The sequence below is a fragment of the Tessaracoccus palaemonis genome, assembly GCF_019316905.1.
Lineage (GTDB): Bacteria > Actinomycetota > Actinomycetes > Propionibacteriales > Propionibacteriaceae > Arachnia > Arachnia palaemonis.
This window is the reverse complement of sequence record NZ_CP079216.1, coordinates 1,488,595-1,603,937: the sequence shown is the minus strand read 5'-3', so window position 1 is coordinate 1,603,937 and position 115,343 is coordinate 1,488,595. Positions and strand designations below refer to the sequence as shown.

Annotated in this window: 101 protein-coding genes, 1 tRNA gene and 2 pseudogenes (2 of these 104 only partly in view); 27 read left to right on the top strand and 77 right to left on the bottom strand. The window is 68.3% G+C overall.

What is annotated here, in order from left to right; all coding sequences use genetic code 11:
* Positions 1–690, top strand: the 3' end of a protein-coding gene (locus tag KDB89_RS07190) for a hypothetical protein (RefSeq protein ID WP_219079693.1). The gene continues 1,170 nt to the left of window position 1, outside the view; the window shows 690 of its 1,860 coding nt (coding positions 1,171–1,860); its start codon lies beyond the left edge, outside the window; it ends in the stop codon at positions 688–690.
* A gap of 552 nt (positions 691–1,242) precedes the next feature.
* Here KDB89_RS07190 and KDB89_RS07185 read toward each other — a convergent pair.
* The 5 genes from KDB89_RS07185 to KDB89_RS07165 all read right to left on the bottom strand — a co-directional run bounded on the left by KDB89_RS07185 (position 1,243) and on the right by KDB89_RS07165 (position 6,537).
* Complete coding sequence (locus KDB89_RS07185) at positions 1,243–1,533, bottom strand: hypothetical protein (RefSeq protein WP_219079691.1); 291 nt, start codon at positions 1,531–1,533, stop codon at positions 1,243–1,245.
* A gap of 118 nt (positions 1,534–1,651) precedes the next feature.
* The gene (locus KDB89_RS07180) at positions 1,652–2,197 is read right to left on the bottom strand and encodes an HAD-IA family hydrolase (RefSeq protein WP_219084138.1); all 546 of its coding nucleotides are present in this window, start codon (positions 2,195–2,197) and stop codon (positions 1,652–1,654) included.
* Between the two features lie 254 nt (positions 2,198–2,451).
* Positions 2,452–4,656 (bottom strand): helicase C-terminal domain-containing protein, encoded by a 2,205-nt coding sequence (locus tag KDB89_RS07175; RefSeq protein ID WP_219084137.1) that lies wholly within the window; start codon positions 4,654–4,656, stop codon positions 2,452–2,454.
* 45 nt (positions 4,657–4,701) lie between these two features.
* Positions 4,702–6,033: an ISL3 family transposase gene (locus tag KDB89_RS07170; RefSeq protein WP_219082186.1), complete on the bottom strand. Its 1,332-nt coding sequence runs from the start codon at positions 6,031–6,033 to the stop codon at positions 4,702–4,704.
* 108 nt (positions 6,034–6,141) lie between these two features.
* Positions 6,142–6,537, bottom strand: coding sequence for a DEAD/DEAH box helicase (locus tag KDB89_RS07165; protein ID WP_219084136.1), 396 nt, complete (start codon positions 6,535–6,537; stop codon positions 6,142–6,144).
* Between the two features lie 1,027 nt (positions 6,538–7,564).
* On the opposite strand from KDB89_RS07165, the gene KDB89_RS07160 reads away from it, so the two are divergent.
* Positions 7,565–7,897, top strand: coding sequence for a hypothetical protein (locus KDB89_RS07160; RefSeq protein WP_219084135.1), 333 nt, complete (start codon positions 7,565–7,567; stop codon positions 7,895–7,897).
* A 22-nt stretch (positions 7,898–7,919) separates the two neighbouring features.
* Here KDB89_RS07160 and KDB89_RS07155 read toward each other — a convergent pair whose 3' ends face one another.
* From KDB89_RS07155 to KDB89_RS14605, 7 genes are all read right to left on the bottom strand, one after another.
* The gene (locus tag KDB89_RS07155) at positions 7,920–8,462 is read right to left on the bottom strand and encodes an ImmA/IrrE family metallo-endopeptidase (protein ID WP_255556421.1); all 543 of its coding nucleotides are present in this window, start codon (positions 8,460–8,462) and stop codon (positions 7,920–7,922) included.
* A 311-nt stretch (positions 8,463–8,773) separates the two neighbouring features.
* Positions 8,774–9,046, bottom strand: coding sequence for a helix-turn-helix domain-containing protein (locus KDB89_RS07150; protein WP_219084133.1), 273 nt, complete (start codon positions 9,044–9,046; stop codon positions 8,774–8,776).
* Between the two features lie 352 nt (positions 9,047–9,398).
* Positions 9,399–13,091 carry an NACHT domain-containing protein gene (locus KDB89_RS07145; protein ID WP_219084132.1) on the bottom strand — a complete coding sequence of 1,231 codons (3,693 nt, stop codon included), beginning with the start codon at positions 13,089–13,091 and terminating at the stop codon, positions 9,399–9,401.
* A gap of 258 nt (positions 13,092–13,349) precedes the next feature.
* Complete coding sequence (locus tag KDB89_RS07140; protein WP_219084131.1) at positions 13,350–14,555, bottom strand: RNA polymerase sigma factor; 1,206 nt, start codon at positions 14,553–14,555, stop codon at positions 13,350–13,352.
* 179 nt (positions 14,556–14,734) lie between these two features.
* Complete coding sequence (locus tag KDB89_RS07135; protein WP_219084130.1) at positions 14,735–15,520, bottom strand: TatD family hydrolase; 786 nt, start codon at positions 15,518–15,520, stop codon at positions 14,735–14,737.
* Positions 15,520–16,818 carry a hypothetical protein gene (locus KDB89_RS07130; protein WP_219084129.1) on the bottom strand — a complete coding sequence of 433 codons (1,299 nt, stop codon included), beginning with the start codon at positions 16,816–16,818 and terminating at the stop codon, positions 15,520–15,522. The genes KDB89_RS07135 and KDB89_RS07130 overlap by 1 nt, the downstream gene beginning before the upstream one ends.
* Positions 16,815–17,114, bottom strand: coding sequence for a hypothetical protein (locus tag KDB89_RS14605; RefSeq protein WP_255556362.1), 300 nt, complete (start codon positions 17,112–17,114; stop codon positions 16,815–16,817). The genes KDB89_RS07130 and KDB89_RS14605 overlap by 4 nt, the downstream gene beginning before the upstream one ends.
* A 396-nt stretch (positions 17,115–17,510) precedes the next feature.
* Between KDB89_RS14605 and KDB89_RS14600 the strand changes: the two genes are divergently transcribed.
* On the top strand, positions 17,511–17,639 hold the full coding sequence (locus tag KDB89_RS14600; protein WP_255556360.1) for a hypothetical protein: 129 nt from the start codon (positions 17,511–17,513) through the stop codon (positions 17,637–17,639).
* A 4-nt stretch (positions 17,640–17,643) separates the two neighbouring features.
* Here the strand turns inward: KDB89_RS14600 and KDB89_RS07120 are convergent, their stop codons facing one another.
* The 8 genes from KDB89_RS07120 to KDB89_RS07085 all read right to left on the bottom strand — a co-directional run bounded on the left by KDB89_RS07120 (position 17,644) and on the right by KDB89_RS07085 (position 28,447).
* On the bottom strand, positions 17,644–19,527 hold the full coding sequence (locus tag KDB89_RS07120; RefSeq protein WP_219084127.1) for a KAP family P-loop NTPase fold protein: 1,884 nt from the start codon (positions 19,525–19,527) through the stop codon (positions 17,644–17,646).
* Positions 19,524–20,258 (bottom strand): M48 family metallopeptidase, encoded by a 735-nt coding sequence (locus KDB89_RS07115; RefSeq protein ID WP_219084126.1) that lies wholly within the window; start codon positions 20,256–20,258, stop codon positions 19,524–19,526. Before KDB89_RS07115 ends, KDB89_RS07120 begins: the two co-directional genes overlap by 4 nt.
* Positions 20,245–23,352 (bottom strand): type I restriction endonuclease subunit R, encoded by a 3,108-nt coding sequence (locus tag KDB89_RS07110; protein ID WP_219084125.1) that lies wholly within the window; start codon positions 23,350–23,352, stop codon positions 20,245–20,247. The genes KDB89_RS07115 and KDB89_RS07110 overlap by 14 nt, the downstream gene beginning before the upstream one ends.
* Complete coding sequence (locus KDB89_RS07105) at positions 23,349–24,074, bottom strand: TIGR02391 family protein (RefSeq protein ID WP_219084124.1); 726 nt, start codon at positions 24,072–24,074, stop codon at positions 23,349–23,351. Before KDB89_RS07105 ends, KDB89_RS07110 begins: the two co-directional genes overlap by 4 nt.
* Positions 24,071–25,270 carry a restriction endonuclease subunit S gene (locus tag KDB89_RS07100; protein ID WP_219084123.1) on the bottom strand — a complete coding sequence of 400 codons (1,200 nt, stop codon included), beginning with the start codon at positions 25,268–25,270 and terminating at the stop codon, positions 24,071–24,073. The genes KDB89_RS07105 and KDB89_RS07100 overlap by 4 nt, the downstream gene beginning before the upstream one ends.
* Positions 25,270–27,711 (bottom strand): type I restriction-modification system subunit M, encoded by a 2,442-nt coding sequence (locus tag KDB89_RS07095; protein WP_255556358.1) that lies wholly within the window; start codon positions 27,709–27,711, stop codon positions 25,270–25,272. Before KDB89_RS07095 ends, KDB89_RS07100 begins: the two co-directional genes overlap by 1 nt.
* Before the next feature lie 259 nt (positions 27,712–27,970).
* Positions 27,971–28,252: a hypothetical protein gene (locus tag KDB89_RS07090; protein ID WP_219084122.1), complete on the bottom strand. Its 282-nt coding sequence runs from the start codon at positions 28,250–28,252 to the stop codon at positions 27,971–27,973.
* Positions 28,253–28,276: 24 nt separating this feature from the next.
* Positions 28,277–28,447, bottom strand: a complete 171-nt coding sequence (locus KDB89_RS07085) for a hypothetical protein (RefSeq protein ID WP_219084121.1) — start codon at positions 28,445–28,447, stop codon at positions 28,277–28,279.
* Positions 28,448–29,047: 600 nt separating this feature from the next.
* On the opposite strand from KDB89_RS07085, the gene KDB89_RS07080 reads away from it, so the two are divergent.
* From KDB89_RS07080 to KDB89_RS07060, 5 genes are all read left to right on the top strand, one after another.
* Positions 29,048–29,362, top strand: coding sequence for a hypothetical protein (locus KDB89_RS07080; protein WP_219084120.1), 315 nt, complete (start codon positions 29,048–29,050; stop codon positions 29,360–29,362).
* Positions 29,363–29,520: 158 nt separating this feature from the next.
* Positions 29,521–30,249 (top strand): DUF3846 domain-containing protein, encoded by a 729-nt coding sequence (locus tag KDB89_RS07075; RefSeq protein WP_219084119.1) that lies wholly within the window; start codon positions 29,521–29,523, stop codon positions 30,247–30,249.
* A 10-nt stretch (positions 30,250–30,259) separates the two neighbouring features.
* On the top strand, positions 30,260–30,757 hold the full coding sequence (locus tag KDB89_RS07070) for a hypothetical protein (RefSeq protein ID WP_219084118.1): 498 nt from the start codon (positions 30,260–30,262) through the stop codon (positions 30,755–30,757).
* A 3-nt stretch (positions 30,758–30,760) separates the two neighbouring features.
* Entirely contained in the window at positions 30,761–31,192 is a 432-nt protein-coding gene (locus KDB89_RS07065) for a recombinase family protein (protein ID WP_369408096.1), read from the top strand.
* Positions 31,193–31,201: 9 nt separating this feature from the next.
* Positions 31,202–32,386 (top strand): recombinase family protein, encoded by a 1,185-nt coding sequence (locus KDB89_RS07060; protein ID WP_369408095.1) that lies wholly within the window; start codon positions 31,202–31,204, stop codon positions 32,384–32,386.
* On the opposite strand, the gene KDB89_RS07055 is transcribed toward KDB89_RS07060, so the two are convergent.
* From KDB89_RS07055 to prcB, 8 genes are all read right to left on the bottom strand, one after another.
* Positions 32,349–32,425, bottom strand: a tRNA-Pro gene (locus tag KDB89_RS07055). The genes KDB89_RS07060 and KDB89_RS07055 overlap by 38 nt on opposite strands.
* Before the next feature lie 112 nt (positions 32,426–32,537).
* Positions 32,538–33,179: a class I SAM-dependent methyltransferase gene (locus KDB89_RS07050; RefSeq protein WP_219084116.1), complete on the bottom strand. Its 642-nt coding sequence runs from the start codon at positions 33,177–33,179 to the stop codon at positions 32,538–32,540.
* A 10-nt stretch (positions 33,180–33,189) separates the two neighbouring features.
* Positions 33,190–34,236, bottom strand: coding sequence for a YdcF family protein (locus KDB89_RS07045; RefSeq protein WP_219084115.1), 1,047 nt, complete (start codon positions 34,234–34,236; stop codon positions 33,190–33,192).
* 27 nt (positions 34,237–34,263) lie between these two features.
* Entirely contained in the window at positions 34,264–35,592 is a 1,329-nt protein-coding gene (gene der / locus KDB89_RS07040; RefSeq protein ID WP_219084114.1) for a ribosome biogenesis GTPase Der, read from the bottom strand.
* 80 nt (positions 35,593–35,672) lie between these two features.
* Complete coding sequence (gene cmk / locus KDB89_RS07035; protein ID WP_439654884.1) at positions 35,673–36,341, bottom strand: (d)CMP kinase; 669 nt, start codon at positions 36,339–36,341, stop codon at positions 35,673–35,675.
* Positions 36,342–36,351: 10 nt separating this feature from the next.
* Positions 36,352–37,428: a prephenate dehydrogenase gene (locus KDB89_RS07030; RefSeq protein WP_219084112.1), complete on the bottom strand. Its 1,077-nt coding sequence runs from the start codon at positions 37,426–37,428 to the stop codon at positions 36,352–36,354.
* On the bottom strand, positions 37,421–38,068 hold the full coding sequence (prcA, locus tag KDB89_RS07025) for a proteasome subunit alpha (protein WP_255556415.1): 648 nt from the start codon (positions 38,066–38,068) through the stop codon (positions 37,421–37,423). Before prcA ends, KDB89_RS07030 begins: the two co-directional genes overlap by 8 nt.
* Positions 38,069–38,070: 2 nt before the next feature.
* Positions 38,071–38,856: a proteasome subunit beta gene (gene prcB / locus KDB89_RS07020; protein WP_219084236.1), complete on the bottom strand. Its 786-nt coding sequence runs from the start codon at positions 38,854–38,856 to the stop codon at positions 38,071–38,073.
* Between the two features lie 240 nt (positions 38,857–39,096).
* On the opposite strand from prcB, the pseudogene KDB89_RS07015 reads away from it, so the two are divergent.
* A pseudogene (locus KDB89_RS07015) lies at positions 39,097–39,834 on the top strand (HNH endonuclease family protein).
* Positions 39,835–39,841: 7 nt separating this feature from the next.
* On the opposite strand, the gene KDB89_RS07010 reads toward KDB89_RS07015, so the two are convergent.
* The 4 genes from KDB89_RS07010 to KDB89_RS06995 form a co-directional block, all read right to left on the bottom strand.
* Positions 39,842–40,600, bottom strand: a complete 759-nt coding sequence (locus tag KDB89_RS07010; protein WP_219084110.1) for an SDR family oxidoreductase — start codon at positions 40,598–40,600, stop codon at positions 39,842–39,844.
* A gap of 11 nt (positions 40,601–40,611) precedes the next feature.
* Positions 40,612–41,631: an aldo/keto reductase gene (locus tag KDB89_RS07005; RefSeq protein WP_219084109.1), complete on the bottom strand. Its 1,020-nt coding sequence runs from the start codon at positions 41,629–41,631 to the stop codon at positions 40,612–40,614.
* 1 nt (position 41,632) lies between these two features.
* Complete coding sequence (locus tag KDB89_RS07000) at positions 41,633–42,517, bottom strand: aldo/keto reductase (protein ID WP_219084108.1); 885 nt, start codon at positions 42,515–42,517, stop codon at positions 41,633–41,635.
* A 78-nt stretch (positions 42,518–42,595) separates the two neighbouring features.
* Entirely contained in the window at positions 42,596–43,645 is a 1,050-nt protein-coding gene (locus KDB89_RS06995) for a zinc-binding dehydrogenase (protein WP_219084107.1), read from the bottom strand.
* 372 nt (positions 43,646–44,017) lie between these two features.
* On the opposite strand from KDB89_RS06995, the gene KDB89_RS06990 reads away from it, so the two are divergent.
* On the top strand, positions 44,018–44,557 hold the full coding sequence (locus KDB89_RS06990; RefSeq protein WP_219084106.1) for a GNAT family N-acetyltransferase: 540 nt from the start codon (positions 44,018–44,020) through the stop codon (positions 44,555–44,557).
* A 306-nt stretch (positions 44,558–44,863) separates the two neighbouring features.
* Positions 44,864–45,223: a DUF3054 domain-containing protein gene (locus KDB89_RS06985; protein WP_219084105.1), complete on the top strand. Its 360-nt coding sequence runs from the start codon at positions 44,864–44,866 to the stop codon at positions 45,221–45,223.
* Positions 45,224–45,525: 302 nt separating this feature from the next.
* Here KDB89_RS06985 and KDB89_RS14815 read toward each other — a convergent pair.
* Positions 45,526–47,120: pseudogene (locus KDB89_RS14815) on the bottom strand (HAD-IA family hydrolase).
* The gene (gene metH / locus KDB89_RS06970) at positions 47,110–50,592 is read right to left on the bottom strand and encodes a methionine synthase (RefSeq protein WP_255556354.1); all 3,483 of its coding nucleotides are present in this window, start codon (positions 50,590–50,592) and stop codon (positions 47,110–47,112) included. The pseudogene KDB89_RS14815 and the gene metH overlap by 11 nt, the downstream one beginning before the upstream one ends.
* Before the next feature lie 35 nt (positions 50,593–50,627).
* Between metH and KDB89_RS06965 the strand changes: the two genes are divergently transcribed.
* Both KDB89_RS06965 and KDB89_RS06960 read left to right on the top strand, forming a co-directional pair.
* On the top strand, positions 50,628–51,464 hold the full coding sequence (locus KDB89_RS06965) for a proteasome assembly chaperone family protein (protein ID WP_219084102.1): 837 nt from the start codon (positions 50,628–50,630) through the stop codon (positions 51,462–51,464).
* Positions 51,465–51,477: 13 nt separating this feature from the next.
* On the top strand, positions 51,478–52,128 hold the full coding sequence (locus KDB89_RS06960) for an NAD(P)H-binding protein (RefSeq protein WP_219084101.1): 651 nt from the start codon (positions 51,478–51,480) through the stop codon (positions 52,126–52,128).
* Between the two features lie 24 nt (positions 52,129–52,152).
* Here KDB89_RS06960 and rpe read toward each other — a convergent pair whose 3' ends face one another.
* The 14 genes from rpe to efp form a co-directional block, all read right to left on the bottom strand.
* Complete coding sequence (gene rpe, locus KDB89_RS06955) at positions 52,153–52,806, bottom strand: ribulose-phosphate 3-epimerase (protein WP_219084100.1); 654 nt, start codon at positions 52,804–52,806, stop codon at positions 52,153–52,155.
* A 67-nt stretch (positions 52,807–52,873) separates the two neighbouring features.
* Positions 52,874–54,199 carry an RsmB/NOP family class I SAM-dependent RNA methyltransferase gene (locus KDB89_RS06950; RefSeq protein ID WP_255556352.1) on the bottom strand — a complete coding sequence of 442 codons (1,326 nt, stop codon included), beginning with the start codon at positions 54,197–54,199 and terminating at the stop codon, positions 52,874–52,876.
* Entirely contained in the window at positions 54,196–55,107 is a 912-nt protein-coding gene (gene fmt, locus KDB89_RS06945; protein WP_219084099.1) for a methionyl-tRNA formyltransferase, read from the bottom strand. Before fmt ends, KDB89_RS06950 begins: the two co-directional genes overlap by 4 nt.
* A gap of 59 nt (positions 55,108–55,166) precedes the next feature.
* Positions 55,167–57,137, bottom strand: a complete 1,971-nt coding sequence (locus KDB89_RS06940; protein WP_219084098.1) for a primosomal protein N' family DNA-binding protein — start codon at positions 57,135–57,137, stop codon at positions 55,167–55,169.
* A gap of 4 nt (positions 57,138–57,141) precedes the next feature.
* A complete protein-coding gene (gene metK, locus KDB89_RS06935) occupies positions 57,142–58,329 on the bottom strand; it encodes a methionine adenosyltransferase (protein ID WP_219084097.1) in 1,188 nt (395 codons plus the stop codon).
* Positions 58,330–58,421: 92 nt separating this feature from the next.
* Complete coding sequence (gene rpoZ, locus KDB89_RS06930) at positions 58,422–58,766, bottom strand: DNA-directed RNA polymerase subunit omega (RefSeq protein ID WP_369408090.1); 345 nt, start codon at positions 58,764–58,766, stop codon at positions 58,422–58,424.
* Positions 58,767–58,793: 27 nt separating this feature from the next.
* Positions 58,794–59,348, bottom strand: coding sequence for a guanylate kinase (gene gmk, locus KDB89_RS06925; protein WP_219084096.1), 555 nt, complete (start codon positions 59,346–59,348; stop codon positions 58,794–58,796).
* Between the two features lie 16 nt (positions 59,349–59,364).
* Positions 59,365–59,676 carry an integration host factor, actinobacterial type gene (gene mihF / locus KDB89_RS06920; protein WP_219084095.1) on the bottom strand — a complete coding sequence of 104 codons (312 nt, stop codon included), beginning with the start codon at positions 59,674–59,676 and terminating at the stop codon, positions 59,365–59,367.
* A gap of 139 nt (positions 59,677–59,815) precedes the next feature.
* Complete coding sequence (gene pyrF, locus KDB89_RS06915; RefSeq protein ID WP_219084094.1) at positions 59,816–60,628, bottom strand: orotidine-5'-phosphate decarboxylase; 813 nt, start codon at positions 60,626–60,628, stop codon at positions 59,816–59,818.
* On the bottom strand, positions 60,625–61,677 hold the full coding sequence (locus KDB89_RS06910) for a quinone-dependent dihydroorotate dehydrogenase (protein WP_219084093.1): 1,053 nt from the start codon (positions 61,675–61,677) through the stop codon (positions 60,625–60,627). Before KDB89_RS06910 ends, pyrF begins: the two co-directional genes overlap by 4 nt.
* Positions 61,674–64,991, bottom strand: coding sequence for a carbamoyl-phosphate synthase large subunit (gene carB / locus KDB89_RS06905; protein ID WP_219084092.1), 3,318 nt, complete (start codon positions 64,989–64,991; stop codon positions 61,674–61,676). Before carB ends, KDB89_RS06910 begins: the two co-directional genes overlap by 4 nt.
* A complete protein-coding gene (gene carA, locus KDB89_RS06900; protein WP_219084091.1) occupies positions 64,992–66,119 on the bottom strand; it encodes a glutamine-hydrolyzing carbamoyl-phosphate synthase small subunit in 1,128 nt (375 codons plus the stop codon).
* 14 nt (positions 66,120–66,133) lie between these two features.
* Positions 66,134–66,562, bottom strand: a complete 429-nt coding sequence (gene nusB / locus KDB89_RS06895) for a transcription antitermination factor NusB (protein ID WP_219084090.1) — start codon at positions 66,560–66,562, stop codon at positions 66,134–66,136.
* A 2-nt stretch (positions 66,563–66,564) separates the two neighbouring features.
* The gene (gene efp, locus KDB89_RS06890; protein ID WP_219084089.1) at positions 66,565–67,128 is read right to left on the bottom strand and encodes an elongation factor P; all 564 of its coding nucleotides are present in this window, start codon (positions 67,126–67,128) and stop codon (positions 66,565–66,567) included.
* 244 nt (positions 67,129–67,372) lie between these two features.
* Here efp and KDB89_RS06885 point away from each other — a divergent pair, with 244 nt between their 5' ends.
* The gene (locus KDB89_RS06885; protein ID WP_219084088.1) at positions 67,373–67,669 is read left to right on the top strand and encodes a hypothetical protein; all 297 of its coding nucleotides are present in this window, start codon (positions 67,373–67,375) and stop codon (positions 67,667–67,669) included.
* 23 nt (positions 67,670–67,692) lie between these two features.
* Positions 67,693–67,935 (top strand): hypothetical protein, encoded by a 243-nt coding sequence (locus KDB89_RS06880; RefSeq protein ID WP_219084087.1) that lies wholly within the window; start codon positions 67,693–67,695, stop codon positions 67,933–67,935.
* A gap of 228 nt (positions 67,936–68,163) precedes the next feature.
* On the opposite strand, the gene KDB89_RS06875 is transcribed toward KDB89_RS06880, so the two are convergent.
* Genes KDB89_RS06875 through KDB89_RS06865 form a run of 3 tightly spaced genes read right to left on the bottom strand, consistent with a single transcriptional unit; the run spans position 68,164 to position 70,579 of the window.
* Complete coding sequence (locus tag KDB89_RS06875; protein WP_219084086.1) at positions 68,164–69,099, bottom strand: hypothetical protein; 936 nt, start codon at positions 69,097–69,099, stop codon at positions 68,164–68,166.
* On the bottom strand, positions 69,096–69,749 hold the full coding sequence (locus tag KDB89_RS06870) for a hypothetical protein (RefSeq protein ID WP_219084085.1): 654 nt from the start codon (positions 69,747–69,749) through the stop codon (positions 69,096–69,098). Before KDB89_RS06870 ends, KDB89_RS06875 begins: the two co-directional genes overlap by 4 nt.
* Positions 69,750–69,793: 44 nt before the next feature.
* Positions 69,794–70,579, bottom strand: a complete 786-nt coding sequence (locus KDB89_RS06865) for a maleylpyruvate isomerase family mycothiol-dependent enzyme (protein WP_219084084.1) — start codon at positions 70,577–70,579, stop codon at positions 69,794–69,796.
* Positions 70,580–70,695: 116 nt separating this feature from the next.
* Between KDB89_RS06865 and KDB89_RS06860 the strand changes: the two genes are divergently transcribed.
* Genes KDB89_RS06860 through KDB89_RS06830 form a run of 7 tightly spaced genes read left to right on the top strand, consistent with a single transcriptional unit; the run spans position 70,696 to position 79,628 of the window.
* The gene (locus KDB89_RS06860; RefSeq protein ID WP_255556341.1) at positions 70,696–71,709 is read left to right on the top strand and encodes an ABC transporter substrate-binding protein; all 1,014 of its coding nucleotides are present in this window, start codon (positions 70,696–70,698) and stop codon (positions 71,707–71,709) included.
* A gap of 25 nt (positions 71,710–71,734) precedes the next feature.
* Complete coding sequence (locus tag KDB89_RS06855) at positions 71,735–74,680, top strand: hypothetical protein (RefSeq protein WP_219084082.1); 2,946 nt, start codon at positions 71,735–71,737, stop codon at positions 74,678–74,680.
* Positions 74,677–75,501 carry a hypothetical protein gene (locus KDB89_RS06850; RefSeq protein ID WP_219084081.1) on the top strand — a complete coding sequence of 275 codons (825 nt, stop codon included), beginning with the start codon at positions 74,677–74,679 and terminating at the stop codon, positions 75,499–75,501. Before KDB89_RS06855 ends, KDB89_RS06850 begins: the two co-directional genes overlap by 4 nt.
* A complete protein-coding gene (locus KDB89_RS06845; RefSeq protein WP_255556340.1) occupies positions 75,498–76,532 on the top strand; it encodes a FecCD family ABC transporter permease in 1,035 nt (344 codons plus the stop codon). Before KDB89_RS06850 ends, KDB89_RS06845 begins: the two co-directional genes overlap by 4 nt.
* Complete coding sequence (locus tag KDB89_RS06840; RefSeq protein WP_255556339.1) at positions 76,529–77,584, top strand: FecCD family ABC transporter permease; 1,056 nt, start codon at positions 76,529–76,531, stop codon at positions 77,582–77,584. Before KDB89_RS06845 ends, KDB89_RS06840 begins: the two co-directional genes overlap by 4 nt.
* Positions 77,581–78,396, top strand: a complete 816-nt coding sequence (locus KDB89_RS06835; protein WP_219084080.1) for an ABC transporter ATP-binding protein — start codon at positions 77,581–77,583, stop codon at positions 78,394–78,396. Before KDB89_RS06840 ends, KDB89_RS06835 begins: the two co-directional genes overlap by 4 nt.
* Positions 78,393–79,628, top strand: coding sequence for an enterochelin esterase domain-containing protein (locus KDB89_RS06830; protein WP_219084079.1), 1,236 nt, complete (start codon positions 78,393–78,395; stop codon positions 79,626–79,628). Before KDB89_RS06835 ends, KDB89_RS06830 begins: the two co-directional genes overlap by 4 nt.
* A gap of 3 nt (positions 79,629–79,631) precedes the next feature.
* On the opposite strand, the gene KDB89_RS06825 is transcribed toward KDB89_RS06830, so the two are convergent.
* Both KDB89_RS06825 and KDB89_RS06820 read right to left on the bottom strand, forming a co-directional pair.
* Positions 79,632–80,297: a FadR/GntR family transcriptional regulator gene (locus KDB89_RS06825; protein WP_219084078.1), complete on the bottom strand. Its 666-nt coding sequence runs from the start codon at positions 80,295–80,297 to the stop codon at positions 79,632–79,634.
* An 83-nt stretch (positions 80,298–80,380) separates the two neighbouring features.
* Entirely contained in the window at positions 80,381–83,266 is a 2,886-nt protein-coding gene (locus KDB89_RS06820) for a hypothetical protein (protein ID WP_219084077.1), read from the bottom strand.
* A 407-nt stretch (positions 83,267–83,673) separates the two neighbouring features.
* Here KDB89_RS06820 and KDB89_RS06815 point away from each other — a divergent pair, with 407 nt between their 5' ends.
* The 3 genes from KDB89_RS06815 to KDB89_RS06805 all read left to right on the top strand — a co-directional run bounded on the left by KDB89_RS06815 (position 83,674) and on the right by KDB89_RS06805 (position 87,286).
* Positions 83,674–84,744 (top strand): IS30 family transposase, encoded by a 1,071-nt coding sequence (locus KDB89_RS06815; RefSeq protein WP_255556000.1) that lies wholly within the window; start codon positions 83,674–83,676, stop codon positions 84,742–84,744.
* 297 nt (positions 84,745–85,041) lie between these two features.
* Positions 85,042–85,410 (top strand): hypothetical protein, encoded by a 369-nt coding sequence (locus tag KDB89_RS06810; RefSeq protein WP_219084076.1) that lies wholly within the window; start codon positions 85,042–85,044, stop codon positions 85,408–85,410.
* Between the two features lie 544 nt (positions 85,411–85,954).
* On the top strand, positions 85,955–87,286 hold the full coding sequence (locus KDB89_RS06805; protein ID WP_219084075.1) for an ISL3 family transposase: 1,332 nt from the start codon (positions 85,955–85,957) through the stop codon (positions 87,284–87,286).
* A gap of 86 nt (positions 87,287–87,372) precedes the next feature.
* Here KDB89_RS06805 and KDB89_RS06800 read toward each other — a convergent pair whose 3' ends face one another.
* Genes KDB89_RS06800 through KDB89_RS06750 form a run of 11 tightly spaced genes read right to left on the bottom strand, consistent with a single transcriptional unit; the run spans position 87,373 to position 98,736 of the window.
* Positions 87,373–88,842: an MDR family MFS transporter gene (locus tag KDB89_RS06800; RefSeq protein ID WP_255556338.1), complete on the bottom strand. Its 1,470-nt coding sequence runs from the start codon at positions 88,840–88,842 to the stop codon at positions 87,373–87,375.
* Positions 88,843–88,896: 54 nt separating this feature from the next.
* The gene (aroB, locus tag KDB89_RS06795; protein ID WP_219084074.1) at positions 88,897–89,970 is read right to left on the bottom strand and encodes a 3-dehydroquinate synthase; all 1,074 of its coding nucleotides are present in this window, start codon (positions 89,968–89,970) and stop codon (positions 88,897–88,899) included.
* Positions 89,967–90,476 (bottom strand): shikimate kinase, encoded by a 510-nt coding sequence (locus KDB89_RS06790; protein ID WP_219084073.1) that lies wholly within the window; start codon positions 90,474–90,476, stop codon positions 89,967–89,969. Before KDB89_RS06790 ends, aroB begins: the two co-directional genes overlap by 4 nt.
* Positions 90,476–91,669, bottom strand: coding sequence for a chorismate synthase (gene aroC / locus KDB89_RS06785; protein ID WP_219084072.1), 1,194 nt, complete (start codon positions 91,667–91,669; stop codon positions 90,476–90,478). The genes KDB89_RS06790 and aroC overlap by 1 nt, the downstream gene beginning before the upstream one ends.
* Before the next feature lie 13 nt (positions 91,670–91,682).
* Complete coding sequence (locus KDB89_RS06780) at positions 91,683–92,528, bottom strand: shikimate dehydrogenase family protein (protein WP_255556331.1); 846 nt, start codon at positions 92,526–92,528, stop codon at positions 91,683–91,685.
* Positions 92,495–93,619, bottom strand: a complete 1,125-nt coding sequence (gene mltG, locus KDB89_RS06775) for an endolytic transglycosylase MltG (protein WP_219084071.1) — start codon at positions 93,617–93,619, stop codon at positions 92,495–92,497. The genes KDB89_RS06780 and mltG overlap by 34 nt, the downstream gene beginning before the upstream one ends.
* Entirely contained in the window at positions 93,616–94,077 is a 462-nt protein-coding gene (ruvX, locus tag KDB89_RS06770) for a Holliday junction resolvase RuvX (protein WP_219084070.1), read from the bottom strand. Before ruvX ends, mltG begins: the two co-directional genes overlap by 4 nt.
* The gene (alaS, locus tag KDB89_RS06765) at positions 94,070–96,721 is read right to left on the bottom strand and encodes an alanine--tRNA ligase (RefSeq protein WP_219084069.1); all 2,652 of its coding nucleotides are present in this window, start codon (positions 96,719–96,721) and stop codon (positions 94,070–94,072) included. The genes ruvX and alaS overlap by 8 nt, the downstream gene beginning before the upstream one ends.
* Positions 96,722–96,744: 23 nt before the next feature.
* The gene (locus KDB89_RS06760) at positions 96,745–96,981 is read right to left on the bottom strand and encodes a hypothetical protein (protein WP_219084068.1); all 237 of its coding nucleotides are present in this window, start codon (positions 96,979–96,981) and stop codon (positions 96,745–96,747) included.
* Positions 96,981–97,355 carry a DUF948 domain-containing protein gene (locus KDB89_RS06755; protein WP_219084067.1) on the bottom strand — a complete coding sequence of 125 codons (375 nt, stop codon included), beginning with the start codon at positions 97,353–97,355 and terminating at the stop codon, positions 96,981–96,983. The genes KDB89_RS06760 and KDB89_RS06755 overlap by 1 nt, the downstream gene beginning before the upstream one ends.
* Positions 97,356–97,377: 22 nt before the next feature.
* The gene (locus tag KDB89_RS06750; protein WP_219084066.1) at positions 97,378–98,736 is read right to left on the bottom strand and encodes a replication-associated recombination protein A; all 1,359 of its coding nucleotides are present in this window, start codon (positions 98,734–98,736) and stop codon (positions 97,378–97,380) included.
* Between the two features lie 108 nt (positions 98,737–98,844).
* On the opposite strand from KDB89_RS06750, the gene KDB89_RS06745 reads away from it, so the two are divergent.
* The gene (locus KDB89_RS06745) at positions 98,845–100,068 is read left to right on the top strand and encodes a multidrug effflux MFS transporter (protein ID WP_219084065.1); all 1,224 of its coding nucleotides are present in this window, start codon (positions 98,845–98,847) and stop codon (positions 100,066–100,068) included.
* 65 nt (positions 100,069–100,133) lie between these two features.
* Here KDB89_RS06745 and aspS read toward each other — a convergent pair whose 3' ends face one another.
* The 3 genes from aspS to hisS form a co-directional block, all read right to left on the bottom strand.
* On the bottom strand, positions 100,134–101,945 hold the full coding sequence (gene aspS / locus KDB89_RS06740; RefSeq protein ID WP_219084064.1) for an aspartate--tRNA ligase: 1,812 nt from the start codon (positions 101,943–101,945) through the stop codon (positions 100,134–100,136).
* Positions 101,946–102,012: 67 nt separating this feature from the next.
* Positions 102,013–103,041 carry an AI-2E family transporter gene (locus tag KDB89_RS06735; protein WP_219084063.1) on the bottom strand — a complete coding sequence of 343 codons (1,029 nt, stop codon included), beginning with the start codon at positions 103,039–103,041 and terminating at the stop codon, positions 102,013–102,015.
* Positions 103,042–103,047: 6 nt separating this feature from the next.
* The gene (gene hisS / locus KDB89_RS06730) at positions 103,048–104,379 is read right to left on the bottom strand and encodes a histidine--tRNA ligase (RefSeq protein WP_219084062.1); all 1,332 of its coding nucleotides are present in this window, start codon (positions 104,377–104,379) and stop codon (positions 103,048–103,050) included.
* 183 nt (positions 104,380–104,562) lie between these two features.
* Between hisS and KDB89_RS06725 the strand changes: the two genes are divergently transcribed.
* Positions 104,563–105,807 (top strand): DUF349 domain-containing protein, encoded by a 1,245-nt coding sequence (locus tag KDB89_RS06725; protein WP_219084061.1) that lies wholly within the window; start codon positions 104,563–104,565, stop codon positions 105,805–105,807.
* 72 nt (positions 105,808–105,879) lie between these two features.
* Here the strand turns inward: KDB89_RS06725 and KDB89_RS06720 are convergent, their stop codons facing one another.
* From KDB89_RS06720 to KDB89_RS06675, 10 genes are all read right to left on the bottom strand, one after another.
* A complete protein-coding gene (locus tag KDB89_RS06720; RefSeq protein ID WP_219084060.1) occupies positions 105,880–108,156 on the bottom strand; it encodes a RelA/SpoT family protein in 2,277 nt (758 codons plus the stop codon).
* Between the two features lie 57 nt (positions 108,157–108,213).
* Entirely contained in the window at positions 108,214–109,284 is a 1,071-nt protein-coding gene (locus KDB89_RS06715) for a potassium channel family protein (protein ID WP_219084059.1), read from the bottom strand.
* Between the two features lie 4 nt (positions 109,285–109,288).
* Positions 109,289–109,831, bottom strand: coding sequence for an adenine phosphoribosyltransferase (locus tag KDB89_RS06710; RefSeq protein ID WP_219084058.1), 543 nt, complete (start codon positions 109,829–109,831; stop codon positions 109,289–109,291).
* The gene (gene secF / locus KDB89_RS06705; protein WP_219084057.1) at positions 109,831–110,946 is read right to left on the bottom strand and encodes a protein translocase subunit SecF; all 1,116 of its coding nucleotides are present in this window, start codon (positions 110,944–110,946) and stop codon (positions 109,831–109,833) included. Before secF ends, KDB89_RS06710 begins: the two co-directional genes overlap by 1 nt.
* Entirely contained in the window at positions 110,946–112,562 is a 1,617-nt protein-coding gene (gene secD / locus KDB89_RS06700; protein WP_439654875.1) for a protein translocase subunit SecD, read from the bottom strand. The genes secF and secD overlap by 1 nt, the downstream gene beginning before the upstream one ends.
* A 2-nt stretch (positions 112,563–112,564) precedes the next feature.
* Positions 112,565–113,035: a preprotein translocase subunit YajC gene (yajC, locus tag KDB89_RS06695; protein WP_219084056.1), complete on the bottom strand. Its 471-nt coding sequence runs from the start codon at positions 113,033–113,035 to the stop codon at positions 112,565–112,567.
* A 73-nt stretch (positions 113,036–113,108) separates the two neighbouring features.
* The gene (gene ruvB, locus KDB89_RS06690; RefSeq protein ID WP_219084055.1) at positions 113,109–114,146 is read right to left on the bottom strand and encodes a Holliday junction branch migration DNA helicase RuvB; all 1,038 of its coding nucleotides are present in this window, start codon (positions 114,144–114,146) and stop codon (positions 113,109–113,111) included.
* On the bottom strand, positions 114,146–114,763 hold the full coding sequence (gene ruvA, locus KDB89_RS06685; protein ID WP_219084054.1) for a Holliday junction branch migration protein RuvA: 618 nt from the start codon (positions 114,761–114,763) through the stop codon (positions 114,146–114,148). The genes ruvB and ruvA overlap by 1 nt, the downstream gene beginning before the upstream one ends.
* The gene (gene ruvC, locus KDB89_RS06680) at positions 114,760–115,272 is read right to left on the bottom strand and encodes a crossover junction endodeoxyribonuclease RuvC (RefSeq protein ID WP_219084226.1); all 513 of its coding nucleotides are present in this window, start codon (positions 115,270–115,272) and stop codon (positions 114,760–114,762) included. Before ruvC ends, ruvA begins: the two co-directional genes overlap by 4 nt.
* A gap of 19 nt (positions 115,273–115,291) precedes the next feature.
* A protein-coding gene (locus tag KDB89_RS06675; protein ID WP_219084053.1) for a YebC/PmpR family DNA-binding transcriptional regulator crosses the window boundary here: on the bottom strand, positions 115,292–115,343 show its final stretch. The gene runs 722 nt beyond the window's last position; 52 of the gene's 774 nt are visible here — the last part of the coding sequence; its start codon lies beyond the right edge, outside the window; its stop codon occupies positions 115,292–115,294.

The following is a 115,343-nucleotide window of genomic DNA, read 5'->3' as shown; positions in this document are numbered from 1 at the left end:
GTCGGCACAGGGTTCTCGCTCGTAGGACTGGGCCCTGCCGCGGGAGACGCCGCCGCAGTTCCCACAAAGGTCGCAAAGTTCGTTGCCCGACACCCCGAACTCGCGCCGGCAGTTGGCGCCGTGATTCTCGGACTCAAGTGGCTGCCCGATGCCACGAGGACCGCGGCTCTCCGGGAAGCGTCGCCCGTGGCATGGGCAACGCTTAGGAAGCTGGGCTCCTCAAACAGAACCTTGGTGAGGCTGTCAACGGGCAGGATTGGTCTCACGCCAGTCAGCGACGCGATGAGCAGTGTGAATCACGTCACTGGGGTCAACGCGCGATTCTTCAAGTCTGGGCAGGATGCAGAGGTCTTCCTGGCTGACCACTACGGCGCAACCAGCACAGGAACGACGACCCAGACGGTGTTCTCGACCTCATCCTGCAGCCTGCTGAGCAATCGCCATGTGAGACGCATCGACGTCCTTGCCGACGGCGTGGCGCACGAGTCCAAGGTCGGCTACTTGTCCATGAGCCCAGGAATCAGGGCCCAGATTGAGTCTGACGCATGCCTCATCGCCACTGGTGCGATCAAGTCGGCCCACTGGCACTTCTTCGCGAGCGCTCAGTCCAACACGATCGGAGCTACAAAGGCCATCGTCGAACTACTCGACAAACACGGAATCCCATTCACTATTCACATGCCCCGCTGACTCATGCTGCGGCTTCAGAGTGGCAGGTCTGCTTGTGCGTGCCTTCGCCTGCGAGGACGCGGTCAGGGACGTGACCGTCGGGGCGGAGGGCGTCTGCGCCGCGGCCGGCACGACCTCGAACTAGATGTGGGTCGTCCTCGCGCCGGAGGTCGTGGACATCGAGACGGGGGTCCCTGCGGCGGCCGTCGTGGCGTTTTCCAAGAAGACTGCGAAGGTGTCCTCACCGCTCACGTTGTAGGAGGCGTGCACCGTCTCCGTCGAGGAGATGCTCGGGACTCCCTCTTGGGCCCAGGCACCAGTGGTGAGCCAGCCCCAGGAGCCGGCCGCAGTCGACGTATAGGCGTCGGTGATCGCGCACGTGGCCCGCGGCCACCGCCGGACACGCCGATCGGTGCGGCGGTGTTCGCCCCGTGAAGACGAGCACCGTGAGCATCCCGTAGTCCCCGGTGCTCCCCCCATGGTGGCGGTCACCGTAATCGATCGCGACGTGGTGACCGGCGCTCAGTAGAGCTTGGACAAGACGTCGTTGGTCGTGTTCCCCTTGGCCTGTGCCTACGTGTAGGTCAGGTGCGAGCTGAGGTTGTCGCTGACTGCGATGGATTTGGCGTCGCTGTTCCCGTTCGACTGGGCCGAGATCACCAGGACCGAACCGGCCGGAGGCGTGAAGCTCGCCGTCGTCAGTGTCCTGCCCGCCTTCTTAACGACGGCTGGTGTCGAGGCGTCGAGCGCGAGCCCTGCGGCCTGCGCCGGTTGGGGTGGGACGGCGAGCAACCCGGCGAAGGCAAGCGCCGCCGCCAGTAGGAAAGTGATGAGGACCCGCGCGTGCGACACCATCCGTTCCACCCCCTGGAACCCGCACGGCCTTGCCCCCTTGCTCGGCCGCTTGGCAGCGACAGGATAATCCTGGTTCGGGGCCAGTCGGGGGCCAGCAGGAACACCTCTAGCCGAGGCTGCATCGGTGCTAGCTAGCTGCGGGTGTGATCGCGAGTTCCACGCCGGTCGAGGCATGACCTATGACGGCGACCGCGCAGAGGTCGTCGACGGTGACGAGGTCATCGTCCGCTGGTCGGTACCCGCCGACGATGATGGTGCTCGCGCCGCTGGCGCATCCGGCGAGGATGCCTGTCTCGGCATCCTCGAAGACCACGCACCGGGCAGGATCTGCTCCGAGCCGAGACGCGGCGATCAGATAGCCGACAGGGTCGGGTTTTTCGTCCGCGACGTCCTCGGCTGAGACGAGCACGTCCGGTTGGGGCAGTTCGGCGGCGTGGATGCGCATCCGTGCCAGGTTACGCGGCGCGGAGGTGACCACCGCCCAGGGTGCGCCGTTGAGCGCTTTGAGGAGGGCGCCGGCGCCGGGGACCTCGATGATGCCGTCGGCGAGTGACTCGATGCGTTCTTGTTCGGCGACGGCGGTGTCGACGTCGCCTCCTGCGGGGAGGAACCGCTCGTAGGTGTCGCGGCGGCTCTGGCGTCCGTGGCAGGCACGCACAGGCAGTTCCGCCAAGGACCTATGGAGGGCTGCGACGTAGTCCCCGCGTACTCTTCGGCGACCGGCCCGCGACAGATCGGAGTACCCAGATCAAGAACCACGGGGGCTGCTCACCATCGGTTGACTCCGACCACCGAGTGGCACTCGATCGACTCCGGAAGCGAGTACGCCTCGCCAACCCTGACAGTGCTGAATCCAGCCACGGAAAAGGTCCACGAAACCTGGGGTACTCCATTCCTCCGGTGGCCGTATCGAGCTCGGCCCGGATGCTAGAGAAGGCGCCCTGAAAACACCGGCAGCACCGCGCTGGGAAGCACATCCGCACGCCTCAACTCATCGGCGACGGCATCCCGGAGCTCGTCAACTCCCGCTTCACTCAAAAGCCGCCCCTGGAGAGACATCCAGGCGGCCGTTACGCCTTCGGCAACCTGCAGCACGTCCTCGACAAGGGTGAAGGACAACTCATCGGCGGCCAGGGCGCGGGCTGAGTCATGGACCGTGCTCTTGCCGCTGACTAGGAAGATCTGGCTGCCGTAGGGCACCTCTTCATCGAGATCGGCGGAAGCGGCCCTCAGATGAGTGTTTGCCTGTCGAATGTCTTCGGCAGAGATATCGTTCTCGTCCTTGGCCTCCGACTTGGCCTCCCACGCAACCCACATCTCGTCAGACCACCGCCACAGGGCATCGGCGCGAGCTTCCTGTTCGGGCTTGTGTGACTGCGCGCCCAGGAGCTTCCCGAGAGTCACCAGGCCCCGCTCATATCGCGCCGCGTCGCGCTGGGACAGGTCATCCTTCATCTCCTCAATCGCGCGAGTGAGCGCACGAGCCTTGCTGAAAGATCTCGCATATGTGATAACGCCCTCCACAGCAAGTGAGTCGAGAGCGGACTCTTCAGACGGAGACGAGGTGGCTGTCCCATCAACAATCCGCTTGTTGGGGATCCAGGTGGTCCTGGAAGCGGCTGCGTTTGCAGCTTGCGTGAACTTCAATGACTGGGCATCAAAGGAAGCGTCCGTGGTCGCCGCCAGGCGTGCCCAATGTGCAGCGAGGTAGTTCCACAACGCTTGGTACGGACGGAGCTCCGCCCCCCCAGACAAGACCTGGATGGCACGCTCGCCCTGGCGAACGGCATCGCAGAAGTTCCCGCGCCAAGCGGCTTCCACAGCACGAATCTCATAAGCAGCTGAGCCCTGGAGCGCCTTGGTGTCGACCGAAGCGTCTGCAGCCGCGTATCGATCACGCAGCGTGCGAATCTCCGGCTCGACGTTCGTGTTCCACTCTGGGTCCTGGGCGAGGAACTGCCGGACCGCAGACGCGACATCGGCGGCGGACCGTCGCGCGCTATTCCGGATCCCCACTTCGAGCTCGGCTCGGATCTCTGGATGGGTGCCAGCCTGGACGTCACGGTCTCCGGCGAACGCGATGAGCGGCTGACCAAGCACAACTACAACCGATCGGTCGTTGGCATTGCGTGTTGCACGGCCAGCGCCCTGAGCAAACCGGGTCCGAGTGCGTTCCTGTAGAACTCGCTTGGCTCCGAGCAACGTCGTGTAGAACTTCTCCTGCGGGTCGGCGCCCACAGGCAGACCCGCGAACACGATGAGGCGACAGTGTTCGTCGGGCAGATCGATGCCGTCGTACCTGTTCGCGAGGGCGAGCACTGCGCTGGGTTCGCCCGTGAACGGGGCAAGTGTGGACTCGACATCGCCGGCGCCTAGGGCCTTGAACCCGGCTGGCACGAGGCGCTGCTTGTACTGTTCCACGGCGAAATTCGAGGGCGCTAGCAGCAGCGAACGCCCCGCGGTCTTCATCAGTCCAGACACGAACGCATCCAGAGCTTGGCCCGCGGTGGCGTCGCTGGCGGCACGCGCAAAGTCCGTGATCAACTGCGGGAAAACGAAGAAACGGCGCCCTGTGCCTCGCGCATCCCACCCTGCTGGCGCCGCCATTCTGGTGATACGGCAGCGACCGAAGGCACGCTCGAGTTCGCCACCCGCCCCGATCGTGGCCGAGAGGTACAGGCGCTGCTTTGGGGTGACGTACGGAGGATGAGTGATGGTCGGCGGGAGCAACGGCCGGATGATAATCTCGTCAGCGCTGACAAACACGTTGCAGGCGTCGATCGAGTCACGCACCATCCGCCACTGGAACTTTGCGCTCGACTTCTGCGCCTCCGTTTCGATGATCGTCGTAAGGGCTGCAAGGTTGGCGGTCACGACCGACGGATCGACCAGGTAGCCCTCGGACCGCGTCGCCGGATCCGGAGTGGTCGCAAGAAGCCGGTCCGCTGCAGTTCCTGGTAGGCCCTGGGCCAAGAGAGTGACAATCTGCCTGTAGGCAGCGGCGTCATTATCGAAACGCACGGTCCACGTGTCCGCGATGGCGCCTGCCGCGGCATGTGCGTCGTCAAAGATCAGTACGTTCGCATCGTCGAGTTGGGAGTTGGAATTGAACACGGCCTTGTAATGCGCCACCGCGATCGCGTCGGCCTTGGTGGCTCTTCGGACCTGAGCGTGGGGTCATAGTCGTAGACCGCCGCCGATGAGGAGCATTCTGAGGCGGTAGTTATCGGGGTCGCGGAATCCTCGGGCGACGCGGCGGGCGAGTTCGATCAACCCGTTGATGGCTTCGGTTCCGCCGTTGTTGGCGCCGCCGGTGGTGAAGTAGCCCAGGAACGCGTCTCGCCACTGGTTCAGGGTCCGGCCGAGGCGGGCGATCTCCGGGATCGGACACGACGGGAACGTGGCCAGGATCTGCTCTGCGACCCTGCGGCCGTCGGCGTGGCTGGGCTGGTGGTAGACCGAGCGGAGCTGTTGGGCGCAGTGCCAGGCGACCTCGACTTCGACGTGTCGGTCGTCGGCGGTGAACGCGGTCTCGAGGCGTGTCTTCTGCCGGTCGGTGAGGTGTTCCCGGCCGGCGCGCAGTAGGTTGCGGATCCGATACAGCGGATCGTGTCTGCGGCCGCGGTGGCCGTGGATGTCTTGCTGGACCCGGCGGCGGACCTCGTCGACCGCGGTCGTGCCGAGCTTGACCACGTGGAAGGCGTCGATCACCGCGATGGCGTCCTCCAACTGGTCGTCGATGGCGTTCTTGTAGCCGTGGAATGGGTCCAGGGTGGCGATGTCGACGCCTTCGCGGAACGTGTCGCCGCGGGCCTTCAGCCACGACGTGTAGGCCTCGCCGGAACGACCCGGGACCAGATCAAGGAGCCGCGCCCGGACGTGTCCGTGCTGGTCGCGGGTGAGATCAACCATGCCGGTGAACTCCTTCGGGCCGCGTCCACCCTGCTCGACAGGCCTGGTCGAGACGTGATGCCAAATGTGTTCGTCAACACCCAGCGTGGTGACACCGGCGAAGCGCGACTCATCGTCGGCGGCTGCTTCAAGGATCGGTTTGACGGCTCGCCACAGCGTCTTCCAAGCACAACCCAGCTGACGGGCAAGACCCTGAACCGAAGCGTTCTCGCGGCGCATCTGCCCGACCGCCCACGATGTCGCCCGAGCGGTGAGCAACGCTCTGGGCCGCGCCACGTCGGGGTCTTGTTCCATGAACGAGGTCACCGGACACGACGGCTCCGGACACAGCCATCGTCGTTTCCGCCACCACAACCGCACCGGCGCCGTGAAACAGGCAGCGTCGATCAACTCCACCCGCTGCCGGCCATGCGCATGCGCCACGACCCCACATGTCGGGCAACCCATCACCCCCGGCAGCCGGGACTCGACCTCAACCCGAAGCCCCGCGTCGTCGCGATGGACACCGGTCACGTGGAGCCCGGGCAACCCCAGCAGAAGGTCACAGCGCTGGCAGTAGCCGCCGCCGGCACGGCAGCAGGACGTAGGATCGGGCATCGTCGAGGTCCTTGAAGATCAGGTGGTGTGGTAACCCCGATTCTTGAGGGCCTCGACCCCCTCCCGCCCCCCGACACGCCCGCCGCCGGATCCACGCTCACCCCACGCTCAGGTACGAAGAGCCGCCTTGGTGTAGGCGAACCTGTCGTTGGCATCCCAAGCCGAGTTCGAGCCGGTCAGGTCAACGACACTGACGCCCGTGGCGTGGGCATCCGCGATCGCCTGCTTGGCTAGTTGCAGGGTCGGGCACAGGTATACAATACGCTCGCCAAACGTGCGGCGCCGCCATTCGCCAATGAGCATTCCGACGAGGGTCTTACCAGCTCCCGTAGGCAGCTCGATGGCAAGATCAGGGTCGTTCTTGTGGTTGAGATAGTCCCGCAGAATGTCCGCCTGGTGCGCCCACAGGTGCTTCGGTCCGTGGTCGAGCCGCACGAGGTCACGGAACAAAGCCTCGGGGTTCGCGGCCGCAGACGGCTGGGCCGTGCCAGTAATGAAGGACATAGGCAGTCTTCCTACTCTAGGCCAGAGTCGAAAGTCCAGCCGACGCCTGGCCATACGCTGCCGCTGGAGCGCGAACGTCTTAGTCGCGCGACAGCAGTATATGCTCCCAATGATGGTCACGCTCGATAAGGGCGTCAACCTGGCTAGGCGATCCGCAGGTTTGATCACACGGAAGCGGTATCCCGACTCTGCACAGCTCGACGCACTTCATGCGCTAGGCCGCCGGCCCTTCCTTCACCAACGCAGCTGACCGCGGCTTCCGTCGCAATCTCACGAACGGCGCGTCGCTGAACAATGTCCGCGTTCCCGAGCGCTCGGAGAGCCACTGCCGGGCTGCCGACAAGCGGCACCGGCTCGGCGCTGGTGCACACGGCCAGGGCTGAGCATGGAATAGGGCGGGCCTCCGTGAAATCTGCGCCGAGTACGGCAGGCTAGCTTCGGCCTCGCCATCAACCGCGATCACGCCCGCCCCGTGATCGCCGCCCTCGATCCGGGCATAGGCATCGCCTGCTACAACGACGACATCGCCATCACACTCTTCTCCGCCGCTGCCGCCCAGGGGTGGCGCGTACGTGGCGACGCAGGGCTTGCAGGAATGGACCACACCCCGCTCGCAGGTGACTAATCCCCCCACTCTCGACCTTCGGGTATGAACTCACAGCCGTCGCCCGCAACACGGTTGCGACCGCATTTGCTGCGATCGGTGACGAGTCACTCCCGTTCAGTGAGATTGACGTACGATTGATCCCCGGCGAGTCCGCCTATCCAGCAGGTTTCTGCGCCTGCTGCGACATCGACCCAGGAGACGGGTGGAGCGGACATTCCCTGCCACGGCCCCTGCGCCGCACACCCTCCCAGATCGCTTTGGAAGTGCAGAACAGGCGCAACGTGCTGCACATACGCAAACAATGAAAGAGAGCCACCTTCGATCTCCCGAAAGTGGCTCTCACTAGGCATTTTGGTCGGGCTCCTGCGAAACTACTGCCAACAAGGGCGCCGGACGGCGGAACTTGCCGAGTTGCTGGCTGTGGCATCCGCGTCGAAGCGGGAGCCGAGCGGCAAGCTGCTGCCGCAGCAGTCCTCCCTGCACCGATCGGTCGTCAAGCTCATCGTCGAGGACTACCAGGCAGGATCGTCAACCTACGAGCTGGCCGAACGGTACGGGGTGCGGCGCAACACGGTGCGTGACGTGCTCCGCCGGGAAGGCTTCGACCCGAGCGTCAACGCCAAGCGACCGAGTCTGACCGAGGGGCAGAAGAACGAGATCCGCGAGCGGTTCCTCACCGGCGCGACCAGGCGCGAGCTCATGCGGGCGTTCAACGTGAGTGAGACCACCGTCAAGCGGGTGCTGCGCGCATAGCTGGCGTGAGGAATCAACGCACTCACACTGTCCGACGTTCCGATTCGCGTTCTGCCGGGATTACATAGTCGCCCGTGGGGTAGGACCGTCGAGGGATGCTGTGAAGGCTGTCGACGAGCCCGATCTCGGATAGCCGATGTCGGATCCGCCGCTCGCTAACCGAGAACACTGCTGCCAACTTCTGGAAATCAGGTGTCTGCCGGTACTCCTTGCGTAGGAGCGCGTCGGGCACGAGCACGCACCCTGCGAAGTAGTCGGCGATGAGCTCGCGCTCTCCATAGGCCACAAATGCTCGCTCATCGTAGACGTCACTTTGCCTCGGGTGGTCAATAATGTGCTTCAACTCGTGCAGAATAGTGAGCCGATGCGCTAGCCATGGCTCAGTCGCCGCTACGTGAATTTGCCAACTTCCTTGTCCCCAGAAGGAAGCGCCCGAAGCAGGCAAGTCGTCCACGACTTCAATTCGAAGATGCGGCACATTGTCGAGGAGCCGGGTCGGGAAATAGTGGTCTGTGACGCCAAGAATCTCTCGGAGTCTCTCCGCTTGTGCCCGAGCAGGATGCATGGCCTCCAAGTGGCTGAGACGGCGCCGCGGGGTCAGGTCGCGCAACTCCCGAAGGACGGATGCTGAACTCGCGGATGTGGTTAACGGTGTGGTGGGGTGTGGTGCTTTCATCGTGGTGGTGATGATCTTCCTGAGACTGATCGCCTACAGGGCTCTCAAGACTATTGCAGCTCCTCTTGCCCAAGGATGCTCAGGTCAACCGGCGATTCGTCTTCGCCTGGCGCAGGGCCGTATGGATTCATCCCGTGGTTGGTGGTCACTCGTGTGAAGTAGGCGTCAACTGCATCGACGGCCTCGTCGGGCAGGTCACCCTACTTGGCGCGTAGATAGGAAGCGAAGTTCGGCAGGTCGTACGGCATCACGTACTCGGCCATGGCGAACAGATCCGCTAGCGGGATCCCAAGTGCCAATGCGATCGCCCGCAGTGAGTCCGGTCGGGGTGCCTTGTAGAAGCCCTTCTCCAATCGGCCGATGTAGGCGGCGTCGACCCCAGCGACTCGGGCTAGTTCACGACCGCTCATCTTGCGCTCCACGCGGAGCTTTTTTATGTATTTACCTAATCGGCGCGCTTGCTCTTCTTTCATAACTCATTGGCTCTTCCTTCTATAAAAAGAGTAACATAATAGATGTCATAAGTCATCACATTGTCGTCCATTCCACAACGCCTGACATGCTGGAGTGCGCCAATCGACCTTGGCGCGAATTGGCAGGATACGCTGGCGGCATTGCGATCATTTACCGCCTATAGGCTCTCCAAATCACAGACCGCAGCCTATTAGCATGAAGGGATCATCTTGCTAAAAACAGAAAGTGACCGCTTTGAAGTCGACCACCGACCCAATCCTGTTCGGTGATTTTCGTCAGCCCGCTTTTGACCTTATTGCAGCCAGCATGCGTCGATCATTCAAATGCACGGATGTTGGGCGGGGTTCGTGCCTACAGTCGCGGGACTCGTGGCACCCATTGCGCTTCGAGGGCGGCCGCTTCTAGCGGGGTCTCCTCGTGCGATTGGGAGCGCGAGCGCTCTGCCGCGCCAACCCACGCAGCCGGATAAAGTTCTGGATGCTCGAGGATGGAGCGGACGTACTGATCGTCTAGATGCCGGACACCATCGGGAATGTCAACTCGCGCAGTGGCGCCCGCGCGAGCGATCGTGTCAAGCAACAGCGTGCTGGGACTTCGAAGCATTCTGGCGGTGACAGCGCGAAGGATCGTCCAGGAGCTCGCCCTCGGACCCATCAGTTTGATGAGATCCTCCTCGGGGATGGCATCAAGGGCATCGAGCGAGCGGGTACTTGCGACAAAGTGAGTGACGAGCAGTTTTGCTCGCGATCCACACCCGGTGATGCGCTGAAGCACCTCGCCGCCGAGTCGCCGTTGGTGCTGGATCATGCCCAGCCGGCTCGAAGCAGAGGCTGCGGCATCGAACTCCTCGACCGTGAGACCGGCGAGGTGCGCGTCGACACTTGGCAACTGGCTCTCGACCACAGAGGTGTCCGCTGTCGCGAGGAGTGCGAGCGTCCATGTGGTCCGCGAGAGGCTGTCCGTGTAGCGGTCGAACGTCTCGGTCCACCATGCGGTTGCGGGGTGCCCGTGGACGCGAATCACGAGCGTCCCGTAGTCCACGTTGTCGCCGAAGGGCTCACCGTTGGTGTCGATCGAGCCCTCGCCCCGCGTCCCCACACTGGCCGCTCCTGCGATCGCGATCTCCGCAGCCAGGAGGGAAGGACCATGGATTTTGCGCAGCACTCGGGCTGGGTTCTGCCACGGTTCGGTCGTGCCCTTCTGCCCCTTGCCGCGAGCGTTTGCCGCCCGTTTGAGCCCGTCGTACTGGGGGTCGATCTCGACCAACCGGGTGAGCGCCGACGCGCGTGCCGAACGGTCGGATTCGGAGAGCCAGAGGTGACCGCTAGACATGCTCGGGCCGCGGCGGCTGTCCTCCATGAGCTGGTGGTACCACTGCGGTCGCATCGCCCGGAGCAGGGAGCCCGCCTCACCTGAGCTTGACGTCGGGGTGTCCGAGCACCAGCCATCAAGCACCGCGCGCAACAGTTGTTTGCCTGCCGCGGCGTCAGGCTCGGGCGAGATACCCGCGCGGAGGGCGGCGCGCTGGTTCTCCGGTGAGTCGAGGGTCAGGCGAGGTGCGAGGTCAGACTCCAGGCGCGGGACCCCGAAGGCGCCACCGACGTTGAGCCAGGCGTCCTGTTCTGCCTGCCCAAGGCTCCGGTCGACATGGGGTCGCCACCACTCAAGGAACCTCTGCTTGTCGAGGGCTACACGGTTTCGGAGGAGTTCGACCCTGACGGGCGTCAGCGGACTCGATGGCGCACGCTCGATGGCCGCGAGTATCTCGGACGCAAACTGGTCCCCGCCGTTGGCGTGCGTCAGACGAGGAAAGTTCACAGCGGCCTCTGGATCGCGTGCGATCAGGACAGCACTGAGATCGTCGGCAATCAAGCGCGTGACGTCGCGCTGCACAGGCGTGTTGTTGGCAAAGGTTCCGTCACTGAGAAGAGCCCACGCGGCGACGCGCTCCTGCAGGGGATGCTGCGCAGCGCTCAGCGCATCCTCAAGCCCGTAACGCAAGCCAGCGAGCTCGTTGGGTGGTGCGAAGCCCGCGTAGAAGCGCACCGTGTTGAGCCAGTAAGGACGTTCGATCAGTTGTTGGAGAACATCCTGCTTGGACAGAGCGACCCGTCTGTCACGGCCTGCCCATTCGGCAAGGAACCGCGCCGCGAAGTACTCCCGGACCGGCTGAACTGCGAACTCGAATGAGCCCTCGACCTTGCTCGTCAGCGCCCAGAATCGGTCCGATGCGGCCTTGAAGAGCGTCTCGGCCTGCTCCACCGGGCCTTCGGTCTCGCGGAAGTACAGCAGCAGCGTCGTCTCGATGTCCTTCTTCGACATGCGGCCGGCGGCTGGCTTCGTCTCAACGCCTGAATGCATGTGCCAACCGAGGAAGGACGTGACCTCCTGCACCCGGGCCACCTGATCCCGCTCGATCTGCTGCCGGCTGACCTCTCGGTCGAGCAGTGTGGCCATGTAGTCGGAGTAGAGCGGCGTCCGCGACACCGGAACCGCATCGCCCTTCCGGTTGATCAAGAAGAGCAAGATCGTCAGTTGCATCGGATTGTCTGCGAGCTGCGCAACGTGGTCGAGTGCTGTCCGATCGGCGAAGGTGCGTCGTAGGTCGCGCCGAGCCTTGCCACGAATGTCATTGACATCGGCCCACTTGTTGACGAACTGGTGCTGCAGCCTCGGCGTCAGCGGCTCCAGGCGCAGAGTCTGGAAGATGTCTTTGTCTGGCTCCGCGAGTCCGGAGGCGTTCGGGCGCGCGGTGACCAGGATCTGGAATCGCCGCAACTTTGTCGTGGTCGCCATCCGCGTCGCTGTCAGGTTGATCTGTTCAACCGCGACGCTTCGCCATGACGGGTCAGCGATCTCGTCAAGTCCATCCAGGACCAGAAGTGTTGGGTACCGCTCTAGGAGGCTCTGCACCTCTTCGACGTTGACTTTCCGCCCACCGCTATTGGCACTGCAGAAGTCAGCGAGGAACAGTTCCAGACTCCGTGCACCCTTCGGCCGCTGGCGTGTGGTCTTCTTGGGATCCTCCTCTCCAAACGGATCTCGCCCGGCCAGCCACGCGGCATAGTCCTTCAGGTCGATGCGTACCGGAAGCTTCGGTTCACTGACGTCGTCGTCGGGCGGTTTGCGGTCGCCCAGTGCATCACCAGGCAGGATCGCCGCACGGTGAATCTGGGACAAGTACTGGCCCAGCGTCGACTTGCCTTGCCCCGGAACTCCGATCAGATAGGTCAGCGGCACCGGGGTCTGCAGCATGTACTTCAGAGCGCCGGACGACTCGAACACCTGGTGCGCCTGTTTGCTGACGAACTCGTCCACTAGATTGCGCGGAGGCGCCTGAAGCGAAGCGTGCACGTCGACAAAGAGATCCACGACGCTGACACGGTCCATGTCGAGTTGCGAGAACTTGATCTTGGAGTCTTCGCGCCACTGCGTCCCCATGACGTGCAGCATCGTGTCGCGCATCCGGGCCGCTTGGCCTTGCACTTCGGAACCGTGAATCAGGTATCTGATGGCGTCTGAGCCGGCCAGCATCTCCTGGTACGACCACTTGATCGCATCCGGGGCGGCATCAACCTCAGCGTCGATGTCTGACTGCCACCAGCACTCGATCGGCACGCCGAGATCCGTGCTCAACTGCTGTCGGAAGCCTTCAAGCTTCTGGATGCTTCCGGTCCGCTGGGCTGTGGTCGTGCCCGCAACAGACGTCATCAAGACGTAGCGAGTGATGCGCTTCTGCTCGACCAGCCGAAGGATCTTCTCGCGTTCGCCCTCCAAGGCGTTCCGGAGCCAGGCCTCGGGGTTCTGCAGGAGCTTGCTGCTCCACTTCACCTGGTAGATGACGCTGCCGTTCGAGATCGCGTCAATGCCCTCGTCGGCCATTCCAACCGGATAACACCGGACGGGGTCGAACTTGAGCTTCAGCAGCGCGCCACAGAGGCGCTGAAAGTCCGCCTCGGACAAGCGCCAGTACAGGTACTTGAACGAGTTGCCTGGCTGCTCGGTTGCCGGCTTCGCGGCGCGTTGTTGCCTCGGCCTAGGCATCGCACGCTCCCCGGCGTTCGAGGGGCTGCCAGTAGGTCATGACCGCGATGTGGCCAAACGCCCGCTCCGGGGGCCGTTTGACGGCGCTCGCGTGCTCTTGGCCGACCTGGGCGAACGCGATCGGATAGGTGTCGGATGACACGGGACTCCTTCCACCTTGATGCCTGGCCGGAACGATATCGGTGACCCCCGACAATCCAGCGCGACGCGACAGACCGTCAGCCCGGTGTCCGTCGCGAGCCCAGAACATCCGGTCAGTCATTGATCCATCCCGAAGAACTGCTCGGCCTGGCGGCGGATCTGGGCGAGCTTCTTGGAGATCGGGCTGTGGCTGGCGTATCCGAGCCGTTCCGCGATCTCGTGCTGGCGGTATCCGCTCGACAACAGCACCACGATCTCCCGCTGCTGGGAGTCAAGGAGCGCGAGGAAGTCGCTGGTCACGAGCCTGCCGTCAACCTCGCTCTCCGGCCCTTGGACCGGGATGGTGTCGGTTAGCTCGACGAAGCGGACCCGAACCTTGTTGCGCTTGCGGTAGAGCTTCCGCTCGAAGTCCTCACGAGCGTTCGACCACTGAGCCGAGAAGTCATCAGCCACCCGGTGGCTCCGAACCGCGTCAAGGATGCCGCGCAGATGGCCTGTCGAGTCGGCGGTCTCGACGGTCTCTACGACCCTTTCAGCCGCATCCTCCTCACCCATCCAGACTGGCCCACCCATCCGCGGGTTGCCCGTAACGGCACCTTCAAGGACACCGCCGTCCTGCAACGGGACGGGTCCCACCGTCTTGCCCTTGTCGACCTCCGGGAAGGTCCTCAACGTCTCCTGGATGACGGTAGTGACCGGCGGCACCCAGAAGTCGAGGTTGTGCGCCAAGAGCCGGATCGGGTCGTCGCCAGAGAAGGCCGAGATCCGCGAACCGGAGTTGAGGTGCGGCCAGACGGTCCACGCCCATGCCCTGGCGAGGCGGTCCCCAAAGTCCGCAGACAGGTATCGATCGATGTTGGAGTAGTCCGCCATGAAGGGCCACTGCCCCCGGCGGAGCAGCGGCAAGCCGAAGCGGTCGAGGGTGGACTTCCGCAGCAGGTGGTAGAGCGGTGCATATTCGAAGTACCGAGACTGAGTGCGCGGAACGAGGATCGCGTTGACGTCGCCCATGTCGGCGATGCTGGCAATCGGCTCGGGCAAGTCGTCGTCGAAGAAGCGGCGGCGGAACTGCGCGGCCTCCCAGAGCAGGTTCCACATACCAACCTGGCCGCCAAGTTCCAACGACCGGTGCTCCATGTCGATCGCCACGTAGTCCGGCAGCTCAGGCTCCAGCGGTCGCACCACGCCCGAGAAGATCATCCCGGCCGAGATGTTGCGGAGCTCAGGGTGCTCGTCCGGTCTCACGTCGCCAACAGGGAGGAAGGCGTCGTCGCGCTGCCAAGCCTCGATCTCGTCGGTGGTGGGCTCGCGCTCGTCGTCCATCGGTGTGTCCATGTGTGCCTGAATCTGCGTCATGCCCTACACACGACAGTTCGAAGCTGAATTGTTCCGCTGGCTGCCATCTCGATACCTCGTCACGACGCGCGGCGGCCGGTGACGGACGTGGGGCCACCCGGGGGCGACATCTGATGCGAAACAGTCAGGGTCTATTTGAGACATCATCACGTCTCTGCTCCTGTCCGTGCAAAAGCGACCATACGCTGCACGGCGGTAGGTAGCAGCGTCGGCACATCTGCGTGATCAACGAGTCCGGCTAGATTCGCCCAAACCTGCCTACGGACGGCCTGCACGTCGGTGTTATAGATCTGTGCCAGCGCTCGTTCGACATCATCGACGGATCCCGGTTGTCGCGGCAAAGTGGATGTGCGATCACCGGACGGATGGTCGGTCTCGGTAAGAATCCGCTCGAGCGGGATCAGCGACACGTCAGCCGGGTACTTCATCCCTGCGGCGTTGAACGAGAACCAGCAGTCGAGTTCGATCGCCCGCAACGTCTCGGCCTCGTTGCCGCGCCACCAGTGGAGCACAGCACCCTTGATCGGCGTGCGCTCCAGCGCGCCAAGGACGCGGCTCGACGCACCTGAACTGTGGATAGAGGCTATGCGGGGAGTCCTTTGAAGCGCACTGAGGATGGCCTCAAATACCCGCTCCTGTTCGGCATCAGGTACCTTCGAGCGCCCGTCCAGCCCGATCTCACTCACGAAGGCGGTCGACGCCAGTAATGAGCTGAACCTCGTTTCGTCGAAGTCCTGCTGCGCCTGGGCTGCTCCTGGATGGCAGCCAACGCCCCAGATCGTGACCTGATCGCGGCGAACTCGGACAGACTCGTACTCATCCAACGATCGAGTCGCCGCGAACACGACCGCGCCGAGACGCTCGAGATCGGCGGGGCGAGTCTTTGGGTTGATGTGCGCATGCAGGTCGAGCGGGGGAAGCTGAGGTGCCATCAGAAGAGCCCCCGCAGTTCCTCAACTCCCCGCCGGGACAGCGCGAGCGCGTCCTGCGCGGTATATCCCTCCGGCAGTGACATCGCCATCACGTCGCGTGGCCGGATGCCCCGGTCGACGAAGTCACGGAGCGGCTCAACGATCGACTTCTGCCGGACGAACGTGCCGTACCTGCCACTCGCATCTTCGGAGAGGTAGGTCGTGGCGTCTGGAATGCCAGCGGCGGTGAAAGCTGCTCGGCGGACGAGGCAGCCGAAGCAGACGCCGCAGGAGGAACCGGCTGGTGCTCCGCTGTAGCGCCCATCGGTGTGCGAACAGGAGTTTGTGCTGCTGAGGTAGGTCGAGGCGGCGTCGATGCCAATGGCATCTGCCACACGGCGGAACATCTCGCCCTTTGTGAGGGTCTCGAAGGGGTTCTCGATAAGGCCATGACCGCCCACGCTCTGCATCAACGTAGACAGTTCCCGCAGGAAGCGCGGATGGGTGGTGTGCGTCGACAGGCTGCCACGGCGATCGGGGCCGAGCGGTGGGTTGAGCGAAGCGAAGCCGTTCTCGGCGATCCAGAGCGTCGATCCAGCGCGCTCTGCGACGGCAAGCCCGAGCGCAAGGAAGAGAAGGGAGCGCGAGCGCGTCGATGTCTCGCTGCGGAACGATGAGCCGTCAAGGCGCCTCGATCCACGATGGAGGTGGAACTGATGGTGCACCTGCCGGATGCCGGGTACCAGTTCGGTGATCGCGCTGACGATGCTCTGCTGCACCGGGGAGATCGCGGTCGAGCTGTACTGAGACACCAGCGACTGGGAATGGTTCGCGCCCAGCTCGACTGCGGATAACAGTGCGCCAGCGGCCGAGTCAGCGCCCCCGCTCAGAAGGGCCGTCCGGTCGTGGTGCTGCTCCTCTATCGGCAGTCCGGTCGCCTCAGCCGAAGGAGCCTGAGTGAAGGTGAATGCCCAGCTGTCACCCGAGAGGAACCCGACCGTGCGGGACAGCTGCTCGGCATACGGCGCCCAGATTTCAGGATCGGTCACCTCAACGGTGAGGGCGAAGTCCCGGGCGTTCCAACTCGAGCCTCCGGCCTCACGGTGCACTGATCGATCAGCGGCAAGAACACCGAGCGCAATCCGGACAAGGTCGACGTTGCGCGGGTTCACCACGCCAAGGCCAGCCAGGTGGGGATCGACACCGCCAGTGAAGGTGGTACGGCCGTTGCGCACCCAAAGGAAGACCTCGTCGAATCCGCCGTCCTCAAGAGCAGCATCAGCAGTTGTCTCGGAAAGTGTGAGCAGCAACCGGGTCATGACGTGACTCCGAAGATCTGCCCGATGTCGCGGATGCCGTTCTGGATAGCCTGCGCCATCTGCTGCTCGGTCGCGCCTGCCGGGTTCAGCGTTGCCTGCGCCGCATACTCCGCTGCCACATCACGGATCTGGCGCTCCAGGCTACGGCGCTTCTCGAAGCTGGCGTCCTTGGCGTAGATCGTCGCTGACACCTCGGTCAACGCGGTCTCCGCGATCGTTGTCTCGATCGACTTCCTGACGACATCCTCCGGCGTCGGCGGATGATCCGCAGGCTGCTCCAGGATCCACTCGACCACGGTCGCGACGATGTCGCGTTCCTCAGCATCCGCAACTGTGCTGTCGGCCTGGGACTCAAAGGTCGCCTCGATGATCTTGAGCCCGATAGCGACAGGGTCACCGAGCGACCGCAGCTCGTCATAGTTGAGACCAGCCTCACGCAGGGCCTCCCGGTTGCCAGACGAGTAGGCAAGCGCAAGCCGCCCAGCTCGCCCAGCTGCCCGAGATACCCGACCGACAGAGCGGGTGGCGCCACCCGATGAACGGCCACCCCCTCCGCCTCGGGCACCGCCCCCGCCGCCACCCGGGCCGTCGCTGCGCCCACCGCGTCCGCGCGAGTTGAGCAGGACGCGAAGCGCCGGCCCGAGGTCTACACGCGGCTGCCCCGGCGTTCCGGGACGCAGCGGATCAGAAGCGTGATCGGCTCCATCCGCGCCGCTCGTGTCAGCACCATCGGCGCCGCCTGGCCCACCTGCGGCATCAAGCCACGCCGCAATGTTGTCACGCAGGTCGCCTGCGTCCTTGCCGCCACTGCCGCCGAATGAGCCGCTAGTTCCCATTGCCGCTCCACGCCGTCTCGACGATGCCCACAGATTGCTGGAGTTGCTGGTCGTCTGACCCAGCCCGCCAGGTATCAAGCACCGGCCGATAGACCGCCTGATCCAGCGGTCGAAGCTTGATGATCGTCGCCGGTTCGACGTGGGCAGCGGGAAGACTCTTCAACGCCTCCACTACATTCGGGTGGCTGGTGGGTTGCTGCGCTGCGAGGCGAAGCAGACTCTCGACGGTGAACTTCTGCAGCCCCGGCTGATCGCGAGTGCGACGTCCAAGATGGCCGACCAGGATCTGGGCGTCGCCCTCCGGAAGCAGCTTCAAGGTTTCGTCGGTGACGCCTGCACGGTCGAGCTTGTGGCTTGACGTCAGGGCAACCGCGAGGTCCCGGAGACGCTCGGGTAGGCCGGTGTCGATAACCTCGATCTTGGCGAATGAGGCAGCAAGGTAGAGGTACCCGGAGATAGCGGATGCATCAAGTACGGGCGGGAGTTTCGCCCAGCGCCGGAGAGTATCGCTGAAGTCGTCATCACGAGCGGGCTCCGGCTCCGGCTCGGTAACGGCAGGCTTCTTTCTAGCGCCGCGCTCCTTCGGCGTCTCTTCCTCAGAGGTCTCAGACGCAGGTTCCTCAATCGTCTCTGCGCGACCGTTCGCAGCAACGTCGAGCGCGTCAAGCTTGTCGCGCAGCTGGTTCGACGCGAGCCAGCCAAGCACGGTTTCAAAGTCATCGGTGAGGATGCGCTCCAGCACCATGAGCTTGGCAACCTCATCCGGCTCCAGCTCAAATCCACGACGCCGGGCAACGGCCTGGCGCACATTCAGGTCGTTGAGGAACCGCTTGATGCGGCGCGGATTGCCGTGGAACTTCTCATAGAGGATTGGCGTCAGGCGTGTGGCCGTGACAAGGTGCTCCGCCAGCACACTGCCATCCTCGACCTCCAGGTCGTCCAGGCTGCCGCCACCTATGCGCAGCTCGTCGCACTTCGTGACGAAGGACGCATACGCTGCCTCGTCTTCGCTCAGCTCGGCCCTCGCGAGAAGGAGGAAAAGATACGCCTCGGTGTCGAACCGGCTCAGCGCGGGAAGAGGGATGGTCGTCTGGACGATCTTGTGCAGGTAGAGCTTGGCCGGATCCTCATCCTCGTCTTTCGGAGCCGCAGTCTTGAGCTTCTGCTGGATCGCCTCGGCGACGCGGTCCTCATCGGCCGCGATGACGAAGGACATGCGCTTGGCCGAAAGGAACAGCCTGATCGCTTCAAGGGTCTCGACCACAGTGTCCGGCAGGCAGCGGTCGAGATCATCGACGAGCACCACCACACGCGACAAGTGGGCCAGCGCGGGATCGGCCAACAACGTCTCGAACTCTTCGCGGAAGGCGGTCATGCCTTTCTCGCTGTCGAGGCTGTCAGGCTCGTCGCTCACCAGCCCGAAGACGTCATCGATGTTCGGCAGCTGCATTGTGATGGCGGTCTTAGCGGCCATCTTGACCGCCTTCGACCAGTTCACCTTGCGAACGAGCTTCCTGAAGGCTTCAAGGCCAGCCTTGCCGACCGGGTCTGACTCTTTGAACTCCTTGCCGAGTGCGCCGAGTACCTCAGCGATGAGGCTCTCCTTCGGGCCAACAGTCGGGTCGTAGAGCCACGGCTGCGTCGAGACGACGAGCACCTTGGGGTCGCCACCGACGGAGCGCTCCGTGATTTCGGACTTGATTAACTCCAGCACGCTGGTCTTGCCGCTGCCCCACGCACCAGACAGCCCGATTGCCACCGGGTCGAGTCCATCGTCGAAGATAGCGTCTGCGGCAGTCTCCGCAACGGCACGAAAGGCCAGCAGATCCTGGGTCGCGGGCTCATCTGACCAGAGCGGATACTTCGACGTCATGCTGTGCCCTCCGCATCCCACTCTTCGCTGGCCAACGGAGCTCCGTTCAGCTCGTCGCGGCGTGCCCGCCAGTCAGGCACATGCTTGTCCATAAGTGCGATGAATCGATCATTGTGCGTTCGCTCGATCAGGTGCACGAGTTCGTGAACCACGATGTACTCGAGGCAACGGGGGCGCTTCTTGGCTAACTCCGGGTTTAGCCAGATGGCGCGCGAGGCGGTCTGGCAAGTGCCCCACTTGGTCTTCATGTGGCGGACGACGACCGAGTCGACCTCAGCGCCGACGATCGGCTGCCACTTCTCCAGCAGTGCCGGGATCGCGGCCTTGAGCTCGCGTCGGTACCAGTTGTCGAGAATGCGGCGTCGCTTGTCGGCGTCGGTGCCGGCGGGAGCGGACAGCCAGAGGGTGTTGCCCTTGGGCTCGATGGCGACGCGGCCGGCGTGCGAGACGTCGAGCTGGTAGCGGCTGCCCCACACATAGTGGGTCTCGCCGGAGATCATCTCGCGTTCGGTCTGGCGGTCAGCGTTCTGCAGCTGCTCGCGCTGCTTCTTGATCCAGGGAAGGCGCTGCACGATGGCCAACCGGATGGCATCCTCATCGAGGCGGTGCGGTGCGGCAACACGAACCCGGCCCACCGGTGGGTAGACCGAGATATGCATGTTCTTGATGTCCTTGTAGATGACATCCACACCAACCCCGGCGACGGTGAGGTAGGCGTTAGCGGTACTCATCGCGTGCCCTCACCAGGTCAAACAGTTCATCGAAGCGGTCGAAGCCGTCCGGCAGCACCTTGTGCAGAGCCCTGGCGACGACCTTCTCCTTCATCTTGTTGCCGACCCAGTCGTGGTGCTTCGAGGTCATCACGGTGGTGTCGACCTGGATCGCCAACTCGGGCGGCGCGAAACCAAAATCGACCAGCGCCTTCTGCGCCCCGGTCCTGGCCCACGCCGGATAGACCGTGTCGGACTCCTTCTTGCCGACCTTCTTGGCCAGCTCGAGCAGCCGAGCGAGGTACTCCTTGTAGTCGAGCGCCTCCTGCTTGGCCTGCAGGATCAGGGCGTCGAGCAGCGACGACATCGAGTCGTAGTACTTCGGGTTCATGGCGTGCTCGTCGACGATCGTCTTGCGGACGTTGTTGATGATCGTCTCGGCCGCAGCCTCGGGGTTCTTGCGGATCCCGGGCGGCAGCGTGTCCAGCGCGCACTCACCACGTTCGACGATCAGCTCGACCAAGCCCTTATCGAAGATCGCCACGTCCTCGACCGGGTCGGCCTGGATGTAGGTGTCGAGCAGCGAGCGCATACCGGCCTCGAACTGCTTCATATCGATGTTCTCGCCAGCACCGAGCTCAACCTCGTCACGGACGGCGACGTAGTGAGCGACCTCGTCCTTGATCTGCTTGGCCTCGGCCGCGGCATAGCCCGCCTGCTCCATCTCGTTGGCCAGCACCCCGTAGGTGCGGACCAGCGCGGCGACCGACTTATACAGCTCGACGCGCTTGTTCTCGTTGGCCTTGATCTGCTCGGCATCGCCAGGGATGTCGGCGACGAAGTAGTGCTGGTACTCCAGCGTGCCCTTCGGCGGGGCGACCGGCTCACACAGGGCACGGATCCGCTCCAGCGCTTCGTCGAGGTCCTTCTTCGCCTGGTCGGTGCGGTCCTTGAGCAGGCCTTCGATGTCCTGCTTCTCGTAGCCGTCCAACGCGCCCGAGGTGTAGTCGGTAATGGCGTTCTCAAGGGAGTTGAACAGGTCGCGGTAGTCGATGATGTAGCCGTAGGTCTTGTCGTCGCCGTCGAGGCGGTTGACCCTGCAGATGGCCTGGAACAGGCCGTGGTCGCGCATCTTCTTGTCGATGTACAGGTAGGTGGCGCTCGGGGCGTCGAAGCCGGTCAGGAGCTTGTCCACCACGATGAGCAGGCGCATCTGGCCCGGCTCCTTGATGAACTTTTCCTTGACCTCCTTCTCGAACTGAGCCACCTTCTCCGGCGTCGAGGCACGGTCGGCAGGCTCACCGAAGTAGTCGGCCAGCATCTGCCGGTAGATGTCGTACTGGCGCAACTTCTCGGTCGCACCCTCGCCCGAGTCCTCCTTGGAGATGTCGCTGGCGTTCGGGACATAGCTGGTCACGATCGCGACCTTGCCCTTGAAGCCGGCGGCCACGAACAGCTCGTAGAACTTGCAGGCCTGGTAGATCGACTCGCCAACCAGCATGGCGTTACCCCGCCCGGAGACCAGGCGCGGCTGGGTGTCGAAGTCCCACAGGATGTTCTGAACGATCATGTCGGCGCGGCTCTTGGCGCTGAACACCTTCTGCATGGTGCCCCAACGCTTCTTGAGGCGGGCCTTGCTCAGGTCAGTCATGCCCTGAGTCCAGTGCTCGAACTTCTTGTCGATCTGGGCAGCGCCCTTGAGCTCCTGGTCGACGTTGCGGGCCTCGTAGCGCAGGTCGAGCACGACTCCGTCAGCCACAGCCTCATCGAACTTGTAGGTGTGGATGAACGAGCCGAAGGTTTCGATGCTGGTCGCCTTGTCAGCCTTGAGGAGCGGCGTACCGGTGAAGCCGATGAACATCGCGCCAGGCAGCAGCTCCTTCATGGCCTTGTGCATCTTGCCCGACTGGGTGCGGTGCGCCTCGTCGACGAAGATGTACAGGTTGCCCTTCGGGCTGAAGTTGGCCGGCAGCCGCGAGCGCAGTTCGGCGATGAACTCCTCGCCAGCGTCGTCGAGGTCCTTGTCGTCGTCGCTGCCACGGAACTTGTGGACCAGCGAGCCGATCAGCCAGGGGTCGGTCTTGTTGATCGCGCTCAGCAGGTCCGCTCCCGAAGTGGTGCGGTAGATGTCCTCATTGACCCCGCCGAAGACCTTCTCGATCTGCTCGTCGAGTTCGGTGCGGTCGGTGATGATCAGGACGCGGGCAGCCTGCTGGTGCTCGCGGATCCACTTGGCCAGCCAGACCATGGTCAGGCTCTTGCCCGAGCCCTGGGTGTGCCAGATGATGCCACCCTCGCGCTTGGCGATCCTGGCCTGCGCAGCCTTCACGCCGAAGTACTGGTTGTGCCGGGCGGTCTTCTTTACACCCGAGTCGAAGACGATGAAGTCATGGATGAGTTCGAGGAGGCGCTCCTTCGAGCACATCTGGACGAACGCCTTGTCGAGGGGTTCAGCGAGGTCGGCGCCGACTGGGCTGTCCTGCGGTTCCTTCCACTCCAGCCAGTACTTCTCCGGCGTCTCGATCACGCCGTAGCGCAGACCCTCAACGTCGTTGCCGGCAAACATCAGCTGGACCGTCGAGAAGAACGGACGGATGAAGTCGGCCCGCTGGTTGCCGATGTTCTGACGGATACCCTCGCTGACGCTCACCTTCGAGCGCTTGAACTCCACAACGCCCAGGGCGATGCCGTTGACGTAGAGCAAGACGTCAGGGCGCTTGTTGTGCTCGCCCGCGATCGAGACTTCTTCGGCCATGTGGAAGTCGTTGGCCTCAGGCTTGGTCCAGTCGATCAGCCAAACGGTCTCGAAATTCGACTGCACGTCACGCTTGACCTTCACGCCGTAGCGCAACAGCTCGTAGACCTTGCGGTTGGCCTCGTACAGCGAGCGGTTGCCGCCCACCGCGGCTTCATTGCGCAGCACGTGCAGGGCGCGGCCAATGAGGTCGTCATCGACGGCACGAGCCTGCAGGTTGGCACGAAGCAGAGCCTCCTCGATGTTCGAGTTGCCCTCACGGTCCTCCCACTTACCCAGGTACGAGTAACCAAGCTGCTCCTGGAACAGCTTGACCACGCGATCCTGCGTCTTGCGCTCGATCTGACCTACGGTGCTCATGACTGGCTCTCCACGCGTTCTACTTCTGATTCATCGACCCAGCGCGCGAGAACGCTTAGCGCCGCCAAGTACTCAAGTGCCACTTGTTCGTCCAGCTCCTGGTCCGCCTCGTGGCTGAACGGGTTACGGATGCCAGCGAAGATTCCCTCAGCCAGAGCCATCGCGCCACGCTGGACAGACTTGTAGGTCTTGCTGCCGTCGTCAGGCATCCGACGGAGGCGGGCCTTGCCGGGCTCAGCGGCCTTGTCAGTGAACACCTGATTGAAGAGGTCTGTCTCGCTGACGTCTCGGCGACCGACCTTGTTCTGAGTCTCAGCGTTAACCTTCTTCGCGGCGTCCTCGACCGCCGAGCGGTAGTGCCCAGACTTCCACAGCGACGCCGCACCGCTCCAGATCCATGGGTGCAGACTGGACGCCGAGATCTCCGGAGCGTCGTCGCCGAGGTTCTCACGGATCTCTTGATCACGAACGAGTTGCTCCCGTGCGCGGACTGCAGCCTCTCGATGCTTCAGCCATGCGTTGCTGGAGCCAGCGTCCAGGTTGCGCCAGTCCGAGAGCACGCGGTCAAGGATCTTCTCCACGATCTGAGCCTGCCTGGCTATATCTTCGTCCGACGCGGCCGTGAACAGGAACCCGATGAATCCAGGCTCACCATGCATCTTGGTCTGCTCGATGAACTTGTCCAGCTCCGCGATGGCCCAATCGACGTTCAGTCCACTCATGCCGATGCCTCCGCTGGAGCCAGCCGCGTACGGCCGGTCAGAAGCTCTTGCATCATGCCCTGCTTGATGGCGCGGGTGGCTTCGAGGCGTCGTTCGAGTGCGGCGATCTCATCGTCAGAACTCTGTAAGGCCAACCCGATGGCCGCCTGCTCATCGAGAGTTGGCAGTTCCAGTTCGTATCTAGACACGACTTTCCAGTCGGAACGAGGCATGTGCGTGCCATAGGCAGTACTCGCCACCTCGATGAAATCATCCTGCTCCACCACGTACCTCAAGAATGCGCTAGTTGCGACGCCTGTCCGTGGCCTCAATGCCCAGATTTCCGTGGAAGCATACCCATCCCTGTCGGCAAGCCAGTACTTGCGTAAGTACGCGCGGAGCTTTCCGAAGAGGACGTCGCCTCTCAGGAATCGGGTCTTGAGCGATACAGACGAAGCAAGATCGGAGTCACCAAGCAGATGACCTGTTCGGGCCGATATGTGCTCAAGTTCGACCACACGCCCGCTCGTTGTTCTTGGATCCGAACGATCCTTCGACGGGGTCGCAATGTCACCAAAGATGACCGGCGTCCACGCACCAGCAAACCCGGGCAGTCGTGTGCGACCGGTCAGGAGCTCCTGCATCATGCCCTGCTTGATTGCGCGCTTCTTGGCGATGAGTTTGGTCAACGAGCTGGTCAGCGCGTCAACATCCCGCAGCGCCTGAGCGATGGCACGCTGTTCAGCCGCATCGGGAACGGGAACGGTGAGCTTCAAGAGATCGCGAGTGTATACAGCAGCTACACTCGTCGTTCCCGTGGCAAGGCCTCGAATCGCATCGATTGACTCCGCAGTGTTTAGCACATAGCCGAAATACTCTGGAGTGCCGCAATATCTGACGTCAAATTCCAAGCGGAGAATATTCGAGTTGTAATATGCAACCGGGAGTTCATCACGCCAGATCGAGACCTTACCGACCAGATCCAAGGTGTTTCGCGTATTGAAGAGGACGTCTCCGAAATGCAGACGGTGTTCCTCGAGAACTTTCTCACCATCTGGAATGTACTCAATTCTCGATACATCCATGCTGACTCTGGCGATATTTCCCATCTTGACAAGGGGGCGAACCGTCGCGCTCGGTCCGTTCTTGTAATTTCCCCCGAGCCGAGGCTTGGCAATCAATCCAATCGGAAGCCGAGGCCAGTCCTGAGAGGTCATCACCTAACCCCCATCGCGGCCAAGTGCTCAGTGACCTTGGCGCTGAGCCGTTCAACCTCGGCATCAAGGTCGCCGACGGTCTCGGCGTAGCGATCGCCGAGCACATTGAGACGGTCGACGAGCTGTCGGATCAGAGCGTCGAGCTCCGCCTGGGCACCACGCACGAAGCGAGCACCCCACTTGTCATCGATGACCAGCGCGTGGATCTCGTCGGTCGAGAGCTTGCCGTATTGCTTGAGGGTGACTTCGTCGAGCTTGACCTGTGCGTCCTTGGTGGCCTTCTTCGCGTTGGTCTCGGCGTCGTAGAGCGCGATGAGCTCGGCCAGCGCCTTCACCTCGTCGCTCTTCGGGTCCTCACGTTTGGCGATACGCAGGCGAGCAGCGGCGAGGGCCTTGCTGATCTTGTCGTCGTCCATGGCATCGGCGAGCAAGCCTTCCTCGCCCGAGTTCTCCTCGACGAACTCCTCGACAGCCTGGCCAGCGGCTTCAGCCGCGGCGTTGAGCTCCTCGAGCTTGGACTTCTCCTCGGCGAGGTAACGGTCCACGATCAGGGCCGGTGGGATCAGGTCCATTTTGTACTTGGTAGCGCTGCGGCCAGCTCCGACGACAAGGTCCGGGGTTTCGGAGAGCTTGCGCTCCTTGTTCTCGATCGCGGTGCGTGGCTTGGCGGCCTCGTCCCAGCCCTCGCTCATCACCAGCGCGACGTCGTCGTGCATGGTCTCGTTCCAGTAGCTCATGAGCTGCTCGTAGACGCCGTACTCGTCAATGAGCGGCTTCGGACGGAAGCGCTCGAGCAGAGTGTCGCCGAGCAGCGCGATCAGGGCGTTCGGGCGGGTGCTGCTGGAGATGTCGACCAGCTCGTCGTGGTGGACGTTCCACCAGTGCGTCACCGTGCCGGTCGTGGTACCAGCGAAGGCCTCGTATTCCGGCGAGCCGGTGATCGTGGCCTGAATCTCGCTCTTGTCGACGGCGAGCTCCGAGTAGCCGGGGCGCAGTGGCTTGAACAGCGTGCCGCGCAGGCTCGGGAAGGCGTCCCAGTAGCGCTGCAGGGCGTCGAGGTCACGGTCCGGGATGCCGCCTCGCAGGTGGGCGTGCAGGTCCTGGATGTCCTCGGGCTCCGAGCTGTCGATGTAGCGCGGGATGTTGAGGTTGTAGTCGTTCTTGGCGTCGGCGATCTCAGCTACCGGCACCATGCGCGAGTAGCGCTCGACCTCGGTCTGCTTGTTGAACACGTCGATGATCTGGTGCATGTCGCGGGGGCGCAGACGGTTCTTGTTGCCATCCTTCACGAAGCCCTTGCTGGCGTCGATCATGAAGATGCCAGTCCTGGCCTGGGCGTTCTCCTTGTCGAGCACGATGATGCAGGCCGGGATGCCGGTGCCGTAGAAGAGGTTCGCCGGCAGTCCGATGATCCCCTTGATGTAGCCCTTGCGGATCAGGGCCTTGCGGATGGTCGCCTCAGCGTTGCCGCGAAACAACACGCCGTGCGGCAAGATCACCGCACCCTTGCCGGTGCTCTTGAGGCTCTTGACCATGTGCAGCAAGAACGCGTAGTCGCCGTTCTTCTCCGGCGGGCGACCGTAGCCGTCGAAGCGGCCGTACTCGTTCTCCAGACCGTTGGTCCAGCTCTTCACGCTGAACGGCGGGTTGGCGACGAGGAAGTCGAAGGTCTCCAGGCGGTCACCGTCACGGAACTTCGGGTCGACCAGGGTGTCACCCTGACGGACGTCGGCCGTCTCGTTGCCGTGCAGGATCATGTTCATCTTGGCCAGCGCCCAGGTGGCGTTGTCCTTCTCCTGGCCATAGATCGTCAGGCCGTGCGGCGCAGCGTCGGCAACCTTGAGCAGCAATGAACCAGACCCGCAGGTGGGGTCGTAGACGGTGGCAGACAGGTGCGTCGTCGGCTTGATGCCGATGAGCTGAGCCATGACACGCGAGACCTCGGCCGGCGTGTAAAACTGCCCCTTGCTCTTGCCCGACTCGGTCGCAAAGTGCTGCATCAGGTACTCGTAGGCATCACCGAGCAGGTCGTCGCCCTCAGCCCGTGAGCCAGAGAAGTCGAGATCCTGGAAGATGCCGACCAGCTTGCTCAGCCGGTCGACCAGGGCCTTGCCCTCACCGAGCTTGTTCGGATCGTCGAAGTCGGCGTTGTTGATGACGCCAACGAGGTCGTTGGCGTCGGCGAGCTTGCGGATGGCCTTGTTGACCTGGTCACCGATGTCGCTCTTGCCCCGGAACGAGACTAGGTCGTCGAACGAACCGCCCTCAGGAACCTCAACGAGGCTGTTCGGGTCTGCCTTGGCCTTGTCCGAGACGTACTTCACGAAGAGCAGCGTCAGGACGTAGTCCTTGTACTGGCTCGCGTCCATGCCACCGCGGAGCTCGTCCGCTCCGGCCCACAGCGAGCTGTAGAGGTCCGACTTCTTGAGAGCCACCGTCACGCCACCACCCTCGACGGCGCGCTGAACGCCTCACTCGCTGCTCGCTGGTACTGGCTCATGCTGTGGCTGTTCTCCTCCGCGCTGAGGCGCGTCTTAAGTTGTGCTTGGGTGCGTGTCCACGCTACCGGTGCCCTAGGACACTGCTAGGGTGCCGCGCCGGTCGGGTGCTTCATCCGTGAAGCAGCAGGGAGACGGATGGGCTCAACCAAGTGCTGCTACCTGCACCAATTGTCTCACAGCCAGGCCTTTTCGAGAACCCTCAACGGGCCACACCACCGTCCCGCACGGCCGCCCTCCTGACCCGCTCGGGCCAGGCCCCGAGGTGCGACAGTCGATCGCGCAGCCAAAGATCGACGACGGTGCCGTGATCGCGCACAATCTGGACGGCGACACGGGTGGTTGCGTTCTGGCACGCCTTCGGGATCAGGCCGGAGCCCCGAAAGTAGTCCTCGACCGCACCGTCGCCGTGCGGACGTTCGATGACGTAGATCAGTAGCTCGGTGCGGAGCTCGTTGATCAGCTCGCGGAGACCGTGCTGCATCCAGTCTGGCCATCCCTCACCAGCTTAAGGGTCGTGCGCCATGGCGATGGCGACGTAGCGATCCGACGCGCAACCCTCGCACATCGGGACGCCTTCGTAGTACGGCCACCGCGATTCGCGGTGCGAGGTGTCGCGCCATGACTGCAGCACGCGGTTGAGGAGCGTATCCCATGGCAGCGCGGGGTCAAGCTTCATCGCTGAATCCTTTCCAGGTGTTCTGACAGCCAGTTCCAGTGGCCAAATCGGGCATGGTGGGCTCCTCTTCGAAACTGAGCGGGTCGGGAACATACCTCTCAAACAGGGCGGCATCCAGTCATTGCCTGAATCGCGTCCAGGCTGCCCAGGCAAAGGCCGGAATCTGCGTTGCCACAGGTGATAGCCGCTACGTGCACGTATCGACGTCTGCCTGCGGCCGCCCCAGTCATGGCGCGAGGCGATGATGAGCTCTATCACCGGGCTGCGCCGATATTCGCGAGAATTGCTATCGCCACGATGGCAATCAGAGGCTAGACGATGGCGAAACCTCCATGTTCACCGCATTGCAGCGGTTCTCACAGCATTTCTGCATTCGACCGTCAGGCGTTAGCGGCATCTGTGAATGCACGAGAGTTGCAGTACTTTTCACAACATCGCGACCGGACGATTTAAGACCGCCGGGTTCTGCCGTATAACTACCGCAGGACTTGGCCCGTTCACCAAAGCAAACGGTCTCCAGGTCTTGCCTCATTCCTGCACTGCGGCCTCCCACGTGATCCATCCGGGATCGCGGGCCGCACGCATGAAGGAGGTCTCGCCATGAGCGAGAACACGCCGTCGGGGTACGGCAGCGCCGCTTACAAGGTGCTGTCCGTCCGCACCAGCGAGGACACCCGAGCCCAGCTCGAAGTCCTCGCCCAGCTCAACGAGCGGAGCGTGACCGAGGAGACTCGGATCGCGCTGGAGCACTGGGTCGAAAAGTCGAAAGCCGACCCGGCAGTGCTCAAGCGCGCCGAGCAGGTGCGGGCCGAGATCGAGCGCGAGGCGGAGACCAAGCGCAACGCCATCACTGCCGTTCTCGGAGGAACCAAGAGCGCGCCGTCGCCCCGCGCCGCGAAGCAGGCATCCACCTGACCATGCAGCGGCAGCCGAGCCCGGAGTAAGAGAACAATCAGAGTTCTCCTCCGGGTTGGCTGCCGCACGATCAACTCCGCCCCCACTTCATTGCTGTGCTGCGGCTTCGCAGGTGAACCACCACGGTTCGCCGGCCGCTTGCAGCAAGGAGGAAGGACATGGTTAACGGGATCTTCGTCCCCGCCATCGAAGGGGAGCCTGAGGTGCGCACATACGCGTCCCTGAAGGAGTACCAGACCGCCGTCGGCGGCTTGATCGAAGCGATCGACGTGCCAGATCTGGGCATCACCATCTACATCAACGAGGAGGGGTTGCTGCGGCATCTGCCGTTCAACTCCACCGCCTCGTTCCTGTGGTGGTACCACGTGCCTCAGTCGCGCAAGGCGATGCTGGTCGGGGACGCCGTCATCGTGGGCATGCCCGACGAGAACGGAGACAGCACCGATGTACCGCAGAAGGTGGTCGACCTGGTTATGGATGACAGCGAGTACTGCGTCCTGATCAGGGTCGGAGGCTCTTCCGAGTCCGTCAGCACGAGCAGGTTCTCAAGCATCCTGCTCCCGCTGGCCGACGGCGATCCGAACTGGTGCGTCAGCTGCACTCGCTACGAAGGCTACGTCACCGCGGCCGCCTGGGCGCTCGCATCCTCGAAAGGTGGCCAGGTGCCATCGACGTGGAGGTGCTGCCTGTCGCCGGCTTGGCCTTCCACCTTCAGGAAGCGCTCAGGAGCTTCGAGAAGACGCCCTGAGTCTCTTCACCATCGCGGCCGGTCCCGGGATCGAGAACCTGCAAGTTCTCTCCCGGGCCGGCTGCCCAATCACCAGGCCTCGTGGCTGCTGTGCGGTTGCCAGACGATCCATTCCGGATCGCCAACCGCTCGCATCTAGGAGGTGCATCATGCCGAAGGGCATTGTGATCCGGGCCGACATGAAGGCTCCGCCGGAGTTCCACGACTTCAACATTATCGCCGATCTCGAGGACGTCACGGGCTATCCGTTGAAGACAGTCCCGATCCCGACACTCGGGGTAGTGGCGGTCGCCAACGCGCAAGGCAACAAGCGCAAGCTGCCGGTGAATACCTACGCCACCCTGCTGTGGTGGTTCTGGGTGCCGGCGCTGCGCAGACAGGTCGTGCTCCTTGGAGACATCGTCCTACTAGGCGAACCGGATCCCGACGGACAGCCTACGAACGTCCCTGCGCCATTTGCAGGCTATGTCCTCAGTCAGAACGGCCACCGTGTCCAGCTCAAGGTCACGGGTGAGAAGGACTGGTACCGAACGGCGACGATCGCACCGAACTATTTCGACGCGATCGTGCTCGCATTCGAGTTGCTAGACAACCTGCCCGGAGCCGAAGCGGCACAGATCGTCCCACGGGCGTCGCACGAGGTGTGATGGATCACGATCGTCGACGAGTACCTCGAACCTGGCAAATCTGCCCGCGAGATGACAAAGCGAGTCGCCTTCCAGCAGATGCTCGACCGCATCCGCACCCAACGCGACGTCGACTACGTCATCATCTACAAGCTCTCCCGTATGGCCCGCAACCGATTCGACGACGCCATCGTCGGGGCCGAACTCAAGAAGCGTGGCGTCACGCTCATCTCCGCTACCGAGTCCATCGATGAGACGCCCGTCGGGCAGCTCATGCACGGGATCCTCGCTGCCTTCAACGAGTTCCGGTCAGCCGAAGAAGGCGCCGACATCGCCTACAAGATGGGCGAGAAGGCCAAGAAGGGCGGCACCCTCGGCAAGGCGCCCATCGGCTACCTCAACACCATCGACCGCATCGATGGCCGCGAGATTCGCGCCGTCGCAATCGACAAGTAGCGCGCACCACTGATTCGGCTCGCGTTCGAGATGTACGCCGCGGGCGACGCCACGCTCGAAGACATCCAATCCGAGCTCACCGACCGAGGCCTGCGCACCAGAGCTACCCAACGTCGCCCTGCTGGACCCATCTCCGTCTCCAAGATCCACCAACTGCTCCAGGACCCGTACTACGTCGGCATCGTCAGCTACAAGGGCGACGAGTACAGCGGCCGGCACGAGCCCCTCATCGACCGCGACCTGTTCGACGAAGTGCAAGATCTCATGGCATCCCGCGGGCGCGCAGGAGAACGGCGCCGCGTTGTTCACCACTACCTCAAGGGCACCCTCTGGTGTGGGGCGTGCTGGCACCGCGACCAGACCATCAGGCGCATGATCATCCGTCGCACCATTTCGCGCTCAGGGGACGAGTACCTGTACTTCTTCTGCCGAGGCACCCAGGACGGCACATGCAACGCGAAGTACTCCAACGTGCAACGCGTCGAGGACGCCGTCGCAGAGCACTGCCGGACAGTCCAGTTCACGCCCGACTTCATCCACGCGATGCGACAATCGCTCGCCGACGCTCTCACCGACCAGGAAGCCTCACAGCACGCGCTGAAGGAACAGCTCGAGAGTCAGCTTGCCCGGCTCGACACCCAGGAGTCCAACCTGCTCGACCTGGCCATCGACGACACCATCCCCAAGGACAAGATCCGGGCCAAGCTGCGCGAGATCGGGGTCACCCGCGAGCGGCTGAATGCCCAGCTCGCGGCGGCCGTCGACACCCTGACCGACGCCGTCGAGTTCATCAGCGTGAACCTCCGCCTACTGGAGAACCCCTACGAGCTATACCGGCACGGCAGCGACGAGGTCCGCCGCCGACTCAACCAAGCCATCTTCACCCGCGTGTTCATCGACCACGACGAGATCACCGGACACGCGCTAAAAGCCCCGCTCGACGATCTGCTGACCGTGCAGACGACCTACCACGCGAACTCCGTAGCCAAGAGCTGCGAGGAGCCACCACCCGGCATCGAGCCGTTCACCTGGTCCGAGCACCACCCAGCAACAACGAAGGAAGGAGCCGCCCACAAGGGCGACTCCTTCACTTCTACGACCCTGCGGCTTCCTACCAACCTGGACCATAGGGTCCCTGTTTCCAGTAAGCCGCACCTGGTCGGGCTGACAGGATTTGAACCTGCGACCCCTTGACCCCCAGTCAAGTGCGCTACCAAGCTGCGCTACAGCCCGCCGACCCGTTGCCGGATCAAAAGTGGACCGTTCCCGATCCGAGAATGAACTTTAGCGGACGACCCGCAGATAGGTCCAACCGAGGTCGTGTCGCCGGGGTTCCGACCGGGCCTCAGAGGCGCCGGAGCAGCACTACGGAGTCGTCGAACTCGCGCTCGACGCCGTCGTGGAGGCCGACGCGGGAGCGGACCTCGGCGACCTCGACGGCCCACTGGTCCTCCGGCAGGTCGAGGGCCGCCAGCTGCACGTCGGGCTGGTACTCCGCGAAGTCCTGGTCCTCGTGACCGGAGCCCTTCGGCGCCGCGGCGTGCGACGTGACGAGCAGGTGTCCACCGGATCGGACGAGGCCGGCGGCACGCCGGAGGACGACGGTGCGGGGCAGCTCGACGGGCGACTGGAAGAAGCTCGCGGTCACCAGGTCAAAGGGGCCGCGCACGTCGAGGTGGGAGAGGTCCTCGACGAGGAACTCCGCCTGCCGCTCCCCCAGCCCGAGTCGCTGCGCGGCGGCCCGGGCGCGGGTGATGGCGGTGCTGGAGATGTCGATGCCGATGGCCCGCCAGCCCCGCTGCGCCAGCCAGATGACGTCGCCCCCCTCGCCGCAGCCGAGGTCGAGCGAGACGCCGGGCTTGAGGTCCGCGGCGACATCGGCCAGGGCCTTGTTCACGTTGCCGGTCCAGATCTGGTCCCGCTCGCCGTAGCGCGCCTCCCAGAAGGACACCGGATCCTGCGCGGGTTCGTCGTGGTGGTGGTTCATGGGCTTCTCCTCAGCTGAAGGCGGATGTGACGACGTTGACGATGTAGAAGGCGAGCGGCAGACACAGTAGCCCGACCACCACCAGGTTGAATCGCGAGTGCTCGAGCAGGATGGCGATGAACTCCCGCAGCGTCGCGCTGGGCCAGTAGTAGCGGGCCGTGCGGCAGCCGACGGTGTAGCCGCGGATGCCGGCCTTGCGCATGATGATCGCCGCGCGGAACGCGTGGTAGTCGCTGGTGGCGACGGCGACGCGGCCCGCGCGACGCTCCTCGCCAATCAGCTCGGCGGAGAACTCGAGGTTCTCCGCAGTGTCCGTCGAGCGGTCCTCGAGGGCGAGCGGGCCCCGGAACCCGTCGTCGGTCAGCCAGCGCGACATGGCCGCGGCCTCGCTCAGGTGCTCGTCGCCTCCGCGCCCGCCGGAGACGATGAGGACGGGCTGACGGCCGGAGCGTGCGGACCTCTCGAAGACCTGTCGGCCCTTCCGGAGCCGCCCCGCCAGCAGCGGAGTGACCCGCTCTCCCCCGGCCAGCCCCGACCCGAGGACGATGACCGCGTCGACGGGGCGGCCGAAGCGGTTCGAGAACCACACGTACAGCAGCGAGTAGCTCAGGAAGGAGACGAACAGGAACGCCACGTAGGCCGCCGGCAGCCCGACCAGGAGCAGCAGTGGCACCAGGTCCTGCAGGTCGAGGACCACCGTTGCCACGGCGGCCACGACGTAGACGGCCGTCGCGAGCCCGGCGAGGCCGGAGATGCGCGGGGCGGGCCCCAGCCCCTCCCGGCGCCACATCGTGAACGCGTTCACGACGAGGAACAGCCCGAGCAGCGCGACCCCCAGCACCATCAGCAGGAAGATGCCCAGCAGCAGGTAGCCCGTCGCCTCGTTCCCACCGGCCGCGTTGAGAGTGTCGCCGACGCGCACCAGCAGGAGGCTGGCCACGATGCCTGCGAGCAGCGTCAGGGCGATGCCCTGTCCGAACCTTCGAGGTTCGACGAGGACGCCGATGAGAAGCCCGGCCGCGAGCAGCACGATCGGCAGCCACGGGATGAGGTCCATGGCCGTGAGACTACCGATGCCGCGTCGTCAGCGCTCCGAGCGCTTCGCGCGGGGCCGGATCTCGACGTGCACCGGGGAGCCCTCGAAGCCGAAGTCCTCGCGGAGGCGACGCTCGATGAAGCGCTTGTAGGTGTCGTCGAACTGACCGCTGGTGAACAGCGCGAACGTGGGAGGGCAGGCGCTGGCCTGCGTGCCGAACAGGATGCGCGGCTGCTTGCCGCCCCGCAGCGGGTGCGGGTGTGCGGCGGCCAGGCGGCCGAGGAACGCGTTGAGCTTGCCCGTGGAGATGCGGGTCTCCCAGCCGGCGGCGGCGGTCTCGATGGCCTTGCCGATCTTGTCGACGTTGCGGCCGGTCAGCGCGGAGATGTTGACGGTGGGCGCCCAGCGGAACGCGACGAGGTCGCGCTCGATCTCCCGGTCGAGGTAGCGGCGACGCTCCTCGTCGGTCAGGTCCCACTTGTTGAACGCGATGACCAGCGCGCGGCCGGCGTCCTCGATCGAGCTGAGGATGCGCAGGTCCTGGTCGGTGACGGGCTCGGACGCGTCGATGACCATGATGCAGACCTCGGCCCGCTCGATGGCCGTCTGCGTCCGGAGGCTCGCGTAGTACTCGTGGCCCGAGGCCTCCTTGACGCGACGACGGATGCCGGCGGTGTCAATGAGGCGGTAGACCTGCCCGCCGACCTCAACGATCTCGTCGACGGGGTCGACGGTGGTGCCGGAGATGTCGGACACGACGACGCGCTGCTGCGCGGCGAGCTTGTTCAACAGGGACGACTTGCCGACGTTCGGCTTGCCGACGATCGCGACGCGACGGGGTCCCGCCTCCTCGACCTCGCGCTCGCGCGGGGCCTCCGGCAGGGCATCCAGCAGGGCATCGAGCAGGTCGCCCGAGCCGCGGCCGTGCATGGCCGAGACGGCGTACGGCTCGCCGAGGCCGAGGTTCCACATGGTCGCGGCCATGGCCTCGTGGCGCTGGTCGTCGACCTTGTTGGCGGCGAGCACGACGGGCTTGTTCGAGCGACGCAGCACGCGCACGACGGCCTCGTCCTCGTCGAGGGTGCCGACGGTGGCGTCGACGACGAACAGCACAGCGTCGGCCGTCGCGATGGCCAGCTCGGCCTGCTCGGCGATCTGCAGGGCCATGCCCGTCGCGTCGGAGGCCCAGCCGCCGGTGTCGACGAGGATGAACTCGCGGCCGTTCCAGTTGGCGTCGTAGCTCACGCGGTCGCGGGTCACGCCTGGCGTGTCCTGCACGACGGCCTCGCGGCGCCCCAGGATGCGGTTCACCAGCGTCGATTTGCCGACATTGGGCCTGCCGACGACGGCGACGATCGGCTTGACGGTGTCTGTCACTGGGTGCTCCTTGGCGCTTGCGGACGCCCCAGTCTAGTGCTCAGGGGCAAGCTGGCCGCATTCCGACGCGGCGGCAGCCCTCAGCGGGCCGCCTCGGCCAGCGAGATGATCTCGTCGACGACCTCGTCGGGACTCAGGAACGTCGAGTCGATGACGGTGACGCCCTCGGCGGCGTCGGTGAAGTTCGACACCGTCGAGTCGTCGCGGTCGCGGCGCAGCACCTGGTCGGTGACCTCGGCGGCGGTCGCCTTCCCGGCGACCTCGGCCGCGCGACGGGCGACGCGCGCCTGGGGGTCGGCGACGAGCAGGACGCGGACGTCGGCGTCGGGCGCCACGACCGTGGTGATGTCGCGGCCCTCGACGACGATGCGGCGCTGGTGGTCGCTGATGACCTCCCGCATGCGCTGCGTCAGCGACCGGCGCACGGCGAGGATGGTCGCGACCCGGGACACGGCCGCCGCGATGCGCGGCTCGCGGATCTCGCTGGTCACGTCGATGCCGTTGATGGCGAACCGGGGGGCGTCGGGGTCGGTGCTGAGGGTGAACTCGGCACCCTCGACGAGCGCGACGATGTCCTCGTCGGTGGCGGACTCGGGCAGGCTCCGGAGCACCTCGGCGGTGGCGGCGCGGTACATGGCCCCGGTGTCGAGGTACCCGAGGCCCTGCCGGCGCGCGAGCAGCTTGGCCGTGGTGGACTTGCCCGACCCGCTCGGCCCGTCGATCGCGACCAGGAACGATCCAGCTTCGATCATTGTCTAATTACCTTCCCCGGCTGGCGGACCACGCGTGCCAGCCTCCCTCTGTGATGGCGCCGCGGAGCTTCTCCGCGACCTCCCGCTCGACGGCGATCGACAGGTAGCCGACCTTCCGGACCGGGTCGTGTGTGAGTTCGAAGTCCTCGACGTTGAAGCCGGCCTCGCCGATGTCGTTGAAGAGCCGGGCGAGCGCGCGCGGCTCGTCGGGGATCTCGACGGTGACCTCGAGCATGTCGATCGGGTCCTGGCCGTGCTTGCCGACGAGCGACAGGGCACCCGCCTGGCCGAGGCCGAGGAACTTCTCCAGCTTGTCCCCGTCGTCGAGCACCTGGATCAGGTAGGACAGGTCGCGCGAGACCTCGAGCAGTTCGTGCCGGACCGCGGCCGCGTTGGAGGTGAGGATCTGGCGCCACAGGGCGGGGTCGGAGCCCGCGATGCGCGTCACGTCCCGGATGCCCTGCCCCGCCAGCCGGAGGTTGGGCTGCGGGATCTCCCGCAGGTGGCTCGCGGTGAGGATGCTCATGAGGTGCGGCACGTGGCTGACCTGCGCGACGGCCTCGTCGTGCAGTGGCGCGGGCATCGTGACGACGCGGGCGCCGACGTCGCGCGCGAGCCGCTCGACGACGGCGACGTCCTCGGGGGTGTTGCCCTCCTGCGGCGTAACGACCCAGGTGCGGTCGCGGAACAGGTCGCCCGACGCGGTCAGCGGCCCGGTGAACTGCGAGCCCGCCATCGGGTGCGAGCCGACGTAGCGGTGGTGCTCCGGCGCGATGCGGTCGACGGCGGCTAGGATGGGTGCCTTGACGGAGCCGACGTCCGTGACGACGGCGTGCGGGAACTTGCCGAGCACCTCGGCGACGAGCTCGGGGATGACGTCGGGCGGGGTGGCGACGATGACGACGTCGGGGTTGTCTGTGCTCTCGTCGGAGACCTCGCCGGCACCCAGCCCTGCCGCGACGACCGCGTGGGAAGTGGCGATGTCCCACAGCCGCACGTCGTAGCCGGCGCGGGTGAGCGCCAGGCCGAGCGACGAGCCGACGAGCCCGGCACCGAGGATGAGGACGTTGGTCGGCTCAGGCATGGGTCGCCTCCTGCCTGGGCAGGCGCCGGAAGGTGCGGCGGCGCCCGGTGCCGCGCTCCAGCACGGCGGCCTCGATGGAGCTGGACCCCAGGGCTCGTCGGGCGGCGGCGAGCGCCTCGTCGAGGCTCGCCTGCGGGTCGAACCCGGCGCGCAGGCGCTCGGCGACATGCTCGACGTCGCCGCCGATGACGGCCAGGTCGGTCTCGTCCGTGATCACGCCGTCGTAGCTGACGCGGTAGAGCACGTCGTCGGCTGCGTTCTCCCCCAGTTCGGCGACGATCAGCTCGACCTCGAACGGCTTCTCTGCTCCGGAGAAAGCGGCGCCGAGCTGGGCGGAGTAGGCGCCGGCCAGGCTGCGGGCCGTCACATCGCTGCGGTCGTAGGCGTAGCCGCGCAGGTCCGCGTGGCGGATGCCGGCGACGCGCAGGGCCTCGAACTCGTTGTAGCGGCCGACGGCGGCGAACCCGATGCGGTCGTAGATCTCGGAGACCTTGTTCAGCGTCGTGGAGTGGTTGTCGGCGACCATCGCGATGCCGTCGGCGTAGCGCAGCACCACGACGGCGCGGCCGCGAGAGATGCCTTTGCGGGCGAACTCGGCCCGGTCCAGCATCAGCTGCTCGGGGTTGACGTAGAACGGCATGCTCACAGCGCCCTCCCGCGCGGTCCGTCGGGTCGGCCGATGCGTGCGGTCACGATGGCCTCGGCCACCTCGCGCACGCCGTCCTCCGACCAGCGGGCCACCCCGTCGGCCGAGGCGCGCATGACGAGCGGGAAGATGCCGCGGGTCAGGTCGAGGCCGGAGGTGGCGGAGTCGTCGTCGGCCGCGTCGTAGAGCGACTGCAGCAGCGTCGCCACCGCCGTGAGCTCGTCGGCCTTGGGGTCGTGCAGCTTCTTCAGCGCCCCGCGGGCGAAGGCGGAGCCGGAGCCCACCGAGCAGAAGTCGTGCTCCTCGTAGCGGCCGCCGGTGGCGTCGTAGGAGAACATGCGGCCCTGGCGGGCGCGGTCGTCCCAGCCGATGAACAGGGGCAGCACCACCATGCCCTGCATGGCCTGGGCGAGGTTGGCGCGGATCAGCGCGCCGAGGCGGTTGGCCTTGCCGTCGAAGCTGAGACGGGTGCCCTCGACCTTCTCGAAGTGCTCGAGCTCCACCTGGAAGAGGCGGACGAGTTCCACGGCGATGCCGGCCACGCCCGCCACCCCGACGATGGAGTGGTCGTCGGCGGAGAAGACCTTCTCGATGTCCCGCATGGCGATCGCGGACCCCATGGTCGCGCGCCGGTCGCCGGCCATGACGACGCCGTCGCGATACCGCGCGGCGACGATCGTGGTTCCGTGCACGGCAGGCAGGTCGGCGCGGCCCGGCCCGGGGAGGGCTTCGGGGGCGACCTGCCGCAGGTACTCGGCGAACGACGCGCTGAGGTGGGGCATCTGAGTCACCGGGCCATTGTGTCAGACGAGATCCACCCCGCCTGTCACGGGCACGGAGGTGGCTTGCGATGATGGACCCGTCGGGTCGACCGGCGGAACAGGAGAATCATGCAGGCTCGGAAGCGTCGGCGCGCTGGCTGCGGCGGACCACTCGTTGTGGTCGTCGGTGGGCTGATCGGACTGGGCCTGCTGGGATCGCTGTTCGGCAGCGACGACGTCGTCGCCGAGCCCGCGGCGAGCCTGTCCCCGACGGTCGTTGCGACAGCGGTCACGGAGGCGGCCGAGGGCGCCGAGGCGGAGGCCACACCCACACCTACGGCCACGTCGGCGAAGGCCACGGAGACGAAGGCCTCGGCGGCCACAAGCGGCGAAGCAACGCCGGATAGCGGAACCGCGGCGAAGCTACTGGCGACGCTGGACGTCAAGGGCCGGGCGGCGAAGACGGGCTACTCCCGCGACGAGTTCGGCGCCAGCTGGGCCGACGTCGACCGCAACGGCTGCGACACCCGCAACGACATCCTGACCCGCGATCTGAAGAAGGTGACCTACAAGGACGGCACGCGCGACTGCGTCGTGCTCACAGGGACGCTGGCCGACCCGTACACGGCGACGAAAATCAGCTTCGTGCGGGGACAGGACACGTCCAATGCGGTGCAGATCGACCACGTCGTCGCGCTGTCGGACGCCTGGCAGAAGGGCGCGCAGCAGCTCGACGACGTCACGCGCAGGGCCTTCGCGAACGATCCCCTGAACCTACTGGCCGTCGACGGCCCGGCTAACCAGGCCAAGGGGGACGGCGATGCGGCCACGTGGCTCCCGTCGAACAAGTAGTACCGCTGCCAGTACGTGGCGCGTCAGGTCGCGGTGAAGGCGAAGTACGACCTGTGGGTCACCCGGGCCGAACACGACGCCATCGCGAAGGTGCTGAAGTCCTGCCCGGGCCAGTCAGTGCCGGACGAGGACCCGCACGGGCTGTGAGTAGGCCTCAGACCCGCGAGGCGAGTCTCGTGACCGCTTCCAGGCCGGCGCGGACGTCGGCGGGCTCGGCGGCCAGCGGCAGGTTGGCCGTGTCGTCGGCGCCGTCGAGCCCCTTGTCGGGGGCCAGTGCGGCGAAGAGCGGGTCCAGGTCCGGCTGAGCCGAGCCGCGTTCCGCGACCAGTTCCAGCGTCTTCCCGTCGGCCTCGGGCGAGGTCAGCGACGCGACGAGCACGTCGGCGATCTGCTCCCGGGCGATGACCCCGTCGGCGGGGCTGCCGGCCCAGCGGCGGTCGCCCTGCAGGAAGTGCAGGCGGTGCTGGTCGTCGTCGTTGCAGTCGAACCAGCCGGGCCGCACGATCGTGTGGGCCTGCCCGCTGGCTCGCACGAGCCGCTCGGAGCGCCGCTTCCAATCGTGGTAACCACCCGCCCGGTTCGTCACGCCGATCGCCGTCATCAGGGCGATCCTCACCTCGCGGGCGCCGATGGCCGTCAGCACGTTGAGCACTCCCCCGTAGTCGACGTCGCGGACCTTCGGGCTCTGGTACGGGGCGCCGTGCGTGAACACGACCGCGTCGATGCCGTCGACGGCCGCGGCCAGCGTGGACGCATCCGTGAGGTCCCCGGCGACGGCCTCGGTACGCGCTGGAGCCGAGGCTGGACGGCGGGTCAGGACCCGGACGGTGTGCCCGTCGGCGAGCGCGCGTCGGGCGACCAGCCGCCCGATGCTGCCGGTGCCGCCGACGAGCAGGACGGTCAGTGGTGTCATGGTTCGTCCTCTCAGCGGCGACGGGCCGCGGGCAGCAGCTCGTGGTCGCCGTAGCTGTTGTCGTCGGGGTTGATGGTGACTCCGGGGGCGACGATCTGGTCGATCCGGTCGAGCACTTCGTCGGACAGGGTCAGCGACGCGGCGGGCAGATACGCCTCTAGCTGCTCCATCGTGCGGGGCCCGACGATCGCCGCCGTCACGCCGGGGTGCCGGATGATGAACGCGATGGACAGCTCGATCAGGGACATGCCGGCCTCCTCCGCGAGAAGCGCGAGGTCCTCGACGGCGTCGAGCTTGCGCTGGTTGTCCGGCGACGACATGTCGAAGCGTGCCTTCGGCCGGGCGCCGGAGGTCGGCGTCGAGGCGCCGTGCCTGCGCCACTTGCCGGACAGCCACCCGCCGTCGAGCGGGCTGTAGGTCAGGGACCCCATCCCATGCCGGAGCAGCGTCGGGAGGACGTCCTGTTCGATGCCGCGCACCAGCAGCGAGTACGGCGGCTGCTCGGTGACGAAGCGCTCGAGGTGCCGATCGCGGGAGACCCACTGTGCCTCGACGATCTGCGAGCCGGAGAACGAGGACGACCCGAGGTAGCGGATCTTGCCCTGGTGCACGAGATCGGTGAGGGCGCCGAGGGTCTCGGAGATGTCGGTGTCGGGGCTCGGGCGGTGCACCTGGTAGAGGTCGATGTGGTCGGTTCCGAGGCGCCTGAGCGAGTTCTCGACCTCGCGGATGATCCAGCGTCGGGAGCCGCCGCGGTGGTTCGGCTCATCCGGGTCCATGGGCATGAAGAACTTGGTGGCGAGCACGACGTCGTCGCGGCGGCCTTTCAGCGCCCTGCCGGTGATCTCCTCTGAGATGCCGCCCGAGTAGACGTCGGCGGTGTCGACGAAGTTGATGCCGGCGTCGAGGGCTGCGTGGATGATCCGGACGCTGTCGTCGACGTCGCTGTTGCCCCAGGGGCCGAACATCATGGTGCCGAGGCACAGGGGGCTGACGCGCACGCCGGTGCGGCCGAGGTTGCGGTACTCCATGTCAGGCCTCGTCGATGACGAAGTCGAACATGGCCTCGCGGTCCTCGTCGGGGTCGGGACCGCCGCGGACCCCGGTGTCAAGGGCGTCGATGCGGGCCAGCTCTTCGACCGAGAGCTCGAAGTCGAAGACGTCGAAGTTCTGGGCAATGCGCTCGGGGTTCACGGACTTCGGGATCACCGAGCGGCCCTCCTGGATACCCCACCGCAGCATCACCTGAGCCGGCGACTTGCCGTGCGCGGCGGCGATCTCACGGATGGTCGGGTCCTGCATCACGCTGCGCTTCCCGTCACCCCAGCCGGGGTAGAACGTGATGCCGCCGATGGGCGACCACGCCTGCGTGAGGATGTCGTGCGCGGCGTTGGCACGCTGGACGTCCGGCTGGCTGAAGTAGGGATGCAGCTCCACCTGGTTGACGGCGGGCACCACCTCGACCTCGGTGAGGAGTCGGTCGAGGTGGTGGGGCATGAAGTTGCTGATGCCGATGGCGCGTACCTTCCCGTCGGCCAGGAGCTGCTCGAGCGCCCGGTAGGCGGCGACGGTGGCGTCGAAGCGGGATGGTGCGGGCTGGTGGAGGATCAGCAGGTCGAGGGTGTCGACGCCGAGCTTGCCGGTGGCCTTCTCGAACGCGTGGAGGGTCCTGTCGCGGCCGTAGTCGGAGACCCAGACCTTCGTTTCGATGAAGATGTCCTCGCGCGGGACGCCGGAACGGCGGATGCCCTCGCCCACCTGGCGTTCGTTGCGGTACGCGGCCGCCGTGTCGATATGTCGGTAGCCGACGTTCAGCGCCGTGTCGACCGCCGCAGCGGTCTCCTCCGGCGGACTCTGGAAGACGCCGAGGCCCAGCGTGGGCATCGTGACGCCGTTGTTGAGGGTGAGTTCGATCATGGTTGTGCCTTTCATGCAGGGATTTCGTCGATGCCAAGCGCCTCTCCTGGAGCTACCCAGGTGAGGCCGGTCGGAGGGTCACATCGTGACCATGACCTTGAGGGCCTCCCGGGCGTCCATGGCCGCATACCCGCTGGCCACCTGGGCAAGCGGTACGGTGCGGTCGAAGACCCGCCCCGGGTCGGCCCGGCCCGACAGGACGAGCGGGATCGCATCCTCGAGGTATGCCCGCACGGGGGCAGGTCCGCCGGCCAACCGCGCGTTCCTGCCGAAGAGCGAGCCGAAGCCGATGGGGGCCTCCTCGTACTGCGGTACCCCGACCCGGCTGATGATCCCGCCGGGACGGACGATGCCGTAGGCCTGCTGGTAGGCGGGCATGAGGCCGACGGCCTCCAGCACGATGTGGCTGCCCTCGCCGTCGGTCAGATCCATGACCTGCGCGACGCCGTCGGCTCCACGCGCGGCGACGACGTCGGTGGCGCCGAACTCACGCCCGAGATGTGTGCGGTCTACGTGACGGCCCATCAGGATGATCCTCTCGGCGCCGAGCTGGCGAGAGGCCAGCACCGCGGAGAGGCCGACTGCCCCGTCGCCGATGACCGTGACGGTCTTCCCCGGTTCCACCTGCCCCATGTGGGCCGCGTGGTGGCCGGTGAGGTAGACGTCGGAGAGTGCTAGCAGCGAGGCGAGCAGGCCCTCGTCGGCGGTGGTGGGGTCGACGTCGGGGACCTTGACCAGTGACCCGTCCGCGAGCGGGATCCTCGCCAGGGTGGCCTGCAGCCCACCGGTCTCGACGGACCCGTACCAGCCGCCGTGGATGCAGGAGGTCTGGAAGCCTTCCCGACAGAACACGCAGGTGTTGTCCTGGAACGCGAAGGGGGCGATGACGAAGTCCCCTGGCTTCAGCGTGCGCACGTCGGCGCCGATCTCCTCGACGACAGCGATCAGTTCGTGGCCCATGGGGGTGCCCTGCGACGAGGCGGGCATGGAGTGGTACGGGTGCAGGTCGGACCCGCAGACGCACGCGCGCACCATGCGCACGATCGCATCGGTCGGCTGCTGGATGACCGGGTCGGGGACGTTCTCGACGCGGACATCGCCGGCGCCGTACATGTAGGTGGCGAGCATAAGACCTCCTGGTTGGCTCGCCACCCATTCAAGCCTCGGCGTCCTGCGCGGAACAGGCACTGGTGAGGCAGGTACTGACAGGGCCACCCTCGTCGAGGCGCGCAGGTGCGCGTGGGTCCCCACCCGCCGAGCTAGGAGATGCCGAGGATGAGGAGGGGAGGGCGAGGGCGGCGAGAATCAGGTAGCTGTGCTCCGTGAGCGGGGCTGCGTCCGCCTCTGTGCCCGGGGCCCTGGTCCCGCCCGACGTGCCTGAGCCCCACGCGAACCTCCCCCGCGCAGTCATCGGCCCGAGGACCCTGACTTCGTCCGCGCTCTCCTCGCCGGTTCCGGCCCAGGCACGCATTCCGGCGCGTTAGCCCTAGTATCTGCCACATGGACCTCGTCTTTCGCACCGCCGACGTTGACGACGTCGACGCCATCGTCGCGCTCGTGACCGCCGCCTACCGGGGCGACTCCAGCCGTGAAGGGTGGACGACGGAGGCGGACCTGCTCGAAGGCCAGCGGGTGGACCCCGAGGGCGTCGTCGCCGACATCCAGAAGCCGGGCAGCCTGATCCTGCTCGGTGAGTCCGAGGGTGAGACCGTCGCGTGCGTCCACCTTGAGCAGGAGGCCGACGCCGGGTACTTCGGCATGTTCGCCGTGCACCCGAGGATGCAGGGCAGCGGCCTCGGCAAGGCTGTCATGGCGGAGGCCGAGCGCATCGTCCGCGACGACTGGGGCCTCCCCGCCATGCGCATGACCGTCATCGATGTGCGCGACTCCTTGCTGGCGTTCTACGAGCGCCGCGGCTTCGTGCGTACCGGCGAGACCGAGCCGTTCCCGTACGGCGACCCGCGTTTCGGCATCCCGCAGCGCGATGACCTCCGCTTCGCCGTCCTCGTGAAGCAGTTGGACGGCCGGTCCGGCAGCTGACCTCGGCCGCCGGGTCGCTGCGCCTGTCCCGGATCACCAGGTCCACTTCGGTGCACAACGATGCCTATACCGGCTCTGCTGTTCCTATGTTGCAGCGGCGCAGGAATAGGCATTGTTGTGCTGGACAGAGGGCGAGGCGGGAGGGTGCCCAGGGTGGCCGGAGGTGCTCAGTGGACCGGGCCGTTGCGCGGGCGCCCATGGGCGTCGCGGAGGTGCGCACACTCTGGGTTCCTGGGCCGGTGCCCCGGCCTCTGACCCTGCGTTGAGGCGGCCGTCGACCAGCCGCAGGCCGCTACGCTGGCGGGCATGAAGCGACTCCTTCCCCTCGTGATCGATCTGGTTCTCGTCCTCGCCTTCGCCGTCATCGGGCGGGCATCGCACGACGAGAATCCCGTTGTCGGGTCACTCGGCACGGCGTGGCCGTTCCTCGTCGCATGTCTGATCGGCTGGGGCATCGTCCTGCTTCTCGAGGACGATGGGCTGGGTCTTCGGGGCGGGGCCATCATCTGGTTCTTCACCCTGGCTGGCGGCCAGGCGCTCCGCGTCATCTCCGGCGGCACCACCCAGGTCAGCTTCATCCTCGTCACTGCGATCGTGCTGGGCGTTTTCCTGGGCGGCTGGCGTCTCGTCGCGTGGCTGCTTCGACGTCGTCGCGCGACGGCGTAGGGACTTCATCGGGCTGGGGTGGGGCCGCGACCAGGCCTGGGTGTGTAGGTAGCGCCGGGCTCAGGTAGACCCCTTCGCTTCGCTCAGGGCCCTTCGACAAGCTCAGGGAACCGGTGTTCAGCGGTCGACAGGCTCAGGGAACCGACGGGTCGCCGAGCTTGTCGAGGTGCCCTGAGCGCAGCGAAGGGGCTACTCCGACCCAAGAGCCACGTTTCGTCAGCGCTGGCGCGCTTCCGTCAACGCCCTTCGACAAGCTCAGGGAACCGGGAGCTCTGTCCTTCGACAAGCTCCAGCGAACCGACTCAGGCCTCGACCGGGGCGCCGCCGAGTTCGACCGGGATGTTGGCCGGGCGGGGGCCGTGGTAGTCGGGCCCGTAGGCGCCGGGCGAAGGGCGGCGCTTGCGCATCGGGGCGCGCTGGCCCGGCGCGAGGCGACGGGTGATGGCCAGGAAGCCAGTGTGGCCGGACGTGCCGTGGCCAGGGCGGATGGCCAGGCCCTCGGCGTGCCATTCGCGCACGGTCGTCTCGGTGAGGTGTGGCTCGGTGAACCCGCCGTGGGCTCGCAGCGTGTCCGCGACCCGACCGAGCTGCGTCGCGGTCGCGACGTAGCACGTCAGCACGCCGCCGGGCACCATGCGTTCGGCGACGGCGTCGATGCACTCCCAGGGAGCGAGCATGTCGAGGACCGCGCGGTCGATGGGCTCGTCCTCGATGGCCTCGACGAGGTCGCCGACCGTCAGCTCCCACGCAGGGTGCGGGCCGCCCAGGAAGGTCTCGACGTTCTTGCGCGCCACGTCGGCGAACTGCTGGCGCCGCTCGTACGAGTGCAGCCTCCCCTCGGGTCCGATCGCGCGCAACAGCGCCAGCGACAGGGCCCCGGACCCGACGCCGGCCTCGAGCACGCGGGCGCCCGGGAAGATATCGGTCCACATCAGGATCTGGGCCGCGTCCTTCGGGTAGATGACGGCCGCGTCGCGGGGCATCGACACCATGAACTCGCTGAGGATCGGCCGGAACGCGAGGTACTCCTGGCCGCCGTGCGACGTGATGGTCACGCCCTCGGGCCCACCGATCAGGTCGTCGTGCTTCACGACCCCCTTGGTGGTGTGCCACTCTCCGCCCTCCCGCAGGACAACGGACTTGCGGCGGCCCTTCGCGTCGGTGAGGGTTACGCGGTCGCCGACCTGCAGCAGATGCGGGTTCTTGACTCCGGAGAGGTTCATGCGGTGATCTCGCTCCTTGCCCGCCACAGGTCGGCGAGCTCGTTCCAGCTGGTGGTGGTCAGGCCCGTCGACGACACGACGAGGCGGGGATCGGTGGGCAGCGCCACGCGCCCGTTGACGGCATAGACGACGGCGCCGGCGGCCAGCCCCGACGTGACCCCGGGCAGCGAGTCCTCGAGGACGACGGTCTCGCGCGGGCTCAGCCCCAAGGCCCGCGCGGCCATCGTATAGGGCTCGGGATGCGGCTTGGTATGCGTCACGTCGTCAGACGTGACGATCAGCTCGACGTTGGCGGGCAGTCTGGCGTGGGCGGCGTCGACGATTCGACGGTTGCTGGCGGTCACGACGGCGCACGGCACGCCCAGGTCGCTGAGCTCGGACATCAGGCGCTGGGCCCCCGGGAGCCACGGCAGCTCATGGCTGTAGACGTACTCGCACAGGCGCTCGTGCAGTTCGTCGTAGACCTCGAGCATCCTCGTGGGCGTTCCGAAGGCGTCGGCCAGCATCTGTGCGGTGATCCAGGCCGACTGGCCGTGCATCGAGTCGAGCACTGCGCGCGTGAAGGTGAGGCCCCGCTCCGCGAGCATCTCGAGCTCGACCATGGTCCACACCGGCTCGGTGTCGACCATGGTGCCGTCGAAGTCCCACAGGACGGCGCGGGGTTCAGCCTGCATTGAAGTACTTCGCCTCCGGGTGGTGCACGACGATCGCGTCGGTGGACTGCTCGGGGTGGAGCTGCAGCTCCTCGCTCAGCTCGACGCCGATGCGGGACGGGTCCAGCAGCCTGACAAGGGTCGCACGGTCGTTCAGGTCCGGGCACGCCGGGTAGCCGAACGAGTACCGCGATCCGCGGTACGCCTGGTCGCGGATGGCCGCGTCGACGTCGCCCTCCCCCGCGGTCAGCCCCAGCTCCTCGCGGACGCGGTGGTGCCAGAACTCGGCCAGCCCCTCCGTCAACTGCACCGACAGGCCGTGCAGCTCCAGGTAGTCGCGGTAGGAGTTGGCCTCGAACAGCTTCTGCGTTCCCTTGGCGACCTCGGCGCCCATCGTGACGAGTTGCATCGCGAAGACGTCGGGCCCGAGTTCGGCGGCCTCCTCCCTGTCGCGGAAGAAGTCCGCGAGGCAGAGCCGACGCCCGCGACGCTGGCGCGGGAACGTGAACCTGGCGATCTCGCGCGACGGGTCCTCGGGGTCGCCGAGGATCAGAGTCTCGTCCTCGGAGTGCGCCGGGAAGTAGCCGTAGACGACGCCGAAGTTCGCCAACGATTCCGTCTTGACGCGGTCCATCCACATGCGCAGCCGCGGCATCGCCTCTGTCTCGACGAGTTCCTCGTAGCTGGGCCCGTCCTTGAGCGACTTGAGCCCCCACTGCCCCATGAATGTGGCGCGGTGGTCGAGCCATCCCGCCACGTCGGCCAACGGGATCCCCTTGACGACGCGGGTGCCCCAGAACGGGGGCGTCGGGACGTCGATGCGCCGCGCGACGTCGGAGCGGGCGCCGGGCTCGGGTTCGACGAGCTCCACGAGCGACCCCTTGGCGTGCCGCCTCTGACGGGGCTGGGGCAGGGCGGCACCGGGCACGCCCTGCTTGACGGCCATCACGGCGTCCATGAGAGCGAGGCCCTCGAACGCGTCCTTGGCGTAGCGGACCTCGCCCTCGAACATGTCGTTCAGGTCGTGTTCGACGAAGGCTCGGGTCAGCGCGGCACCGCCCAGCAGGACGGGGTACCGCTCCGCGAGCCCGAGGCGGTTGAGCTCCAGGAGGTTGTCCTTCATCACCAGCGTGGACTTCACGAGCAGACCGGACATGCCGATGGCGTCGGCGCCGTGCTCCTGGGCCGCGTCGATGATGGCCTGGATCGGCTGCTTGATGCCGATGTTGATGACGGTGTAGCCGTTGTTGCTGACGATGATGTCGACCAGGTTCTTGCCGATGTCGTGCACGTCTCCGCGGACGGTCGCCAGCACGAGCGTGCCCTTGCCGGCCCCGGACTCGGACGCCTCCATGTGCGGCTCGAGGTACGCGACGGCTGCCTTCATCACCTCGGCGGACTGCAGCACGAACGGCAGCTGCATCCGGCCCGACCCGAACAGCTCGCCGACGACCTTCATGCCGGCCAGCAGATCCTCGTTTATGATCTCGAGGGCGGGCTTGCCGGCCAGCGCCTCGTCGAGGTCGGCGTCCAGGCCCTTGCCCTCGCCGTCGATGATGCGGCGCTGCAGGCGCTCCGCGAGCGGCAGGGCCGCGAGTTCAGCCGCGCGGGACGCGCGGGCCGAGGCCGCCGTGACGCCCTCGAACAGCTCGAGGAACTTCGACAGCGGGTCGTAGTCGCCGTCGCGACGGTCGTAGACCAGGTCGAGCGCGACGGCCCGCTGCTCCTCCGGGATCCGGTCCATCGGCAGGATCTTGGCGCTGTGCACGATCGCCGAGTCGAGGCCCGCCTCGACGCACTCGTGCAGGAACACCGAGTTCAGCACGATGCGGGCGGCCGGGTTGAGGCCGAAGGAGACGTTGCTGACTCCCAGCGTCGTCCGCACCCCGGGGTAGCGGCGCTTGAGCTCGCGGATGGCGTCGATGGTCTCGATGCCGTCGCGGCGGGTCTCCTCCTGGCCTGTCGCGATGGGGAACGTGAGGCAGTCGACGAGGATGTCGCCGACGTCCATCCCCCAGTCCGCGACCAGCGTGTCGATGAGGCGGGACGCGACGCGCACCTTCCACTCGGCGGTGCGGGCCTGGCCCTCCTCGTCGATCGTCAGCGCGACGACGGCGGCGCCGTGCTCGACGACCATCGGCATCACCTTCTGGAAGCGCGACTCGGGCCCGTCGCCGTCCTCGAAGTTGACCGAGTTGATGATCGACCGGCCGGCCAGTCTCTCAAGGCCGGCCTGCAGCACGTGCGGCTCCGTGGAGTCCAGCACGATCGGGAGCGTGACCGCCGTCGAGAGACGCGAGCTGAGCTCGGCCATGTCCGCGGCGCCGTCCCGGCCGACGTAGTCGACGCACAGGTCGAGGATGTGCGCGCCGTCGCGGGCCTGGGCCTTGGCGATGTCGACGCACTCCTCGAAGTTCGCTGCCAGCATCGCCTCGCGGAAGGCCTTCGAGCCGTTCGCGTTGGTCCGCTCGCCGATGCTCAGGTAGCTGGCGTCCTGCGCGAACGGGACCTCGATGTAGAGGCTCGAGGCGGAGTTCTCCGGGTCGGGCTGGCGCTCGACGACGTCGCGGCCACCGAACCGCTCGGCCAGCACGCGGATGTGCTCGGGCGTGGTGCCGCAGCAGCCGCCGATCACGGCCAGTCCGAAGTCGTCGAGGTAGTGGCCGAGCGCGTCGGCCAGGGCCTCGGGGCCGAGCGGGTAGCGGGCGCCGTCGGCGGTGAGCTCGGGCAGGCCGGCGTTGGGCATGGCCCCGACGGCCGCCCTCGCCCGGCGGGCGAGGTGCCGCAGGTGCTCGCTCATCTCGGCGGGGCCGGTGGCGCAGTTCAGGCCGATGCAGTCGACGCCCAGGGCGTCGAGCGTCGTGAGAGCGGCGCCGATCTCCGAGCCGAGCAGCATCGTGCCCGTGGTCTCGACGGTGACGTTGACGAGGATCGGCAGCTCGACCCCGGCCGCGGCGCGGGCGCGCTTCGCCGCGATCACGGCGGCCTTGGCCTGCAGCAGGTCCTGGCAGGTCTCGATCTGCACGGCATCGATGCCGCCGCGGATCATGGCCGCCACCTGGGCCTGGTAGGCGTCGCGGATCGACGCGAACGCGATGTGCCCGAGCGTCGGCAGCTTGGTGCCCGGACCCACCGATCCGAGCACGAACCGGGGTCGTTCGTCGGTAGCGAACTCGTCCGCCACCCCACGCGCGATGCGGGCCGCGGCCTCCGCCAGCTCCTCGAGCCGGTCGACGATGTCGTACTCCCCCAGCGCCGCGAGGTTCGTCCCGAAGGAGTTGGTCTCGACGGCGTCCGACCCCGCCTCGAAGTAGGCACGGTGGACCGCCGCCACGACATCGGGCCTTGTCACGTTGAGGATCTCGTTACACCCCTCCAGCCCGAGGAAGTCGTCCTCCAGCGAGAGCTCGCCGAAGGACTGCAGCATGGTGCCCATCGCCCCGTCGGCGATGAGGACGCGGCGGTTCAACAGTTGGGCTAGTGAGTTCGGCACCCGGCAAGGTTAGCGGCACCGGCTAGGCTGGGGTGATGCAGTTCGTACCGCTGGAAGGCCTGAACAACCCGGTCGCAGTGGTCGCCTTCTCCGGATGGAACGATGCCGGGGACGCGGCCAGCGACCTCGTCCGGCACCTGCACGCCACCTACCTGGGCAACGATCTCGGTGTGATCGACGACGAACGCTACTTCGATTTCCAGCACACCCGGCCCATGCTCAACCGCACCGCCGACGGCCCGTGGCTTGAATGGCCCGCAGTCAGGCTGCGGGTGGTCCACCACCCTGTCCGCGACATCGTGACCGTGCTGGGACCGGAACCCAACCTTCTGTGGCGCAGCTTCGCCCGGGACCTCGTCGACCGCATGTCGAAGGTCAACCCGGAGTTGGTCGTGTTCCTCGGTGGAATGCTGTCGGACACCCCCCATTCGCGGCCGCTGCCCGTCGGCGTGTTCTCCTCCGACCCGACGATCCGCCAGCGGTTCAGCATGGAGGTCAACGACTACTCCGGACCCACCGGCATGACCGGCGTTGCGAGCCAGATGATGACGTTGGAGCGGATACCCACCGCGTCGCTGTGGGTATCCGTGCCGCACTACGTCTCCACTCCCCCGAACCCCAAGGCACAGGACGCTCTCCTGACCGAGCTCGAGACCCTGATGGGTGTCGAACTCGACCACGCCGAGATCCCCGCCGAGGCCGCCAAGTGGTCCGAGGCCGTCGACGAGCTCAGCCAGCAGGACCCCGAGATCGCGGAGTACATCGGCCAGCTCGAGGAGGCCCGCGACGCGGAAGAGGTCGAGGGAGCCACCGGAGACACCATCGCCGCCGAACTGGAGAAGTTCCTCCGCCGTCGGGTGGACGACGACTGACTAGGCTCGCCGCATGGCGAGGATCATCATCATCGGAGGCCACGGCAAGGTGGCCCTCATCGCGGAGCGGCTACTCTCGGCCGCGGGCCACTCGGTGGACGCGGTCATCCGCAATCCCGAGCACAGCGCAGACGTCGCCGCAGCGGGGGCCAGACCGCTCGTCGCCGACGTGGAGTCCATGGACACCGACACGCTCGCCCGGCTGCTGGCGGGCCACGACGCCGTCGTGTGGTCGGCAGGCGCCGGCGGAGGGAACCCGGCCCGTACGTACGCCGTCGACCGTGATGCGGCCATCCGCAGCATGGACGCCGCCGAACGCGCGGGCGTCCCCCGTTACGTCATGGTGTCCTACCTCGGCGCCTCGGTCGACCACGGCGTCCCACCCGAGAACCCCTTCTTCGCCTACGCGGAGGCCAAGGCCGCGGCCGACGAACACCTGCGCGGCAGTGACCTGGCCTGGACCGTGCTCGGTCCAGGCACCCTGACGCCCGGGGCGGCAACCGGCAGCATCGACGTGGACCCGACCGCGGGCGGCAGCGTGCCACGCGCCGACGTGGCAGCCGTGGTGGCGGCCACGCTCGACGACGATTCCACCATCCGTCGCACCATCGGGTTCATCGGCGGACGGACCTCGATCGCAGCAGCCATCGGCGTCCCGTACTGATCCCGGAGTCCCGCTGCTCGGTGGTCAGTGGGCGCAGGCCGCCTGCGCGGTCTCGCGCAGCATGGTGACGATCGCGTTGGGATCGGCGGCGCGGTAGACCGCCGACCCGGCGACAAACGTGTCCGCCCCGGCCTCCGCGCAGCGTGCGATCGTCTCGGCGCTCACGCCGCCATCGACCTGCAGCCAGATGTCGCGGTCGCCGATCAGCCTGCGGGTGGCCCGGATCTTGGGCAGCACCATGTCGAGGAATGCCTGGCCGCCGAAGCCGGGCTCGACGGTCATCAGGAGGACCATGTCGACCTCGCCGAGCAGGCTCTCGAAGACCTCGATGGGGGTGGCGGGGCTGAGCGCCATGGAGGCCCGGGCGCCGAGCCTGCGGATCTCGCGGGCCAGCCTGACGGGCGCGTGCGCGGCCTCGACGTGGAAGGTGACCGACTCGGCACCCGCCTCGGCGTAGGCCGGGGCCCAGCGGTCGGGGTCGGTGATCATGAGGTGGATATCCAGCATGTGATCCGTGTGGCGACGGATCGACTCGACGACGGGCAGGCCGAGGGTCAGGTTCGGCACGAAGGAGTTGTCCATCACGTCGATGTGCACGGCGTCGGCGTCGGGGATGCGTGAGATCTCGCTCGCGAGGTTGGCCAGGTCCGCGTTGAGGATGCTTGGCGTGATGCGCATGTCCGTCACCTTAGCGAACTTGCTTTCCCAGCGGCCCCGGTGGTCTGGTTGAGGGCGAAACCGCAGGTCAGCGACGCGATGAGACGCGCAGCAGGCTGAGGAACATCGCATCGGTGCCGTGCCTGTGTGGCCAGAGCTGCACGTCGTCGCCCACCGCGCAGTCGGGCACCTCGGGAAGCGCATCCGCCGCGCGCAGCCTCGTCACCTCGGGGCGGGTGGCCAGCACGTCGTCGACCACCGCGGTGGTCTCGGCGCGGTGTGGCGAGCACGTCACGTAGGCCACCGCTGCCCCGTCGACGGCCGCGTCGAGGGCGCTGTGCAGCAGGAGCCGCTGCAGGTCGCCGAGCGAGGTCACGTCGTCGGGGGTGCGCCGCCAGCGGGACTCCGGCCGACGGCGAAGCGCGCCAAGCCCGGAGCAGGGGACGTCGACCATGATCCGGGAGAAGGCGCGATCCCAGGCCGGGCGGGTCCCGTCGGCGGTGATCGCCTGCCAGCCGTCGGGGTAGGCGGCCAGCGCGGACCGGACGAGGCGGGCCCGGTGTTCCTGGGCCTCGGACGCGAGCAGCCACGAGCCTGCCTCGCGGGCCAGCCCCGCGAGCAACGCGGCCTTTCCGCCGGGACCGGCGCACGTATCGAGCCAGGGCCCGTCCGGCGCCTCGGTGCGCGAGAGCGCCCACGCAACAAGCTGGGAGCCCTCGTCCTGCACGCCCGCGCGGCCGTCACGGACGGCGGCCTGGTCGGCGGGCGTCCCCGGCGCGGTGGCACCGAACGGGGAGAACCGGGTCGCGGTGGCGCCGACGAGGTCGTCGATTCTCGCCAGTGAGGGTCGCAGGACCAGCGTCGGGTGTGGGGAGACGTTGTTGGCCGCGAGCGCCGACTCCAGCTCGTCGGCGGGCAGCAGGTCCGCGTAGGCCTCGACGATCCAGCGGGGGTGGTGGCCGCGGATGGCCAGCGCCCCGATCCGGTCCTGCTTCGCGGCCAGCTGGTCCAGCCACTCGTCCATGGTGCGGGCGCCGATCCTGCGCGACACCGCGTTGACCAGCCCCGTGACGCGCTGACCGACCGTCGCGCGGGCGAGGTCGACGGTCGCGGCCACAGCGGCGTACTTCTTGACCTGCATGGTCAGCAGCTGGTGGGCGACAAGGCGCAGCAGGTCGACGACGGCCGGCTGGAAGGAACCGAGCTTCCGCCCCGCGGCGGCCGCGATGATGAGGTCGTAGGTCCCCATCAGGCGGCAGGTGCCGGAGACGAGTTCGGTCACGAGGCCGGCGTCGCGCGGGTCCAGATCGGCGGTCGCGAGGCGCTTGGCGAGGGCCAGGTTGGCGTAGGCATCCTCGCCGGTGACCTGGCGCAGCACGTCGAACGCGACGCGGCGGGGGTTCTCGCCGCTCACGAGAGGACCTTGCCGGTCACGCCCTGACGGGCCCAGTCGATCGCCGCCATCCGCTTCTTCCCCGGGGCCTGGACCTCCAGCAGCTCGAGCGTGCCATCGCCGGTGCCGACGAACAGCTGCCGCTTGGTGGCGCTCAGCCGGCCGGGGCCGAGGTCGAGGGGCTCGGCGACGCGGGCCCGGTAGATCTTGAATCGTTGGCCGTCGAGCTCGCACCAGGCGCCGGGGTCGGGTGAGCAGCCCATGATGTGGTTCCGCAGCTCGCCGGCGGGGCGGCGGAGGTCGAGCCGAGCCTCCTCGACGGTGATCTTGGCGGCTAGCGTCACGCCGTCGTCGGCCTGCGGCGTCGGGTGGATGCCCGCCGCGATCAGGTCGATGGTCCGGGTGAGCTGTCGTGCGCCGCTCTCGGCGAGCTGGGCCAGCAGTTCGCCCGCGGTCGCGTCGGGCATGGGGAACGATTCGGTCAGGTAGACGTCGCCTGCGTCGAGGGCACGCACGATCTCGAAGCAGGATGTGCCGATCTCCGCGTCTCCGGCCATCACCGCCCGCTGCACCGGGGCTGCGCCGCGCCATCGCGGCAGCAGCGAGAAGTGGAGGTTCACCCAGCCGTGCGTGGGGATGTCGAGCGCAGTCTGCGGCAGCAGCGCCCCGTACGCGACGACGGGGCAGACGTCGGGGGCCAGCTCCCGCAGCCGGTCCTGGAAGTGCGCGTCGCGGGGGTGCGCAGGCTTGAGGATCTCGAGCCCCAGCTCCTCGGCGCGTGCCGCGACCGGCGACGGCGTGAGCCTGCGGCCGCGACCGGCGGGCGCGTCGGGCCGTGTGAGGACCGCGACCACCTCGTGGGCTGAGTCCGTGAGCGCATCGAGCGCCGGGACCGCGACGTCCGGGGTGCCGGCGAACACGAGCCGCATGGTGACCTCCTGAGGATGGCGGGTGCAGCGGCAAGCCTACTGGTCGCCGCCAGCCGCGATCAGCCGAGCGTCTCCGGGTCGACCGTGACGCTGAGCAGGCCGCGTTCCTTGCGGGCGGAGCGGATGGCGGCGGCGTGCTTGACGCGACGCACGAGGTCGCGAGCCCCGTCGAGCGGCGCCCTGAGCAGCGCGGCCCACTGATCGTCGTCGACCTCGGTGGGGCCGAGCACCTGGACACCCGCCCAGTCGTCGTTGTCGAGGAAATCGTCGAGCGCCTCCTTGTCCCCGACGATGCGGGCGAGCTTCACGGCCGGCACGAGGCCGGCGTCGGCGCGGTCGTCGAGCTCGCGGGAGATGTAGCCCTGCAGGTCCGCCCGCATCAGCGCCTGCACCGCCGGATGCGTGGACTCCCCGACGATCAGCACCGACCCCCCATCGCGGGGCGCCCTCGCCAGCGCGGCCGCTGCGCTCCACCGGCGCACGGCCTCCTCGCCGGCGCGAAGGTCCGCGCGGGCGAGCGTGACGTCCGCGTCGAGGATCAGCACACCGGCGTAGCCGGATGGCGACCTCGGCTCCGCGCCGGGAGTCGCGACGACGATCGCCGGCTCATCGGTGATCTCGTCGCGGATCCGGTCGGCAGAGCTGTTGACGGCGAGCACGCCGGGGAACGCCCGGGCGAGCTCCTCCGCGGTGCGGGCGGCGCCGGGCAGCGGGGTCTCCAGCTGCGAGGTGTGGCAGTGCGGGCAGTTCCACCTGGCCGGCCGAAAGCCGCACAGGGCGCACTCCGGCTGATCCCGTCGGCGGGCACGCATCGGGCCCGAGCACTTCGGACAGCGGGCGAGGTTGCGGCAGCGTGCGCAGCGCAGCGTGGCCGAGTGTCCGACGCGGGGCACCTGCACGAGCACGGGGCCGGCGGACAGGTGGTCGCGCAGGAACCGGAAGGCAACCGACGGGATGCGCAGCCGGGCGGCGGCCGGGTCCCGTTGGCGGTCCCTGGCGTCCACGGCCCGCACCGGGGCCGAGACCTCACGCGCCGGGCCTGGGGGCAGCGTGAGGTCCCCGAGCCAGCCGCGGCGCAGCAGCGCCTGCGCATCCGTGCTCCGCCCGTGACCCGCGAGCAGCAGGGCGGCCGAGTCCCGGGCGGCCCGCAGGACTGCCACGGAGCGGGGATGCGGGTGTGGGGTCCGAGGCTCGGCGTGTGCGTCGTTGCCGTCGTCGACGACGACGATCAGGCCAAGATCCGTCAGCGGCGCGAACATCGCCGCCCTGGTGCCGATCATGATCCTCGCCTCGCCGCGCAGCGCGGCCAGGTAGTTACGGTAGCGGGCGGACTGCCCCGCGTCGGCCGACAGGGTGCCGACGCATCCGTGACCGAAGACCTCCACCAGGCGCCCGGTGGCCGAGGTGAGGTCCCGGACGGTGGGCACCACGATCAGCGCGGACCGGCCGGAGTGGAGCGTCGCGGCGACGGCCTCGACAATCCCGCCGACCAGGTCCCCGGGGCCGCCGTGCACCGCGGCCACCTGCCACAGGGCGCGGGGCGAGCGCCCCTCCCGGACCGCGTCGAGGAACGACCCGCCCGCCGGGTAGGAGGGCAGCACCGTCGGCGCGGGGGCCTCGAGAGGCTGGGGCCAGACGCGCTGGGCGGCCTTCTCCGTGCTGGCGTGGCGCGGCGGCACCGCAAGCCGGGACACGTCGGCGAAGGTGCCGGCGTAGTGGTCCGCGACCGCCCGGATGAGGCCGTACACGGCGGGGGTCATGACGGGTTCGCTCGAGATCACCTTGCCGAGCGGCGCGAGCGTCTCGACGTCGGACTCTTCGGTGAGCTCGACGATCCAGCCGCGCTGCTGCTGGCCGCTGAAGCGGACCTGGACCCGCGCGCCGACGACCGCGTCGTCCGCGAGCTTGTCACCAATCTCGTAGTCGAAGAGCCGGTCAAGGTGTGACAGCGGCACGTCGACCGCCACGCGCGCGATGCGGCGCGGCGCGCCCCGGTGGGCGCCCATCAGCGCAGGCTGCCCACCGGTCACGCGCTCACCCCTTGACGGCGGCCGCCAGCGCGGCGGCGCGGTCGGTCCGCTCCCAGGTGGCGTTGGGCAGGTTGCGGCCGAAGTGGCCGTAGACCGTCACGTCGCTGTAGATGGGGCGTAGCAGGTCGAGGTCGGAGATGATGGCACCGGGCCGCAGATCGAACGTGGCGAGCACGGCGTCGCGGATCTGAGACTCGGGGACGGCGGAGGTGCCGAACGTATCGAGGTAGAAGCCGACCGGGTGCGCCTTGCCGATCGCGTAGGCGACCTGCACCTCGCAGCGGCGGGCCAGCCCTGCCGCGACGACGTTCTTGGCCACCCAGCGCATCGCGTAGGCGGCGGAGCGGTCGACCTTCGACGGATCCTTGCCGGAGAAGGCGCCGCCGCCGTGGCGGGCCATGCCGCCGTACGTGTCGACGATGATCTTGCGGCCAGTGACGCCGGCGTCGCCCATGGGCCCGCCGATGACGAACTTGCCCGTCGGGTTGACCAGCACGCGGCCGGGGGTGCCGAGCCCGTAGCCCTCGAGCACCGGGCCGATGACCTCTCGGCGCAGATCGGCCGCAATGCGCGACTGGGTGGCGTCCTGGTGGTGCTGGCTGCTGACCACGACGGTGTCGATGCCCTCGACTGCCCCCTGGGCGTCGTAGGCGACGGTGACCTGGGTCTTGCCGTCGGGCCGCAGGTAGTCGAGGGTGCCGTTCTTCCGCACCGCGGTGAGCTGCTCGGCCAGTCGGTGGGCGACGTCGATCGGCAGCGGCATCAGGGATGGGGTCTCGTCGCAGGCGTAGCCGAACATCAGGCCCTGATCGCCGGCGCCCTGCAGACTCGCGACGTCCCCGTCGACCTCGACACGGTGCTCGTAGGCCTCGTTGACGCCCTGGGCGATGTCGGGAGACTGGTTGCCGATCGCGACGCTCACCCCGCAGGAGGAGCCGTCGAATCCCTTGGCGGACGAGTCGTAGCCGATGTTGAGGATCCGCTGGCGGGCCAGCGAGGCGACGTCGACGTAGCCGGAGGTGGAGACCTCGCCGGCGACGACCACGAGGCCCGTGGTGATGAGCGTCTCGACGGCGACGCGTGCGTTCGGGTCCTGCCGGAGCAGGCCGTCGAGCACGGCGTCGGAGATCGAGTCCGCGATCTTGTCGGGATGACCCTCGGTCACCGACTCGGAGGTGAATAGACGGCTCATGACAGAGCACTCCTAGCGCGGCGACAAGCCGCATCGACAATGGGGTGCGATGGCGGCGACAAGCCGCCCCCCGGGGGTTGGCCGGATGGACCTCAGGCCTGGGTGGTCTCGGTCTCCTCGCCCGTGGCGAAGGGGTCGACGAAGGTGAAGGCCGGGTCGACCTCGGTCGTGGTGACCTCTTCATTCGGGTCGATCTCGGTGTACTTCAGGAGGCCCTCCTCCATCTCGCGCAGAGCGATCGAGAGAGGCTTCTCCTCGGGAGCGGCGGCGACCATGGGGCCGACGTTCTCGAGCAGGCCCTCGCCGAGCTGCGAGTAGTACGCGTTGATCTGGCGTGCACGCTTGGCGGCGAACAGCACGAGGCGGTACTTGGAGTCGATGTTCTCCAGCAGACCGTCGATCGGCGGGTTGGTGATGCCTTCAGGCTGAGTGTTCAAGGTGATCCTTCGAAGATGGGTGATTGATCACAGGCCCATCAAGCTTACCAGAGCGTCCACAGTTTCATCGAGGCGCTCGTTGACGATGACGTGGTCCGCCTCGGCCATGTCCTGCAACTCGACCCTGGCCGTGGCGAGCCTGCGGGCCTGCGTGGCCTCGTCCTCCGTGCCACGCCCCTTGAGTCGGCTCACAAGCTCGTCCCAGGACGGCGGGGCAAGGAAGATCAGCCGTGCCTCCGGCAGGTTTTCCTTGACCTGGCGCGCACCCTGCAGGTCGATCTCCAGGACGACCTGCTGCCCCCGGGAGAGGGCCTCGAGGACCGGGCCGCGCGGGGTTCCGTAGGAGTTGATGCCGTGCACGACGGCCCATTCGAGCAGCTCGCCCTCGGCGGCCAGCTCGGCGAACCTGTCGGGGGTGACGAAGTAGTACGACTCGCCGTCCACCTCGCCGACACGCGGTGGCCTGGTGGTCATGGAGATCGAGTAGTACGCCTGCGGGTAGCGCTCCTTGAGCCGGGCGCACACTGTGCCCTTGCCGACCGCGCTCGGACCGGAGATCACCCACACCTGAGAATCCGTCACAGCGATGAGGATATCGTCAGGCGAACAGCTCCGTGAGGCGGTCGACCTGATGGCGCCCGAGTCCGCGGATGCGGCGGTTGGGGGCGATCTGCAGGTTCTCCATGATCTCGGTGGCGCGCGTGACCCCGACCCGCGGCAGCGCACGCAGCAGGTCGATCACCTTGATGCGCGAGAGCGTGTCGTCGTCGACAGCCTTGTTCAGCGCCTCGGTGAAGCTGAGGCTGCCGTTCTTGACCTGCTCCTTCAGCTCAGCGCGGGCGCGCCGGGCCTCGGTCGCCGCACTGCGCGCGGCCTCCAGCTGCTCCGTGCTCAACTGAGGAATTGCCATTGTGTCCAACCCCGTTCCCGGCCGTCGTCACCGACGGCGATGTGTTTACCGAACAGGTGCAATCTAGCGCGCAGGTGAGCCATACCGAAGCGCGGCGGAACACTGAATCGCGCAGTCAAAGCCCTAGTAGGGAAGATTCTCAGCCCAGTACGGCAACCTGGGCGAGCAGCCGCCCGGCCCGGGCCGTCAGTTCGCCGGCGCCGTGTCCGATGACCTCCCGGCTGGCCGTGGGCAGCACGTGCCCGAGCGCCTGCCCGAAGATCGATGCCAGCGACTCCACCGTGCCGCCCTGCGCACCGATGCCTGGCACGAGCAGGGAGCCGTTGAAGGCGTCGAGGCGGCAACCGGAGTCGGCGTGCGTCGCGCCGACGACCAGCCCGATGGCGTTGTCGCGGGTCTCGTTGAGACTGGCCGCGGTGTCGACGACGTGCTGTGCGACGGTACCCTCCGCGGTCTCGGCCAGCTGGATGGTGGCGCCGTCGGGGTTGGAGGTGCGTGCCAGGACGTAGAGGCCCTGTCCGCCGGCCACGGCGGCATCGATGGCGGGGCTGAGCGAGCCGACGCCGAGGTAGGGACTGAGCGTGATCGCGTCGGCCCACAGCGGCGCGCCCTCGCCGAGGAAGGCCGAGGCGTAGCCGGCCATGGAGGAGCCGATGTCTCCGCGCTTCACATCCAGGATGCTGAGCGCGCCTGCCTCGCGGATGTCGACGAGCACGCGCTCGAGCACCGCGACGCCCGCGGAGCCGTGTGCCTCGAAGAACGCGGACTGCGGCTTGAACACCGCGACCGTGCCGCCGAGCTGCTCTACTATGCCGCGTGCGCAGGCCTCGAGGCCCGCCACGTCGTTGTCGAGGCCCCAGGCGTCCAGGACCGAGGCCATGGGGTCGATGCCGACGCACAGCCGTCCGCGATCGGTCGTGGCGGCGGCCAGGCGTTGGGCGTAGGTGCTCATCGGGTGCTCTCCAGCTCCTGGATCCCGCGGATCAGCGCGGGGCCCTCGTAGATGAATCCGGTGTACAGCTGCAGCAGCTGGGCTCCCGCGTCGAACATGCGGGCCCCGTCCGCGGGGCTCATGATGCCTCCGACCCCCATCACGGGCAGGTCGACCGTGGTGGCGAGGTGCTCGACGAAGGCCAGCGCCTTCGCGGTGAGCGGACGCCCGCTGAGGCCGCCCTCCTCCTGCGCCAGCCGCGCGTCGGCGGGGGCCAGCCCGTCGCGCTCGAGGGTCGTGTTGGTGGCGATCACTCCGGAGACGCCCGAGTGCGCCACGGCCGCGAGCGTCTCGGTGAGGTCGTCGCCGACGAGGTCGGGGGCGAGCTTCACGAAGATCGGCACCGGCCGCTCCGACAACTCGGCAGCCTCCCCCGTCAGCGCCCCGAGGAGCCGGGCAAGTTCGCGGGCCTCCTGCAGGCTGCGCAGGCCAGGCGTGTTGGGGCTGGAGACGTTGACGGCGATGTAGTCGGCGTAGGGGGCGAGCAGGCGCAGGGAGAACAGGTAGTCGTCGGTGGCCTCCGCCAGGGGGGTGACCTTCGACTTGCCGATCGAGACCCCGAGCGGGATCCCGAGGGCCTGGTTGCCGCGCGCCACACCCCGTCGGCCGAGGACCTCGGCCAATTGCGTCGCGCCGTGGTTGTTGAACCCCATCCGGTTGACGATGCCCTGGCTCGCGACGGCGCGGAACACCCGCGGCCGGGGATTGCCCGGCTGGGCCTTGGCCGAGACCGTGCCGAGCTCGGCGAACCCGAACCCGAAGTGGGCCCACGCGTGCGCGGCGATGCCGTCCTTGTCCATGCCGGCCGCCAGGCCGACGCGGTTCGGGAACCGGATGCCCGCGACCGTCACCGGATCCGCCATCCTTCCCCGGCCGCCGCCGGGGAGCTTCGAGAGGACCTTGATGGTCAGCTCGTGGACCTTTTCCGGGTCTCCCCCGGCGTACCGGAAGAGGCCGGCACGGGCGAGGTGGTAGGCCGAGCGCAGGGCGGTGGTTCCGGTCGAGGTCACCGCTGCGCCCCCAGCGCGGCCCACTCCTGCAAGGAGCGCACGTCGATGGCGCCCCGCTGGAGCGCCTCGATGCCCTGCGTGGCGGCGCCGAGGCCCGGGACCGTGGTCACGAGCGGCACGTCGGCCAGCACGGCCGCGGTCCGGATCTGGTAGCCGTCCTCGCGGGTGCTGGCGCCGGAGTCGCCGGTGCCCTCAGGGGTGTTGAAGATCAGGTCGATGTCGCCCGACGTGATCCGCTCGATGATGCTCGGCTGCGTGGCGCCCTCGGCCATCTCCGACAGCTTCAACACCTCCTCGGCCTCCACGCCGTTGCGGCGCAGGACCGACGCGGTGCCGCTGGTGGCCAGCACGGTGAAGCCGAGGTCGACGAGGCGCTTGATGGGCCAGATCGCGTGGCGCTTGTCGCGGTCGGCGATCGAGACGAAGATCTTCCCGGAGGTGGGCAGCGGGCCGCCGCCGGCGGCCTGGGACTTGGCGTAGGCGGTACCGAAGTCGTCCGACAGGCCCATCACCTCGCCCGTGGAACGCATCTCGGGGCCGAGCAGCGTGTCGACGAAGGCGCCGGAGGCGGTGCGGAACCGGTTGAACGGCATCACGGCCTCCTTGACCGCGACCGGGGCCCCGGCCAGGGGGACCGAGCCGTCGCCCGTGGCGCGCAGCATCCCCTCGGCCCGCAGCTCCGCGATGCTCGTGCCGAGCATGATGCGGGCCGCGGCCTTGGCGAGCGAGGTGTTGGTCGCCTTGGACACGAAGGGCACGGTCCTCGACGCGCGCGGGTTGGCCTCGAGGACGTAGAGCGTATCGGCGTGCAGCGCGAACTGGATGTTGAGCAGGCCGCGGACCCCGACCCCGTCGGCGATCTCGCGCGTGTAGTGGCGGATCTGCTCGATGACCGCGTCCCCGAGCGTGATGGGCGGCAGCGAGCAGGCCGAGTCGCCGGAGTGGATACCCGCCTCCTCGATGTGTTCCATCACGCCGCCGATGTACAGGTCGGTGCCGTCGTACAGGGCGTCGACGTCGATCTCCACCGCTTCGTCGAGGAACCGGTCCACGAGCACGGGGCGCTCCTCGCTGACCTCGGTCGCGTTCGCGACATACGTCTCGAGGGCCTCGTCGTTGTAGACGATCTGCATGCCACGGCCGCCCAGCACGTAGCTCGGGCGCACCAGCACGGGATAGCCGATCTCCTGCGCGATGGCCTTGGCCTCGGGGGCCGAGGCGGCCATGCCGTGCTTCGGGGCGGGCAGGTCGGCACGGGCGAGCACCCGCCCGAAGGCGCCGCGCTCCTCCGCGAGGTTGATGGCCTCCGGCGAGGTGCCGACGATCGGCACGCCGGCGTCCTTGAGCGTCTGCGCCAGCTTCAGCGGGGTCTGGCCGCCCAGCTGGCAGATGACGCCCGCGACGGGCCCGGCCTTCAGCTCCGCGTGGTAGACCTCGAGGACGTCCTCGGCGGTCAGCGGCTCGAAGTACAGGCGGTCGGAGGTGTCGTAGTCCGTCGAGACGGTCTCCGGGTTGCAGTTGACCATGACGGTCTCGTAGCCGGCCTCCCGCAATGCCATGGTGGCGTGCACGCAGGAGTAGTCGAACTCGATGCCCTGGCCGATGCGGTTGGGCCCGGAGCCGAGGATGATGACGGCCTCCTTGGTGCGCGTCGGGACCTCGGACTCCTCGTCGTAGGTCGAGTAGAAGTACGGCGTGGTGGCGGCGAACTCGCCCGCGCAGGTGTCGACGGACTTGTAGACCGGCCGGATGCCGAGCGCCCAGCGGACGCCGCGGACGACGTCGGTGCTGAGGTCGCGCAGCGCGGCGATCTGCGAGTCGGCCAGGCCGTGGCGCTTGGCGGTGCGGAGCAGCTCCGGGGTGAGCTCGTCGGCCTGCTTGACCTCGAGCGCGACGCTCATCAGGAGGGCCAGCTGGTCGAGGAACCAGGGGTCGATCTTCGTGGTCTCGAACAGCTGCTCGACGGTCGCGCCGGCCCGCATGGCCTTCATGACGTCCTGGATGCGGCCGTCGTGGGGGCGCGAGGCGCTGTCGAGGATCTCCTCGAGCGGCGGGAGCGGCCGGTTGAACTCGAAGGGCGCCTTCGGATCCTCCAGGGAGCGGAGAGCCTTGCCGAGGGCCTCGGTGAAGTTGCGGCCGATGCCCATCGCCTCGCCGACGGACTTCATGTGCGTCGTCAGGTACGGGTCCGCGGCGGGGAACTTCTCGAACGCGAAGCGCGGGATCTTGACGATGACGTAGTCGAGGCTCGGCTCGAAGCTGGCCGGGGTGACGCGCGTGATGTCGTTGGGGATCTCGTCGAGCGTGTAGCCGACGGCGACCTTGGCGGCGATCTTCGCGATCGGGAAGCCGGTGGCCTTCGAGGCGAGCGCGGAGCTGCGGGACACGCGCGGGTTCATCTCGATGACGATCATGCGGCCGTCGACGGGGTTGATCGCGAACTGGATGTTGCAGCCGCCGGTGTCGACGCCGACCGCGCGGATCACGCCGATGCCGACGTCGCGCATGCGCTGGTACTCGCGGTCCGTCAGCGTCATCGCCGGGGCGACGGTGATGGAGTCGCCGGTGTGGACGCCCATCGGGTCGAAGTTCTCGATGGAGCAGATGATGACGACATTGTCCTTCGTGTCGCGCATCACCTCCAGCTCGTACTCCTTCCAGCCGAGAATGGACTCCTCGATCAGGACCTCGGTGACGGGCGAGGCGGCCAGCCCCGCGCCGGCGATGTTGCGCAGCTCGGCCTCGTTGTGCGCGAAGCCCGAGCCGACGCCGCCCATGGTGAACGACGGGCGCACGACCACGGGGTAGCCGAGCTCCTCGGCCGCGGCGACGACCTCGTCCATCGTGTGGCAGATACTCGACTTCGCGACCTCGGGGGCGCCGCCGGGAATGTCGGTCATCGAGAGGCAGATCTTCTTGAACTCCTCGCGGTCCTCGCCGCGCTGGATCGCCTCGACCGAGGCGCCGATGAGTTCGACGCCGTACTTCGCGAGGACTCCGCTGTCGTGCAGCGCCACGGCGGTGTTCAGGGCCGTCTGACCACCGAGGGTCGCCAGGACCGCGTCAGGGCGCTCCTTGGCGATGACCCGCTCCACGAACTCCGGCGTGATGGGCTCGACGTAGGTCGCGTCGGCGAAGTCGGGGTCCGTCATGATGGTCGCCGGGTTGGAGTTGACCAGGATGACGCGGAAGCCCTCCTCCCGCAGCACGCGGCAGGCCTGGGTGCCGGAGTAGTCGAACTCGCAGGCCTGGCCGATGACGATCGGGCCCGAGCCGATGACGAGGATCGAGGAGATGTCCGTGCGGCGGGGCATTCAGGCGTCCTTTCCGGCCGACATGACGTCGACGAAGCGGTCAAACAGGTAGTTCGCGTCGTGGGGGCCGGCCGCGGCCTCCGGGTGGTACTGCACGGAGAAGCCGACCAGGCGGCCGTCGCGGTGCAGCTCGAGGCCCTCGACGACGTCGTCGTTGAGGCAGACGTGGCTCACGGTGGCCTCGCCGAACTCGGTGGTGGTGGCGCGGTCGGTGGGCGCGTCGACGGCGAAGCCGTGGTTGTGCGCGGTCACCTCGACCTTGCCGGTGGTGCGGTCCATCACCGGCTGGTTGATGCCGCGGTGGCCGAACTTCAGCTTGTAGGTGCCGAAGCCCAGCGCCCGGCCGAACAGCTGGTTCCCGAAGCAGATGCCGAAGTAGGGGATGTCGGCCTGCAGGACCTCGCGCAGCAGCGCGACGGGGCCGTCGGCCGTGGCCGGGTCGCCCGGCCCGTTGGAGAAGAACACGCCGTCGGGTGCGATGGCGCGGATCTCGTCGATGGTGGTGGAGGCGGGCAGCACGTGCACCTCGATACCGCGGGCCGCCAGCTGCGTGGGCGTCATCGTCTTGATGCCGAGGTCGACCGCGGCGACCGTGAAGCGCTTCTCGCCGACGGCAGGCACGACGTAGGGCTCGGCTGTGGTCACGTCGCCCACGAGGTCCGCGCCGGCCATCTGCGGCTGGGCGAGGACCTTGTCGAGCAGAGCCGTCGGGTCCGTGGTGGTGGTGGAGATGCCGACGCGCAGCGCTCCCCCGTCGCGGACGTGGCGGGTCAGCGCCCGGGTGTCGATGCCGGCGATGCCGACGACGCCCTGGCGGTCCAGCTCCGCGTCGAGGCTGCGACGCGAGCGCCAGTTCGACGGGCGGGGTGCCGGGTCGCGGACGATGTAGCCCGCGACCCAGATGCGCGCGGACTCGTCGTCCTCGTCGTTCCAGCCGGTGTTGCCGATGTGCGGCGCCGTGGCAAGCACGACCTGCCGGTGGTAGCTGGGGTCGGTCAGGGTCTCCTGGTAGCCGGACATCCCGGTGGAGAACACCAGCTCGCCGAACGTCTCGCCGGCGGCGCCGAAGGAGTGGCCACGAAACACGCGCCCATCCTCCAGAACCAACAGTGCAGGAATGGGAGTCATGCGTGACCTCTCGTTCAGTTCGTCGTGGGCTTCTCAGCCAGCGCCTTGGACAATAGTCCGTTCAGGAACGCCGGTGATTCGTCGGTGGAAAGGTCGCCCGCCAGTCGGACAGCTTCCGCGATCACGGCCTGGGGCGGGGTGTCGGTGTAGTCCATCTCGAAGATGGCGATGCGGGCCAGGTTGCGGTCGACCGCCGGCATCCGCTCGATCGGCCAAGCGTCGGTGGTCGCGTGCATGATGCGCGTGTCGATGTCGTGACCGTGCTCCACGACACCGAGGATGATGCTGCGCGTCAGCTCACGGGTCGGGTTTCCGCTCAGCGTCCGCTGCTCGGCGAATGTCTCGCTCAGGCCGGCGTCGCGCTGCTCCGCCATGAACAGGATATCCAGGGCGGCCTTGCGCGCCTTCGTCTGGGCGCCGTAGTGGGGGGCGACCTCTGCCATGGTCAGTTGGAGACCCGGCCCTGGTAGGACGCGTCGCGGGTGTCGACCTTGATCTTCTCGCCCGTCGTGATGAACAGCGGGACCTGGATCACCTTGCCGGTCTCCAGCGTCGCGGGCTTGGTGCCGCCGGTGGAGCGATCGCCCTGCAGGCCGGGCTCGGTGTAGGTGACCTCGAGCTCGACCGAGGCCGGGAGTTCGATGAACAGAGGGTTGCCCTCGTGCGTGGCGACGATCGCGTTCTGGTTCTCGAGCATGTAGTCCTTGGCGTCGCCGACGGTCTCGCCCGGGATGTTGAACTGCTCGTAGGAGGTGTTGTCCATGAAGACGTAGTCCTCGCCGTCGAGGTACAGGTACTGCATCTCGCGGCGGTCGACGGTGGCGGTGTCGACCTTGGTGTCGGAGTTGAACGTCTTGTCAATGATCTTGCCGGTCAGCACGTGCTTCAGCTTGGTGCGGACGACGGTGTTGCCCTTGCCGGGCTTGTGGTGCTGGAACCAGAGGACCTGCCACAGCTGGCCGTCGAGGTCGAGAACCATTCCGTTCTTCAGATCATTGGTGGATGCCATGGGCTTCTCCTCGTTGTTTCTGCGTGCGACCGTCCCCGGCCAACGGACCATCATAGTCATGGATCGGCCACTCGCATAACGCGCCGCGAACGCCCGGTCCGCGGCGAGCGCGGGTCGGCCTGACAGGTTTCGAAGGCCGGACCGTCGAGCGCGGAGCGAGCGTGATCTACAGTGACCCCGAGACAGGCGCCGTGGACGCCATCCATTCGCAAGGAGAAGCTGGTCGAGAGGAAGGAGCGGATCCGTGCTGGACCTGACTGAACAGGCTGAACGGCTGCTCGCCCTTGTAGAGGCGGCGCAGGTCGATGGCGCCGGCCTGGTCTGGAGCGATCTCGCCGAAGGCGACGCCTTCATGGCGATCGACGACTGCCTCCAGTTCACTCTCCTCGGCGGGGTTGTGGTCCCCGAGGCAGTCCTCGGGGACGTTGAACTGACGATGAGCGCCGGCTGGGACCCCGATCTGGGTGACCGCACTCAGAACTGGATCGATCAGCATCGACTGCGCGCCCAGCCGTCGTCTGACGGGCACGGCGGCCGGTAGTCCTCAGCTGTACGTTGGGAACCATGTTCGGCTGGATTGACGACTTCTATGCCCGGCTCCGCCCGAGCATGCCGGAAGCTCAGCAGCGCTTCCTCGACGTCCAGCTCGAGTACGGCGGCTACGGCATGATCTTCGGTGACTGCATCGAGTTCGCCGCCGCCCGGAAGCTCATCGATGACGATGACCGGCGTCGCATTGAGGAGATCCTGGACTTCGGCCTCCTGCGCAAGTGCAAGCCCTATTTCATGGACCTGATCGCCCCCTAGCGTACGAACCGGTCACCACCGGGGACAGCTGGCGTGCGGCCTTTCCTCCTGCCCGCGCCGACGCCCGAGGGGCCCCCGGGTCCCCCGAGCCCTCCGGGTCCGCCGAGCCTGTCGAGGTGCCTCGAACGAAGTGAGAGGACCCCACCCGGGCAAGGACTTCCCCTTCGCTCCGCTCAGGGCCCTTCGACAGGCTCAGGGAACCGGACCGCCGAGAGCGCACAGAGCACGTCACCGCGTGCCGTCGAGAGCGAGGATGCCGACGACCTCCTCGCGAGTCAGGTCGGCGTACGTGCGGCCGTTGTCGTCCTTAGCGCGGCGCCCGAAGTACCCCTTCGCCGCGTCGTGCTTCATGGGGCCGATCGTCCGGACCGTGACACGGCCCTCGCGACGCGCCCTCCCCCACGATGAGAGCGGGGCTGTGGGCCACCGCCCCGGGAAGGCGACGGGACCCAGCAGGCGCATGGTGTCGCGGGAGCCGCGGAGATCCCAGACGTGCTCCATGCGGTCGAGGCCAGGGTCGTCGCTGAAGATGCCGCCGACCGAGATCAGCGAGACGGGGACGCCCAGCCCCGAGAGGAACCAGCCGGCGCCCAGAGCCATCTGCGCCCCGCCCGAGAAGCCGACGAGGTATACGGGGTCACCCGAGCCGGGCACGTAGCCGTGTCGCTGAAGTGATCGCCACAACTCCTGCGCCAGGCCGATGCTCTGTGTGGGGCCGTAGCGCGGGTCGGACGAGACCAGCACCTGGGCGATGTTGCGGATGTTGATGATGAAGTGGATCGGGTTGCTGCGCCACTGTCGGCGGGCGTTGTCCAGGAACTTCCACAGGTGCACCGTCGCCCGCTGCAGCAGGCCGCGGTTGTCGACCGAGTAGGGGAAGACGTCGGCGACGACGCAGACGTCCGGGAGGTCGTCGTCGAGGGAGTCGAGCCAGGCGATCTCGCGGCCGGACAACTCGTCCCCGCCGAGCACCCCGACGCCGGAGAGGTAGACGACGAAGCGGTGCGAACGGTGCTCCTCCTCGACCTCGCTGGTCACGAGTTCGAAGGTGCCGCGCACCTCCTTCTCGCCCTTGTCGGCCCACCACCTGAGCGACTCGAGCGGCGAGAGGAGGACGAAGAGGAACAGGATGACGGCGACGCTCCCGATCAGCCAGGAGATCACCGTTCCACCTCCTTCCGGAGGCCGGAGACCGGAATCAGCGGCGTGCCGGAGAGGATGTCACGCGAGGTGACCATCGTCGGGCGCCCGGTCGCGAGCGTCCACAGATGCGAGGACACCCAGCTGAACGGACGTTGCCCCACCCGGGAGATGACCTGAATGACCAGCCACCCGGCCAGGGTGAAACCGAAGGCCCACGTGATGCTGACGCCGAACGCGTGCGACACACCCACCAGCACGAGGAGGTAGCTCCACGCCTCGAACACGCGGCCGAAGGCGAGCCCGAAGTGCGGCATGGCGGTGACGAAGTTGAACACCAGCGGCGCGGTGGAGAGCAGCGCGACCACGACGAGGGGGACCAGTGGCACGGGGCTCCCGAGCACCAGCGAGGCGACGCTCCAGGTGATGGACATCTCCACGACCTTGAGTACCGCCAGCACCGCCGTCGACAGCAGCAGCGCCGCAAGGAGGCGCCAGCCTCGCACACGGTTGAGCGACAGCACCGCGACGTGCCCCAGCATGGTGGAGCCGGCGGCAAGGATCGCGATCCCGAGGGCGGCGACGAGCAGGGAGTAGGGACGGTCGTCGACCATCGAGAAGAGGGCAGGATCGAGGCGCAGGGCACGGCCCATGACCCGCAGCATCTCGATCATGAGGCCACCTTAGGGCCGAGGACACGCCCTGCGACCATCGGACCTCACTGGATGCCGAACGTGATCAGTTCGTCGAAGGCGGCCAGCAGTGCGAGGTCACCCTCGCGCGAGGAGATGGCCGGCCGGCTCCAGACGAGCCGGTCCAGGTCCGCGGCCTCCCCCGAGATCACGGCGCGCGGCTCCGCGCCGTCATGAGCGCGGCGGCCTGCGACCTGGTCGACGAAATCCCTGCCCCAGAGTCGGCCGCTCCAGCGGTAGAGCTCGACCAGCCGGGATCCACCTCCGCGCGGGCGCAGTTCGATGACCCCGAGCGGATGCTGCTCGACGTCGCCGGGGATCCAGTTCCACATCACGTTGATCACGTGGTCGATGCCCGCGACCGCGACCTCGATGGGGATGTCCGAGACGGGCAGACCCGCGGTCAGCTCGGCGTCCACGCGGTGGATGGTGGCCTCGTGCGTCTGCATCCGACGGGTGAATCCGATGGTCTGGTCCGCCGGGAACCAGCTCCAGGCGCTGTCGCGGTCGTCGCCGCTGCTGAGTGCCGTGCCGAGCTCATCCGTGGCCCGCCGGAGCAGGTCGAGTGCCTCGGCGCGGCCGGTGGGGCGCAGCGGCTTGGCCTTCTCGATGTCCTCGATCTGCTCGTCCGTGGTGGCGCCCGACGCGATGACGGCGCTCCAGAACAGGTGCACCTCGGTCAGGTGCCACAGGAGTTCGTCGGCGTCCCAGCCCGGGCAGGTCGGCACCGGCGTGTTCCCGTCGACGTTCTGGAGCGCCTCGGCGAACCTCGCCGTCTCACGCCGCATCACCTGGACCGGATCGAAACTCATGCGTGAGACTCTAGCCACCCGGCGGGGTCCGACTGCCGAAACGCGATTGACACTCTTCATCACATGAAGGCTAGGCTGGCCTAAGTCCCAGTCTGTCGACGCCAGGATGCATGTCTATGTCGCTCCCCCGGTCCCTGCACCGGCTCCTCGTCCTCGTCGCGGCCGCCGCCGCGCTCACGGGGGCCGCCTGCACCCAGCAGTCCACGGGCGCCGCCGCCCCTGCGACCGCCACCCGCACCGTCGAGAACATCGACGGGTCGACGGTGGAGGTCCCCGAACACCCGCAGCGCGTCGTGACGCTGTCCGAGCCGACGACCGACGGGGTGCTCGCCCTCGGCGTGACGCCGGTGGGGGTCGTGTCGGGTCGGGGCCAGTCCACGGTGTCCAGCTACCTGACGGACAAGGCGGCCGACGTGCCCATCCTCGGCGGGGTGGCCCAGCCCAACTTCGAGGCGATCGGCAAGGCCGCCCCGGACGTGATCCTCGTGGACGGCACCAGCATCGCGCTCGACGACGCCGCCATCGACACGCTGTCCCACATCGCCCCGACGGTCTACACCGGCTACGCCGGCGGCGACTGGCGCACCAATTTCACGCTCGTCGCCGACGCGCTGAACCTCGCCGACGAGGGCGCGGAGGTTCTGTCCGAATACGACGGACACGCCGAGACCGTCGGCTCCGAGCTGGCCGCCGCCGGCCTCGACGAGGACACCTTCTCCATCGTGCGCTGGGAGGGCACCTCGCCGTCGCTCATCCTCAAGGAGCTGCCGCCGGGTCAGGCCCTGACCGACCTCGGGCTGTCGCGCCCCGCCAACCAGGACAAGCGCGGCCGCGGTCACTCCGAGCCCGTCTCACTGGAGAACCTCGACCAGATCGACGCCGACTGGATCTTCTTCGGGACGCTCGGCGGCTCCTCCGTCGCCAACCCGAATGCCGGCGGCGATGCCGGGGTCGAGGCCGCCGAGCAGGCCCTGGCCACCGCCGCCCAGACGCCCGGTTTCACGTCGCTGAAGGCCTACCAGGCCGGGCACATCGTCCCCGTCGACGGGTCCGTGTGGACCTCCACCGGCGGCCCCATCCTCATGAACGCCATCGTCGACCAGGTCCAGCAGGCCCTGCTCACGAACTGACACTCCCCGACCCCTGGAGGTCCCAATGTCACCCCATCTGCGAGTCCCGGCACTCGGCGTCGCCGCCGCGCTGCTGGCGGCGCTGGGCCTGGTCGGGGCCGGCACCGCCGCGGCCGAGGAGGGCGTCGCGGGTGTCTCCGACCCCTCCGTCCGCCTGAGCGTCCCCACGTCCGTGGTCGAGGGCGAGCCGCTCGTCATCTCAGGAACGGGGTGGAAGGTCACCGACGGCAGCCGGGGATCCGTCATCGCGATCAAGCTCGACGAGGGCGGCGTCAGCACCACGCGAGAGGTGAAGCACCCCGAGACGGGCGCGGTCCAGGGCAACAAGACCATCGTCGCGATCGCGGCCGCCGATGCGGACGGGGACTGGACCGCCTCGATCGACTTCCCCACCCTGACGAACTCGAACAAGGCGTGGGCCGCCGGCGAGACCCATTCCGTCCGCCTCCTGACCGGCTCGCTCACCACGGGCGACAGGATCCGCTCCGAGTCGGGCACCTTCACCGTCACGTCGGCGGCGACCGCCACCCCCACTCCGACCGCCCCGACGACCAGCGCCTCCCCCACCGCAACCGCGCCGAGCAGCGCGGCCACGGCCCCGACGACCACCACGCCGGCGCCCTCGTCCACCACGCCGACGACCACCGCCACCGCGACGACCACCACCACGTCGCCCGCAACGGCGACCGCGAAGATCAGCGTCCCGTCCCAGATCACCGCCGGGGCGTCCTTCACCGTGACCGGAACCGGCTGGAAGGTCACCGACGGCTCACGCGGCTCGGTCGTCGCGATCAAGCTCGACGACGGGGCGGTCAGCACGAAGCTGACCGTGACGAACCCGGTCACCGGGGCGGTGCAGGCGAACAAGACCATCGTGGCGGTCGCCGAGGCGGACGCCGCAGGCAACTGGATGGCGACCGTCCCCTTCCCGACGCTGAAGAACTCCGACGCCGCCTGGGCCGCCGGCGAGACGCACTCGGTGCGGGTGCTGAGCGGCTCACTGATCAACGGCGACGTGATCCGCACCCAGGCCGGCTCGTTCACCGTCGTCGCCCCCGGTAACGGCTGCTCGGCCGACGAGGTACTCGTCTCGCACACGACCTCTGGCCAGACGGCCACCGCCTGCGTGCAGGAAGACGTGACCACCGGAACGTCGTCCACCGTCCAGATCACCGGACACGGGTGGCTGAAGAGCTCCGGCAGGGGTGGGGCCACCGTGGTGCTGAAGCTCACCGGCCGCGTCGGCACCGACGGTGACGACTTCCAGTACGTGCAGACCGGCTCCGACATCCTGGCCCACCCGGGCAACGGGACCATGGATGCGACGATCTGGGCCGTCGCCACGTCGGACGCCTCGGGTGACTTCACGGTGTCCGTGCCGGTGCCGACCGCGACCAACGTGCCGGCCAACGTCGGGGCGGCCGGAGCCCTGAAGGCCGGCAGCAAGCTGGTCGTCAGGTTCCAGTCCGGGCTGGTGACCGGCGACACGCAGCACACGGTCGCTTCGGCCCCGCTCACGGTCGACGGCGTCGACTACCCGGGCGATGCCGCCGAGGCCGCGAAGGAGTGCACCGCCACCGGGCCGGCCACCGCCTCGATCGTGTACCCGTCCGGCCAGGCGGCCAACGCCACCACCGGCCCCATCCTCGGCTACGGCGAAACCCTGCACCTCGTCGGCACCGGCTGGTGCGCCACCGACCCGGCCGATGGCGGATCGGTGATCGGCGTCAAGATCGACGAGGGCGCCTACAGCCACCTCGGCTCCGAGCTGGTCAACGCCAACGCGCAGGTCTGGGCCGTCATCGACGTGACCAGCGGCGACGGCTCCTTCGACGTCGAGATCCCCCTCCCGACGAAGGGTTCGGGCTCCGGCTCGTCGGTGCCCGCGTTCGCCTCCGGCGCCCACACCCTGCGGCTGCTGACCGGGTCGCTGAAGACCGGCGACGCCATCCGCTCGGTCGAGACCGGTCCCTTCACCGTCGGCACCTACCGCCCCAACGGGCTCCCCGACCTCCTGGAGGCAGGCGAGGACCTCACCTCGGCGTCCCGGCACGGCGTCAGCGTCGCCGTCTCCGACAGCCGGGTGAAGGTCACCGTGCCCGGCGCCGACAAGGGCGACTGGCTGTTCCTCACCGCCTACACGGCCGACGGGTCCGTCCGTTACCCCTGGGGCGACACCTGGTTCCGCGCCGGCACCGGGGGCGTGGTCTCGGCCTCCCGCTCGGGAGTGACGCTGCCCGAGGGCACCACGAAGCTCGCCGTGCAGTCCCCTGACTCCACGCTGGTCGGCTGGGGCCCGATGTCGGTCCCGGTCACGACCACCGCCACCTCCCCCACGCCGACGCCCTCCGCCACGGCCAGCGCGGCCCCGACGACAGGGACGGCCACCACCACCTCGGGAGGCGCCGCTGCCGGCACGCCCGTCGCTCCGGGGGCGGCGGCCGTGCCCGTCGTCGGCGGCGCTCCGACCTTCACGCCCGAGGCCCCCGCGACGGACACCGCCGCGCTGCGGGCGCTCGACGCCGGCGGCGTCACGGGCGTTCAGAACGGGACGCTGGTCACCCTCACGCTGCCCGAGAGCGTCGAGCCCGGCGCCTGGGCCTACGTGTTCGTCTACTCCACGCCCACCGACGTCGGCTGGGCGCAGACCGACGCCGATCGCCGCATCACGCTCGACCTCGCGGCGATGCCCGACGGCGAACACACCGTCGCGCTCGTCGGCGAGGACGGTGCGCTGGTCGGCTGGGCCGCCGTCACCGTCGGACGCACGGCCTCGATGCCTGCCACCACCGACACCCCTGCGGCCGCGGAGGCCGCAGCGCCGCTGATGTTGTCCCCCAGGCTGCCCGCCACCGACCGCTGGCTGATCGCCATGGCCGGCGCGATCCTGCTGACCACCGCCATGCTCGTCTCCGTCTTCCGACGGCGCCTGGCCGAACTGACCGCCGACACCACCGCGGAGGAACGATGAGCCGCATCCGGACACTTGCCGCGGCCGTGCTGGCCGCCGCGTTCTCCCTGAGCGCCGTCACCGTCGCCGTGGCGCTGCCACCCGACGGCGCGGGCGCCAACACCGAGGGCACCTCTTCGTCGGTCTCCTCGACCGTCGAACCGGGCGGCACCATCTCCTTCACCGTGTCCGGGTTCCCTGCCGGCGAGACGCTCAGCGTCAAGGTGGACGACGGCGTCGGCTACGACCAGACGACGGTGCAGGGCGGCGGCGTCGTGTACCAGCAGAAGATCCCCGCCAGCGGGACGGTGAACGGGTCCTTCCCTCTCCCGTCCTTCGTGGCGGAGGGCTCCCACTGGCTGCGGTTCCTCGCCAGCGAGGAGTTCACCGACTCCAAGGGAAACACGGGCGTGAAGGGCTACACGAACAAGAGCCCCTCGTTCACGGTCGCCGCCGCAGCCCAGAGCGTCACTGAGACGACCTCGGCGCCGACCTCCGCGTCGACGACCGCGGCCACCGCGACGGCCCAGACGACGGCTGGGACGGTCGCGACGGCGGCCCCCACCGCGGCGGCCAGCGTCGCGGCCTCGCCCGCGGCCAAGGTCGCGGGAGCCTCCGGGGCGGTCATCACCGTGCAGCCCTCCGCCGCGCCCTCGGCGTCGGCCACGGCCGCCGCCGAGTCCCAGCCCGCCCCGAGCGCCACGCACCTCGCAGCTGACGCGACCGCCGCGCCGGCCACGACTCCGGTGGCCGGGCTGGTCGCGCTCACCGGGGCGATCCTCATCGCCGTGGTCGGCTCCTGGCTCGCCCTGCGGCGCCCCCGGAACGCCGGCTCCCGGTGACCTCGGCCACGCTCACGGCGACACCCACCACCCGCATCGCGGGCGTCCGGCCTGCGGTTCTGCTTGCCGCCGCTGGTGCCCTCGTCCTCGCAGTGCTGCTCAGCCTCAGCGTCGGCTCCAACCCCGTCCCGGTGGGCCAGGCCTGGTCCCTCCTGCTGCACCCGGACGGCACGCAGGCCGCGGTCGTGCTGCGCGAGCTGCGGCTGCCCCGGACCGTCGTCGGTCTGGTCGTCGGCGCGGCGCTCGGCCTCGGCGGCGCCCTGATGCAGTCGCTCACGCGCAACCCGCTGGCGGACCCCGGCATCCTCGGCGTCAACGCCGGCGCCGGCCTCGCGGTGGTGCTGGCCGTGGCGGTCTTTGGCGCGCTCGGGGTCGGCAGCTACGTGTGGTTCGCGTTCGTCGGTGCTGCGGCGGCCGCGGTCGGCGTCTACGCGTTGGGCGGCACCGGCCGGCAGGCCGCGACCCCCGTCCGCCTCGCGCTGGCCGGGGTGGCGTTGAGCGCAGCCCTCGGGGGCCTGACCCAGACCGTGATCCTGGCCGACCAGCAGGCCTTCAACGAGTTCCGCTTCTGGGTCGGCGGATCCCTGGAGGGCCGCGGCTGGGCCGTCCTGGCGGCCACCGGCCCCTTCATCGCCCTGGGCGCCATCGTGGCGCTCGCGCTGGCGCCAGCACTCAACGCACTGGCCCTTGGGGAGGAGACGGGTCGCGCGCTCGGCGTGCGCGTCACCCGCACTCGGACCCTGGCCATGGTCGCCGTCACCCTGCTGTGCGGCGCCGCGACCGCGGCCGTCGGCCCCATCTCGTTCGTCGGGCTGGCGGTCCCCTTCCTCGCGAGGGCGCTCGTCGGCAGCGACCAGCGCTGGGTCTTCGCGGTGTGCCTGCTGCTGGGGCCGACGTGGCTGCTGCTGGCCGACGTCGTCGCCCGCGTCGTGGTGGCGCCGCACGAGGTGCAGTGCGGCATCGTGGCCGCGCTGGCCGGGGCGCCGTTCTTCGTCGCGCTCGTCCGACGGCGCAAGGTGGCGGCGCTGTGAGCGCGCGGCTGGCCACGCGACGCCACGTGCTGTGGACCGCGCGTGGCCGCAGCGTCCGCTTCGAGCGACGCGTCGGCGTCCTCGTCGCCGTCCTGATCGTCCTGATCCTTGCCGTCGGCGCGTTCGCCCTCACGCTCGGCGACTACGACATCCCCGTCGGTCAGGTGCTGGCGGCGCTGACCGGCCGCGCCACCGACCCGCTGGCCGGCTGGTTCGTCACCGGCGTCCGCCTCCCCCGGGTCCTGACCGCGCTCCTGGTCGGCGCGGCGCTGGGCGTGTCGGGCGGCGTGTTCCAGACCATCTCCGGCAATCCCCTTGGCAGCCCGGACATCATCGGCTTCACAACCGGCGCCTCGACGGGCGCTCTGCTGACGATCGTGGCGCTCGGGGGATCGCAGGCGGGCACCACCGTCGGTGCGTTGGTCGGCGGCCTGGCGACCGCGGTGCTCGTCTACCTGCTGTCCTGGCGCGCCGGGGTGACCGGGTTCCGCCTGGTCCTCGTCGGCATTGGGGTGTCCGCGGCCCTGCACGCCGCGAACACGCTGCTGGTCGCCCGCGCCGAGCTCCGCGTCGCGCAGACCGCGCAGCAGTGGCTGTCGGGCTCGCTCAACGCCTCCACCTGGGAGGGCCTCGCCCTGCTCGGCCTCTCGCTGCTGATCCTCTGCCCGTTCGTCGTCTGGTCCTTCCGGGGGCTGGCGCTCCTGCCCCTCGGCGACGACCTCTCGCGCGGTCTCGGGGTGCCAGTCGAGCGCCTGCGGCTCGTCGCCGTGCTGGCCGCCGTCGCGCTGGTCTCCGTCGCCACGGCGACCACCGGCCCCATCGCCTTCGTCGCCCTGGCCGCTCCGCACGTCGCCAGGCGGCTCGCCCACACCGCGGGACCCGGCCTGTTCTGCGCGGCGCTGACCGGAGCGCTGCTCGTGCTGGTCAGCGACGTGCTGGCCCAACGCCTCTTCGCGCCGACCCAGCTCGCGGTCGGCGTCGTGACCGGGGCGCTGGGCGGCGTGTATCTGATCGTCCTGCTCGCCACTGAATGGAGGCGTCACCGCGCATGACCACCACCCATCCGATCGACACCGGGTCGCGGCTCAGCGCCACCGGCATCACCGTCGGGTACGGCGACCTTCCCGTGCTCGAGGGCGTCTCCGTCGACGTCCTCGACGGACAGTTCACGGTCATCGTCGGGCCCAACGCGTGCGGCAAGTCGACGCTGCTGCGCTCGCTGGCCCGCGTGCTGCCGGTCAGTGCCGGGCAGGTGACCCTCGACGGTCGCCCAGTCACGTCGTACCCGCCGAAGGAGGTCGCCCGCCGCCTGGCACTCCTGCCCCAGTCACCCACCGCACCCGAGGGGATCCGCGTCGTCGACCTCGTGTCCCGCGGCCGGTACCCGCATCAGGGACTCCTGAGGCAGTGGTCGGAGGCCGACGAGGCCGCGGTGGCACGCGCGATGGACGCGGCCGGCGTGGCAGACCTGGCGGAGCGCGGCGTCGAGGAGCTCTCAGGAGGCCAGCGTCAGCGCGTCTGGATCGCGCTGACCCTCGCCCAGGAGACCCCGCTGCTCCTGCTCGATGAGCCCACCACCTACCTCGACATCTCCCACCAGCTGGAGGTGCTCGACCTCGCCGAGGACCTCCAGAGGCAGGGCCGCACGGTCGTCGTCGTCCTGCACGAGCTCTCGCTCGCGTTCCGCTATGCCACGCACCTGGTGGTGATGGACGCCGGCCGGATCGTCGCGCAGGGGGCACCGGAAGAGATCGTCACCCCCGGGCTCATCGAGGACGTCTTCGGCGTCGCCTGCCGCGTCGTGCCGGACCCCGAGACGGGCACGCCGCTCGTGGTGCCGCGGCGACGTGAGGCCAGGTCATGAGCGCGGGTCGCACTCCCCCGAAGGTCCCCCGGCCGACGCCCGCACCGCTCGCGTCCAGTCCGCTGGTCGAGGCACTGGTGCTGGACCTCGCGGCCGCACCGGGTCCGACGGAGCGGGACCGGCTGGTCGCCGCCTTCTGGGCCGGTGTCGAGGGCACGCCCGTGCTGGAGACCGCATCCGACGGACGACCGCTGCTGACGTTCCTGTGGCGCGACGCGGAAGCGGCCGAGGTCCTGCTGTTCGTGAACCGGCTGACCGACGAGCGCGACCTCGCCGCGTCGCTGCTGCGCCGGGTGCCCGGAACCGACATCTTCCACCTGACCTACGCCCTCGGCCCGCGGTGGCGGGGGTCGTACAGCTTCCTGCGGCGCGCGCCTGGCGAGCGGGCCGTCTGGCTCAACGAGGACGACCAGGTCGCCATCCGCGGGGCCCTGGACCACGGCCTCGCCGATCCTCTCAACCCCGAGACCACGCGGAACCGCGCGGGCATCGTCCAATCGGTCGCCGCCTCACCGGCCGCGCCTGCCCAGCCCTGGCTCGGAGCGCGCGCCGACGTGCCGCGCGGCACGCTCGACGAGCTGTTGGCGCCCGGTGGCCGGGAGGCCTGGCTCTACACGTCGGCCGGCGCCGCCGGGTCGGACGCGGTGCCGCTGGCGATCGTGCTCGACGGCGAGGTCTGGACCGGGCCGCACGACCTCCCCACGACGCTCGACAACCTGGTCGACGCGGGGCTGGTGCCGCCGCTCGTCGCCGTGTTCCTGCACTCCGGTGGGCGTGATCGCCGCTGGTCTGAGCTCGATGAACACGGCGGGCTCGACGGCTACGTCGCGGGGCCGCTGCTCGACTGGGCCCGTGAGACGGCCGCCGGCCTGGGTGTCACGGTGTCGCCGCACGCTGACCGGGTGCTGGTCGCCGGCCAGAGCCTCGGCGCCCTGACCTCGCTGCGGACCGTGGTCCTGCACCCCGACCGGGTAGGGCTCGCCCTGAGCCAGTCGGCCTCCCTGTGGCAGCAGGGCGTCTTCGCGGAAGCGGAGGGCGCCTCGCTGCAGGACGCGAGAGTCTGGCTGGAGGTCGGTGAGCAGGAGTGGGTGCTGCGCCCCCACCATGCGCCGCTCGCGAACCTCCTGCGACGGGCGGGTGCCCGCGTCGACCTCGTCGAGTTCGACGGAGGCCACGACTACGCCTGCTGGCGCGGCGGCATCGCCGACGGGCTCGTCGCGCTGCTCGGCTGAGGCCTACTCCGGCAGGACCAGGTCCCGCTTCGCGTGGCGGATCATGGCCTCGGCCGCCGCGGGGGCGTCCTGGGCTTCGATGGCGGCGAGGATCTCGGCGTGGTCGGCACGCCGCTGCTCGGGCGTCTCGCGCGTCACGTCGGCGCTCAGGCGCTCGCGCAGGCCGGCCATCGCGCCGCCGTAGACGGCGATCATCAGCGGGTTGCCCGTCGTCTCGAGCAGCGTGTGGTGGAAGGAACCGGGCGTCTCGCCGCGCTCGACGGCCTCGTCAGCCTCGTCTGTGTCGGCCGCCACGGCCTGCCGGAGTGACTCCAGCTGCTCAGGGGTGCGGTGCTGTGCCGCGAGCCACGCGGCGTCCACCTCGAGGGCTCGGCGGAAGCCGAGCACATCGGTCAGCTCGTACTCGGCCATGAACTCGGCCAGGACGGAGCTGACGGGCAGCTGGGAGCGGACGAAGGTGCCGCGGCTGACCATGGTCTCGAGCATGCCGAGGTTCGCCAGGGTGCGGACCGACTCCCGCACGGTGGTGCGTCCGACGCCGAGGAGATCCATCAGCTCGGGCTCGGTGGGGATCTTGGAGTTGACCGGCCACTCGCCGGAGACGATCTTCTGACGCAGGTACCTGAGCACGGCCTGGGAGCGTGCCGTTCCTCGTGTCCGCGTCGCCATGGCGCAACTCTAGCGGTCACGGGAAAGCGGAACGGCCGCGGCATGAAGCCGCGGCCGCCCTTGTCAGCGTGAGGTTGTTCGGGTCAGCGCTTGGCGACCTTCGCGGTGGCCTTCGAGACCTTCGTCACGGTGGTGTAGCCGGACTTCTTGCCGGTCACCTTGACGGTGATCTTCTTGCCCTGCTGCGTGGACGTGGCCGTGAAGGTCGACTTGGTCGCCTTCTTGATGGCCTTGCCGTTGGCGTACCACTGGTAGCTGAGCTTGGTGCCCGAGGTCCAGCTGCCCGCCTTGGCGGTCAGCTTCTTGCCCACCTTCGCCGTGCCCGAAATCTTCGGGGTGACGGTCTTCAGCGTGCCGGCCTTGACGGTGCTGGCGGCCGAGGTCTTGGCGACCGTGGTGTAGCCGGACTTGGAGCCGGTCACGGTGACGGTCAGCTTGTCGCCCTTGCGGGAGGCGGTCGGGGTGTAGGTCGACTTGGTGGCGCCCGAGATCGACTTGCCGTTGACCTTCCACTGGTACTTCAGGGTCGTGCCCGAGGTCCAGGTGCCGGCCTTCGCGGTCACCTTGCTGCCCACCTTGACGGTTCCCGAGATCTTCGGGGTGGCCGAGGTGAGCGTCGCCTTGGCGACCGTCGACGCCCCCGAGGTCTTCGACACGCTGGTCCACGGCAGCTTGGTGCCGGTGACGGTCACGCTCAGCTTCTTCCCGGCCAGCGAGGCGGGGATAGTGTAGCTGGAGGACGTGGCGCCGGAGATGGCCTTGCCGTCGGCGTTCCACTGGTACTTCAGGGTCGCGCCGTCGGTCCAGGTGCCTGCCTTGGCGGAGACCTTCGAGCCGACCTTGATTGTGCCAGAGATGGTCGGCACGGCGGAGGTGACGGCGTTCGGGGTGATCTTGATGATCGTGTTGTTGGTGTCCTTGTTGACGGCGTAGACGTTGCCCTTGCCGTCGGTGCTGACGTGGTTCGGGCGGGCGAAGCGCAGGCTGGCCAGCAGGTCGCCGTCCGCGTCGGCCACCGATACGGTGGTGCCGCCGAAGTTGGTGACGTAGGCCAAGCGGTTGACGGAGTCGAACACCACGTTGAGCGCGCCGGCGCCGGTGGGCACGTCGCCGACCGTCTCGCCGGTGTCGGCGTCGGCGACCAGCAGGCCGTCGACGTTCTGGCTGGCGACGAAGACGCGGTTGGTCTTCGCGTCGTACGCGACGCCGGAGGCCCTCGCGGTCGACGGCAGGTCGAGCGTGACCTGCTCGAACGCCGAGGCGTCGCCCAGCGGCGCGTCGGTGGCGACCTTGCCGAGCTCTGAGGTGGTCAGGGAGACGGTGTACAGCGTCCCGGACTCCTCGTCGACGGTTAGGCTGACGGGCGAGAAGTCGCTGCGGGGCCCGGTGGGGATGGTCCCCAGGTAGGTGGCGTCGGAGCCGTCGAACACGCCGATGGTGCCGTCGCCGGAGCCGCCCTCGCTCGCGGAGGAGACGAAGACCCGGTCGGTGGCGGCGTCGTAGACGACGTCGCGCGGGTGGTTGATGAGACCCGTGTCGAACTGCCTGATCAGGCTCAGGTCGTCCTGGTCGTAGACCGCGACGGTGTTCTGCCGGGTCTGGCTGACCCAGACGGTGCCGTTGACGTCGTCGACGCCCACGCCGTAGGCCGCCCAGATCGCGCCGGAGACGCCGTTCACGAAGGCCGGGACGATCGAGTCGGTGACCTTCATGGTCTCGGGGTCGAGCTTGTACAGCGTCGAGGAGGTGGTGACGTTCGCCGAGGTCGCGAACAGCGAGTCGCTGCGCGCCGAGTAGGCGGACTGGTAGAGCCCCTGCTCGATGACGTCGGGCGTCTGCAGGACGGTGAACGCGTCCTCGTTGTACGTCTCGGACGAGGGCGAGATCTTCGAGGTGGCGTCGGTGTAGGTTGCGTCCGGCCCGGTCTGGGTCAGCGTCACCGGGAGCGTGCCGAGGGTCGCGTCGGCGGGCACGGAGTAGTCGACGGTCGCCGTTCCGTCGGACTGCGCGGGCACCCCGCCGCCGGGAAGGTCGAACTCGACGTCGCCCAACGTGACGCCCGAGACGCTCGACCCGGTGGGCAGGTTGAGGACGGTGAGGACGCCCTCGGTGCCCTGCGCCAGGCCGGTCCAGGTCAGTGTGGGTGTCACCTTCACGGTCGTCTGGGCCGTCACCGTCCCGTTGCTGACGCTGATGGCGTGCTCACCGGCGCGGATGTTTCCCCTGGTGTAGATGACGCGCCCGCCGGAGAACGTGCCGTCGGCGGCGACAGTGGGCTTGGTCGACCAGGTGGCGGGAGCGCCGTCTACGGTGACGCTCAGGTCGTCACCCGCGGTGAACGACTGGCCCGAGAGGCTGATCGTCACCTGGCCGAGCGTGTTGCTGCGGGTCGAGTTGGCAGCCGTCGCGGTGAGCGCCGCCACGACTGGCGCCGCCTCGACCGTGAACGACACGGAGACGGTGCGCGGCTGGTCGCCGGACAGCAACGAGCCAGTCAGGACGCGCACGTTGTGGGTCGTTCCGACGGCCCAGGCCGCGGGGTCGAACCTGTCGGCGGCCTCCGTGTTCGCGGCGGTCGGGAAGGGCAGGTCGGCCTCCCAGTTGCCGTCCGCGTCCGCCTGGACAATGGCGTAGACGCCAGCGTTGGCGATTCCGGTGGACGGGTTGACCGGAGCGGTGACGGGGCTCAGCGGGCCGTCGTCGAGCTTGATGCCGAGGACGGAGCCGACATCGCCCAGGGTCGCGGGGGCCTCGAAGCCGGATCCCTCGACGTGGATGGTTTGGCCGGTGACAACGGAGTCTGGCGCGGTGACGGTAGCACCGTCGGCCGCGGTGCCGGTGGCGGCGCTGGCCGGCATGGCGATGGATGCGATGCAGAGGCTGGAAACGGCAAGGGCGGCGGTCCAGCGGGTCAGCGACCTGCCGGCGCCTGCGCGCCTCGACGGAAGCTGCTCGAGAGCAGAACTCACGGGTCTCTCCTTGTTGGGTGCCCGCGCGGGAGACTCCGCGGCGGAAGGGTCAAAAGGTAAGGCTTACCTTCATCAGATGAATCTAGGGAGAGACCCGGAGACTTGCAAGAACTATTTAGGGAAGTCCCACATCCTGATATTCATCGGAGGGGTTCCGCGGTCCGCGGCAGCAGTTGGGCTACCAGCCGAACCCGCAGGCCCTGACGCTGGAGCGTCGGCGCCCTTGAGCGTTCTGCGTATCAGACGTGAGTCCGAGATCCCCCGGACCGCGGGCAGATGAGCTGGGAGCCCTCGTCGCGCTGTTCCCCGCGATCTACTGCCGTCGAATCTGCTCACCAGGCTCCTCGACGAGCTGGACGTCGACGTGGCCGACTTCTTCGTGGAGTGGATCCCGGCAGTGTCATACCGTGGAAGCAACACTGCAGGTCAATGAGAGGTTCTCCCGCGTGACGCAACGACGGCCACTGACCGCCCACGACAGGGCCGAGATCTCCACCGGTCTGAAGGCCGGCTGGGGCATCCGCCGGATCGCGGTCCACATCGATCGGGCCCCGTCCGTCATCAGCCGTGAAATCCGGCGTAACTCCACTAAGACCTGCGGCTACCGCGTGGTGAGAGCCGACGTCGAGGCCCAGCGCCGCCGCCGACGACCCCAGACCCGCAAGATCGATGCCGACCCGGTACTGCGGGCCCGCGTGCTGGGCGACCTGAAACGCTCCCGAACGCCACGCCAGATCGCGGGACGGTTGCGTCTGGAGGCCTGTGACCCCACTGTGGAGACCATGGTCCACTCCACACCCGCTGATGGTGCGCAGGTCTCCCACGAAGCGATCTACCGGTTCATCTACGCCCTCCCCAAGGGCGAGCTGGCCCGCCACTCGGTGATGCTCAGATCCAAGCGCACCAGCCGTGAACCACGCTCAAAAGACGGGCGCCGGGCCCCGATCGTCGCGATGGTCTCGATCGATGACCGGCCCGCCGACGTCACCGAACGAAGGATCCCCGGTGCATGGGAGGGAGACCTGATCATCGGGGCCCACGGCAAATCAGCAGCAGCCACGCTGGTGGAACGAGTCACCCGTTTCACTATCATCTGCGGCCTCCCCGAGGGGAAGAAAGCCGTCGCGGTGGCCGACACCCTGGCCGAGCGAATGTGGCCCTTCCCCGAGGTACTGCGGACCTCGCTGACCTGGGACCAAGGATCCGAGATGGCCGAACATGCCCGGTTGACCGCTGCCGTGAACCTGCCGGTCTACTTCGCCCATTCCCGCTCGCCATGGGAACGAGGCACCAACGAAAACACCAACGGACTGATCCGGGAGTACCTACCCAAGGGCACCTACATCACCAGCAACCAGGCCTACCTCGACGCGATCGCCGATGAGCTCAACGACCGCCCCCGAGCATCACTGGGGTTCTACACCCCGAGGGAGAAGTTCGAGGCCCTCCTCGCAGCCGATGTTGCTTCGACGAGTTGACACCGCCCCCCCGCCACGAGTCTCTGATACGGATGGGCATTATGCGAGCGTGGTGCTGGGCACAGTGTGGGGGTGGTCCTTTGCGCCGTTGCGGGCACGGCCGCACCGCAGAGCCCAGGAGAGGAAGATGGGTCGAGGGACCCCGCATAGCAGGCGGGTATCCCGAGCTCCGTCTTCCTCGATCGATACCCTCCGTAGGCCTTCTCGTCACTGACAGGGATGAACATGTCACCTGGTTTGCCTGAACCCCGAGTTGAGCGACTCGCCATCTTCTTCGTGATCGTGAGCCTCGTTGCGGTGGCCGCGATCGTCGCGTTCGGCTGGTGGGCACCGAAGGCGGAATTTGCCTGCAACGCAACCCCATGGGGTCCGCCCACGGCGCGTGACGCGGCCGAGGGTTTTGCCGCCAGCCTCGTTGAGCAGGATGCTGCTCATGCTTGCTCGGTCACCTCGAGCAGGTACGACAAGGACGGTCTGTCGGATCTGCTGGAGAGTGCCTCGAAGACGCTTGGTGATCCTGACAGCACGGAGGAGATCACTGTCTCTCTCGGGGAGCAGATGGGGAGCGGCGTCGATGTCTCCTTGCAGACCCCGACGGGGGAGCTCACGCTCGGCGTCCAAGCCCACGCGTACCAATGGCGGGTCATCTCAGTCGGTGAGGAGTAACCACCTGAAACGCTCTGCGAACGTCAGCCACTGCTACTTCCGCGGAGCCGCCCAAGCCCCGATGAGGGCACTGACACCTCCGACCAGTGCGCACGCAACGCCAAACCACCAGCAGAGTTTGGGTGTCCGTGATCATCGGGCGGAAAGACTGCGAACGTCGCCAGCGACAAGAGAAGCAGCACCCCCGGCCACCACATGGGCCGTTCGCGAATAACTCCGATCACAACTCCAACAAGGCTCGCTAGCGCAGCAAGCCAGATGATTCCCGGTGCGAACGAACCAGCTAATGCAGCAAACGGCCACGACACTTCCTCCCAGGCTGGCTGCGACGAATCAGCGCCGAAGCCAGCGACCCAGCTCTTCGCCAAGCCGATGACAAGACAGAAGAGCGCAGCAGTAATCGGGCTCATCGCAATTGAGGGCTCTTCGTACCTGAGCGTGGGGTGAGCGTGGATCCGGCGGCGGGCGTGTCGGGGGGCGGGAGGGGGTCGAGGCCCTCAAGAATCGGGGTTACCACACCACCTGATCTTCAAGGACCTCGACGATGCCCGATCCTACGTCCTGCTGCCGTGCCGGCGGCGGCTACTGCCAGCGCTGTGACCTTCTGCTGGGGTTGCCCGGGCTCCACGTGACCGGTGTCCATCGCGACGACGCGGGGCTTCGGGTTGAGGTCGAGTCCCGGCTGCCGGGGGTGATGGGTTGCCCGACATGTGGGGTCGTGGCGCATGCGCATGGCCGGCAGCGGGTGGAGTTGATCGACGCTGCCTGTTTCACGGCGCCGGTGCGGTTGTGGTGGCGGAAACGACGATGGCTGTGTCCGGAGCCGTCGTGTCCGGTGACCTCGTTCATGGAACAAGACCCCGACGTGGCGCGGCCCAGAGCGTTGCTCACCGCTCGGGCGACATCGTGGGCGGTCGGGCAGATGCGCCGCGAGAACGCTTCGGTTCAGGGTCTTGCCCGTCAGCTGGGTTGTGCTTGGAAGACGCTGTGGCGAGCCGTCAAACCGATCCTTGAAGCAGCCGCCGACGATGAGTCGCGCTTCGCCGGTGTCACCACGCTGGGTGTTGACGAACACATTTGGCATCACGTCTCGACCAGGCCTGTCGAGCAGGGTGGACGCGGCCCGAAGGAGTTCACCGGCATGGTTGATCTCACCCGCGACCAGCACGGACACGTCCGGGCGCGGCTCCTTGATCTGGTCCCGGGTCGTTCCGGCGAGGCCTACACGTCGTGGCTGAAGGCCCGCGGCGACACGTTCCGCGAAGGCGTCGACATCGCCACCCTGGACCCATTCCACGGCTACAAGAACGCCATCGACGACCAGTTGGAGGACGCCATCGCGGTGATCGACGCCTTCCACGTGGTCAAGCTCGGCACGACCGCGGTCGACGAGGTCCGCCGCCGGGTCCAGCAAGACATCCACGGCCACCGCGGCCGCAGTCACGATCCGCTGTATCGGATCCGCAACCTACTGCGCGCCGGCCGGGAACACCTCACCGACCGGCAGAAGACACGCCTCGAGACCGCGTTCACCGCCGACGACCGACACGTCGAAGTCGAGGTCGCCTGGCACTGCGCCCAACAGCTCCGCTCGGTCTACCACCAGCCCAGCCACGCCGACGGCCGCAGGGTCGCAGAGCAGATCCTGGCCACGTTCCCGTCGTGTCCGATCCCGGAGATCGCCCGCCTCGGCCGGACCCTGAACCAGTGGCGAGACGCGTTCCTGGGCTACTTCACCACCGGCGGCGCCAACAACGGCGGAACCGAAGCCATCAACGGGTTGATCGAACTCGCCCGCCGCGTCGCCCGAGGATTCCGCGACCCCGATAACTACCGCCTCAGAATGCTCCTCATCGGCGGCGGTCTACGACTATGACCCCACGCTCAGGTCCGAAGAGCCGTCAAAGGTAAGGCCCTGCTGTCGTCCGATGCATGTGGGAGAGATCCGGAGACTTGCAAGCACTAGTGGGGCAGCGCCACATCCTGAGGATCATCGACGGGTTCTTCTGATGCCTTCCGCGGGCCGAAGACGCGCGGCATCGCCGATGCGGAGGCCAGCATCAGCACGGCGGCGACCAGCACCCCGAGAAACACCGCGTGGACCGCTTCGGCGAGCGGGCCGGATGCCGGGTCGCCCTCCGATCCCCCGAGTGAGGCGTTCACGATCGCTCCGTAGACAGCGACCCCGATGGCGGAGCCGACGCTGCGGGCGAACATGTTCGCCGACGTCACCACTCCCCGCTCGGACCAGCCGACCGTCTGCTGGGCGGCGATCTGCGAGCTGGGGCCGATCAGGCCGAGCCCTAGCCCGACCACCAGGCAGAAGGCGGCCACCTCCCACGGCGAGGACGACACGTCCAGCAGGAGCGTGAGCGCCACGCCGAGGATCGCGATCAGGGAGCCGACGACCGACGTGAACCGGAACCCGAACCGCAGGTACAGCCTCCCGCTGTTCGACGCGGCGACGGGCCAGCCCACCGTCATCGTCGCGACGGAGAAGCCCGCGATCAGCGCGCCGGTGCCGAGGCTGACCTGCGTGAAAGTCGGAACGTAACTGGTGAAGCCGATCATCACGGTGCCGACGCCGAAGGACGCCAGCGAAGTGGTGAGCAGGTCACGCCGGGTGAAGACCCACAGCGGAAGTACCGGCTCCGCGACGCGGCGCTCGACCAGGACGAACGCGACCAGCACGATCACCCCCGCGCCCAGCACCACGAGGCTCGCCGGCGAGTTCCACGCCCAGGCCTCGCCGCCCTCGAGCAGGCCCAGCATGATCAGCGTCGTCGCGACCGTGACGAGCACCGCGCCGAGGTAGTCGACGACATGCCTCTCGCGCTGCACCTTCTCCGTGAAGTTGCGCAGCAGGATCGCGCCGGCGATCAGGCACAGCGGAATGTTCACGAAGAAGATCCACCGCCAGGAGACCCACTGGGAGAAGGCGCCGCCGATCAGCGGCCCGACGACCGAGCTCATGGCCCACACGCTGGCGATGTAGCCCTGGACCTTCGCGCGCTCCTCGAGCGTGTAGATGTCCCCGACGATCGTCATGGACATCGGCATGACCGCGCCGGCGCCCAGCCCCTGCACCGCGCGAAACGCGATGAGCGTCGGCATGGACCAGGCCAGGCCGCAGAGCACAGACCCGAGCAGGAAGAGTGAGATGCCGATGAGCATCACCGGCTTGCGCCCCACCATGTCGGCGACCTTGCCGTAGATCGGCACCGTGGCCGCCTGCGCGAGCAGGTAGACCGACAGCAGCCACGGGAACTGGGCGAAGCCGCCCAGGTCGCCGGTGATGGTGGGGATCGCGGTGGCGATGACGGTCGAGTCCAGGGCGACGAGCGCCGTCGCCAGCATCAGGGACAGAAGCAGGGGGCCGCGCTCGGAGCGAAGCCCGACTGACTTACGGGTGATCTCAGGGGTGGGACTCACCCACCGCAGTTAACTCCCGGCGGCGCCCACTGTGGTGCGTGGTCCGGCCACCGATCAGCCGGCGAGCTCGTCGTACGCTGAGCGCAGAATCGCCTCGTCCGGCGTGTCGATGATGGCCGGGTGCCCCTGGGCGGTGATGCCGACCAGCCTCAGCGTGGTCCCGCGCGCCTTCTTGTCGAGGCTCATGATCGGCCGCAGTTCGTCGTACGAAGCGGGGTAGCTGAGCGGCAGGCCGAGGCCGCCGAGCAGGTCGTCGTGCAGGCCCACCAACGCGGGGTCGAGGCCGAGCAGGTCCCGGCTGACGCGCGCGATCCACGCCATACCGACGCTGATCGCCTGCCCGTGGCGCCAGGTGAAGTGCGCGTGCTTCTCGACGGCGTGTCCCAGCGTGTGGCCGTAGTTGAGGGCCTCGCGGCCGACGCGGTCACCGTGCGAGGTGGCCTCGCGGAGGTCGGCCGCGACCACGCGGGCCTTCACCGCGACCGCGCGGGTCACGAGGTCCGCGAACCGCGGCCCGGTGACGTCGCGGCAGTCGGCGAGGTTCTCCTGCGCCAGCCGCAGGATCTCGGGGTCCGCGATGAAGCCGCACTTGATGACCTCCGCGAGCCCCGAGGCGACGTCCACGTCGGCCAGGGTCCTGCAGAAATCCAGGTCGCACAGCACGGCACGGGGCTCGTAGAAGGCGCCGACGAGGTTCTTCCCGGCCGCCAGGTTGATGCCGGTCTTGCCCCCGACCGCTGCGTCGACCATGCCGAGCACGGTCGACGGGATGCTGACGTAGGCGACTCCGCGCAGCCAGCTGGCCGCCACGAAGCCCGCGAGGTCGGTGGTCGCTCCCCCGCCGACGCCGACCACGAGGTCGTTGCGGGTGAACCCGGCGTCCGCCAGAGCGTCCCAGCAGTCGGCGAGAACCGCGGGGGTCTTCGCGGCCTCGGCGTCCGGGACGCCGATCAGGGTCACCTCGCGGTCGATCAGCCCGGCGACGCGCTCCGCGAGCGACGGCAGCGAGGCCGGGTGGATCACCGCGACGCGCGAGGCGTCCCCCAGCAGGCCCGGCAGGCGCCGGACGGCACCCGGCTCGATGTGCACGTCGTAGGGCCCCAGCGCGGAGGCGACGTGGATGCTCACTCGGCGTCCTCGGCCGGCAGCCGTTCGGCGACCAGCTGGTCGGCGACCTCCGAGGAGCCGCGCCCGTCCGTCTCGACGACCTGCGTCGCCAGCTGCTCGTAGACCGGCGTCCGCTCGCGCAGCAGCTCGATGAGGCGACCACGGACGTTGCCCAGCAGCAGCGGACGGACGGTGTTCATCCCGACCCGGCGGCTGGCCTGGCCGATCGACACCTTCAGCCAGATGACCTCATGCCCGTCGAGGGCCTCGCGGATCGCGGGGTTCATCACCGCTCCACCGCCGAGCGAGATGACCTCGTGGCTGCCGAGCAGCTCGATGGTCGCCTCCTCCTCGAGGCGGCGGAAGTGCTCCTCACCCTCGTCGGCGAAGATCTCGGCGACCGGCTTGCCGATGACCTCCTCGATGCGGGCGTCGACGTCCACGAAGGACCGGCCGAGCTTGCGGGCCAGCCGCTTGCCGACGGTGGACTTGCCGGCGCCCGGCGCGCCGATCAGCACGATGGCCATCAGGCGATCTCCAGTCCACGCGCCGCGACGTCGGCCAGGTATGCCTCGGCGTTGCGGCGGGTCTCCGCGACGGAGTCCCCGCCGAACTTCTCCAGCGCGACCTCCGCGAGGACGAGCGCGACCATGGCCTCGGCCACCACGCCGGCAGCGGGGACGGCGCACACGTCGGAGCGCTGGTGGTGCGCGGCGGCGGGCTCGCCGGTCGCGGTGTCGATCGTCCGCAGGGCCCGCGGGACCGTGGCGATCGGCTTCATGGCTGCGCGGACGCGCAGCACCTCGCCGGTCGACATGCCGCCCTCGGTGCCACCCGAGCGGTGCGAGGCGCGGCGGATACCGCCCTCGGTCGGGAGGATCTCGTCGTGCGCGAGCGACCCGCGGGTGCGGGCCAGCTCGAAGCCGTCGCCCAGCTCGACGCCCTTGATCGCCTGGATGCCCATCAGGGCGCCGGCGAGCTTCGCGTCGAGGCGGCGGTCGCCCTGCGAGTGCGAGCCGAGGCCCGGCGGGAGCCCCCAGACAAGGACCTCGACGACGCCGCCGAGCGTGTCGCCGTCGCGGTGGCAGGCCTCCACCTCCTCCAGCATCAGCGCGGAGGCCTCCCTGTCGAAGCATCGCAGCTCGTCCGCGTCGATCGCGGGCAGGTCCTGGATCGTCGGCAGGTCCTCGCGGGTCGCCTTCACGTGGCCGAGCTCGACAACGTGGCTCAGCACCGTCACGCCGAGCGCCTGGTGCAGGAACGCCTGCGCCAGCGTGCCGAGCGCGACGCGGGCCGCGGTCTCGCGCGCCGAGGCGCGCTCGAGGATGGGGCGCGCCTCGTCGAAGTCGTACTTCTGCATGCCCGCCAGGTCGGCGTGGCCCGGGCGCGGCCGGGTGAGCGGCGCGTTGCGGGCCAGCTTCGCCAGGGTCTCCTCGTCGACGGCGCCGGGCGCCATGACCTGCTCCCACTTGGGCCATTCGGTGTTGCCGACCTGGATCGCGACGGGCGAGCCGAGCGTCTCCCCGTGCCGGAACCCCGCGAGCAGCGTGATCTCGTCGGCCTCGAACTTCATGCGCGCCCCGCGGCCGGCGCCCAGCCTGCGGCGGCGCAGGTTCTCGGCGATCTCTTTCTCGCCCACCTCGATGTGGGCCGGCAGGCCCTCGATGGTCGCAATCAGGGCCTGGCCGTGGGACTCCCCGGCCGTCAGGTAACGGAGCATGGGCCCCATTGTGTCAGAGAGCCGCCCGGCGGCTGAGTTCCCGACCGGCTGCTGAGCGGCACAGGTCGTAGCTGACCTCGGCCCCCGTGAGCAGGAAGAACTGGTCGACGGCCTGCCCGGCGAGCAGGTCGAGGCCGTTGAGGCCCGGGATCCCCTGCAGCTGCGCCGCCTGCCCCAGCGGAGTGGGCCACGGGTCGTAGACGACGTCGAAGACAGTCCCGGCCGCGGCGGCCAGTGGCCCGGCGTGGGGGGCGGTGGCGGCAGCCGGGATGGTGTTGGCGACGAGGTCAACCGCGTCGATCCTCTCCCCCAGCAGCCGGACACCGACCGCGAGCCCCAGGTCACGGCCGAGCGCTACAGCCTTCGCGGCCCGGGCCGGGTCGCGGACCAGGAGCGTGACGTCGCGGGCGCCGAGCCCGGCGACGGCGAGCATGATCGACCGTGCGGTGGCGCCGTTGCCGACGATCGCGACGCTGGAGGGCGCCGGCAGCCCACGGGCCCGCCAGGCGCGCACGAACCCGGGCACGTCCGTGTTGTAGATCCGGGCGGCACCGCCGTCGAACACGAGCGTGTTGCCGGCGCCCAGCAGCCGGGTGGGTTCGTCGGGCTCGCCGAAGGCGAGGATGGCCTCCTTGTGGGGGGCCGTGACGCTCAGCCCGGACCACGCCGGGTCGGCGAGGCGCCCGCGCACGAAGGCCTCGAGGTCCGCAGGCGCCACGGTGAACGCCTCGTAGTCCCAGTCGAGGCCGACCGCGGCGTAGCCCGCGCGGTGGATCGCCGGGGACAGGGAGTGCGCCGCCGGATCCCCGACGACGCCCGCGTGCCTCAGCAGAGTCCCTTGTCCGCGTTGGCCTGGCACCACTGCTGGAACTCGGCCACATTGGCGTTGTGCTCGTCGAGCGTGTCGGCGAACTTCGTCTCGCCCGTCTCGAGGTTGACGGTCACGAAGTACTTGTAGTCGACGTCGGCCGGGTGCAGTGCGGCCTCGAGCGCGGTCTCGCCCGGGTTGCTGATCGGACCGGGCGGCAGGCCCTTGTGCACGTAGGTGTTGTACGGCGAGTCCGACTTGCGGTCCTCGGCGGTGGTGGTGACCTTGCCGGACTTGCCGACCGCGTAGTGGACGGTCGAGTCCATCTGCAGTGGCATGTCGGCGTCGAGGCGGTTGTAGATGACGGCGGCGACGTTCGCCTGGTCCTCGACGTTGCTGACCTCGCTGGCGATGATGGACGCGACGGTGACGACCTCGTCGGGGCTGTAGCCGAGATCCTCTGCGCGGCCCTCCAGCGACAGCTTCTCGGCGATCTTGTTGAACTGGGTGATCTGCGAGGCGAAGATCGACAGCGGCTTGACGGGCTCGGCCACCTCATAGGTCGACGGGAAGAGGTAGCCCTCCAGGTCACCGTCGGCGAACTCCGGCAGCGACGTGAGTTTGTCGGTCTGCTTCGCGGCCTTCTGGACCGTCTCGAGCTCGACGTCGAGCTTCGAGGAGATGATCTCGAACTGCTCCGCGTCGGTCGTCCCCTCGGGGAAGGTCACCTTCAGACGCACCAGGTTGTCCGAGTCGAGCAGCATCGCAAACGCGGTCTCCGCCGGGAGCTCCTTCTTCAGCTCGTAGCGACCCGCCTGCAGCTTGTCTGCCTGGCCGGAGTCCTGCGCTGCCTGGCGGAAGGCCTTGGTGGAGCGGACGACGCCGTCCTCGGTCAGGATGTCACCGATCTGCGTGATGGAGGCACCCTTGGGGATCAGCACCTCGACGGGGTCGGTGCCATCACCGATGTAGTCGTCCGTGGTCCGCCAGGCGATGTACGCGTCGTGCGCCTTCGAGTAGACGAACCAGCCGCCGCCGACCAGCACCGTCAGCGACAGAAGGACCGCGAACACGCTGCGCGCCCAGTAGCCGACGGTGCGCCAGTTCAGGCTCTTGTCGTCGTTCCGGAATGCTGGGCTCACGTTTCCTCCCTCGGTGCGGGTCGCCCCGCAGGTGCCCCGGTCCGCCCCTCGGCGTCCAGCGCTCGTTGCAGAATGTCGACAGCGGCCGCCTGGTCGATGACATTGCGCTGCTGCTTCGCCTTGCGGCCCGCGCTCCCCATGCTGCGCGACGCCGTGACAGTGCTCATTCTCTCATCCACGAGCCGGACCTCCACATCCGCCACGGCGGCGGCGAGCGAAGCGGCCTTCTCCAGCACGAACTGCGCGGCGAAACCGTACTCCCCCGACAGAGTGAGCGGCAGGCCGACGTAGATCACTGTCGGCTCGTACTCGACGACGATCTCGAGCAGGCGACGCTGCTCGTCGACGCCGGCGGGCACGGTCGTCACCGGGTAGGCGAAGTCCGTGCCGGCCCCGGAGGCGGCGACGCCGATGCGTGCCTTGCCCCAGTCGATGCCGAGCCGCGCGCGGTCAGCCACGCTGGGCGATGGCCTCACGCACCGCGTCGAGGGCGCGCTGGGCGCCGGATGCGTCCGTGCCGCCGCCCTGGGCCAGGTCGTCCTTGCCGCCGCCCTTGCCGCCGAGCTCCGCGCAGGCGCGGGAGATCAGCCTTCCGGCCCCGAGGCCGAGGCCGCGGGCCGCCTCGTTCGTCGCGACGATGGCGGTGGGCTTCGCGTCCCCGCCGACCAGGGCGACGACGGCCGCCTCCGAGCCGAGGCGCTCGCGCAGGTCGATGGCGAGGGTACGGAGGTCTCCCCCGGAGACGCCGGGCACCGCGACGCCGAGGTAGCGCACTCCGCCCGCGTCCACGGCCTTGGACACCATGGCCTGGGCGCCGGCGAGCAGCTTCTCCGCGTTGAGGGCCGCGATCTGCTTCTCGGCGTCCTTCAGCTGCGCGATCAGCTTCTCGACGCGGCCGACGACCTGGTCGGGCTGGACCCGCAGGGTGTCGGTCAGCGCGCTCACCAGCGCTCGCTCCGCGGCGAACTTCGCGAAGGCGTCGGTCGAGACCAGCGCCTCGACGCGGCGCACGCCCGAGCCGATGGAGGACTCGCTGAGCAGGTTCAGAACGCCGATCTCTGCGGTCGCGGCGACGTGCGTGCCGCCGCACAGCTCGCGGGACCAGGGACCGCCCAGCTCGACCATGCGCACGATCGGCGGGTACTTCTCGCCGAACATCGCCATGGCTCCGAGAGCCTTGGCCTGCGCCAGGGGCATCTCGGTGGCGGTGACGGCGTAGTTCGAGGTGATCGCCTCGTTGGAGACGGCCTCGACCTCCTGCTTCAGCTGCTCGGAGAGCCCCTTGGTCGACGAGAAGTCGAAGCGCATGTAGCCGGGCTTGTTGTAGGAGCCGGCCTGCGTGGCGGTGGAACCGACCAGCTGGCGCAGCGCGGCGTGCACGATGTGGGTCGCGGTGTGCGCCTGACAGGAGCCGTGGCGCGCGGCGGCGTCGACCCGGGCGTCGACCCCGGCGCCGAGCGGTAGCTCGCCGAGGACCTCGACGCGGTGCACGACCATGCCGGGGACGGGGCGCTGCACGTCGATGACGTTGAGGGAGAAACCGTCGCCCGTGATGATGCCGCGGTCGGCGTCCTGGCCGCCGGACTCCGCATAGAACGGGGTCTCCTCCAGCACGATCTCCACGGTGGACCCGTCGGTGGCGCGGTCGATCACGGCGCCGTCGGCGATGATGCCGCGGATCCTCGTGGTCACGCCGAGGTCGGTGTAGCCGAGGAACGGCGTCTCGCCGGCCTCGCGGAGCTCGCGGTAGGCCTCGTGCGAGCTGAGCCCGCCCTTCTTGGCCTTCGCGTCGGCGCGGGCGCGGTCCTTCTGCTCCTTCATGAGCGAGTCGAACTTTGCGCGGTCGACGCTCAGGCCGGCCTCGGAGGCCATCTCCATCGTCAGGTCGATCGGGAACCCGAACGTGTCGTGCAGCTGGAAGGCCTTGGCGCCGGGCAGCGCGGTGGACCTGGCGGCCTTCGCCTCCGTCACGGCGGTGTCGAACATCACGGTGCCGGAGGCCAGCGTGCGGCGGAAGGTCTCCTCCTCCGCCTGGGCCGACTGCGAGACGCGCTCCCATGCCTGGTCGATGTCGGGGTAGGACACGCGCATCAGGTCGCGGGAGACGGGCAGCAGCTCGCCGAGCACCGGGTCCTGCACGCCGAGCAGGCGCATGGCGCGGATCACGCGCCGCAGCAGGCGACGCAGCACGTACCCGCGTGCCTCGTTGCCGGGGCTCACGCCGTCGGTCATCAGCATCAGGCCCGAGCGGACGTGGTCCGCGACGACCCGGAAACGGATGTCGTCGGCCGGGTCGGCGCCGTAACGGCGGCCGGACAGCTCGGATGCCTTGTCGATGACGGGGCGGATCTCGTCGATCTCGTACATGTTCGCGACGCCCTGCTTGAGCAGCGCGACGCGCTCAAGGCCAGAGCCGGTGTCGATGTTCTTCGCGGGCAGGGGACGCAGCACGTCGAAGTCGTCCTTGGCTCGGACGGCGGAGAGTTCCTCGGACTGGAACACCAGGTTCCAGATCTCGAGGAAGCGGTCCTCGTCGGCCTCCGGGCCGCCGTCGGCGCCGAACTCCGGGCCGCGGTCGATGTAGATCTCCGAGCAGGGGCCGCCGGGGCCGGGGATGCCCATGTGCCAGTAGTTGTCCTTGAGCCCACGCTCCTGGATCCGCTCCCGGGGGATGCCGGCCTGCTGCCACAGGTCGATGGTCTCGTTGTCGCCGTGCAGAGCAGTGACCCAGACGCGGTCGGCGTCGAAGCCCCACCCGCCCGCCGATTCGGCACCGGTGACCAGATCGAAGGCATAGTTGATGGCGCCTTCCTTGAAGTAGTCGCCGAAGGAGAAGTTGCCGAGCATCTGGAAGAACGTGCCGTGGCGGGTGGTCTTGCCGACCTCGTCGATGTCGAGGGTCCGCACACACTTCTGCACGGAGACGGCCCGCTTGTACGGCGACGGCTCGTCGCCCAGGAAGTACGGCTTGAACGGCACCATGCCGGCGTTGACGAACAGCAGCGTCGGATCGTTGTACAGCAGCGAGGCGCTGGGCACGACGGTGTGGTCGAACTTCGCGAAGAAGTCGAGGTAGCGGCTCCGGATCTCGGAGGTCTTCATGTGGTGTGGTCCTTAGCGGAGGTTCAGTCGTTGGTGGTGGTGGGGATGTTCAGCTCGCGGCGCAGCTCGGCCTCACGGTCGGCCATGGCGACGCGGAACGTCGCGACGAAGTCGCCGAAACCGGAGGCGGCCCGGTGGCCCTGCTGCTCGACCTGCTCCGCGATGCCGCGGGGCGTGATCCGGCGGTACAGCTCCCTGCCCTTGAACACCACGGCCACGGCGATCCCGGCGCCGATGAGGATCCAGAAGAGGCGGCGCATCACTTGCCCTTCTTGCCCTTGAACGCCTGGCGGACGCCGTAGGTGAAGGCCGCGGTCTTGACCAGCGGCCCGCCGAGGGTGGCGGCGAACAGCGTGGACAGCTGGGCCGCGTTCTCGGTGACGACGGTCGCGTGTCCGGAGACGCGGCTCGCGTCCTCGGTCACGACGCTCAACTTGGCGATCTCGTCGTTCGTGGCGACGACGGTGCCCTTGAGCTCCTGGAGGATCGGGACGCTGTTGTTGCCGACGTCGCGCACGGCCAGGCGCAGCTCGTCCAGCACGCGCCCGAGCTTCAGCAGCGGCACTGCGGCGAGCGCAACGAGCACGCAGGCGGCGATAGCCGCGATCAGTCCAGCGATTTCCCCTACGGTCATGGCGGCTACTGTAGCCGAACGGTCAGGGCCGCAGCAGGTGGCGTAGGGCCGCGACCCGCTCCGCGATCACGGCCTCCTGGCCGTTGTCCGTCGGCCGGTAGTACGACGCGTCCGCGAGGTCGTCCGGGAGATAGGTCTGCTCGACGACCCCGTGCGGGTAGTCGTGGGGGTATCTGTAACCCTGCCCGTGGCCGAGCGCCTTCGCCCCCGCGTAGTGCGCGTCGCGCAGGTGCGGCGGCACGAGCCCGCCCTTCCCCGCCCGCACGTCGGCGATAGCCTCGTCGAGGGCCAGGTACGCCGCGTTGGACTTCGGGGCGGTCGCGGCGGCCACGGTCGCGTGCGCGAGCGTGATGCGCGCCTCCGGCATGCCGAGCAGCTGCACCGCCTGGGCGGCGGCCACGCAGGTCTGCAGCACCCCGCTCGCCGCCATGCCGATGTCCTCGGAGGCCGAGATCATCAGGCGCCTGGCAATGAACCGCGGATCCTCGCCGGCCTCAAGCATCCGCGCCAGGTAGTGCAGGGCGGCGTCGACGTCTGAGCCGCGGATGGACTTGATGAAGGCGCTGATGATGTCGTAGTGCTGGTCGCCGTCGCGGTCGTAGCGGACCGCGGCCCGGTCGGCCGAGGACTCGACGGCGGCCTGGGAGATCTGCGTGGCGCCGAGCGCATCGGCCGCGGCGGCCGACTCCTCCAGATAGGTCAGCGCCCGGCGCGCGTCGCCGCCGGCCAGCCGGATGATCAGGGCGCGGGCCTCGTCGTCGAGCGTCAGGTGTTCCCCGTCGGCGGTGCGGACGCCCCGCTCGTCGGTCAGCGCGCGCTCCAGCAGGCCGCCGAGGTCGTCGTCGGTGAGCGGCTGCAGCCGCAGCAGGAGGGAACGCGACAGGAGAGGTGAGATGACCGAGAACGACGGGTTCTCCGTCGTCGCGGCGATGAGCGTGACGAGCCGGTTCTCGACGGCCGGCAGCAGCACGTCCTGCTGGGCCTTGGAGAAGCGGTGCACCTCGTCCACGAACAGGACCGTCGCCCTGCCCCTGGCCAGCTCGGCGCGGGCCATCTCGAGCTCCGCGCGCACCTCCTTCACCCCGGCGGTCACCGCGGAGAGCTCCACGAACCGGCGCTTCGTGGCGCGCGAGACCACCGAGGCGATCGTCGTCTTGCCCACCCCGGGCGGCCCCCAGAGGAACACCGACATCGGGGCGCCCTCGGCGAGCCTGCGGAGCGGCGATCCCGGAGCGAGCAGCTGACGCTGCCCCACGATCTCGTCGAGCGTGCGCGGCCTCAGCCGAACGGCGAGCGGGGCCTGAGGGTTGGTGGCGTCGCTCAGCGACCCGCCACGCTGCGGCGGCGTGGGGTCGGGGTTGCCGAAGAGGTCGGTGGACACTCCCCCACCCTATCCGTCCACGCCCCGTTCCTGGTTTCGTGAAAACGGAATGGCACTCGGTATGCTCGTCGTTTGTCTCCTTCCGCAACTGATCCCCTGAGGCTGCCCATGGAATCCGACCTCGGTAACCGCTTCTCGAAGCGGCGCCGCATCGCCCTGATCGTCACTCTCGGCCTCCTGACGGGGCTGGGCCCGTTCACGATCGATCTCTATCTCCCCGCCTTCCCGGTGATCAAGGAGCAGTGGGCGCTCAGCGACGCGCAGATCCAGGTGACCCTGTCGGCCACGACGATCGGGTTCGCGCTGGGCCAGCTGATCGTGGGGCCGCTCAGCGACCGTCTCGGCCGCAGGTGGCCGCTGGTCGTCTGCTCGGCCGTTCACGTCCTCGCCTCCGTCATGGTCGCGATCGCGCCGAGCGTCGGCTTCCTGACGGCTATGCGCGCGCTGCAGGGCATCGGCGCCGCGGGCGGAGCCGTCGTCGCGATGGCAATGGCCCGTGACCTGTTCAGCGGCCGTCCGCTGGTGGTCATGCTGTCGAGGCTGGCGCTGATCAACGGGCTTGCGCCGATCGTCGCCCCCATCGTCGGCTCCTGGATGGTCTCCTTCATGCCCTGGCAGGGCATCTTCTGGGCCCTGGCCTGCTACGGCTCTCTCGTGGTGCTGCTGATCTTCGTGGTGACCGTCGAGACGCGCCCGCCGTCCGAGCGCACCACCGGAGGCCTCGCGCCGCTGCTGGGGGGATTCGGCCGCGTGCTGGGCGACCGCATCTCGCTCGGCGCCATCACGGTGTCTGCGTTCGCCTTCGGTGGCCTGTTCAGCTACGTCTCGAGCTCGTCGGTCCTGCTGCAGGAGGTCTACGGGCTGAGCGCGCAGGGCTTCGGCGCAGTGTTCGCCATCTGCAGCTGCGGCGTGTTCATCGGCGTGCAGTCCGGGAGCCGTCTCGCCACCCGGTTCGGGCCTCAGTGGGTGCTTGCGGGATCGACCGTGCTGATGATGCTGGCCGGTGGCGCGGTCCTGCTGCTCAACGCGGCGCACGCCGGATGGCAGCCGCTGGTGCCCGCGCTGTTCGCGTTCACGCTCGCCTTCGGCAGCTCGGCGCCGTGCACGCAGCTCCTGACGCTGATGAACCACCGCGACCGTTCCGGCACCGCGGCGTCGCTGCAGGGCTCCACCACCATGCTGATGGGCTCGCTCGTCGGCCCGCTCATCGGGCTCGTGCCGATGACCAGCGCCGCCCCGATGGGCACCGCCATGCTCGCGTGCGCCGTCTGCGCGACGCTGGCGCTGTGGCTGGTGCTGCGCCCCTGGACCCTGCCGCGTGGCCTGATCTGAGTGCCCGCACAACGTGAGGACGCCGACGGCCAGTGGCCGTCGGCGTCCTTCCGTCTGTGGGCAGGTCAGGCCGAGGGTGCCTCCGCCTTCTTCTCCGCGTCGCCCTTCTTCTCGGGCTTCGCGTCCACGCCGGCCTCGCGGCGCTGCTTGACGGAGATCTCGGCCGGGGCCTCGGTCAGCGGGTCGAAGCCGCCGCCGCTCTTCGGGAACGCGATGACGTCACGGATCGTCTCGAAGCCGCCGAGCAGCATGACGAGACGGTCGAGGCCGAACGCGATGCCGCCGTGCGGCGGGGCGCCGAAGCTGAAGGCGTCCAGCAGGAAGCCGAACTTCTCCTGGGCCTCCTCGGCGCCGATCCCCATCACGTTGAACACCCGCTCCTGCACGTCGCGGCGGTGGATACGGATCGAGCCGCCGCCGACCTCGTTGCCGTTGCAGACGAAGTCGTAGCCGTAGCTGAGCGCCGAGCCGGGGTCGGTGTCGAACGTGTCGAGGGACTCGGGCTTGGGCGATGTGAACGCGTGGTGCACGGCGGTCCACTTGCCCTCGCCGACGGCGACGTCACCCGAGGCGACCGCGTCGGCCGTGGACTTGAACATCGGCGCGTCGACGATCCACAGGAAACTCCACGCGCTCTCGTCGATCAGGCCGGTGCGGCGGCCGATCTCCAGGCGGGCGGCGCCGAGCAGCTCCTGCGACGCCTCGCGGGAGCCGGCGGCGAAGAAGATCGCGTCGCCGGGGTTGGCGCCCATCGCCTCGGCGATGCCGTCGCGCTCGACCTCCGAGATGTTCTTGGCGACGGGGCCGCCGAGCGTGCCGTCCTCACCCACCGTGATGTAGGCGAGGCCCTTGGCGCCGCGCTGCTTGGCCCACTCCTGCCATGCGTCGAACTGACGGCGCGGCAGCGAGGCCCCGCCGGGCATGACGACGCCGCCGACGTAGGGGTTCTGGAACACGCGGAACGGGGTGTCGGAGAAGAAGTCGGTCAGCTCGCGGATTCTGAGGTCGAAGCGCAGGTCGGGCTTGTCGGAGCCGTAGTTGTCCATCGCGTCGTGCCACGTCATGCGGGGCAGCGGCGTGGGCATGTCGACGCCGATCAGCTTCCAGCAGGCGGCCATGACGGCCTCGCCCAGCGCGATCACGTCGTCCTGGTCGACGAAGCTCATCTCGATGTCGAGCTGGGTGAACTCCGGCTGGCGGTCGGCGCGGAAGTCCTCGTCGCGGTAGCAGCGGGCGATCTGGTAGTAGCGCTCCATGCCGGCGACCATCAGCAGCTGCTTGAAGAGCTGGGGGCTCTGGGGCAGCGCGTACCACTTGCCCGGGTGCAGGCGGGCCGGGACGATGAAGTCGCGGGCGCCCTCGGGCGTGGAGCGCGTCAGGGTCGGCGTCTCGATGTCGTAGAAGTTCCGCGCCGCGAGGACCTCGCGGATGGTGTGCGTGACGTCGGAGCGCAGCACCATGGCGTCGTGCTGGCGCTGGCGGCGCAGGTCGAGGTAGCGGTACTTGAGGCGCGCGTCCTCGCCGACGCCGGAGCGCTCGTCGATCTGGAACGGCAGCGGCGCGGCGGGGTTCAGGACCTCCAGCTCACGGATCGCGACCTCCACCTCGCCGGTGGGGATGTTCGGGTTCACGTTCTCGGGGGTGCGCGCGTCGACGACGCCGGTCACCTTGATGCAGAACTCGTTGCGCAGGTCGTGGATGCCCGCCGACTCGAGGTACTCGTCGCGCACGACGATCTGGGAGATGCCCGAGGCGTCGCGCAGGTCGATGAAGGCGACGCCGCCGTGGTCTCGACGCTTGGCCACCCATCCGGCGAGGACGACCTCCTTGCCAACGTCTGCGGCGCGGAGCGTTCCGGCTTCATGGGTGCGGATCACGGCATATTCCTTTCGTCGTCGGCTGCATAGACGGTGCAGCTCGCGACGGCCATGATATCGGCCAGCCCTACTCCTGCCGAATCCCGTGCAGGGCGTCGGCGGCGCGCTTCGCGGCGGCCACGAGCGGGGCGCCGAGGACCATGCCCAGCGTGCCGGCGATGGTCCCGCCGACGAGCGTCGCGAGGAGCACGGCGACGGGATGGATCCGCAGCGATGAGCCGAGGGCCCAGGAGCTGACGGCGCTCTGGATGGTGCCGTTGGATACGAGCAGCGACAGCGCCACGATCAGCGCCGCGGACGCCCCTCCGGTGCCAAAGGCGATCAGGATCGCGAAGGCGCCGGTGAGCCAGGCGCCGAGGAACGGGATGAAGGAGAGGAAGAAGTAGAGGATGAAGATCGGCACGGCCAGCGGGACCTTCAGCAGGAGCAGCGGGATCATGAAGATGGGGGCGGTGATGAGAGCCGTGAGCGCGATGCCCTTGAAGTAGCCGCGGATCGAGTTCTTCGCCGCCGACGTCACCGCGTCCACCGTGCGCGGTGCCATCCTGGTCACGCGGGCCAGCCACTGCGGGAAGGTGCGCGCGTCGCGCAGCACGAAGAAGAGGAAGAAGATCGCGAAGAACGTGCCGACGCCGAACGAGAGGAGGCCCGAGAAGGTGCTCGAAAGGGCACCGAGGATGCCCTGGCTGACCGCGGGCACGGAGTCCTGGACGGCCACCCTCGCACGCTCGAGCCACAAGGCGTCGACATCGAGACCCCTCGCCCAGGCCACGAGGGACTCCCAGCCGAGCATGAGCTGCGCCGAGATCTCGGGCAGCTGGCGGAGGAACCCCCACACGACGATCAGCAGCACGCCGGCCGCGACCGCGACAGCGACGAGCAGCGCAGCCACGGTGGCGAGCGTCGGCGCCAGGCCGCGCCGCTCGAGCCACTCGACGAGTGGCTCGAGGACGACGCCGAGGATCACCGCGATCACGAGCGGGACGACGATCCCCCTGATGGCGCCGATCGCGGAGGCGGCGACCACGACGAGCGCGATGATCCCGAGCAGCGACCAGCTGCTGCGGCCGAGTCGCCGCAGCCGCACCTCATCCACGGCGTATCAGCCCGCGATGATCCCCGGGCGCAGGTCCGCCTCGGGTGGGGTCCAGGCATCGGGCGAGGCCGCGGACTGCTCGCCGGAGCGGATGTCCTTGACCGAGTCGTCGTGGCCCGCGCCGAACCACACGAAGGGGATCCCGCGCCGCTCGGCGTAGCGGATCTGCTTGCCGAACTTGTCGGGCTTCGGCGCGACCTCGACCGGGATGCCCCGCGACCGCAGCTGTGCGGCGACGGCGATGGAGGCCTCGCGGGTCTCCTCGGCGTCGACGGCGACGAGGACCGCGGACGGCACCGAGCGGCTGGCCGTGAGCTGACCCTTTCCGATCAGCGGCGCGAGGATGCGGGTGATGCCGAACGAGTAGCCGACGCCGGGGAAGGTGGTCTTCCCGTCGGAGGCGAGCGAGTCGTAGCGCCCGCCCGAGGCGACGGACCCGAGCCTCTCGGATCCCTCGAGGAGGGTCTCGTAGACGGTACCGGTGTAGTAGTCGAGCCCGCGGGCGATCTTGAGGTCCACGACGACGCGGCCGGGCGCCGAGGCCCGGGCCACGCGGATGAGCGCGGCCAGCTCGGCGAGCCCCTCGTCCAGGAGGTCTCCCGTCACGCCCAGCGCGCGGACGGCGTCCACGAAGGACTCGTCGGTGGCGCTGATGCCTGCCAGCGCGACGCACGCCTCCGCCTGGGCGGCCGTCAGCCCGAGTTCACCGGTGAGCAGCTCCGTGACGGCGGCGGGCCCGATCTTGTCGTACTTGTCGACGCGCTGCAGCACCTGCGCGGGGTCCTCGATGCCGAGGCCGCGGTAGAAGCCCTCGGACAGCTTGCGGTTGTTGACGTGGATCGTCACGGGCGGAACGCCGAGCTCGCGGTGCAGCCGCTCGAACACGTCGATCGCCACGAGCGGGATCTCCACGTCATGGTGCGCGGCCAGCGCGCCCTGGCCGACGATGTCGATGTCGGCCTGCGTGAACTCGCGGTAGCGGCCCTCCTGCGGGCGCTCGCCGCGCCACACCTTCTGGACCTGGTAGCGGCGGAACGGGAACTGCAGGTGCCCGGAGTTCTCCAGCACGTAGCGGGCGAACGGCACGGTGAGGTCGAAGTGCAGCCCGAGCTCGTCGGCCTCGCCCTCCTGCGCGTGCAGGCGGCGGACGACGTAGATCTCCTTGTCGATCTCGCCCTTGCGGGCCAGCTGGTCCAGCGGCTCCACGGCGCGGGTCTCGATCGGCGCGAAGCCGTGCAGCTCGAAGGTGGACCGCACGATGTCGAGGACGCGGTTCTCGACGAATCGGCCGGCGGGCAGGAACTCGGGGAAGCCACTGAGCGGCTTAGGGCGTGCCAAGGCGGGACCTCACAGGTTCTCGGGCGGGTACATCGCGGCCATGCTACCGCCGCGTCAGGCGCCGCGAGGAACGCCCCGACGAACTCGGATTCCGGTCACGACGACGTAACAGTTGGCGCGCGCGGGTGAAACAGGGGTGGGCCAGGTGAGCACCGTGTCGGCGGATCGGGTTAGATTGGGGGCATGAGCGAACTGCAAGCGCCCTCCGACTTCGGCCGCGTCGATCCCGACGGAACGGTCTACGTCACCCAGGGTGGCATCGAAAGAAGTGTCGGGCAGATCCCCGACTCCACCCCCGAAGAGGCGATGGCGTTCTACGTCCGTCGCTTCGAGAACCTGGCCGCGGAGGTCAGCCTCCTCGAGTCGCGCGTCAACGCGCACGCCATGAGCCCCGAGGAGGCCAAGACCGCGATCGCGACGGCCCGCGCCTCCGTCGCCGAGGCCAACGCGGTCGGCGACCTCGACGCGCTGCTGCGCCGGCTCGACGCGATCGGCGAGCTGCTGCCCGCCCAGATCGAGGCCCGCAAGGCCGCCAAGGCCGAGCAGCACGCCGCCACGGCCGCCGCCAAGGAGGCCATGGTCACCGAGGCAGAGTCGCTCGCGGTAGGCAACGACTGGCGCGGCGGGGTCGACCGGTTCCGGGTCCTGCTGGAGGAGTGGAAGGCACTCCCCCGCATCGACCGCGCGACCGACAACGACCTGTGGCACCGGTTCTCCTCGGCACGCACGCAGTACACCCGCCGCCGCAAGGCCCACTTCGCCGAGCTGAACACCCGCCGCGACTCCGCGAAGGCCGTCAAGGAGGCCATCATCGCCGAGGCCGAGCCGCTCGCCGACTCGACCGACTGGGGCGCCACCTCCGGCGCGTTCCGCGACCTGATGGCCCGCTGGAAGGCGGCCGGCAGCGCCCGCCGCGCCGACGACGACGCCCTGTGGGCGAAGTTCCGCGCCATCCAGGACCGGTTCTTCGACGCCCGCACCGCCGCGCAGAGCGCGGTCGACGGTGAGCAGGGCGAGAATCTGGCCGCCAAGCAGGCGCTCGTCGAGCAGGTCACGAAGGATCTCGAGGGCGTCACCGACGTCGAGCAGGCCAAGAGCATCCACCGCGAGTTCCTCTCGAAGTTCTCCGAGATCGGCCACGTGCCGCGTCAGGCGATGCGCGACCTCGACAACAAGGTCCGCTCCCTCGGCTCGAAGATCGCCGACCTCGAGGCCGCCGAGTGGAAGCGCACGGATCCCGAGGCGCGTAAGCGCGCCGAGGACACTGTCGCGATGTTCAGCGCCCAGATCGAGAAGCTGAACAAAGACCTCGCCGACGCGGAGGCGAAGGGCGACGCCCGCAAGGCGCGCGACGCGGCAAAGTCCATCGAGACCTACACCTCCTGGCTCGACCAGGCCAAGGCGACCCTCGACGACTTCACCCGCTGACCCGATCCGACGCCGCGGGGCCGCCGACCTTCTCCGGTCGGCGGCCCCGCGGCGTTGTGGGTCGTGTGAGGATCAGCCGCTGACGCGGTACACGTCGTAGACGCCAGGGACGCGTCGGACCTGGTTCATCACGTGCTGCAGGTGGGTGGGGTCGGCCGACTCGAACGTGAACTTGCCGGTGAACTGACGCTGTCTGTTGGTGGCGATGTTCACGCTCAGGATGTCGACGTGCTGCTCCGAGAGGGCGGCCGAGACGTCCGAGAGCAGGCGGGCGCGGTCGATCCCCTCGATCTGCACCGTCACGAGGAACGTGCTGCCCTGCTCGATGCCGGACCACTCGACCTTGACTATGCGCTCGGGCTGCTTCATCAGCGCCGGCACGTTGGTGCAGTCGGCCCTGTGCACGCTGACGCCCTCGGTGCGCGTGACGAAGCCGACGATCTCGTCGCCAGGCAGCGGGTAGCAGCATTTGGCGAGCTTGACCTGCATGGAGTCGTCGCCGTCGACCAGGATGTGGGCGCCGTCGCGGAACGGACGCCGGCGTCGGGTGACGACCACGTCCTCCGTGACGGTGTCGGCGGTCTCCTCCTCCCCGCCGTGCAGCTGCACGAGCTTCTCGACCACCGACTGTGCGCCGACCTGGCCGTCCCCGATGGCGACGTAGAGGGAGGGCACGTCCTTGTGTCCGAGGTCGTTCGCCACCGCGGTCAGGTTCTCGAGCGTCAGCAGCCGCTGCATCGGCAGGCCCGTGCGGCGCAGGTCGCGCGCGAGCATCTCCTTGCCCTGCTCGATGGTCTCGTCGCGCCGCTCGCGCGAGAAGTGGGCCTTGATCTTCTGCCGTGCCCGGGAGCTGACGACGAAGCTCAGCCAGTCGCGGCTGGGCCCTGCTCCCTCCGCCTTCGAGGTGAGGATCTCGATCTTGTCGCCCTGCTGCAGCGGGGTGCTGAGCGCCACCAGCCTCCCGTTCACGCGCGCGCCGATGGTCCGATAGCCGATCTCGGTGTGCACGGCGAAGGCGAAGTCGACGGGTGTCGCGCCGACGGGCAGGGCCATCACCTCGCCCTTCGGCGTGAAGACGTAGATCTCGTCGGAGTTGATCTCGAACAGCACCGAGTCGAGGAACTCACCGGGGTCCTCGGTCTCCTTGCTCATCACCGACAGCTGGTGCATCGCCTTGAGGCCCGCCTCCTCCGGCGTGACGCCGTGGCGCAGATCCTCCTTGTACTTCCAGTGGGCCGCGACACCGTACTCGGCGCGGCGATGCATCTCGTACGTGCGGATCTGGAACTCGACCGGCTCGTTGTTCTGCCCGAGCACCGTGGTGTGCAGCGACTGGTACAGGTTGAACTTCGGGACCGCGATGTAGTCCTTGAACCGGCCGGGCACCGGCTTCCAGCCCGCGTGCACCACGCCGAGCACGGCGTAGCAGTCCTTCACGTCCGCCACGAGGACACGCAGACCGATGAGGTCGTAGATGTCGCGGAAGTCGCGGCCGCGCACCATCATCTTCTGGTAGATCGAGTAGTAGTGCTTCGGCCTGCCGTAGACGGTGGCCTGGATCTTCGATTCGGCGAGCATGGTCTGGAACTCGGCGATCAGCTCGCGGAGGTAGCGCTCCCTGCCGGGCGCCTGCTGCGCGACCATCTCGACGATCTCGGCATAGATCTTCGGCTCGATCGTGGCGAAGGAGAGGTCCTCGAGCTCCCACTTGATGGTGTTCATGCCCAGCCGGTGGGCAAGCGGCGCGAAGATGTTGAGGGTCTCGGTGGCGATGCGCACGCGCTTGTCCGGCCGCAGGTAGCCGATGGTGCGCATGTTGTGGAGGCGGTCGGCGAGCTTGATGACAAGCACGCGCACCTCCTCGCTGGTGGCCATGATCATCTTGCGGATGGTCTCGGCCTTCGCGGTCTCGCCGTAGGTGAGCTTGTCGAGCTTCGTGACGCCGTCGACCATCCGGGCTACCTCGTCGGAGAACTCGGCGCGCAGGTCCTCCAGCGTGTACTCGGTGTCCTCGACCGTGTCGTGCAGCAGCGCGGCCACGAGCACGGGCTCCGTCATGCCGAGCTCGGCCAGGATCGTGGCGACGGCGAGCGGATGCGTGATGTACGGGTCGCCCGACTTGCGGGTCTGGCCCTCGTGGTATCGCTCCGCGACCCGGTAGGCGCGCTCGAGGATGGCGAGGTCGGCCTTCGGGTGGTTCGACTTGACGATGCGGAAGAGGGGGTCGAGGACCGCCGACTTGGAGCGCACCGCTCCGAGCCGCGCGAGCCGGTGTCGCATCCGCAGGCGCGGCTGTTCGGGCCCGGTCACGAGCCGGGAAGCACCGGTGGGCGCCGCCTCTTCAGCCATGCGCCCACTCTAGTGTGTCCGGCAACCCCGCCTCCGGACCGCCCGCGGTCCCGATACTCAGTCCTCGTCCCTGCGCAACACGTCGCGGTTGCTCGGCGGCTGGGCGCGCCGCACCACGATCAGCTCGTCGCCCACCTCGATGCGGGTGGCCGTCTTGTCGTAGAAGCGGCGCAGCGTCCCGTTGCGGACCACGCCGATGACGCGCTCCCCCTGCACGGCCGATGGCGGCTGCCCTGCCTCGGAGGCCTCGGCGAGCCGCTGATGTACCTCGAGCCCCTCCCCGCCGGTCAGCATGTCCTGGATGATGGTGCCCATGTCCGGCCCGATCGCGGACAGGCCGAGCAGGCGGCCGACCGTCTCAGAACTGGTGACGACCGACGAGGCCCCGGACTGCTTGACCAGGGGAACATTGGCCTGCTCCCTGACGGCGACGATCACGCCGGCGGTCGGGTTCAGCTGCCGCACGGTCAGCGTCGCCAGCACCGCCGCGTCGTCGCGATCGAGGCAGATGATGACCTGGCGGGCCTTGCTGACCTCCGCCCGCCTCAGGAGCTCCCGGCGGGTGGCGTCGCCCTGGAAGGCGGCCAGCCCGTCGATGTTGGCCTCGTTGACCGCGACCGCGTCGGAGTCGATGACCACGATCCGCTCGGCCGTCTCCCCCTGTCGACGCAGCGTGTTGACGGCGCTGCGGCCCTTGGTGCCGTAGCCGATGACGACGACGTGATTGCGCATCTTCTTCCTCCAGATCGAGTCCCGGATGCTGCGGCTGCCCTGGTTCGCGAGCACCTCGATGGTGGTACCGACCAACACAACCAGGAAGGTGACCCGCAGCGGCGTGATGATCAGCGCGTTGAGCAACCGGGCGTGCGCGGTGATGGGTGTGATGTCGCCGTACCCGGTGGTGGTGACGGTGACGGTCGCGTAGTACAGCGCGTCGATCAGCGAGACGCCGTCGGCGGCCGTGTTGTCGATGTAGGACCCGCGGTCGAGCCACACCATCGCCGTGATGGTGAACAGCAGGAGGAGGGCGAAGAAACCTCGCCGTGCAAGTTCCTTGAACGGCGAGGTCTCGATCCTCGGCATGGAGACCAGGGACATGAGTTCGCCCCTGGAGCGCAGCTTTGCCATGGGCTCAGACTGTCACCAGAGCGGAGTAATTGTCGATGCCGAGCTCCGCCAGCCTGTCGCGACCGCTCAGGAAGCTCAGCTCCATCACGACGCTCACCTGGGCGACCTCCGCGCCGAGCTCCCGCACCAGCGCTGCGGTGGCTCCGATGGTGCCGCCGGTGGCGAGCACGTCATCGACCACCATCACGCGGGCGCCGGGGCGCACCGCGTCGCGGTGGATGCTGAGCGTGTTCTCGCCGTACTCCAGCTCGTAGCTGGCGCTGACCGTGTCGCCCGGCAGCTTGCCGGGCTTGCGGACGGGCACGAACCCGGCACCGAGCGCCAGCGCGACGGGGGCGGCGAAGATGAACCCGCGCGCCTCCATCCCCACGACTGTGTCGATGGGGCGCGGCGCGCTCGTCACCAGCTCCGTGATCGCGGCCTGGAATCCGATCGGGTTGCTCAACAGCGGCGTGATGTCCTTGAACATGACCCCGGGGCTCGGGAAGTCAGGCACGTCACGGATCAGAGACGCGACCCTCTCCACGCGGGACTCGCGTGTCGACATCACTTCTTCCGCCCCTTCCGCTCGGCCCGGCTGCCGGAGGTTCGACGCTGCTGCCGGTGTGAGGTCTCGACCGGCGCGGGGCCTCCTGCGGTCGCCAGGGCAAGGGCCTCGGCCTCGCGCTGGGCCGCCTTGCGCTCCGCCCGCTCCGCACGGCGCTGGATCTGCTCGCGGTGCTTGACCATGCCGGGCTCCCGCTCCCGCAGCCACGCGAGCAGCGGGGCGGCGATGAACAGCGAGGAGTAGGCGCCGGCGATCATGCCGACCAGCAGGGCGAGGCCGAGGTCGGCAAGCTGAGCCGACTGGAGCCAGGTGCCGGCGACGAAGAGCGCGACGACGGGGATGATGCCGATGACGGTCGTGTTGATCGAGCGGACGATGACCTGGTTGACCGCCAGGTTCGCCTGCTCCGAGTAGGTGTGGTTGGACTCCTCGAGCCCGTGCACGTTCTCACGGATCTTGTCGAACACCACGACGGTGTCGTAGAGCGAATAGCCGAGGATCGTGAGCACGCCGATCACGGTCGACGGAGTGACGGTGAATCCCACCGCCGCGTAGACGCCGACCGTGACGATCAGGTCGTGGGCCACGGCCACGATCGCCGCGATCGACATCTTCCAGTCCCGGAAGTACACGGCGATCAGGAGCATCACCAGCACGGTGAACACCAGCAGCGCGATCACGCCCTGCCGGGAGATCTCCTTGCCCCAGGACGCGCCGATGGCGTTGTAGGCCACCTCGGAGCTGTCCACGCCTGCGATCTGGGCGATCTCGGCGCGGGTCGTCTGCAGCTCCTCGGTGTCGAGCGTGCGGGTCTGGATGCGGATGGCCGTCTCGCCGAGCGAGAAGACCTGAGGTTCCAGGTCAGAGACCGTGAGGTCGGCCACCTGTGCCCGGACGGTGTCCACCGTGCCCGCCTCGATCTTCATCGGGGCCTGGAAATCCGTACCGCCGGTGAACTCGATACCCAGCGTCAGTCCTCGCACCAGCAGCAGCAGGATGCTCGCCACCACCAGCACGCCGGAGACGATGAACCACTGCCTACGGTGCTTGATGAAGTCGTAGCTGAGCTGGCCGGTGTAGAGCCGGTGGGCGATGCTCATCTTGGGGGTCGACATCACGCCTCCTGAGTCGTCTGGGACGCGGTGACGTCGTGAGTGACCGGGGTACGGCGACGCAGCCGCCGACCGAGCAGCGAGTCGCGGCTGACGCCCATGTGCTCAGCATCCAGGCCGGACCACTTGTGGCCCTCGCCGAAGAACTTCGTCCGACCTAGCAGCTGCACGAGCGGCTTGGTGAAGAAGAACACGACGGCCAGGTCGATCATCGTGGTCAGGCCGAGCGTGAAGGCGAATCCCTTCACCGACCCGATGGCGACGATGAACAGGATCACGGCCGACAGCAGCGACACGGCATCGGAGATGATGATCGTGCCGCGGGCCTTCTCCCAGCCGGAGACCAGCGACGAGCGCAGACTGCGCCCGTCGCGGATCTCGTCGCGTATCCGTTCGAAGTAGATGACGAAGGAGTCCGCCGTCACGGCGATACCGACGATGGCGCCCGCGATGCCAGCGAGGCTCAACGAGAACCCGACCGCGCTGCCGAGCAGCACCATCATCGCGTAGGTCGCGGAGGCGGCCACCACGAGGGAGGCGACGACCACGATGCCCATGCCGCGGTAGTAGATGAAGGAGTAGAGCGCGACGGCGGCCATGCCGATGATGCCGGCGATGATGCCGACGCGCAGCTGCTCCCCTCCGAGAGTCGCGGAGACGGTCTCGACCTGGCTGGGCTCGAAGCTGACAGGCAGCGAGCCGTACTTCAACACGTTGGCGAGCGAGGCTGCGGAGTCGGCGGTGAACGAGCCGCTGATCTGCGCCTCGCCGTTGGTGATCTGCACCTGCGGCTCGACCGCGGACTCGACGATGCCGTCGAGCACGATCGCGAACAGGTTCTCGGGGCTCGTCTTGTCCAGGAGCGCGCCGGTCAGCTGCTTGAACTGCTCGGCCCCCGTCGACTTGAGCGACAGGGTCACCACGTAGGAGAGGTCGCCGGTCGGGATGCCGTACGCGGCGGTATCCAGCTCGGTGCCGAGGACGGCCGTGGGGCCGAGGAGGTACTTGTAGGTGCCCTCGTCGTCGCACGCCACGATGGCCCTGGAGGGATCGTCCACGACGGTGTCGCCACAGACGAAGTTCGCGAAGTTCTCGAGGTCCTCCTCGGTCGCGGTGTAAGCGAGCACCTCGTCGATGGAGAGCTGCTCGTTGTCGACCGAAGGCTCGTCCGCGGAGGCGGAGGCCTCCGGGCTCGGCGCGGGCGTGGGCAGCCCCGGGACGGCGTCCGCGTCGTCCGACGGGCCGGTGCCGGCCCCGGACTGGAGAACCGGGCGGAAGCTCAGCTGCGCCGTGGCGCCCACCAGCTCCACCAGGTCGTCGCTCGTCACGTTCGGTGCGGAGACCACGATGTGCCGGTCGCCCTGCACCGCCACCGTCGCCTCGCCGACGCCGAGGCCGTCGACGCGTTGCTGGATGATGTTGCGCGCCAGCTCGAGCGACTCGGGGGTCACGTTCTCGCTGGTGGCGGTCAGCGTGATGGTCTGACCGCCCTGCAGGTCGAGGCCCAGCTTCGGGGCCCAGGTTTTCGTCAGGCCCATGATGAGGTACAGGCCGACGATGATCAGGAGGAAGACTGTGAGGACGACTCCTGGGCGTCCTCGCTTCGCGGAGGTGGCCACTGCTACTTGTTGTCCTCGGTACGCGGCTGCTCGTCGGCGAGGCCCTCACCCGGCGCCGGCGTGGGATCGAAGGTCTCGGGCTCGTCGGTCGTCTCGGGAGCCTCGGTCGACTGGGGGGCGGTCAGCCAGGAGGCGTCGTCGGGGACGATGACATCCTCGGCGTCCTGCTCGTCGGTCGGCTCGGTCGCGGCGATCTCGTCGGTGAACTCGAACTCCTCGTCGGCGGCCTCGACCTTGCGTGCGACGTTGCCCTTGAGGATCGTCACCTCAATGTCGGGGGCCAGCTCGACGATGAACTGACGCTCACCGAGGTGCGAGATGGTCGCGAAGATGCCGGAGGTCAGGAGAACGCGGTCGCCGACGGCAAGCGACGAACGCATCTCCTGGTCGGCCTTCATGCGCTTCTGCTGCGGGCGAATCATGAGGAAATACATGATCGCGAACAGCGCGATCATCATGAGGATCAGTTCCATGGGGTCACTTCCGATGTTGGTCAGGGCCAGCGCTCAGGATAGCCGAGCGCTCTGTGTTCCGCTCAAGGGCGGTTCACGGGGTGCCGGGGTCGTCGTCGAACAGCGCAGGCATCGTCGACGGGGGCCTCACTCCGAGGTGCCGGTAGCCGGCCCTGGTCGCGATCCGGCCGCGGGGCGTGCGCACGAGCATCCCCTCCCGGATCAGGAAAGGCTCTGCGACCTCTGACACCGTCTCGATCTCCTCCCCGACGCTCAGCGCGAGCGTCGACAGCCCGACGGGGCCGCCGTCGAAGAGTCTGATCAGGGCATCAAGGACGCCGCGATCAAGCCTGTCGAGCCCCCTCTCGTCGACCTCGTAAAGCTCCAGCGCGGCGCGGGCGACGTCGCGTGTCGCGACCTCGTGTCCCTTCACCTGGGCGAAGTCACGCACGCGGCGCAGCAGCCGGTTGGCGATCCGGGGGGTGCCCCGCGAGCGGCGGGCGATCTCGACGCGCGCGGCGTCGTCGATGCGGATGCCCAGCTTCGACGAGGAGGCACCGACGATGAAGGCAAGGTCGGCCGGGTCGTAGAAGTCGAGCTGCGCCGTGAAACCGAAGCGGTCGCGCAGCGGGCCGGGCAGCATGCCGGCGCGCGTCGTGGCACCGACCAGCGTGAACGGGGGAAGCTCGATGGGGATCGCGGTCGCGCCGGGTCCCTTGCCGACGATGACGTCGACCCGGTAGTCCTCCATCGCCAGGTAGAGCATCTCCTCGGCGGGCCTGGAAAGGCGGTGGATCTCGTCGAGGAAGAGCACGTCACCCTCGGCCAGGCCGGACAGGATGGCCGCGAGGTCGCCGGCGTGCTGGATGGCCGGCCCCGACGAGATCCTGAGCCCGACACCCAGTTCGGCGGCGATGATCATCGCCAGGGTGGTCTTGCCCAGCCCGGGGGGCCCGGACAGCAGCACATGGTCCGGCGCGGTGCCGCGGTGGAGGGCGGCATCCAGCACGAGACCGAGCTGTTCGCGGACACGGGGCTGGCCCTCGAACTCGGCAAGCGAGCGGGGCCTCAGCGCTGCCTCGTAGTCGCGCTCCTCGACGGTGGCGTGCGGGTCGACGGCGGAGTCGTCCATCAGCGCCTGGCCAGCGAGTTCAGGGCGGCGCGCAGCAGCTGCGCCACGCCGATGTCGGGCGTCTCGTCGACCAGGTGGGCCACGTTGTCGCAGGCTGCCTCCGCATCGCGGGCGGACCAGCCGAGCCCCTGCAGGCCGTCGCTGACCTGCGCACGCCACAGTTCCTGGGCCTGCTGCGCGGGAGACTCCTGAGGCTCGGGCGAGTCCGGGTCGACGAGGGTGACGACCTTGTCCCGCAGCTCGATCACGATCTTCTCCGCACCCTTGCGCCCGATGCCGGGCACGGCCGTCAGCCGTGCGAGGTCCTCGCTCTGCACGGCGCGGCGCAGCTCGGAGGGGCTGAGCACCGACACGATCGCCAGCGCGAGCTTCGGGCCGACGCCCGAGGCCGACTGCGCGAGTTCGAATGCGTCCCGCTCGTGCTCGTCGGCGAACCCGAAGAGTGTCACGGCATTCTCCCGCAGCATGAGGGACGTGGCGAGCGTCACCTGCTCCCCCGGCCTGAGAGACGCCGCGGTAGCGGGCGTCACGTGCAGGAGGTAGCCCACGCCGCCCACATCCAGCACGCAGGTGGTGGCACCTGCGCGGACACAGGTACCGGTCAGCTGGGCGATCATCGCTTCCCCTTCGCTGCCGCGACAGCCGCGGCGTAGCGGTTGGTGGCGCCGCCGCGCCAGATCTGGGTGACGGCCACCGCGAGCGCGTCGGCGGCGTCCGCGGGCCTGGGGGCCTCGGCCAGCTTGAGGATCCGGGTGATCATCTGCGTCACCTGGGCCTTGTCGGCCGTGCCGGAGCCCGTCACGGCCGCCTTGACCTCGCTCGGGGTGTGGAAGGTGACGGGCAGGCCGCGGCGTGCCGCGGAGACCGCCGCGACCCCCGAGGCCTGCGCGGTGTCCATCACGGAGTTCAGGTTGTGCTGGGCGAAGACCCGCTCGATGCCGGCAGCCTCCGGGCGGTACTCGTCGAACCAGGCGGCCAGCCCCTCCTCGAGGGCCAGCAGCCGGCGGGCGAGGTCCAACCCCGTCGAGGTGCGCACCACGCCGACGGCCACCAGCCTGGGCGGCCTGCCGAGGGTCCCCTCGACAACACCGACCCCGCAGCGGGTCAGCCCGGGGTCGATGCCGATCACGCGCATGGCAGGGTGCTCAGTCCTCGTCCTCGAGCGCCGCAGCGACCTCGGGGGTCAGGTCGACGTTC

Coding starts and splice junctions, on each gene's coding strand:
- KDB89_RS07165 (WP_219084136.1), bottom strand. CDS start 6,537: ATGTCCTTCATTACTGGCACGGCCCAGCCGTCTGCGGCCGCGAACCCC.
- KDB89_RS06760 (WP_219084068.1), bottom strand. CDS start 96,981: ATGCGCCGCCTCTTCTGGATCCTCATCGGCGCCGGGATCGCCGTGGCC.
- KDB89_RS07075 (WP_219084119.1), top strand. CDS start 29,521: ATGGTTAACGGGATCTTCGTCCCCGCCATCGAAGGGGAGCCTGAGGTG.
- KDB89_RS06715 (WP_219084059.1), bottom strand. CDS start 109,284: ATGGCAAAGCTGCGCTCCAGGGGCGAACTCATGTCCCTGGTCTCCATG.
- efp (WP_219084089.1), bottom strand. CDS start 67,128: ATGGCATCCACCAATGATCTGAAGAACGGAATGGTTCTCGACCTCGAC.
- aroC (WP_219084072.1), bottom strand. CDS start 91,669: ATGCTCCGTTACCTGACGGCCGGGGAGTCCCACGGCCAGGCCCTGATT.
- KDB89_RS07010 (WP_219084110.1), bottom strand. CDS start 40,600: ATGACACCACTGACCGTCCTGCTCGTCGGCGGCACCGGCAGCATCGGG.
- KDB89_RS06880 (WP_219084087.1), top strand. CDS start 67,693: ATGTTCGGCTGGATTGACGACTTCTATGCCCGGCTCCGCCCGAGCATG.
- KDB89_RS06745 (WP_219084065.1), top strand. CDS start 98,845: ATGGAATCCGACCTCGGTAACCGCTTCTCGAAGCGGCGCCGCATCGCC.
- KDB89_RS07045 (WP_219084115.1), bottom strand. CDS start 34,236: ATGGACCTCATCCCGTGGCTGCCGATCGTGCTGCTCGCGGCCGGGCTT.
- yajC (WP_219084056.1), bottom strand. CDS start 113,035: ATGGAACTGATCCTCATGATGATCGCGCTGTTCGCGATCATGTATTTC.
- KDB89_RS07130 (WP_219084129.1), bottom strand. CDS start 16,818: ATGACCCGGTTGCTGCTCACACTTTCCGAGACAACTGCTGATGCTGCT.
- ruvB (WP_219084055.1), bottom strand. CDS start 114,146: ATGGACGACTCCGCCGTCGACCCGCACGCCACCGTCGAGGAGCGCGAC.
- KDB89_RS06990 (WP_219084106.1), top strand. CDS start 44,018: ATGGACCTCGTCTTTCGCACCGCCGACGTTGACGACGTCGACGCCATC.
- KDB89_RS07000 (WP_219084108.1), bottom strand. CDS start 42,517: ATGATCGAACTCACCCTCAACAACGGCGTCACGATGCCCACGCTGGGC.
- pyrF (WP_219084094.1), bottom strand. CDS start 60,628: ATGAGCACCTACGCCCAACGCCTGGCCGCCGCCACGACCGATCGCGGA.
- prcB (WP_219084236.1), bottom strand. CDS start 38,856: ATGCCCCACCTCAGCGCGTCGTTCGCCGAGTACCTGCGGCAGGTCGCC.
- KDB89_RS06960 (WP_219084101.1), top strand. CDS start 51,478: ATGGCGAGGATCATCATCATCGGAGGCCACGGCAAGGTGGCCCTCATC.
- prcA (WP_255556415.1), bottom strand. CDS start 38,068: ATGCCGTTCTACGTCAACCCCGAGCAGCTGATGCTGGACCGGGCCGAG.
- KDB89_RS06985 (WP_219084105.1), top strand. CDS start 44,864: ATGAAGCGACTCCTTCCCCTCGTGATCGATCTGGTTCTCGTCCTCGCC.
- KDB89_RS07105 (WP_219084124.1), bottom strand. CDS start 24,074: ATGAGTGGACTGAACGTCGATTGGGCCATCGCGGAGCTGGACAAGTTC.
- mihF (WP_219084095.1), bottom strand. CDS start 59,676: ATGGCAATTCCTCAGTTGAGCACGGAGCAGCTGGAGGCCGCGCGCAGT.
- KDB89_RS06965 (WP_219084102.1), top strand. CDS start 50,628: ATGCAGTTCGTACCGCTGGAAGGCCTGAACAACCCGGTCGCAGTGGTC.
- KDB89_RS07030 (WP_219084112.1), bottom strand. CDS start 37,428: ATGCCTGAGCCGACCAACGTCCTCATCCTCGGTGCCGGGCTCGTCGGC.
- KDB89_RS07155 (WP_255556421.1), bottom strand. CDS start 8,462: ATGCATCCTGCTCGGGCACAAGCGGAGAGACTCCGAGAGATTCTTGGC.
- KDB89_RS07150 (WP_219084133.1), bottom strand. CDS start 9,046: ATGAAAGAAGAGCAAGCGCGCCGATTAGGTAAATACATAAAAAAGCTC.
- rpe (WP_219084100.1), bottom strand. CDS start 52,806: ATGCGCATCACGCCAAGCATCCTCAACGCGGACCTGGCCAACCTCGCG.
- KDB89_RS06720 (WP_219084060.1), bottom strand. CDS start 108,156: ATGGCTGAAGAGGCGGCGCCCACCGGTGCTTCCCGGCTCGTGACCGGG.
- KDB89_RS06835 (WP_219084080.1), top strand. CDS start 77,581: ATGACCACCACCCATCCGATCGACACCGGGTCGCGGCTCAGCGCCACC.
- KDB89_RS07140 (WP_219084131.1), bottom strand. CDS start 14,555: ATGGACGACGAGCGCGAGCCCACCACCGACGAGATCGAGGCTTGGCAG.
- KDB89_RS06865 (WP_219084084.1), bottom strand. CDS start 70,579: ATGAGTTTCGATCCGGTCCAGGTGATGCGGCGTGAGACGGCGAGGTTC.
- KDB89_RS06870 (WP_219084085.1), bottom strand. CDS start 69,749: ATGATCGAGATGCTGCGGGTCATGGGCCGTGCCCTGCGCCTCGATCCT.
- KDB89_RS06850 (WP_219084081.1), top strand. CDS start 74,677: ATGAGCCGCATCCGGACACTTGCCGCGGCCGTGCTGGCCGCCGCGTTC.
- ruvA (WP_219084054.1), bottom strand. CDS start 114,763: ATGATCGCCCAGCTGACCGGTACCTGTGTCCGCGCAGGTGCCACCACC.
- KDB89_RS06725 (WP_219084061.1), top strand. CDS start 104,563: ATGAGCGAACTGCAAGCGCCCTCCGACTTCGGCCGCGTCGATCCCGAC.
- KDB89_RS07085 (WP_219084121.1), bottom strand. CDS start 28,447: ATGAAGCTTGACCCCGCGCTGCCATGGGATACGCTCCTCAACCGCGTG.
- KDB89_RS06995 (WP_219084107.1), bottom strand. CDS start 43,645: ATGCTCGCCACCTACATGTACGGCGCCGGCGATGTCCGCGTCGAGAAC.
- KDB89_RS06790 (WP_219084073.1), bottom strand. CDS start 90,476: ATGGCCATCGTGCTGATCGGCGCGCCGGGCGCCGGCAAGTCCACCGTC.
- secF (WP_219084057.1), bottom strand. CDS start 110,946: ATGTCGACCCCCAAGATGAGCATCGCCCACCGGCTCTACACCGGCCAG.
- KDB89_RS07145 (WP_219084132.1), bottom strand. CDS start 13,091: ATGCCTAGGCCGAGGCAACAACGCGCCGCGAAGCCGGCAACCGAGCAG.
- KDB89_RS07170 (WP_219082186.1), bottom strand. CDS start 6,033: ATGCCCGATCCTACGTCCTGCTGCCGTGCCGGCGGCGGCTACTGCCAG.
- KDB89_RS07120 (WP_219084127.1), bottom strand. CDS start 19,527: ATGACGTCGAAGTATCCGCTCTGGTCAGATGAGCCCGCGACCCAGGAT.
- KDB89_RS06825 (WP_219084078.1), bottom strand. CDS start 80,297: ATGGCGACGCGGACACGAGGAACGGCACGCTCCCAGGCCGTGCTCAGG.
- carB (WP_219084092.1), bottom strand. CDS start 64,991: ATGCCCCGCCGCACGGACATCTCCTCGATCCTCGTCATCGGCTCGGGC.
- KDB89_RS07090 (WP_219084122.1), bottom strand. CDS start 28,252: ATGCAGCACGGTCTCCGCGAGCTGATCAACGAGCTCCGCACCGAGCTA.
- KDB89_RS07110 (WP_219084125.1), bottom strand. CDS start 23,352: ATGAGCACCGTAGGTCAGATCGAGCGCAAGACGCAGGATCGCGTGGTC.
- KDB89_RS06805 (WP_219084075.1), top strand. CDS start 85,955: ATGCCCGATCCTACGTCCTGCTGCCGTGCCGGCGGCGGCTACTGCCAG.
- KDB89_RS07070 (WP_219084118.1), top strand. CDS start 30,260: ATGCCGAAGGGCATTGTGATCCGGGCCGACATGAAGGCTCCGCCGGAG.
- KDB89_RS07050 (WP_219084116.1), bottom strand. CDS start 33,179: ATGAACCACCACCACGACGAACCCGCGCAGGATCCGGTGTCCTTCTGG.
- alaS (WP_219084069.1), bottom strand. CDS start 96,721: ATGAAGACCTCCGAGATCCGGAGCCGCTACCTCGACTTCTTCGCGAAG.
- KDB89_RS07080 (WP_219084120.1), top strand. CDS start 29,048: ATGAGCGAGAACACGCCGTCGGGGTACGGCAGCGCCGCTTACAAGGTG.
- KDB89_RS06710 (WP_219084058.1), bottom strand. CDS start 109,831: ATGTCGACACGCGAGTCCCGCGTGGAGAGGGTCGCGTCTCTGATCCGT.
- KDB89_RS06755 (WP_219084067.1), bottom strand. CDS start 97,355: ATGACCGTAGGGGAAATCGCTGGACTGATCGCGGCTATCGCCGCCTGC.
- fmt (WP_219084099.1), bottom strand. CDS start 55,107: ATGCGGCTCGTGTTCGCCGGCACCCCGGACGTCGCGGTCCCGGCGCTC.
- metK (WP_219084097.1), bottom strand. CDS start 58,329: ATGAGCCGTCTATTCACCTCCGAGTCGGTGACCGAGGGTCATCCCGAC.
- KDB89_RS07135 (WP_219084130.1), bottom strand. CDS start 15,520: ATGGCACCTCAGCTTCCCCCGCTCGACCTGCATGCGCACATCAACCCA.
- carA (WP_219084091.1), bottom strand. CDS start 66,119: ATGACTCCCATTCCTGCACTGTTGGTTCTGGAGGATGGGCGCGTGTTT.
- nusB (WP_219084090.1), bottom strand. CDS start 66,562: ATGGCAGAGGTCGCCCCCCACTACGGCGCCCAGACGAAGGCGCGCAAG.
- KDB89_RS06855 (WP_219084082.1), top strand. CDS start 71,735: ATGTCACCCCATCTGCGAGTCCCGGCACTCGGCGTCGCCGCCGCGCTG.
- KDB89_RS07100 (WP_219084123.1), bottom strand. CDS start 25,270: ATGACCTCTCAGGACTGGCCTCGGCTTCCGATTGGATTGATTGCCAAG.
- KDB89_RS07115 (WP_219084126.1), bottom strand. CDS start 20,258: ATGAGTACCGCTAACGCCTACCTCACCGTCGCCGGGGTTGGTGTGGAT.
- KDB89_RS06860 (WP_255556341.1), top strand. CDS start 70,696: ATGTCGCTCCCCCGGTCCCTGCACCGGCTCCTCGTCCTCGTCGCGGCC.
- KDB89_RS07005 (WP_219084109.1), bottom strand. CDS start 41,631: ATGGAGTACCGCAACCTCGGCCGCACCGGCGTGCGCGTCAGCCCCCTG.
- KDB89_RS06830 (WP_219084079.1), top strand. CDS start 78,393: ATGAGCGCGGGTCGCACTCCCCCGAAGGTCCCCCGGCCGACGCCCGCA.